Source organism: Streptomyces sp. NPDC047043, assembly GCF_040644055.1.
GTDB lineage: Bacteria > Actinomycetota > Actinomycetes > Streptomycetales > Streptomycetaceae > Streptomyces.
The window spans coordinates 57,181-170,745 of sequence record NZ_JBEYVO010000016.1; the positions used below are offsets into that span (position 1 = coordinate 57,181).

Genomic DNA, 113,565 nt, shown 5'->3' on the forward strand with positions numbered 1-113,565 from the left:
ATCAGCCACTCGTAGAGGAGGCTCAGGATCGCGAGGGCACCGAAGATCGCGCCGAACTTGGCCGCGAAGTCCGAGCCGGCGTTGTTGACGCAGGTGGTGTAGTCGGCGGCGTTCGGGTCGCAGTCGTTGACCGAGTTCATGGCGCCCGCGATGCCGGCGAAGGCGAGGACGCCGTAGATCACGCCGAGGATCAGCCCGTCGATCACACGGGCGCCGAAGCGGCGGCCCATCGAGGCGACCCGGGGACCGGGGCCGCCCGGGTAACCGGGCTGCTGCGGGTAGCCGTAACCCTGCTGCGGGGGGACGCCCTGCGGGGCCTGCGGGTAGCCGTAACCGGGCTGACCGGGCTGGCCGCCGGGCTGCTGCGGGTAGCCGTAGCCCTGCTGCGGGTTCTGCGGCTGGCCGTACGGGTTCTGGGGAGAGCCGAAACTCATGGCCTGTTTTCCTCCGTTGCACTGCGGGGACGATGCGGATGGCGCGGAGGAACGTCAGAAAATGAGCGGTTTGCCCCCCAACACGGACCGCGATACTGCGCCGTTCATCGTCGTTGGTGGGGTAAGGCCTTGTCCAGCCGCATTCGCCAGGCGTTGTGCAAGTGCAACCTGGGTGATCATGGAGGAACGAAGGACAAAGGGCGCGGGCGGCCCCGGATTGGAACCGGGGGGCGGTCATCCGCGAGGATGGGGGCATGACCGCCCAGATTCTCGATGGCAAGGCCACCGCAGCCGCGATCAAGTCCGATCTGACCGCCCGCGTGGCGGCGCTGAAGGAGAAGGGCGTCACGCCCGGCCTCGGCACGATCCTCGTGGGGGACGACCCCGGCAGTCAGAAGTACGTCGCCGGCAAGCACCGCGACTGCGCCGAGGTCGGCATCGCCTCCATCCAGCGCGAGCTGCCGGACACGGCCACGCAGGAGGAGATCGAGGCGGTCGTACGGGAGCTCAACGAGGACCCGGCGTGCACCGGTTACATCGTCCAGCTGCCGCTGCCGAAGGGCATCGACGAGAACCGGATCCTGGAGCTGATGGACCCGGACAAGGACGCGGACGGCCTGCATCCGATGAACCTCGGACGGCTGGTGCTCAACGAGCCCGCCCCGCTGCCCTGCACCCCCAACGGCGTCCTCACCCTCCTGCGCCGGTACGGCGTCGAGATCAAGGGCGCCGAGGTCGTGGTCGTCGGCCGCGGTGTCACCATCGGCCGCCCGATGCCGCTGCTGCTGACCCGGCGCAGCGAGAACGCGACCGTGACGCAGTGCCACACCGGCACGCGCGATCTGTCCTCACATCTGAAGAGTGCGGACATCATCGTCGCGGCCGCCGGTTCGGCCCATCTGATCCGGCCCGAGGACGTGAAGCCGGGTGCGGCCGTCCTCGACGTCGGTGTCTCCCGCAGCGCCGAGGGCAAGATCGTGGGCGACGTCCACCCGGGTGTCGCCGAGGTCGCCGGCTGGATCTCGCCGAACCCCGGCGGTGTCGGCCCGATGACCCGTGCCCAGCTGCTCGTCAACGTGGTCGAGGCGGCGGAGCGCAGTGCCGGCTGAGGCGAAGGACCCCGAGCGGGCCGCGAAGGACGCCGAGCGCGAGGTGCAGCACCCCGAGGAGCAGGCGGAGGAGACCGTCCGCGACGCGATCAGCGCGCCGGACGCCGAGGGGAAGCCGCGCCGCACCACGCGCCGCTTCCCGCTGTTCACCAAGGACACCGCACGCCCCGAGGGCGGCGGCCGGGCCGCTCCGGGCGACGCCCCCGCGCCCGCCCGGCAGTGGCCGATCCTCGCCGTCTGCGGCCTGGTCGCCGTCGGTCTGCTGCTGACCGCGCTCGACGCCTTCCGGGTCGGCACCCTGCTGATCGGCGTCGCCCTGGTGGCCGGCGCACTGCTGCGCTGGATCCTGCCCGACGTCGGCATGCTCGCCGTACGCTCCCGCTTCACGGACATCGCCACCTACGGCGTGCTGGGACTGGCGATCGTGCTGCTGGCGATGATGGTGCAGCCGAACCCGTGGCTGGTGATCCCGTTCCTGAAGGACACGCTGCACCTGACGGTGAGCAGCTGACGCAGCGACGACGACGGCCCGTCCTCTCCCCCGAGCAAGGACGGGCCGTCGCCGGGATCCACCTTCCTGCACCGTGAAGTGCCTGTTCAACGGCTGTCAGAGCGCTGTGGCACGGAGGTGACCGTTCCGCAACGCGGGAACCATCGGCCCTCCCGTGTCGTCACCTGCTCAGGGCGGGAAATGCGAGGGATCCGTGGAGGTGGGAGATGGGCGGCTGGCAGCCGCTGCCGGACGATCTGCCGCCGGAGGTGAGGCACTTCGTCGAGCAGTTGCGGCTCCTCAAGGACCGGACGGGGCTCAGCCTCGTCGCGCTCGGCGCCCGCACCGCGTACAGCAAGTCCTCCTGGCACCGCTACCTCAACGCCACCCAGCCGCCGCCCCGGCAGGCCGTCACCGCGCTGTGCCGGATCGCGGGCCTCGACGGCCCGGACGCCGAACGCTTCGGCGTGCGCTGGGAACTGGCCGTCCAGGCCTGGCCGCGCCCGGCGAAACCGGCCGGTGACGAGAGCGCGCCCGAGTACGAGGACGACCCCACCCTGCCGTGGTGGGACACCCCCGAGGAGGACAGCGGCCGCAGGCCCGGCGGACGACTGCTGCTCTACGCCGTACTGCTGCTCCTCCTCATGGTGCTGATCGCGGTCGTCGGCACCCTCGCCCTCGGGTGAGTTGCCCATGAGTGGGGTGAATACGCCCGAGGCGTATGTGGTTGTCCATGTGTGGCCGGTGTGCCGAAGTATTGGCAACTTCGCGAATTTGAAACGGGGTTGTTCGATGGCGGGGCTAGCGTGGGCGGGTCCGGCCGGGCGGCGGAGGGGGTCGTCGGTGGGACACTGGACCGCGGCCGGGTCGGCGTGCAACGGTGCATGCCGAGCGGCTCGAACGCTCCCGTGCGCCCCCATCCCGGGAACTGAGATCCTTACTGGGCGCATCCCTGTGGGTAGCCAGAACGGGCACCACGCGCGGGAGAACGCGAGGAACACCAGCACCAACCGGGGGGAAGAGGGGGGAAGCAATGCCTCGTTGGAGGGCCTTGCCGGATGAACTGGATCCGCAGGTCAGGGAGTTCGCGAGCCAGCTGCGCCGGCTCGTGGACCGCAGCGGCCTGAGCATCGCGTCGGTGGCCGACCGCACGGGCTACAGCAAGACGTCCTGGGAGCGGTATCTGAACGGCCGGCTGCTCGCGCCCAAGGGTGCGATCGTCGCGCTGGCCGAGGTCACGGGTACCAACCCGATCCATCTGACGACCATGTGGGAGCTCGCCGAGCGTGCCTGGAGCCGTTCGGAGATGCGCCACGACATGACCATGGAGGCCATCCGCATCTCCCAGGCGCGTGCCGCGCTCGGCGAGTTCGGTGCGCCTCCCGCCAATGCCAAGAGCAGCAAGACGGCCCGCAAGTCCGGCAGCGCGACGGCGACGCCGGGTGTCGCGGGACCGGCGGGAGTGGCGCCGACGGTGCCGCCGCAGCCGACGTCATGGGACACACGGGCCCCGGAGGTCTCCTCTTCTCCGGGTGGCCCGACCGGATTTCCGGGGACCTCGGCCGGTTCTCCGGACGGCTCTTCGGGCGGCTCGTCCGGCGTCAACTCGTGGGGCCTCGCCGGTTACAAGGGGCCGTCGCCGGCCGGCGCGCGTGCCTCGGGGGGCGCGTCTCCGGCGTCGGCGGACGCGCCGTCCGCGGCACCGGTGTCGGACGGTCCCGCCTGGACACCGGGGACGCCGAGCCCGTTCGGCGAGCCCCCGCAGGGGCCGCGGCCGGGCGGGGGCGCCTCCGGCGGCGGCGGTGGCCGGCGCAGGCTGACGATGTTCCTCGCGGGTGTCGTCGGCGTGCTGGTGGTCATAGCCGCGGTGTTCTTCCTGACCGACAACGGCGGCGGCAAGAAGAACGAGGGCGGTAAGGCCTCCCCGTCGCCCTCGGTCAGCTCCGCCGACCTCCCGGCCGGTGTGAAGTGCGCCGGCGCCTCCTGCACCGGCAAGGACGCGGAGGCCATGGGCTGCACCAAGGACGCCGCCGCGGTGACGACCGCCAAGACCGCAACCGTCGGCACGACCACCGTCGAGGTGCGCTACAGCAAGACGTGCGGTGCCGCGTGGGGCCGTATCACCCGGGCCGCGCAGGGCGACTCCGTGCAGGTGACCGCGGGCAAGGCCAAGGAGGACGACAGCATCACCGAGGCCGGCGACAACATCGCCTACACCCCGATGGTCGCCGTGAAGGACGCGGGCGAGGCGAAGGCGTGCGCCACGCTGGCCTCGGGCCAGAAGGGCTGCACGCAGTAGCGCGGGAGGAGAAGAGGGGGCGGCCGCCCGTCCGGGAGAGGGGGGACTGAGGCGGCCGCCGGTGGGGGTACCGACTTGGCCGGACTCCCGTGGGGGTACGGTTCGCGTGCCCGGGATGGGGGCGACTATTCGCGTCGCCGCCGGATTTATTTCGTACCGCTTCACTCTGTGGGGCGGGCCACACGGACCCGGCGGTCCGAGATCCCGGATGCGCGATAGCCTGACCGGTGGATCTCTCTTGATACCAAGAGATCGATCATTTGTACGTCCCACCCGGACGACCACCGCCAGCTGTCATACGGAGAACGCCATGACCCGCACTCCCGTGAACGTCACCGTCACCGGCGCGGCCGGCCAGATCGGTTACGCCCTCCTCTTCCGCATCGCCTCCGGCCAGCTGCTCGGCGCGGACGTGCCGGTCAAGCTCCGCCTGCTCGAGATCACGCCCGCGCTGAAGGCCGCCGAGGGCACCGCCATGGAGCTGGACGACTCCGCGTTCCCGCTGCTCCAGGGCATCGACATCACCGACGACCCGAACGTCGCCTTCGACGGCGCGAACGTGGCCCTCCTCGTCGGCGCCCGCCCGCGCACCAAGGGCATGGAGCGCGGCGACCTGCTCTCCGCCAACGGCGGCATCTTCAAGCCGCAGGGCAAGGCCATCAACGACCACGCCGCGGACGACATCAAGGTCCTCGTCGTCGGCAACCCGGCCAACACCAACGCGCTCATCGCGCAGGCCGCCGCCCCGGACGTACCGGCCGAGCGCTTCACCGCGATGACCCGCCTCGACCACAACCGCGCGCTGACCCAGCTCGCGAAGAAGACGGGCTCCACGGTCGCCGACATCAAGCGCCTGACGATCTGGGGCAACCACTCCGCCACCCAGTACCCGGACATCTTCCACGCGACGGTCGCCGGCAAGAACGCCGCCGAGGTCGTCAGCGACGAGAAGTGGCTCGCCGAGGACTTCATCCCGACCGTCGCCAAGCGCGGCGCCGCGATCATCGAGGCCCGTGGCGCCTCCTCCGCGGCGTCGGCCGCCAACGCCGCCATCGACCACGTGTACACGTGGGTCAACGGCACCGCGGACGGCGACTGGACCTCCATGGGCATCCCGTCGGACGGCTCCTACGGCGTCCCGGAGGGCCTGATCTCCTCCTTCCCGGTGACCACCAAGGACGGCCAGTACGAGATCGTCCAGGGCCTGGACATCAACGAGTTCTCCCGCGCCCGCATCGACGCCTCCGTCAAGGAGCTCGAGGAGGAGCGCGACGCGGTCCGCGGTCTCGGCCTCATCTGAGAACTCCCCGCCGGGAGTTCTCGACGGCTCTGTCACGAACCTGCACGGGCCCTGTTCCGGTTTCCGACCGGAACAGGGCCCGTGCCCCTTTCCGCCGCTACCGTCGGAAGCGATACCCGGTGGGGTGATTCGGGGGTTTCGCGATGAGCGGATGGGACGGCTACAGCTCCGGTTCCGGAGCGGAGCACGAGCCGAGCGAGGAGAGAGGCCAGGCGGCCTGGTCCGGCGGCCAGTCGGGAGCCGTGCCGCCGTGGGCGTCGGCCGAGACGCAGGCGGGGCAGTCACCGCCGCCCTGGGCGTCCGCCGAGACGCACACGAACGGCGCCCGCCCGCCGACCTGGCCGCCCCCGCCTCCGCCGCCGCCCCCGGGGGCGGGCCACTCGCCCGTGCCGACGACCGTCCCGACGCCGCAGGTCGCGCCGGCTCGCCGCCGCGGAGCCGGAAACCTGCTGATCGCCCTCGCTGTCGTGGCCGTCCTGGGTGCGGGCACCGGAGCCGGCGTCTGGTACCTCACCCGCGACAACTCGACCGGTACCGGGGCCGGTCCGGCGACGAGCGTCAGCGTCACGGTCACCACCACGCCGTCGCAGAGCGCGACGCCGAGCCCCACGCCCACCGCCTCGGCCTCGACCCTGGCGTCACCGTCGGCGTCGCCCTCGGTCGGCTACCGCCGCGCCCAGGACCCGATCGGCTACGCCGTAGACGTCCCGCAGGGCTGGACCCGCCGCCAGAAGCAGGGCGAGCTCGCACCGGTCGTCTACTACGACTCTCCCGGTGGCGACCGCCAGCTGCAGATCTTCGAGGTCACGGAGAAGACCCCCTACGCGTCGCTGCAACTCGCCGAGAACGACCCCGGCTTCGGCTTCTCCCGGCAGCCCGGCTATCAGGTCCTCGAGCGGGACCGCGGCGACACCTGGGCGGAGCTGTCCTACCGCTACGACGACGAGGACAAGGGTGCGCGCCAGGTCATCGACCACCGCTTCCGGGCCGCCGACGGCACGCTGTACGCGATCCGCTCCAGCGGGCCCGAGGGCCTCGATCCCGACCTGGTGCGGGAGCCGCTGGCGATGGCGGTGGGTTCCTTCTGCCCGTCGGGGGCGGAGTGCGGCTGAGGGCTATTCGAGCCCCTTCCTGCCCGGCGCCCAGAAGGGCTTGGTGAGCACCGACCGGCGGTCCCAGCCGAACTCCCGGACCAGTGTCTGCCGTACCTGCTGAACGGTGCGGGCCTCCCCGGCGACGTAGGCGATCCCGCCCGGCTCGGGCGCCAGGCGCCGTATCGCGTCGGGAAGGGAAGTCCCGCCCCTGGTCAGCCAGTCGAGGCGGTCGGAGTGGGGCAGCGGGAGCCGGTCCGCGGTCGTCTCCGTCTCCACGCAGCCGGAGACGCGGGCCCCGTCCGGCAGTGCGGCCAGCATCGCCCCGAAGGCGACGGACGCCGTCTCCTCCCCGGCGAAGACGTGGTGGGCGGCCTCGGGGCGGAGCGTGAACGACCCCTCGGGCCTGCCCAGGCGCACCCGCTCGCCGATCGCGACGCTCCTGCCCCAGTGCGCTCCCGGCCCCGCGCCGGCATGGTCCAGCACGCACAACTCGACGGCACCGGAGGGGTCGTAGCGCCACACGGAGTACGTACGGCGGGTCAGCCCGGAGCCGACCAGGACGCGCACCTGCTGCCCGGGGCGGACGTCGAGTCTGGCCAGGGTGTCGCCCTCGATGCGCAGCCGGCGCATGCGGGGGGTGACCGGTTCGGCCTCGGTGACGGTGCCGCGGAGCATCAGCAGGTCCAGGACCGGGTCCAGCAGTGTCGGCATGGGGGTGCTCCTCGGGGAACTCGGGGGTATGCGGGGGCAGTTGGGCGGTCATGAGCGGCCCGAACGCGATAGTACGCGTTCCTGGCGGAACGCGATAGTGCTTGATTTGGTGGTGTGGCGGTAGCCCGTGACCACCGCCGCCGTTGCCGCCAGGACCAGCAGGGCGACCGTGCGCAGGGCCGGGCCCATGCCGTGGGCGAAGTCGGGGTGGGAGGCGAGGACGGTGCCGGTGACGGCGACGCCGAGGGCCGCGCCGACCTCGCGGGCCGAGGTGCCGAGCCCGGAGCCGAGGCCCGTCTGGTGGGCGGGGAGGGAGGTGACGACGCCCAGGGGGTGAGCGCCGGCATGGACAGACCGGTGCCCGCCGAGATGACCAGCAGCCAGCAGGCGTACACCGGGTAGGGCGTGCCGGCGTCCGCGGTGGACGCGCCGAGCAGGCCCAGGCCGATCAGGGCGAGGCCGGTGCCGATGACCGGGCGCGGGTGCGAGGCCCAGCGCGCCGCCGGCTTCGGGACGAGCGGCGGGGCAAGCTGCACGGGCCCGTTGACACCGCGCTCGCCGAACTCGGCCTGCACAGGCGGGTGGTGGGGTCGGTGGGTACCTTCCCCGCCTCGCTCTTCGTCGTACGGGACACCGATCTGGTCGGTCTGATCAGCCGGTGGGGGATGCCGCTGGCGGCGGCCCTGGAGCTCGTGACCTTCGAGGTGCCGCTCCCGCTCCCGCCGCTGCAGCTCGGGATGGCCTGGCACCCGCGGCACGACGCCGACCCCGCGCACGCGTGGCTGCGGCGGACGGTGCGGGAGCTGCTGGCCGAGTGGTCACACGACCGTGTCTAGCCGCTTCTCGAACCAGTGGTTCGCGTAGACGTGGTCGACGTACGCCGGGATCTCCGTGTACCCGGACGCCCGGTACATCGCCTGCGCCTCGGTGAGGGTGGCATGCGTGTCGAGGCGTACGACGGTCAGACCGCGGGCGGACGCCGCCCCCTCCAGTGCGCCGAGAATGCGGCGCGCGAGCCCGAGCCGCCGCGCCTCGCGGTGCACCCACACGTGCCGGATCTCGCCGACGCCGGGTTCCAGCGTGCGCAGCGCCCCGCAGCCCACCGCACGCCCTTCCTCGTACGCCACGAAGAACGCGCCGGCGGCCCCGGACACCTCCTGGGGGCCCACCAGGTCGGACTTGTCGAAGCCCTCCGGGAAGCGTTGGTCGATGTCGGCGGCGTAGGCGTCCAGGCAGGCGCGGGCGTCCGGCGCCGCGCCGTCGACGGGTTCGACGGTGATGGCGGCCAGGCGAAGCAGCCGCTGTGAGGTGGCCGTCGCGTCGATCAGCTGCTCGCGCTGGGCGGGGGTGAGGGTGTCCAGCAGGCCCGCGGCGAGGGTGTTGGCCCGGCGGTTCTGCTCCTTGATCTCGGCACGTCCGGCGTCCGTCGGCTCGATCATGCGCAGCCGGTTGTCGTCCGGGTGCACGCTGACCCGGACCATGCCCTGCGCCTCCAGCGCCTTGGCCATACGGCTGAGATAGCCCGCGTCGAGACCGAGCCGGCTCCTGAGCTCGCGCAGGGACACCCCACCCGGCCGCTCGGCGATCTCGAACAGCAGCCGGGCCTCACCGAGCGGGCGGTCCTGGCCGAGGTAGTGGTCGTCGAGCGCCCCGATACGGCGCGTGAAGTACCGGTTGAACCGGCGAAGGGCCGCGACATGCTCCGTCGACACCGGGTCCGGTCGTCCTGGCTCCATATTCTTTGACTCTAGTCAAAGGTTTCACCGGAGTCCATGTCCCCTTGGAATTCCGGTTCCACCGGTCCCACCCGCCCCTCTATGCTGATGGTTTGTCAACTGAACGTCTGACAAGGGTCTTTCCACGCATCGGGGGAGTCGCGTGAGCACCGCATACGTGCCGCAGCAACCGCAGCCGACCACGCCCGCAGGGTCACCACCGACACCACCGCCCACGCCGCCGCACGCCAGCGAGGCGACCCGGCTGCTGTGCGCGGGCACCTACCTGGATTCCGGTTACCGCGACCGGGTCATCGAGGAACTCCACCTCAACGAGCAGCGGATCGTGGCGCCCTCGCTCGGCTTCGACGCCGCCCGCGTCCTCGCGCACGCGCTGCGCGCCCGCCGCCAGGAACTGCTCTGGGCCGCGGCCATCCTCGGCCTGTGGGTGGTGGGCGCGGGGCTCACCGGCGGTCTGCTGGCCCTCTTCCTGTGGCCCAGCGTGCTGCTCGCCCTCGCGCCCTGGATCCGGGGCCGCGCCGAACAGCCGCCCCTGTACCGCCGGATCGCCGCGTTCCTCGTCCGCTGGTGGGGTCGTGTGTTCTTCGCGACGATGCTGGTCCTCACCCTCGTCGTCGCGTTCGGCGGCGGCTCGGACGACAGCGCCTCGTACGGCTCGTACGGCTCCGACTACGGCTACGGCTACGGATCGGACTCGCCGAGCCTCAGTGACGTGGTCTCGCCGAGCAGCATCGGCGACCTGATCAATCCGTGGCAGGCCTGGATCGCGATCGGTGTGTTCGCGCTCATCGCCTGGTGCGCACACGCCCAGCGCACCCAGTTCAGCCGGGCCCTGTCCGCCGAACTCTCCCCGCAGCGCTTCCCGGACGCCGCCGGCGACCCCGCCGAGCAGGCCGAGAACCAGCGCTTCCAGCGGCTGAAGCAGCGCATCCGGCTCGAGCAGCACGCGCCGTTGATCATGTACCACGAGGCGCGTCCGTTCTGCGGCGCGGGCGCGGCGTACGACACCTGGGTCCTCGCCGTGGAGCTGCGGCCGGACGAGGAGCGCAAGCAGCAGCACCCGATCGGTAACCGCACGGTCCTGGAGAAGGTCCGTCCGCTGCTCGAACAGCTCCGCATCCCCGCCGAGTACGCGGGCCCCGGCGTCCGCGACCGCCTGCGCCAGCTGGAGATCGACGAGTGCGTGTTCCTGCCGGCCGAGGGGCTGCTCGGCCGGGAGCAGGCGCCGTACACCCCGCAGGCCTTCGAGGACCACCGGGCGCGGGCCGTCGAGGAGGGCGGCGAGAAGCGGCGGCACTTCCTGCGCATCCGGGTCGGCGGCTGGGAGGAGGAGCTGGTCGTCACGGTCTTCGTGCGCATCCACACGCAGGGCCGGATGCTGATGCTGGAGATAGCGCCGCATGTACTGACGCCGGTGCGTGCGGACTTCAAGGACGCCGACCGTACGGCCCACCGGTTCCGCAACAACAACGCGCTCGGCAAGGCCGCGGGTGCCGTCGTCCTGGTGCCCGCCTCCGTGGGCCGCTCGCTGGCCACGCTCGGCCGGGGCCTGGTGTACGCATGGCGGCTGCTGACCGGCGGATACGCGGGCGCACTGCCGGACGGCCCCGCCCTCTCGGTGCGCGAACTGGGCTCGGTGCCCGCCGGCTCCCTCTTCCAGGAGATGGACGTGGCGCGCTACCTGAAGAGCGTGCAGGACCGTGTCGCCAACGGGGTGCGGGTGGCGCTCGCCGAAGCCGGTTACGAGACCGGGGAGTTCATGCAGAAGGTCGTGAACATCAGCAACGGCGACGTGAACATCGGCAACATCTCGGGCAACAACACGATCGCGGTCGGCATGCAGAACTCCGCCTCGTCCTCCAACGCCTCGGGCGGCACCGCGCCGCAGAAGGGAGCCGACAGCAATGGCCAGTGAAGAGCCGAGCATCACCATCGGCGACATCTCCGGCAACAACACGGTCGCCGTCGGCAGCAACGCGCGCGCCGAGAGCCACGTGCACCACGGCCCGGCAGCACAGCCGGACGAGGCCACCCGACAACTCCTGGAAGCCGTACGGCAGTTGCGCGAGGACCTGGGGAGGGTGAACAGCAGCGAGCAGACGGCCGCGCTGGACGAGGCGCTCGCCGAGACGGAGACCGAGATCACCGGCACCGGCCAGGCGGGGCCCACGCGCCGCCAGCGCCTGCGCGAACTGCTCGCCGACTCCCAGGCTCTGGTCACCTTCCTCTCCTCCGCCGGTGCCGTGGCCACCCTCCTGGGGATGTGAGAGGAAGACGATGAGCGGGGGACAGCAGTACTGGAACGAGGACACCCAGCGCTGGGAGGACGGCCGGGGGAGCAGTCCGGCGGCGGAACCGACACCGCCACCGCCGGCCCGTCCGGAGTTCGCGCCGCGGGTGGACGTCCCGGGCAAGGACACGGATGCTGCCGCCGGTGCCGCGGTAGAGGGCTCGCCGGCCGTATCCCCGTCCGGTTGGCCCGGCGGCGGTGCCGACAGTGCCTGGCACGGTCCCGGCACCGGCGGCACCGTGGTGGACGGCGCAGCGGCCGGCGGAGTGTGGCCGCCCTCCGCCCCTGCCGCCGCAGGTCCCGGCGGCGGGCCCGCGCCGGAGTGGGCCGGCGGCGCCTCCTGGCCGCCTGTCGAGCCGCCCACCGCGCCCGCCCCCGAGCGAGGCCTGAACCGCCGTCTCGTCTGGTCGGTGGTCGTCGGTGCCGCCGTGGTCGGGGTCGCCGTGAGTCTCGTACTGACCCTGGTCGTCGGGAAGGACGACGAGGCGGGGAAGAAGCCGGTGGTCGCCGGTTCCTCCGTGGCACCCTCGGCGTCCACGCCGGCGGTGTCCGAGTCACCGACCGACGACACGGCCTCCCCGTCCCCGTCGGCCTCCGAACTCCCGGACGGATACGAGTCGTACGACGACGAAGAGGGGTTCCGCATCGCGGTACCCGAGGGGTGGACGCGCAGCAGCGTGGCTTCCCAGTACGGGATCGCGGTCGTCAACTACCGCAGCGCCGACCGGGAACACCGGCTGCAGGTCTACCAGGTCCAGGAGGAGTCGCCGGACGCCTCCTTCAAGCTGTACCTGTCCGGCGACACCCCCAAGCCGGCCGGTTTCGAGAAGCTCGATCTGCAGCGGCTCGACGACGGCGAGTTCACCGGCTCGCGGCTGGAGTACACGGCCGACTCCATCAAGGGCGAGCCCGACATCGGCACCTGGCACGTCTACGACGAGCGCTTCGTCGCGCCGGACGGCAACATCTACGCCATCGCCGTGTACGGCCCCGACTCCGAACGCGACGACGAACTCCAGGTCCTCACCACGGCGTTGGACTGGTTCTGCCCGCCCTACACGAGCTGCGACGCGGATCCGGGGACCGACTGAGGACCGACGGCCCGGGCACGGGCGCTCAGACGTTCTGCAGCTCCTGCTGCAGCTTGCCGATGTCCACCGTCCGGCTCGGTGACGGTGTCGCCGACGGCACCGGCTTGTCGTAGTCGGTGAAGGTCAGGACCGTGTCCGTGCCGCGGCCCTTCTGGGTCGCCCTGACCAGTCGGTGCGGTGACTTCGAAGTGACGTACAGGACGGCCTTCTTGCCGGCCTTCGTGGTCGTCAGAGGAATCACCTTCGTGCCGTCGCGCGTCGTCTCGGCGCCCTTCTTCAGGGACTTGCCCTCCGCCGACGTACCGCTGTCGACCTGCTTCTGGAAGGAGCTCAGGTCGCAGGTGTCGGCCAGCCCCTTCAGCATGACGTCCTTCGTGGAGCCGTGGATGTAGCGGTCCTTGAAGAGTTCGGCCACCGCGTCGCCCTGCGGACCGGGCACCTGCGACTTCCAGAACGCGGTGTCGGGCTTCATCCAGACCTCCTTGCCGCGCTTGATCAGCTCGACGCTGCCGCCCTTCCCGCCCATCCGCAGGATGCCGACGCAGTTGCCGTCCCGGTCCAGGGCCAGGTCCATCGAGGTCGGCTGTGTCCTGCTCGCGGCCGATCCCGCGCTGCGGTCCGTCAGCTTCAGATGGACCGACTCGGCGGCGAGCAGGTTCTTCTTCGCCTGCTGGGCCAGTTGCTGTGCGGACAGGTCGCTGCCGTCGTCCGCCACGGCGAGCGCGGGGGAGAGGGCGAGGGCCGCACACGTCGCCGCACAGATCAACGCTCTCCGGTTCGCCGCTCTGCCGGCCATAGCGTCACCTCCGTGGTGCGCATCACCACGCGTCACCCCTCAGCCTACTTTTCGCCCTATTTGCCCGCATGTTCAGTGACACGGCGCACTTTCGGCCATGGATTGCGCATGCAATCGAGGGCCGGGGGCATGCGCTCACGGTCCCGGTGGGTGACACGTGTGTGACTCACGGGCACGGAACAGGAACGGAAAGGCAACACCGAACATGGCGGACAGAGCAGAAGCCCTGGGCCTCGACGCGCAGGCGACCATCCACGTGGCAGGGGAGTGGCGGGCGGCCGTCTCCGGCGGCACGCGCGAGATCCTCGACCCCGCGGACGGCCAGGCCTTCGCCCTGGTCGCGGAGGGTGACGAGAAGGACACGGACCTGGCGGTCGCGGCCGCCCGGCACGCCTTCGACCACGGCGAGTGGCCCCGCACCCCCGTCGCCGAGCGCGCCGCACTGCTGCGCCGCGTCGCCGACCTCCTCGTACGCGACCGCGAGCAGCTCGGCCGGCTGGAGAGCCGGGACGCCGGCAAGACCGTCGAAGAGGGCCGGGTCGACATCGACTGCGTCGCCGACGCCTTCCGCTACTTCGCCGACCTGGTCGCGGGCGAGGCGCCCGGCCGGGTCGTCGACGCGGGCTCGACCGACATCCACAGCGTCGTCGTACACGAACCCGTCGGTGTCTGCGCGCTGATCACGCCCTGGAACTACCCGCTCCTGCAGGCCAGTTGGAAGATCGCCCCGGCGCTCGCGGCCGGCAACACCTTCGTGGTCAAGCCGAGCGAGATCACCCCGCTCACCACCATCGCGCTCATCGACCTGCTCTCCGAGGCCGGGCTCCCCGTCGGTGTCGCGGGCATCGTCACCGGCCCCGGCCACTCGGTCGGCGCCCGTCTCGCCGAGCACCCGGACGTCGACCTGGTCTCCTTCACCGGCGGCCTGGTCAGCGGCACCAAGGTCGCGCAGGCCGCCGCGCCGAGCGTCAAGAAGGTCGCCCTCGAACTCGGCGGCAAGAACCCCAACGTCGTCTTCGCCGACGCCTGCGCCGCGGACGAGGGCTTCGACACGGCCGTCGACCAGGCCCTGAACGCCGCGTTCATCCACAGCGGCCAGGTCTGCTCGGCCGGCGCCCGCCTCATCGTCGAGGAGTCCATACGCGAGCGTTTCGTCGCCGAACTCGCCCGCCGGGCGAGCCGTATCCGCCTCGGCCGCGGCACCGTGGAGGGCGTCGAGTGCGGGCCGCTCGTCTCCGAGCAGCAGCGCGCCAAGGTCGAGTCGTACGTCGACTCCGCGCTCGCGGAGGGCGCGGTGCTGCGGACCGGCGGCCGGCGCCCCGAGCCGTCGCCGGAGCGCCCCGAGGGCGGCTACTTCTACGAGCCGACCGTCCTCGACCAGTGCCACCGCGAGATGCACGTCGTACGCGAGGAGGTCTTCGGACCGGTGCTGACGGTGGAGACCTTCCGCACCGAGGACGAGGCGGTCGCGCTCGCGAACGACACCGAGTACGGCCTCGCGGGCGCCGTCTGGACCGCCGACGCCGGCCGGGCCCGCCGGGTCGCGGGCCGGCTGCGCCACGGCACCGTCTGGATCAACGACTTCCACCCCTACCTCCCGCAGGCGGAGTGGGGCGGCTTCGGCAAGAGCGGCGTCGGCCGCGAGCTCGGCCCCGCGGGCCTCGCCGAGTACCGCGAGACCAAGCACGTCTACCAGAACCTGGCCCCGAAGCCGGTCCGCTGGTTCGCGGGCTGACCCCGGCCCCCCGTCCGACCCCCGACCCCGCTCGATCCCCCCTTGGAGCAAGCCCCCCATGGCCCCCACGCCAGAGATCCCCCACATCTACGACTACGTCGTCATCGGCGGCGGCACGGCAGGCTCCGTGATCGCCTCCCGCCTCACCGAGAACCCCGACGTCACGGTCGCCGTCATCGAGGGCGGCCCCAGCGACGTGGGCCGCGAGGACGTCCTGACGCTGCGCCGCTGGATGGGCCTGCTCGGCGGCGAGCTCGACTACGACTACCCGACCACCGAGCAGCCCCGCGGCAACTCGCACATCCGGCACAGCCGGGCCCGCGTCCTCGGCGGCTGTTCCAGCCACAACACCCTGATCGCCTTCAAGCCGCTGCCCTCCGACTGGGACGAGTGGGAGGAGGCCGGCGCCAAGGGCTGGGGCGCGGTGCCGATGGAGGCGTACTACGCCCGGCTGCTCAACAACATCGTCCCGGTCGACGAGAAGGACCGGAACGACATCGCCCGCGACTTCGTCGACGCCGCGCAGAACGCGATCGACGTCCCGCGCGTCGAGGGCTTCAACCGCTCGCCGTTCACGGAGGGCGTCGGCTTCTTCGACCTCGCCTACCACCCCGAGAACAACAAGCGGTCGAGCGCGTCGGTGGCGTACCTCCACCCGGTGATGGACGAGCGGCCCAACCTGACCGTCCTGCTGGAGACCTGGGCGTACCGGCTGGAACTCGGCGGCACGCGCGCGGAGGGCGTGCACGTCCGCACCAAGGACGGCGAGGAGATCCTCGTACGCGCGCGCAACGAGGTCGTCCTGTGCGCCGGCGCCGTCGACTCCCCGCGCCTGCTGCTGCACTCGGGCATCGGCCCCCGTGCGGACCTGGAGGCGCTCGGCATACCCGTCGTGCACGATCTGCCGGGCGTCGGCGAGAACCTTCTCGACCACCCCGAGTCGGTGATCGTCTGGGAGACGCACGGGCCGATCCCCGACAACTCCGCGATGGACAGCGACGCCGGCCTGTTCGTGCGGCGCGACCCCGAACACGCGGGCCCCGACCTGATGTTCCACTTCTACCAGGTGCCCTTCACCGACAATCCGGAGCGCCTGGGTTACCAGCGGCCCGAGTTCGGCGTCTCGATGACCCCGAACATCCCGAAGCCGAAGAGCCGCGGGCGCCTGTACCTGACGAGCGCGGACCCGTCGGTCAAGCCCGCCCTCGACTTCCGCTACTTCACCGACGAGGACGACTACGACGCCCGCACCCTCGTCGACGGCATCCGCATCGCCCGCGAGATCGCGAACACCGAACCGCTGGCCAGCTGGCTCAAGCGCGAGGTGGCACCCGGCCCGCACATCACGGGCGACGAGGAGCTCAGTGAGTACGCCCGCAAGGTCGCGCACACCGTGTACCACCCGGCGGGCACCTGCCGTATGGGCGCCGCGGACGACCAACAGGCCGTCGTGGACCCCGAGTTGAAGATCCGAGGCCTGGACGGCATCCGCATCGCCGACGCCTCCGTCTTCCCGACGATGACCGCGGTGAACCCGATGATCGGGGTGCTCATGGTCGGGGAGAAGGCCGTCGAAATGATCGGAGGTGGTGCGTGATGAGCAATCCCGTCGTCAAGAGCGATCCCGTCGCCGAGAGCAACCCCGTTTTCGCCGTCGAGGGCCTGTGGAAGGTCTTCGGCCCGAAGGCCGACAGCGTCCCCGGCGATCCCGAACTGACCTCGCTGGACCCGGCCGAGCTGCGCGCCCGCACCGGCTGCACCGCCGCCGTCCGCGACGTCTCCTTCGACGTGCGCAAGGGCGAGGTCTTCGTGGTGATGGGCCTGTCCGGCTCCGGCAAGTCCACACTGGTCCGCTGTCTGACCCGCCTCATCGAGCCGACCGCGGGCGCCATCGCCATCGACGGCGAGGACGTCCGCGCCATGGACAAGTCCCGCCTGCGCGAACTGCGCCGGCACCGCGCCGCGATGGTCTTCCAGCACTTCGGCCTGCTCCCGCACCGCACGGTCCTCGACAACGTGGCGTACGGCCTGGAGATCCAGGGCGTCGGCAGGGCGGAGCGCCGGGCGCGCGCCCAGGAGATCGTCGCCAAGGTCGGCCTGGAGGGCATGGAGCAGCGCCGCCCCGCCCAGCTCTCCGGCGGTCAGCGCCAACGCGTGGGCCTCGCCCGGGCGTTGGCCGTCGACCCGGAGGTCCTGCTCTTCGACGAGCCGTTCAGCGCGCTCGACCCGCTGATCCGGCGCGACATGCAGGAGGAGGTGGTCCGCCTGCACCGCGAGGAGGGCCGCACGATGGTCTTCATCACCCACGACCTGAGCGAGGCCCTCAAGCTCGGCGACCGCATCGCGCTGATGCGCGACGGGCGCGTGGTCCAGCTGGGCACCCCGGAGCAGATCGTGGGCAGCCCGGCCGACGACTACGTGCGCGAGTTCGTACGGGACGTGCCGCGCGAGCAGGTGATGACGGTCCGTACCGCCATGCGGGCCGGGGAGTGCGGCGCGGCGGAGCACCCGGGCGCCCTCGCGCCCGACGCCGTGGTCGCCGAGGCGATCAAGGTCGTCGCCGAGGCCGGCCGGGCGGCCTGCGTCGTGGAGGACGGCCGCTGTCTGGGAGTCGTCGACCACGAGAGGCTCCTCGGCGTCGTCGCCGGAACGGAGCCGCAGAAGGAGGCGGTCTGATGGCAACGGTCACCGCCTCCGCTCCCCGTATCGCCCTCCCCGGCGTGCTCAAACACGTCGTCGCACGCAAGCTCCTGTTCCTCGCCCTGGCCGCCGCGGTCCTCGTACCGCTCGCCAACGCCCGGTGGGCGAGCGGCAGTTGGCCCGACGCCCTCACCGTCGACCTGTCCAAGCCGCTGACCAGTGCCAGCGACTGGATCATCGACAACCGGGACAGCCACCCGCTGTTCCTCTACGGCTTCGGCTACGTCAGCAACGCGGTCGTGATCTCCGTACGCGCCGTCTACCTGGTGCTGCTCGCCGCGGGCTGGGCCGGTGTCACGGCCGTCGGCGCCCTCGTCGCCTGGCGCGTGGCGGGCGTGCGGCTCGCGTTCGGCACGGCGGCGGCCTTCCTCGTCTGCGGTCTGCTCGGCATGTGGGTGCCGACCATGCAGACGCTGGCCCTGATGGTGGTCGCGGTCCTCGCCTCGGTCGTCGTCGGTGTCCTGCTCGGTCTCGCCGCCGGCCTCTCCGACCGCCTCGACCGCGCCCTGCGCCCGGTCCTGGACACCATGCAGGTGATGCCTGCCTACGCGTATCTGCTGCCCGTAGTGCTGGTCTTCGGCATGGGCGTCCCCGCGGCCGTCCTCGCCACCGTCGTCTACGCCGCCCCGCCGATGGCCCGCCTCACCTCCCTCGGTCTGCGCGGCGCCGACAAGGAGGTGCTGGAGGCGGTCGACTCGCTCGGCGCCACCGCACGCCAACGGTTGCTGACCGCCCGTATCCCGCTGGCCCGCAAGGAACTCCTCCTGGGCCTCAACCAGACGATCATGATGGCGCTGTCCATGGCCGTCATCGCGGCGGTCATCGGCGCCGCCGGCCTCGGCGACCGCGTCTACCAGGCGCTGGCCTCGGTCGACGTGGGCGCGGCCCTTGCGGCCGGCATCCCGATCGTGCTGCTCGCCGTCGTACTGGACCGGGTGACCGGCGCGGCGGGCGAGCACGCCGGCGAGGAGCACGGGAGCAGCCTGCGCCCCTGGCTCTACGCGGCCGTCGCCGCCGTCGCCGCGGCGCTCGCCGGACGGCTGGCGGGCCGCCTCGACTGGCCCGACGCCTGGACCCTGAACATCGCCGAGCCGGTCAACCGCGCCGTCGACTGGATGACCGCGCACCTCTACTCGGGCGTGCCCGTCGTGGGCGGCACCGCCGACTGGGCGGGCCACTTCACGACCTGGGTGCTCGACCCGGTGCGCAGCGGACTGCAGTGGCTGCCCTGGTGGTCGGTGCTGCTCGTGGTCGCCGCCCTGGCCTGGCTGATCGGCACCTGGCGCACCGCGCTCACCGCGGTGCTCGCCATGGCCGCGATCGGTGTGCTGGGCGTGTGGCAGCCGTCTCTGGACACGCTCTCCCAGGTTCTCGCCGCCGTCGCCGTCACCCTCGTCCTGGGCTTCGCCACCGGCATCGCGGCCGCCCGCAGCGACCGCTTCGAGCGACTGCTGAGGCCGGTCCTGGACGTCTTCCAGACGATGCCGCAGTTCGTGTACCTGATCCCGGTCGTCGCGCTGTTCGGTGTGGGCCGCGCCCCGGCCGTCGCCGCGGCCGTGGTCTACGCCCTGCCCGCCGTCGTCCGCATCACCACGCAGGGCCTGCGCCAGGTCGACCCGGCGGCACTGGAGTCGGCCCGCTCGCTCGGCGCGACCCCCGCCCAGCAGCTGCGTCAGATCCAACTCCCGCTCGCCCGCCCGGCGTTGCTGCTCGCCGTCAACCAGGGCGTGGTTCTGGTCCTCGCCGTCGTCGTCATCGGCGGCCTGGTCGGCGGTGGCGCGCTCGGCTACGACACCGTGTTCGGCCTCGCACAGGGCGACCTGGCGACCGGTCTGGTGGCCGGCGCGGCGATCGTCTGCCTCGGCCTGATGCTCGACCGCGTGACCCAGCCGACTCGGCGCCGCGCGAAGAAGGGAGCGTGACATGCGACTTCGTACGACAACTGCCGTGGCCGCAGGATCGGCGCTCGTCCTGCTGACCGGTTGCGGTGCCGCCGACATGACCAAGCAGGCGTCGCCCTTCGCCAACGCGCAGGGCGCCAATTCCGTGACCCTGTCCGTGCAGTCCTGGGTGGGCGCGCAGTCGAACGTCGCCGTCGCCCAGTACCTGCTGGAGCACAAGCTCGGCTACCGCGTCGACACCGTCCAGGTCGACGAGGTCCCCGCCTGGGACGCGCTCAGCCAGGGCCGGGTCGACGCGATCATGGAGGACTGGGGCCACCCCGACCAGGAGAAGCGCTACGTCGACGACAAGAAGACGATCGCGCGCGGCGGCGGTCTCGGGGTGACCGGCCACATCGGCTGGTACGTGCCCACCTACCTGGTCAAGCAGCACCCCGACATCACGAACTGGAAGAACCTCAACAAGTACTCGTCGCTGTTCCGTACCGCGGAGAGCGGCGGCAAGGGCCAGCTGATGGACGGCTCCCCGTCCTACGTCACCAACGACAAGGCCCTGGTGAGCAACCTGAAGCTGGACTACCAGGTGGTGTTCGCCGGTTCCGAGGCCGCGCAGATCACGCAGATGAAGCAGTTCGCCAAGGAGAAGAAGCCCTTCCTGACGTACTGGTACGCGCCGCAGTGGCTGTTCAAGAAGGTCCCGATGACCGAGGTGAAGCTGCCGCCGTACAAGGAGGGCTGCGACGCGGACCCGGCGAAGGTCACCTGCGCCTATCCGCACACCCCGCTGCAGAAGTACCTCAACGCGGACTTCGCGAAGAAGGGCGGCAAGGCGGCGGCCTTCCTGAAGAGGTTCAAGTGGACGACCGAGGACCAGAACGAGGTCTCCCTGATGATCGCCGACCAGAAGCTCACCCCCGAGCAGGCGGCGAGGAAGTGGGTGGACAGCCACGCGTCCACCTGGAAGGCGTGGCTGTCGTGATCACATCCGCTTCGTCAGCTCCCCGGTCATCCCCTGCAGTGCCAGTGCCGCCCAGCGCAGCAGTCCCGGCCCGAACGTGACGCGGGTGGCCCCGAGTTCACCGAGTTCGGCGGGCTTGGGGCCGCCGTCCAGCCTGCCGTACACATTGATCGGCCCCTGGATGCCGGACCGCAGCAGGGGAAGTACGTCCGCCGGGGCGCCGATCGGATAGATGCAGTCGGCGCCCGCGGCGACGTACAACGCGGCTCGCTCGATGGCCCGTTCGGGATCGCCGTCGCCGTACTCGAAGGTGTCGACACGGGCGTTGACGAAGAGCCGGTCCCCGGCCGCGTACCGCACCTCGGCGAGCCACTCGGCGTGCTCGTGCGGGTCCTTGAGGGTGCCCCCGCTGGAGTCCTCCAGGTTGCAGCCCACGGCCCCCGCCTCGAGGAGCCGCTCGACCAGCTCCTTCGGCGCCAGCCCGTACCCGCCCTCGACGTCGGCCGACACGGGCACGTCCACCGCACGGCAGATGCGCGCCACCGCAGCGAACATCTCGTCGGCGGGCGTGGACCCGTCCTCGTGGCCGAGCGAGGCCGCGATCCCCGCGCTGGGTGTGGCGAGCGCCGGGAACCCGGCCTTCACGAACACCCGGGCGCTGACCGCGTCCCAGGGGCCGGGCAGGACCAGCGGATCACCGGGCTCGCGCCTGCGGTGCAGGGCGCGGAAGACGTTCACCTTGCTCACGGCGTGTACCCCCCAGGCGGAATCCGGCGGCCGACCATCACCCGGTTCCAGTTGTTGATGGCTGCCAACAAGCCTATGAGATGGGCTAGTTGACGCTTGTCGAAGTGCCGGGCGGCCTCGGCGTACACCTCGTCGGGCACAAAGCCGTCCGTCAGCACGGTCACCGCCTCCGTCAGCGCGAGCGCCGCCCGCTCCCGTACGTCGAAGACGTCGTCCCCGGCCTCCTCCCAGGCGGCCAGCAGGTCCAGCTGCCGCTCGCCCACCCCGTGCTTGCGGGCGATCGTGAGGTGCATGTCCAGGCAGAACGCACAGTGGTTGAGCTGCGAGGCCCGGATGACGACCAGCTCGGCGAGGGCGGGGTCGCCGAGGCCCTGCTTCGCGGCGGCGCTGACCGCGGACATGGCCTGTGCCACCGCACGGTCGAGCAGCCGGGTACGGGCCGTCACCCGAAGTCGCCCGGCTGGTAGTGGCCCGGCACCGCGCGCGTGGTCACACCGAACCGGTTCCACGCGTTGATCACCGCGATGGTGGCGATCAGCCGGGCCAGTTCGGCCTCCTCGAAGTGCTTGGCGGCCTTCTCGTACACCTCGTCCGGCACGAAGCCGTCGGTCAGGACGGTGACCGCCTCCGTCAGCTCGATCGCCGCGAGCTCCTTGTCCGTGTAGAAGTGCTTCGACTCCTCCCACGCGTTCAGTTGCACGATCCGCTGGACGCTCTCGCCCGCCGCGAGCGCGTCCTTGGTGTGCATGTCGAGACAGAACGCGCAGTGGTTGAGCGCGGAGGCGCGCAGCCGCACGAGCTCCACCAGCCGGGGGTCGAGGCCCTGCTTGGCGGCCGTGTCGAGACGGGCCATCGCCTTGTAGACCTCGGGGGCGTGCTGGGCCCAGCGCATCCGGGCGGGCTGCTCGGCGACGTAATCGCCGGTTTCTTCCGTGGTTTCCTCTGTGGTCATGCCTCGACCCTAGAAGCGAGGCAGCCCAAGAGTATGGTCCATTTCCATGGCGAATTCATGGGCCACTTCGGCCGTCGACCTGCACCTGGAGCCGACGGGTCCGGGGGTGCGCCGGGGGCTGACCGACGCCTTGCGTGAGGCGGTCCGCACCGGCCGCCTCGCCCCCGGCACCCGGCTGCCCTCCTCCCGCACCCTCGCCGCCGACCTGGGCATCGCCCGCAACACGGTCGCCGAGGCCTACGCCGACCTGGTCGCGGAGGGCTGGCTCTCGGCCCGGCAGGGCTCGGGCACACGGGTCGCCGCGGGGGTACCTCCCACGCCCTCAAGGCAGGTCGCGCCGACCGCCACCGCACCCCGCCCGCGCGAGCGCAACCGCCCCGCCCACGACCTGCTCCCCGGCCTCCCCGACCTCGCCTCCTTCCCCCGCGCCGAGTGGCTCAAGGCCGCCCGCCGCGCCCTCGCCGCGGCCCCCAACCAGGCCTTCGACTACGGCGACCCGCGCGGCCGTGTCGAACTGCGCACCGCCCTCGCCGGCTACCTCGCCCGCGCCCGGGGCGTGCGCACCGACCCCGACCGCATCCTGATCTGCGCCGGCATTTCGCAAGGCCTGCGGATCCTCTCCGCGCTGCTGCGGGCGCGCGGCGCGAGCACGATCGCCGTGGAGTCGTACGGCCTCTACGTGCACTGGGACCTGCTCGCGGACACCGGACTGCGGACCGTCCCGCTGCCGTTCGACGAACGCGGCACGAACCCGGGGGAGTTGACCGACGAGGCCGCGGTCCTGCTCACCCCCGCCCACCAGTTCCCGATGGGCGGCACCCTGCACCGCGACCGCCGGGCTGCCGTCGTCGACTGGGCGCGGCGCACCGGCGGACTGGTCGTCGAGGACGACTACGACGGTGAGTTCCGCTACGACCGCCAGCCCGTCGGCGCCCTCCAGGGCCTCGACCCCGACCACGTCGTCTACGCGGGCACGGCCAGCAAGTCCCTCGCCCCGGGCCTGCGACTGGCCTGGCTGGTGCTGCCTCCGGACCTCATGGAGGAGGCGGCGAAGGCGAAGGGCAGGGTGGACAGCTGCGGGGTCCTGGACCAGCTGACGCTCGCCGAGTTCCTCACCTCCGGCGCCTACGACCGTCACGTACGCGCCGCCCGGCTGCGCTACCGGCGCCGCCGCGACGCCCTGGTCGCCGAACTCGCGCGCAGGGCACCGCAGGTCCGCGCCACCGGAATCGCGGCCGGCCTGCATGTGGTGCTGCGGCTCCCGCCCGGCACCGAACAGGAGACGCTGCGGGCAGCCGCCTGGCAGGGCCTCGCGGTGCACGGGCTGCATCGCTACCGGCACCCGGAAGCCACCGTCGAGCGCCGCGACGCACTGGTCGTGGGGTACGGGACACCGCCGGACCACGCCTGGTCGGGGGCGCTGGACGCCCTGTGCGCGGCACTTCCGGAATCGCCGACGGCGTAATCCCACCGCTCTGTATTCCGGAATACGACCGCACGGAATATGTCTGTACGGATAGAGTCGCCCCATGAGCAACAGTGACTCGATATCCCGTGTGGCCCTGAAGAAAATCACCCCCGACGTTTCCAAGGCGATGGGCTCCCTGCACGGGGCCGCCGTTTCCGCGGCCCAGGACGCCAAGGTCGAACCGGAACTCCTGGAGCTGATCAGGATCCGCGCCTCACAGCTCAACGGCTGCGCGTTCTGCCTCGACATGCACACCAAGGACGCCCGCGCGGCAGACGAGACCGAACAGCGCATCTACGCCCTGAACGCCTGGCGGGAGACCCCGTTCTTCACCGAACGCGAGCGCGCCGCACTGGCGTTGACCGAGGCCGTGACCCTGGTCCACGACGGGCACGTCCCCGACGCGGTCTACGCCGAGGCCGCGGAGGTCTTCGACGAGCAGCAGATCGCGGCACTGATCTGGGCGGCGACCGTCATCAACGCGTACAACCGGATCGCCATTGCGACGCGGATGGTGCCCGGGGCTTATCAGCCGGCAAAGAAGTAGCGTGGAATAAAAGAAGCAACACGGAATACGGGCATCGGTGACACCGATGCCCGTAATTGCATTTGTTCGCTGTTCTATCTCTCCGGCAGTGGCTCCGTGATCTCGTCCAGCCATTTCCGCCATTCCGGTGCACGCACCGCGGGGGCCGCCCTCAGCTCGCCTCCCGCCCAGTCCGTCACCGGCCGGATCCCGTGCAGCGCGTTGACCAGCCACACCTCACGGCCGTCCAGCTCGGCGAGCGTCCGCTCGCGGTGGGCGACACGGATGCCGGTGCGCCGGGCCCGTTCCTGGACGAGGGCGACGGTGACTCCGGGCAGGACGGGCAGCTGCGGCGAGGGCAGGCACAGGGTGTCGTCCTCCCACCACAGCACGCTGGCGGTGGCCGACTCCAGCACGACACCGGTGGGTGCGACGAGCACCGCCTCGTCCGCGCCCTCGCCGACCGCCCGCTTGCGGACCCGCGCCAGGGTCTCGAGGTCCGGTCCCTTGCGGCGCGGGACGGTACGCGGGTCGGACTGACCCGCCGACCAGACCCGTACGCCGGTCCCGAGCGGCGGCGCGTGGCGCAGCAGCAGCCGCAACTCAAGTGAACCGGGCGCGAGTTCGACCCGCGGGAACCACTCGCCCGTCCGCGGCAGCGCGGCCGTCATGTCCTGCCAGAACTCCAGCAGCCGGCGCAACGGCGGCCCCCCGCTCTCGCCGCAGGCCCGCAGGAACCGCTCCCGATGCCGTTCGAGACCGCGCACGCGGCCGTCCCGCACCAGCCAGGAGTCCGCGACGAGCAGCCGCCCGCCGGGCTCCCCGGCGGGGACCAGCCCACCGCCCGGCGACCAGGCCGACAGCCCCTCCGTGATGACCGGTTGTGTCAACTCCCGCTCCTCTCTCAGTACTTGCGGCCCGCCACGGCCGGCGCCCCGTTCCGCGGCCCGTACGGCGCGTGCTCCAGCCACGACCCGCACCACGGCAGCATCGGCGCGAGCGCTGCCGCGGCACGCTGCCGGACCTTCACGATCCGCCGCCGCGGCCGCAGATGGTCGAGTGCCGTCCCGGCGGCGGCACTGTTGAACAGGCCCGCCGCCCGCCGCACCCGAGCGAAGTCGCCGACCGCCTCCGCCGTCCCGGCGGCGACCGCCTCCGCGGCCGCCGCCGCGTCCGCGATCCCGCTGTTCATGCCGCGCGCCCCGAACGGCGGAAACAGATGCGCCGCCTCTCCGACCAGCAGCACCCGCCGGTGCGGATCGGTGAACGAGGCAGCCACCATGCGCAGGAAGCGGTACGTCGACACCCACAACAGCTGCTCGGCGTACCCGTCGCCCACGACCGCCGGCAGCCACCGCCGCACGGTCTCCCGGGTCCCGAAGTCCTCCTGCGCGTCGTCGTCCCGGCACTGCAGGTCGACCTGGAAGCCGCCGGTGAACGGCACCCGCATCACACTGCGCCCGCCGACGCCCGGATGCTCGTAGTGGAAGACCCGCTCCAACGGCAGCTCGGCGCCCGGGAGATCGGCGACATCGACGACCACATGGAACCCCTCGCCCCGCTCGCCCTCCATCGCGATGCCCAGGCCGCGCCGGACGGCGGAGCGTGCGCCGTCGGCGGCGACCACGTACCCGCAGTCCCACTCCCGCCCGTCCGCGCAGCCCAGCGAGACGCCGATCTCCGAGCTGCGCACGTCCGTCACGCGCGCGTCCCACACGAACTCCACCCCGGCCCGCTCGCAGGCGTCCCGCAGGAAGCGCTCGGTGTCCACCTGGCGCAGGCTGGTGAAGGGGGGTGTGCCTCGCACCGGGTAGGTGCGGGAGTACACCTCGCGGCCCCGGTACAGGGTCCGCTTCGTCTGCCAGGTCCGGCCGTACGAGGTGATCTCCTCGGCGAGCCCGGACTGCATGCCGTCCAGCAGTGCAAGGGTCTCCCGGTGCACGAACAGGGCCCGGCTGCCCGGCCGTTCGCGGTCCTTCGAGTCCGCCTCGAGCAGCACGACCGGCATCCCGTGCGCCCGCAGGGCGAGCGCCGCCGACAGGCCCACGGGCCCGGCGCCGACCACCACGACAGGGTTCACGCGCGTGCGCCCTCGGCCAGCATCCGGGTGATCTCCACCCGCTTCACCTTCCAGGTCGCGGTCATCGGCAGCTCCTCGAACCGCCACTGCCGGGGCTCGGCCATCTCCGGCAGATCGGCCGTCGCCTCCCGCCACCGCTCCGGATCCAGCGGCCGTTCGCCGCGTACGCACACCACCGGCACCGGCTCCCGGTGCGCGCCCGGCACGATGACGACCTCACGCAGCTCCTCCAGCCGGTCCATGAGGGTGTCCTCGACCTCCAGATTGCTGTGCACGGAGTCGATCTGGTCGATCTCCCGGTCGATCAGGTACAGGGCGCCGAGCCGGCTCCGGTAGCCCATGTCGCCCATCTCCCACCAGCCGTCGGTGAGCTGACGGTCGTAGCGGTCCTGCATACCGAGGTAGGTGAGGATGCGGCCGCGCGTACGGGCCTCGATCCGCCCGGGAGTCCCGTGCGCCGTGGGCCTGCCGTCCGGACCGGTGACCCGGACCCGCGTGAAGCCCGGTATCCCGATCCCGACCCGCCGCCCGTCCGCGCGTGCCGCACTGCGCCGCGTGAACCACTGGAAGGCGACCGGCCCGGTCTCGCTCTGCCCGTACAGCTGGATCAGCCAGGGCGTACGCCGCTTCGAGGCGTCCAGCAGCCGCCGTACGGTCCGTGGATGGATGGCGTCGAACGTCGAGCCGTACGACCGCACCCGCGACAGCGGCGCTCCGGGCGCGTCGGCCAACTCCTCCCACAGCACGAAGGTGTTGGGATGCGTCTCGACTATGCCGGGCCGGTGGCGCACCAGCAGCGGTCCCACGCGCGCCGGGTCCGGGTCGGTGATCAGCACCAGCGGGCTGCCGAAGTGCAGCAGGACGCCGAGCAGATGGTAGAAGCGCGAGTGCACGAACGACATGTGCAGCGCCGCCGTTTCGCCGCGCGTCGGCCAGCCCATCGCCTTCTGCGGGATCAGCCGGTTCCACATGGTGTTCGCGCAGTGCACGGCGAGCTTGGGGACGCCGGTCGTGCCCGAACTGTGGGTGATCAGGGCCGGTTCACGGGGGTGGAGCCGTACGGCCGCCGGGCGCTCGGCACCGGCGTACTTCTCCAGCGCGTCGGCGCCCGGCGCCTCGTCCACGGACAGGACGCGCCGCACGCGCAGACCGACCCCCTTCAGCGGCCCCTCCAGCTTGGCCCGGTCGGTCACCAGCCACGGCTGCCTGAGCCGCTCGACCAACTGCCCGACCACTTCACCGGCGAGCCCCGGGGAGAGCAACACGGGCACGGCGCCGATTCGGGAGACCGCACAGGTCAGCAGCACGATGTCGACGTTGTCCGTCTTGTGGACGACCACCTGCTCCGAGGGCCGTACCCCCGCGTCCCACAGCCGCCCGGACAGCTCCTCCACGACATCCGCGAGCGCCGAGTAGGTGAGGTCGACGCCGAGCGCGGGGTGGGTGTCCAGCGGCCGGTCCAGGGTGACGAAGACCGCTCCGTGGCGGTCGGCGGCCCGCCGGAACATCGGGCCCAGGTAGAACCCCCGGTCGGCGAGCGGAGGTTGCTGCTCTCGCATCTGGCCGTTCCTTTCAGTGATGGTCACCAGGCGCCCTGGCGGACGAGATGGCGGCGGAGCTTGCCGGTCGGGGTGCGGGGCAGGGACGGGACGAGGCTCACGCTCCGCGGCACCTTGAAGGCGGCCAGGTGCTCGCGGGCCAGCCGGAGCAGATCGTCCTGGAGGCGGCCGTCCGGCACCGGAGCGATGGGCACGACGAAGGCGCGCAGCCGGCCGGCCCCGCTCCCGTCCGTGACGGCGGCGACCGCGACCTCCTTCACCGCCGGATGGGTGCGCAGCACGGCCTCCACCTCCAGTGGGGAGACGGTGATACCGCCGACCATCTCCATGTCGTCCGCCCGGCCCAGGTGCCGGTAGGTGCCGTCGTGTTCGCGGCGCGCCCGGTCGTGGGTGGCGAGCCAGCCGCCGACGAGCGTGCGTTCCGTCTCCTCGGGCCGGCCCAGGTAGCCCGGCGTCAACGTCGGCCCGCGGACCCAGAGTTCACCCTCCTCGCCGTCCGGCACCGGGCGGCCCGCGCGGTCGCGCAGCTCCACCTCGAAGCCGGGGACGGGGCGGCCGACGGTGCCCGGGTGGTTGTGGTCGAAGCTGTTGGCGCAGAAGGCGTGACCGGCCTCGGTGGAGCCGATCTGCTCCAGCACCGGCGCGCCGAGCAGCTCGGTGATCTGCCTCCCGAGTCCAGCAGGCAGCCCCTCGCCGGCCGACACCGCGGCCCGCACGGAGGCGAAGCACGCCTCGTGCCCGCTGCCCCGGTCGGCCACCAGCGCCGCGTACGCCGACGGCACGGAGTAGAGCAGCGTCACCCGGTGCCGGGCGACCAGCTCGTCCACGGCGGCCGGGGTCGGACGACGGTCCACCAGCACGGCCGAGGATCCGGAGAAGAGCGGGAAGACGAAGGCGTTGCCGAAGCCGTAGGCGAAGTACAGCTTCGACACCGACAGCGTGACGTCGTCCTGCGTGATCCGCAGCAGCCGCCGGCCGATCAGGTCGTGGTACGTCCTAGGGTCGCCGTGCGTGTGCACGACCCCCTTGGGGCGACCCGTGGTACCGGACGTGTACTGCACATACAGCGGTGCGTGCGAGTCGACCGGGTGCGCGGGTGCCGGCTCGGCGGCGGCGCCGAGCGCGAGCAGCTGGTCGGCACCGAGCCGGGCCCGGTCGGGGAACCGGTCCTCCAGGCCCGGCCCCGTCACGCACAGCACCGCACCGGTGTCCCCGGCCATGAACGCGTGGTCCGCCGCCGGGAGTTCGGGGTTGAGCAGCACGGCCACCGCCCCGAGACGAGCGGTGGCGAGGAAGGCCGTCACCCAGGCGATCCCGTCGGGCAGCGCCAGCACCACCCGGTCCCCGGCGCGCACCCCGTGACCGGCGAGCACGGTGGCGGCGCGGGCCGCGAGCGCGTGCACCTCGCCATGGGTGAAGGCCCGGTGGCCCTGGTGGAAGGCGGCTCGGCCGGTCCAGCCGCGCCGCTCGGCGAGCTCGGCGAGCTGGGCGGCGAGATTGCCGGGGGCGTCGGAGTCGGCCGGGGCGGGCCCGAGGCCGGCGGGGGAGTGCGGCGCGGCGGCGGGCCGGGGTGCCCTGCGCTGCTGCGGAACGGCGGTGGCTCGCAGCGAGGCCGCGGACTGCGGAGTCGTCATCGCACCGGCTCCTCGCTCGCCGTGCGCTCCCGGCGGGCGTCCGCGCGGGCCGCCGTCTGCTGCCGCTGCTCCCGTATCCGCTCCGCGGTGTGCAGGTGGAGGGCCCGCATCTGGGCCGCCGTCTTCAGCAGCATCTCGTCGTACTCGGCGACCGGATCGGAGTCGAGGACGATCGCGCCCCCGGCACCCAGCTGCATCAGCCCGTCGGCGAACACACCGGTCCGGATGACGATGTTGAGATCCGCACCCCCGCTGCACCCGAGGTAGCCGAGCGCCCCCGAGTACACGCCGCGCGCCTCGGTCTCCAGCGAGTCGATGATCTCCATCGTGCGCAGCTTCGGCGCCCCGGTCATCGATCCGCCGGGGAAGCAGGCCCGCACGCACTCCACCGCGTCCGTGCCCTCGCGCAACCGCCCCTCCACGGTGGACACGAGCTGATGCACGGTCGCGTACGTCTCCGTCGCCATCAGCCGGCTCACCCGCACCGAACCGGTCCGGCAGACCCGGCCCAGGTCGTTGCGGAGCAGATCGACGATCATCAGGTTCTCGGCCCGCGTCTTGGCGTCGGCCGCCAGCGCGTCCCGCAACCGCGCGTCCTCCTCCGGCCCGCTGCCGCGCGGCGCGGTCCCCTTGATGGGTCGCGCCTCGGCGACCCCGTCCCGCGTGATCCGCAGAAACCGCTCCGGGGAGGAACCGGCCACGTCGACGTCCCCGAACCTCAGAAAGGCGGCATACGGCGCCGGGTTGACCCGCCGCAGCACCCGGTAGAAGTCGTACGCGTCGGGCGGCGATGGTAAGCGGGCCGCGTTGGTCAGACAGACCTCATAGCTCGTCCCCGCCCTCAACTCCCTTTGGCAGGCCTCGATATCGGCCAGATACGTCGCCCGGTCCCGCACCAGCCAGGGCTCGGCGGCACCAAGGTCGGGCTCGGACTGCACGGCCTGCGACGGCTGTGGGGACTGTTCGCGGGCGGCGGAGACGAAACTGAGCTGCGCGAGCGCCCCGTCGAGCCAGTCCTCCGCCTCCCGTGCGGCCTGCGCGGTGTCCTCGGCCAGACAGACCGCGTACGTGAACCCCTTCAGATGGTCCACCGCGATCAGCCGGTCGGCGAACAGCCAGCAGGCGTCCGGTATTTCGGACGAGTGCCGGTTCGGTGAGCCGCAGTCGGCCTTCATCCCGTAGCCGAAATAGCCGACATAGCCGCCGGTGAAGTCGAAGGGCAGTCCGGTCGCATCCACCCGACGGTTCGTCAACTGCCGTCTCAGATAGTCGAAGACACTCGCCGCGACCTTGCGCGGCGGCCGCCCGGCCCGCTCGATCTCGCACCGGCCGCTCTCGACGTCGTACCGCACGAACTCCGCCAGCGGACCGCTGTCGTCACCGAAGAACGAGAACCGCGACAGCCCCTCCTCGACCAGCGCACTGTCCAGCCAGAACGCCCGCCGCGACGCCCCGTACATCCGCGTGAACGCGGCTTCCGCGTCCACCGCGCCGGCGATGCGCCGGGTGTGCAGCCGGTAGGCGGGTGCCGCCCGGCGGGGGCGCGGGATGGCCGCGGTCCTCGACACGGGGATCGCCGCAGCGTCCGGGGTGACGGCCGTGTTCTTGGTACGGGTCCTGCGGGCCCGTTCCGCCGTGAGATTGCGGAAGTTGACGAGCATCAGGTGGCCGTACTCGGTGAGCACCGACTCCGGATGGAACTGCACGCCCCACAGCGGCCGGCTGCGGTGCCGCAGCCCCATCAGCACCCCGTCCTCGGACCAAGCGGTGGCCTCCAGCGACTCCGGCAGCGGCTCGTGCACGGCCAGCGAGTGGTAGCGCACCGCGGTGAAGTCCTGCGGCAGCCCCCGGAACAGGTCCCGCCCGTCGTGCCGGACCGCGGACAGATGCCCGTGCCGCGGCTCCGGGGCGGGCGCCACCACACCCTGTTCTCCGAGCGCGATGCCCTGATGCCCCAGGCAGACGCCCAGCACGGGGATCGTGGACTCGGCGAGCACGGCGGCGCTGATACCGAAGTCGCGCGGCTCCGCCGGATGCCCGGGCCCCGGCGACACCACGACGTTGTCGAATTCCGCGAGATACTCCCCGAGATCGGGAATTCCGTCGGCGTCGTTGAGGACCACAACCGGTTCCTCGCCGTTGACCTCGGCAATCAGCTGGAACAGGTTGTAGGTGTACGAGTCGTAATTGTCGATGAGCAGGGTCTTCACCCGCCCACCTCCCTTGGTTCGTTCCGGGCCTATGCGGTCCGTCTTTTGTGCCTTCCACGGAATGCCTGGAGCGGCGGATACAGCCATTTCTTGAAGAAACGCTGGAGCCGAGGCATGAGAATCCAGGTGACGAGAGCCGTGACACACAGGCACAACAGCAACGTGCGGACGAGCGGATTGAGGCCGCCGAGATAGGGAATGACGATCAGATTGAACAGGAGCACCGGCGGGAAAACCGCGCTCATGTTGATGAACCACAGTTTCCATTTCGGCGGAGGGGTGGGTGCCTTCGGAACGGTGGTCTGGGAGTCGAACCACAGCTTGGAGCCCCGCACGCTCCGCCGCTCGGTCTGCCGCGCGACGTCCGCCACCCGAACGTCCCACTGAGCGCGGGCCGTTGAGTCCTCCCAGGCCTGGGCCGTCCCCTCGCTGGCGAAGCGATAGACCACATGCCACTCCGCCTCTCGGTCGACAAGGACGCCACCCCCCAGGAAGCCCGGTTGCTGCGCGCTTGCGCCCAGCATCGCCCACCCCCACGAGTGGAACTCGGACTCGCGGCCCGGCATCACGTGATAGGCCACGGTGACGGTGACGGGATTACTGGTCACGCCGTCCAGTACGCAACGCCTCCACAGCACGTTCAAATATTCAACGAAGTTTTTTCGACTGTCCGGATCGTGACTCTTTGCCAGCCTTTCTATCGCCTTGTTGCGCTCTGTCGATCCGTACTGCAAGTAACTTTCCCCAAATTCGGGGAAGCGCTTGCCGGTTGAGTCGAAATAGCTGCACGATCGCTTCCCTCTCACTCGATTTCCCGACCGAAGGAGATGCGTGTCCATGTCCAGGTACGACTGGGATATGAACCACGAGGGAATTGACCGGGCCCGCTCCGTGATCGAATCCGCCCGGAAGGAAGTGACCGCGCACCCGATTTACCAGCGGATAAACACCCGGGCGGACATGGCGACCTTCATGTCGCACCACGTGTTCGCGGTGTGGGACTTCATGTCCCTGCTGAAGTCGCTGCAGCGCGACCTCACTTGCGTCGACGTCCCTTGGGTGCCGCACGGTTCGGAGGTCAGCCGACGGCTCATCAACGACATCGTGCTGGTCGAGGAGAGCGACGAACTCAACGGCGGCTTCACGAGCCACTTCGAGCTGTACCGCGCCGGCATGGACGAGGCGTCGGCGGACACGACCCGCATCGACACGTTCCTCGCGCTTCTGACGGAGGGCCACGGTGTGCCTGCGGCCCTGCGCGGTGCCCAAGTCCCGGCCCCCGCCGACGAGTTCGTACGCACCACCTTCGCGATCATCGAGGACCGCCCCCTGCACTGCCGGGCGGCCGCCTTCGCCTTCTCCCGCGAGGACCTGATCCCCGACATGTTCGACCAGGTCATCAAGAAGGAGGGCACGGAACGCTTCCCCCTCTTCTGCGACTACCTGGCCCGCCACATCGAGGTCGACGGCGAGGAACACACCCCGATGGCCATGCAGATGGTCGCCGACCTGTGCGGCACGGACGACACCCGCTGGGAGCAGGCGGTGGAAACGGCGACGCTGGCACTGGAGGCGAGGTCGCGGCTGTGGGACGGGATTTTGGGGGCTATGGGGTGAGGAGGTGGGCGGTCGGCGCGGCGCGGGCCGGGCCGGAGGGAGGGGGCGGCTGACGCGGGCGGGGCTGGACGGAGGGGGACTTCCGCGGGCAGGAACAGGGGTGGCTGCGCGTGGCGGGACGAGGCCGAAGGGGTCGGACAGCTGTCGTCGGCAGGGTCAGGGGGTTGTGGGTGGATGTGGGTGGATGCCTTCGGGGGGCCGGGGGGTGGATGGCGCTGTGGGGTGGGGCCCGGGTTGTTGGGTGCCTGCTGGGGTTGGGGCCGGAGGTCTGTGGACGGCTGTCGCGGGGTGAAGCTGACGGGTTGGACGGCCGTTGTTGGCAGGGTCAGGGGGGTGTGGGTGGATGCTTCCGGGTGAGCCGGGCGGAGGATGGCGCTGTGGGGTGGGGCCCCCGGGGCGGTGGATGGTGCTGTGGGGCGGGGCCGCAGGTGTGCGAAGGGCTGTCGCGGGGTGAAGCTGACGGGGCGGACGGCCGTTGTTGGCAGGGCCAGGGGATGTGGGTGGATGCCTCCGGGTGAGCCGGGCGGAGGATGGCGCTGTGGGGCGGGGACCGGGTCGTTGGGTGCCCGCTGTGGGGTGAGGCCGGAGGCGTGTGGACGGCTGTCGTGGGGCGGAAGTCGACGGGGTGGACACCCGTTGCCGGGCGAGGTCTGAAGGCCGGACGGTTGCCGCAGGGCGAAGTCCGAGGGGTGCGGCCGTCAGGTCTCCTCTGCCGGTGCCTCCCCGAAGCGTGCCAGTGCCAGCGCTCCCGCCACCGCCACGACGAAGCCCAACACCGCCAGCCACTCGAGCCCTTCGCGTGTGCGGTCGCCGAGCCAGATCACCCCCACCGCCGCCGGGCCGATCGTCTCGCCGATCACCATGCCGGCGGTGGCCGTGGTCACCGACCCGCGTTGCAGCGCCGACGTCAGCAGCAGGAACGCGGCGCCGCCACCGATGAGCAGGGCGTACGTCGCCGGGTTGGCCAGCAGGTCCGACGGCGCGAGTGAGTCGATCAGCCGTACCGACACCTCCACCACCCCGAACCCGAACCCGGCCCCCAGCCCGAGCACCAACGCCCGCCCCCGCCCGGACCACCGCCCACCGACCAGTCCGAGTGCCAGCACGGCTACGGCGACCGCGAGCATCGTCCACTTCAGCGCCATGGATCCCTCGCGGTCCCCCTCACCCCCGGACGCCAGCCCCAGCATCGCGAGCCCGGCGCACACCACCCCCACCGCGCCCCACTCCGTCCGGCTCAGCCGTACCTGCAGCAGCCGCGCCGCGACCACACCCGTCACCGCCAGGCTGGACGCCAGGGCCGCCGCAACCGCATAGATGGGAATCGACCGCAGCGCCGCGATCTGCAGCAGAAACCCCAGCCCGTCCAGCGCCAGCCCCGCCAGATACCGCCACTGCCGCAGCGCCCGCAGCAGCAGCGCCGCCTCCCCGCCCCCACCCGCACCGGCCGCCCGCGCCGCGACCGCCTGCAACACCGTCGCCGTACCGAAGCAGACCGCCGCACCGAGCGCGCACACCATCCCAAAGATCACAAAGTGACTGTAGGGGAGGGGCGGGCAGCACGGGGCGCGTGCACGCACTCTCACACTCATCTCTAGGCTGACCTCACAGTCGACACGCTGAAGTCGACAGCACGACAGGGACAGCAGGACAACGGGGGACACGGACATGGCAGACGCACGCCGCCAACTTCGCTCGGGCACGGTCGTACTCGGCGGCATGGGACTCCTCGCGGCCGCCCTCACCGCCTGTTCCTCCGACCCCGACAAGCGCTGCGTCGACCGCGACAGCTACAACCTCTCCAAGGGCTACAAGGTCGTCGCCGACAAGAACTGCACATCCACCAAGGCCGGGGCGAACGGCGCCTGGTACTACGGCGGCAACAAGCAGGGCACCTGGGTCGAAGGCGGCTCCTTCACCAAGCCCCGCAAGGCCTCCAGCGGTTCCGGCGGCGGCCACGGCGTCTCCCGCGGCGGCTTCGGCAGCGGCAAGGGCAGCTCCGGCGGCTGAACCAGGACCAAGACCCTCGATCAGGACCCGCCCCGCCATGGAACGTCACACCATCACCCCCCGCCCCGGCTGGCAGCAGACCGTCGAGGAACAGGGCCTCGTCTACCCCCTCACCCGCCACCCCGACGGTTCCCTGCGCCCCTACTGGGACGAGAGCGCCTACTACTCCTTCGCCCTCGCCGAGGTCGAGGCCCTGGAGGAGACCGTCGAGGAACTCCACCGCATGTGCCTGGCGGCAGCCGACCACATCGTCACCACCGGCCGCTTCGCCGACCTCGGCATCACCGACCCGCGCGTCGCCCACGCGGTCGCCGAGGCCTGGCACCGCCGCTCCGAACTCCCTTCCCTCTACGGCCGTTTCGACCTCCGCCACGACGGCACGGGCCCGGCGAAGCTCCTGGAGTACAACGCCGACACCCCCACCTCACTGGTGGAGGCCGCCTCCCCCCAGTGGTTCTGGATGGAGGAGCGCTTCCCCGGCGCCGACCAGTGGAACTCCCTCCACGAACGCCTGATCGCCGCCTGGAAGAAGCAGGCGCCCCTCCTCCCGCCCGGCAGCCCCCTCTACTTCGCGCACTCCTCGGACGACGAACTCGGCGAGGACCTGATGACGGTCGCCTACCTGAAGGAGACCGCCGAACAGGCCGGCCTGGACACCGACTGGATCTCCATGGAGGAGATCGGTTGGGACCACCTGTCCGGCCGCTTCGTCGACAACCAACTCCGCTTCATCCGCAGCTGCTTCAAGCTCTACCCCTGGGAGTGGCTGACCACCGACGCCTTCGCGGACCACGTCCTCGACACCCTCGACAACGGCGGCGGCACGGGCACGACCCTGTGGATCGAACCGGCCTGGAAGATGCTCCTGAGCAACAAGGCACTGCTGGCCATCCTCTGGGAGCTGTACCCCGGCCACCCGAACCTCCTCCCCGCCTACCTCGACGGCCCGCGCGAGCTCGCCCGGACGACGGGTTACGTCGCCAAGCCGCTGCTCGGCCGCGAGGGCGCCGGCGTGACGATCCACAGGCCCGGCACCGAGGCGATCCTGCGCGAAGAGGCCTGCTGCTACCAGGAGTTGGCCCCTCTGCCCACCTTCGACGGCAACCACGTCGTACTGGGCGCCTGGGTCGTCGAGGACGAGTCGGCCGGCCTCGGCATCCGCGAGTCGGCCGGCCTGGTCACGGACGAATACGCGCGCTTCGTCCCTCATGTGATCCGCTGAGGGCGCCGCTCGCGCAACCCGCTGAGGACAGCGCTGCTGCCGCCCGGCTCGGCTCCCCCGAACCCTGTTTTTCACGACCCGGGCGGCAGGCTTTCAGCATCGCTCCGGCCCCGCCGCGCGGCTATCCGATTACGGCGGAAACGGCACCCCTTTGTGGATAGTTCCCGGCCCATGATCGGACACAGACCCCGCCCGCCGCCGACCGCCCCGCAAGGTCTGCGACGGCGTCTCCCCGTACGACTGCCGGTAGTGCCCGGTGAACCGCCCGAGATGCACGAACCCCCAGCGCAGCGCCACATCGGTGACCGTCCCGAGCGCATGCCCCTCAGCGATGGCGAGCAGATCGCGCCGGGCGAGATCCAGCCGGACCCGGCGCAGGTACGCCAGCGGAGTCGTGGCCAGATGCGTGCGAAAGCCCTCCCGCAGGCTTCGCACACTCACCCGCGCCGCCAGCGCCATGTCGGCCACGGATATCGGCTCCTGAGCGTGCTCGGCGCAGAAGTCCGCGGCGCGGCGCACCGCGCGGGGCAGGACCGCCGGTCCCCGGCCCACCACCGTGTCGCTCAGCCGGTGCGGCTGGGCGTCGAGCAGACCGTTGACCACGAGCTGCTCGAAGTGCCCCATCCCCAGCGGCGAACGCGCCGCCAGCTCCGAGTCGGCGAACTCCGCGAACGCCCGCACCACCCGCAGCCAGGCCCGCACCGCTCCCGCGCGCCGGTCCAGCACGGGTGCGAAGAACAAGGGCGCCGACGGCAGCTCCCCGAGCCGGACGCAGAGCGCCCGGTCGAGGGTGGGCCGGGGGATGATCAGTACCCGGTTCAGGGTCTCGCCGCTCCACCGCATCGACAGCCGCTGCCTCGGGTTGACGATGCTCAGCGCGGAGGACAGCGTCACTCCGTCCGCGGTCACGGCCCCGTCCCCGGAGAGCGGAACGTGCACGTTGTAGAAGTCCGGCAACTCCCCGGGCGTGACGTCGACCTCCGCCCCGTACCCCAGCTCGTACAGCGCCACGGCCCCCTCGTGCACGCACCGGAAGCGCCCGTCGACCGGACGGTCGTCCAGCACCGTCAGCCGGTGCGGCGCGAACCGCGCACTCACGAGCGCGTGCAGCTCCTCGACATCACGGCCCTCGAAGAGCAGCCCCCGGCCGCCCGCCACCCCACCCGAACCGGCTTCGCCCATGACGGCCATGCCTCTCGCCGCGCCCCCTGTACGGACATACAGCCGTCAGTCTCCCGGCCCGCCCACCGCGGGCCTAGGGCCATCCGTCCTCCAACCCGGCCCGATGACCCCGCACATGACTCCCTCCCGCTCCTAAACCCCAAGCACCGACCGCAGTTGACCGAGTCCCCAGTCCAAGTCCTCCTTCCCGATCACCAGTGGCGGCGCGATCCGTACCGTCGCCCCCTGTGTGTCCTTCACCAGCACACCCCGGTCCATCAGCTTCTCCGACACCTCCCGCCCCGTCCCGTACGCGGGACTGATGTCGACGCCCGCCCACAGCCCACGCCCGCGCACCGCCGTCACCCGCCCCGTGTCGGTCAACTCCCGCAGCTCCCGGTGCAGATGCGCGCCCAGCTCCGCCGCCCGCTCCTGGAACTCGCCGGTCCGCAGCATCGCGATCACTTCCAGCGCCACGGCACAGGCCAGCGGATTCCCGCCGAAGGTCGACCCGTGGTCCCCGGGCCGGAACACCCCGAGCACCGCGGCCGACGACACCACCGCCGACACGGGCACGATCCCGCCGCCCAGCGCCTTCCCGAGCACATACACATCCGGTACGACACCCTCGTGCTCGCACGCGAACGTCCGTCCCGTCCGCCCCAGCCCCGACTGGATCTCATCGGCGACGAACAGCACGTTCCGCTCCCGCGTCAGCTCCCGCACCGCCGGCAGATAACCGGCCGGCGGCACCAGCACCCCCGCCTCGCCCTGGATCGGCTCAAGCAGCACCGCCACGGTGTTCTCCGTCATCGCCGCCCGCATCGCCGTCAGATCCCCGTACGGAACGATCTCGAAGCCCGGTGTGTACGGCCCGAAGTCCGCCCGCGCCTCCGGGTCGGTGGAGAAGCTGATGATCGTCGTCGTACGGCCGTGGAAGTTGTTGCCCGCGACCACGATCTTCGCCATCTCCGCCGGCACGCGCTTGACCCGGTACCCCCACTTCCGGGCCGTCTTCACAGCGGTCTCCACCGCCTCCGCGCCCGTGTTCATCGGCAGCACCATCTCCATCCCGCACAGCTCGGCGAGCTCGGCGCAGAACGCCGCGAACCGATCGTGATGAAACGCCCGCGAGGTCAGCGTCACCCGCTCCAGCTGCGCCTTCGCGGCGTGGACGAGCCGCCGGTTGCGATGACCGAAGTTGAGCGCCGAGTAGCCGGCCAGCAGATCCAGATAGCGCCTCCCCTCCACATCCGTCATCCACGCCCCCTCCGCGGAGGCGACGACCACGGGCAGCGGGTGGTAGTTGTGCGCACTGTGCGCGTCGGCGGCGGCGATGAGTGTCTCCGTAGCGGTCACGGGCTCTCCAGAAGGTGCCGAGTGCTGGGGTGACCCCTTTCCTATCGTCGCTCGCATGGTGGACGCGGGACCTCCGCGCTTCGACGCGCCCGGTAGGCTGATCCGCGGGCCGTGACTGGCGCGCTGGGATGGGACCGACCATCGGGGAGCGGCCTGTGTGTGAGCGAGTGCCGTGCGCCTGGGCCAACCGTGAACCGTGAACGCTTCAAGCCACGCCGTCCGGAGGCCGACGACATGTCAGAGCAGCAGCCCCTGTCCACCGAGTCCACCGCCTTCCGCGCCGCCCTCGACGTGATCCGCGCGGTCGAGCCGCGGGTCGCCGACGCCATCGGCCAGGAGGTCGCCGACCAGCGCGAGATGCTCAAGCTGATCGCCTCCGAGAACTACGCCTCCCCGGCCACCCTCCTCACGATGGGCAACTGGTTCAGCGACAAGTACGCCGAGGGCACCATCGGTCGCCGCTTCTACGCCGGCTGTCGCAACGTCGACACCGTCGAGTCCCTCGCCGCCGAGCACGCCAAGGCGCTGTTCGGCGCCCGCCACGCCTACGTCCAGCCGCACTCCGGCATCGACGCCAACCTCGTCGCCTTCTGGTCCGTGCTCGCCGACCGGGTCGAGGCCCCCTTCCTGGAGAAGGCCGGTGCCCGCCAGGTCAACGACCTCACCGACGCCGACTGGGCCGAGCTCCGCCAGGCCTTCGGCAACCAGCGCATGCTCGGCATGTCCCTGGACGCCGGCGGCCACCTCACCCACGGCTTCCGCCCGAACATCTCCGGCAAGATGTTCGACCAGCGCTCCTACGGCACCGACCCGGCCACCGGCCTCATCGACTACGAGGCCCTGCGTGTCTCGGCCCGCGAGTTCAAGCCGCTGATCATCGTCGCCGGCTACTCCGCCTACCCCCGCCTCGTGAACTTCCGCATCATGCGCGAGATCGCCGACGAGGTCGGGGCGACCCTGATGGTGGACATGGCGCACTTCGCCGGCCTGGTCGCGGGCAAGGTGCTGACCGGCGACTTCGACCCGGTCCCGCACGCCCAGATCGTCACCACCACCACCCACAAGTCGCTGCGTGGCCCGCGCGGCGGCATGGTCCTGTGCGACGACTCCCTCAAGGACCAGGTCGACCGCGGCTGCCCGATGGTCCTCGGCGGCCCGCTCCCGCACGTCATGGCCGCCAAGGCCGTCGCCCTCGCCGAGGCCCGTCAGCCCTCCTTCCAGGACTACGCCCAGCGCATCGTCGACAACTCCCGGGCGCTGGCCGAAGGCCTGATGCGCAGGGGCGCGACCCTGGTGACCGGCGGCACGGACAACCACCTCAACCTGATCGACGTCGCCTCCTCCTACGGCCTCACCGGCCGCCAGGCAGAGGCCGCCCTCCTCGAGTCGGGCATCGTCACCAACCGCAACGCCATCCCGGCCGACCCGAACGGCGCCTGGTACACCTCCGGCATCCGCATCGGTACCCCCGCCCTGACCACGCGTGGCCTGGGCACGGCGGAGATGGACGAGGTGGCGGGCCTGATCGACCGCGTCCTCACCACCGCCGAGCCGGGCACCACCAAGTCGGGCGCCCCCTCCAAGGCCCAGCACATCCTCGACCCGAAGATCGCGGACGAGATCTCCCGCCGCGCCACCGACCTCGTGGCCGGCTTCCCGCTGTACCCGGAAATCGACCTGGGCTGACCAACGCCCTCGCTCCAATCGCCCTCTCTTGAGTTGTCAAAGACCCGCGACTCTCGGAGATCGGCTCCCAGAGATCGACGCTCGGAGATCGACCTTCAAAGATCGATGAGTTCCTGTCGTGGCTCCTCCCGCGGCGGTCCGGCTCCCTGCCGGGCCGCCGCGCGGCGTATCAGCAGCGTGCCGCCGGCGCCGACCGCGATACCCAGGGCCAACCCGGGCACCGCCCACCAAAGACGGCCGTCGTCCGGGCCGGTCCCCGAAGGGGAGCTCCCGTCGGCGACGGTCTGCTGCTCGGACATGCCGAGCAGTCCCGACACAGCCAGCCGCTCGTAAGCCGAGCGTGGCGCTCGGTGCCAGCGGATGTCGTCGTCCTCCACGTCCGGTGCGGGATCGGTGCGCACCCAGGGCGAACCGTCGGCGGCCACGAACAGCTGGTCCTCCCGCTCGACCGCCACGTCACCGCCCGGCGGCCGGTTCGTCTGCGGCCAGCCGCCCACTCCCGTCTGCCCCCAGACCACGGTGATCCGCACCGGCGGATACCGGCCCTCGGCCCACGCCTCCGGCACCCGCTCCGTCCCGGTGTACGTCGGCTGCAGCAGTTGCCACAGCCGGGCGAACTCCGGCTCCCCGGAACGCAGCGCCGTCGTCCGCGCCGAGCCGCCCGTGACGACCATCGCGAGGTCGGGGACGTCCTGGCCCTGCGCCCGCAGGGCAACGACGGTTGCGTAAGAACGGTCCGTCCCGTCTACCGCCCCGGCTGCCGACGCGCCGCACACGACCAAAGCCACGGCCGCTTGCGCGAGGCCGGCAAGTCGTACCGGCCGTACCCCCGACCGCCTGTTCCGGCGTGTCATCCGTCCCCCCTCCCGAGCCTCCGGTCCTCATACGTCACGCAGTTCCTGCCGGGCACCGGGCTCCCGCCCCCGATGCCACCGGACCAACGGCTCCCGCGAGGCGAACGGCCGCAGAACCAGCGCCAGCAGGGCCCCGGCCCCCGCGCCCGGCAGGGCCCACCACCAGTCGGTGCCGTCATCCGTCCCGGCCGCGGAGCTGCCGGCCGTGACCTTCTTCGTCTCCGCGTCAGGAGTGGCCGCGGCATCCGTCCCTTCCGATTGCCAGGGCGCCGGGAAGATGCCGACGTAACCGTCGTCCGAGGCCTTGCCCATCACGCCCAGCTTCTTGAGCAGGGTGCGCAGCTGGGCCGGGTTTCCGGCGCGGTGCCAGTAGCCGTCGAGGTTGTCCGGCACATTGGCCGCCGTATGGATCCAGACGGCGCCCGTCCGCGAGTCGACGGGGAAGACGCGGTCCATCCGCCAGGGCGATATGTCGTGCGCCAGCCACGTGACGTTGATCTGGCGTGCGCCGGCCAGATCAGGACCCGGGGGCTTCTCCCGGGTGCCGGTGCCGGGTGGGCCGAGCAGGCGCTGCAGCTGTGCGTACTCCCCGTCCGAGTAGTACAGCGCGGAGGCCTCCCCGCTCGACGGCGATGTCACCAGCACGCTCGTCGGACCACCGGCCGAAGCCGACGACGCGCCCCACACCATCAAGGCGAGCGTCGCCGCCAACACCCCCATCAGTGCGGCCAGTTCACGAACCTTGCCCTTCCGCCCACGCATGACGTCCCCCAACCAGTCGGTCCCCTGCGGCCCGTCCGCGGGCCGCGTGTCACTTCTGGTACACCGCCCGACCCGCCGGGGTTCCCACCCCGACCTCCCTATTTCGAGGAGTCGCCGAGGGACTTCATCGCGAGGACTTCTCAAGGGACTCGGCGATCTCCACGGACCGGGCCTTGGACGCCCCCTCCAGCCGGAGCGTCACATCCTCCTCGCCGGTCCGGTGGGTCCACAGCAGCGTCGGACCGGCGGTCCGTTCCTTGCGGGTGAAGCGGTTCCCGTCCGCGTCCACCAGCCAGAAACTCAGCAGATGCGGGCGTGGGAACCACAGGGCGTAGTCCTGCACGCCGTCGGCCGAGGGCTCCCCGCCCAGCGCGATCCACTCCGGCGGCTCGCGCACCGTCTTGGCGAAGGCGGGGTCCAGCCGCTCCGGGAACTCGTCCAGCCGGACCGTGTGCCCGCCCTCGCGCCAGCACAGGCTCACCAGGAAGCGCCCGTGCGGCTCGCCCGTCACCGCCACCGTGTCCGGGACGCCGAGCGCCTTCGGCACCAGTGGCTCGAAGCCGGCCCGGCGCTCGGCCTGCCCGAGCGACACCGACCTGCCGCAGCCCGGTACCTCGGTGCCCGGCGAGGGCAGCGCCGACGGGTCGTAGCGCACCTCGACCCCGCCGAAGTCGAACCAGTCGAAGACCGCGGCCCGCACCGGGGGCGTGAGCACGAGCACCGTCAGCAGACCGCACAGTGCCGCGGTCAGCGAACGCCACCGCATCCGCGTCCAGCGCCGGACCGCCCGCAGCCGCTCACGCGCACCGGGCGGCTCGGCCACCGGGGCCGGTAGATGCTCGGCCAGTATCTGCCCCAGCACCCGCTCGACCATCGTCTCGGAGCCGATCGGGTCGCCGGCACCCTCGGCACCCTCGGTCCCGGGCGCGTCCAGCGACCGGCCCAGCGCCCGCAGCTCGTCCGGCAGCCGCGAAGGACCTCCGTCGCGTCCCCGTCCGCGCTCACGACCCCGCGGACCCGGACCCCAACCGGGACGCCGGTCGTCGCCACGTCCCCGTGGCCCCCGGCCACCGGCGCCCCCCGGACCGCGGCCACCCTCACCGTCGTACGCATCGCGTCCCTCACTCACGCTCATCACCCCCTTCCCGAGGCTCGAAATCCGGCAGAAGTCGGCCCAGCTTGCGCAAGGCGCGGTTGAGGCGGGACTTGACCGTCCCGCGGGGCCAGCCCAGGGCCTGGGCGGTCTCGGACTCGTCCATCTCCAGGAGGTAGCGGTAGGTGACGACCAGGCGGTGCTCCTCGCTCAGCTTCTCCAGGGCGGACAGGAGCGCAGCGCGGCGCTCCGTCTCCAGCGTCGCCACCGCCGGGTCCGCCGATTCCGGTATCAGCGGCTCCGCCTCCACCAACGCCGCCTCCCGGCCGGCGAGCGTGCGCTGTCGCGCCGCCGTGCGCACTGTGTTCCTCGTCTCATTGGCGACGATCGACAACAGCCATGGCCGGAACGCCGAGCCGTCCCGGAATCTGCCCAGCGCGCAGTACGCCTTGACGAAGGCCTGCTGCACCACGTCCTCCGCGTCCGCACCCGCCCCGAGCGCCGCGGCCGCCCTGAGCGCGATGCCCGTATGGGCCCGCACCAGCTCCGCGTACGCCTCGGGCTCCCCGGCGCGTACACGTGCGATCACCGCGGCCTCATCGACGATGCGGCCCCCCTCCCGCGTTCTCACACTCTTGTTACACCGCGGAAGGCGGATCGGTTCCCACCTGTTTCCGACCGGTTCCGGATCGCCCCCGGATACCTGAGAGAATGGTGAACATGGCCTCTGATCGTCCCCGCGTGCTCTCCGGAATCCAGCCCACCGCAGGCTCGTTCCACCTCGGCAACTACCTGGGCGCCGTCCGCCAGTGGGTGGCCCTGCAGGAGACCCACGACGCGTTCTACATGGTCGTCGACCTGCACGCGATCACGGTTCCGCAGGACCCGGCCGAGCTGCGCGCCAACACCCGGCTCGCCGCCGCCCAGCTCCTCGCGGCCGGTCTCGACCCGGACCGCTGCACGCTCTTCGTCCAGAGCCATGTCCCCGAGCACGCCCAGCTCGCCTGGGTCATGAACTGCCTCACCGGCTTCGGCGAGGCCTCCCGCATGACCCAGTTCAAGGACAAGTCCGCCAAGCAGGGCGCGGACCGGGCGAGCGTCGGCCTGTTCACGTACCCGATCCTCCAGGTCGCCGACATCCTGCTCTACCAGGCCAACGAGGTCCCGGTCGGCGAGGACCAGCGCCAGCACGTCGAACTCACCCGCGACCTCGCCACGCGCTTCAACGGCCGCTTCGGCGAGACCTTCACGATCCCGAAGCCGTACATCCTCAAGGAGACGGCGAAGATCTACGACCTGCAGGACCCGTCGATCAAGATGAGCAAGTCGGCGTCCACGCCGAAGGGCCTCATCAACCTCCTCGACGACCCCAAGGCCACCGCCAAGAAGGTCAAGAGCGCCGTCACCGACACCGACACGGTCATCCGCTACGACGCCGAGAACAAGCCGGGCGTGAGCAACTTGCTCACCATCTACTCGACCCTCACCGGCAAGACGATCGCCGAGCTGGAGCAGGACTACGAGGGCAAGATGTACGGCGCGCTCAAGACGGACCTCGCCGAGGTCATGGTCGAGTTCGTGACGCCCTTCAAGGAGCGCACCCAGCAGTACCTGGACGACTCGGAGACGCTGGACTCGATCCTGGCCAAGGGCGCCGAGAAGGCGCGCGCCGTCGCCGCGGAGACCCTTGCGCAGGCCTACGACAAGGTCGGCTTCCTGCCCGCCAAGCACTGACCGCGCACCACCGCACAGACGTACCACTGGGCAGAGCGCTGCACATCACTACGGTTGCGCCTGCCCGCAGCACAGCCGTGGCCGTACAGTCGATAGCCGACGGCTCAGAACAAATCCGTCACGACGACAGGAGACGAAGTGGGGACCGTAACGATCGGCGTGTCGATCGCGGTCCCGGAGCCTTACGGCAGCCTGCTCCAACAGCTGCGCGCGGGCTTCGGCGACGCCGCTGCTCACGGCATCCCCACACATGTCACGCTGCTGCCGCCGACGGAGGTCGACAGCGGCAACCTGCCGGCCGTCGAGGCCCACCTCACCGAGGTCGCGGCGAGCGGCCGGCCGTTCCCCATGCGGCTGTCCGGCACCGGCACCTTCCGGCCCCTGTCACCCGTGGTCTACGTGCGGGTCGTCGAGGGCGGCGAGGCGTGCACCGTGCTGCAGAAGCAGGTCCGTGACGCCTCCGGCCCCGTGGCACGCGAACTGCAGTTCCCGTACCACCCGCACGTGACGGTGGCGCACGGCATCGACGACCAGGCGATGGACCGCGCCTTCGAGGGGCTCGCCGACTTCGAGGCCGAGTGGCCGTGCACCGGCTTCGCGCTCTACGAGCAGGGCGCCGACGGCGTCTGGCGCAAGCTGCGCGAGTACACCTTCGGCCGCTCGGCGGTGCCACCGCAGGCCGGGCATGTGGAGCGGGGCACCATCCCGAGCCGATAGCCGGCTAGACCGGCAGCCGCCGGAACAGCCCGCGCGGCAGGTGCCGCAGGGCCGACATGACCACCCGTAGTGCGCCAGGTACCCACACCGTCTCCGAGCGGCGCCGCAGCCCCAGTTCGATCGCCGTCGCGACCGCCTCCGGGGTCGTCGCGAGCGGGGTCTCGGGCAGGCCCGCGGTCATCCTCGACCGTACGAACCCGGGGCGTACGACCATGACGTGCACGCCCGTGCCGTGCAGCGCGTCGCCCAGGCCCTGCGCGAATACGTCCAGGCCTGCCTTGCTCGAGCCGTAGATGAAGTTGGCGCGCCGGGCTCGCTCGCCGGCGACGGAGGAGAGCACCACGAGCGAGCCGTGGCCCTGCGTCTGCAGCGCGCGTGCGCTCACCAGGGCCGCCGACACGGCGCCCGTGTAGTTGGTCTGCGCGACGCGGACCGCGGCCGCCGGTTCGCGCTCGTCGTGCGCCTGGTCGCCGAGGATGCCGAAGGCGAGCAGCACCATGTCGACGTCGCCCTCCGCGAAGACCTTGCCGAGCACGGCCTCGTGGGCGTCGGGCTCGAGCGCGTCGAAGGCGACGGTGTGCACGTCCGGGCCCAGTGTGCGCAGTTCCGAAGCGGCCTTCTCCAAGGCGGGCGAGGGACGTCCCGCGAGCCACACCGTGCGGGTGCGGCGGGCGATCAGACGGCGTGCGGTGGCGAGCGCGATCTCGGACGTACCGCCGAGGACGAGCAGGGACTGGGGGAGGCCGAAGGCGTCCTTCACGACAGCAGCTCCTAGGGGGTGTTGTTTGGATCAGGTCGGCTGTGAGGAACGGTGCGTCCCGGCCGAGCCCGAGCGAGCGGGGTCTGGGACGGGCAGTTGCAAGGCGGAGGAGGGAGTCGACGCGGAGCGATGGGGGCCCCTCCCGCTCGGGCGAAGCCGAGAGTGGGGGAGAGTGACGACAACGCAACTGGGGCTCCCCCACGCCGTTAAGGCAGTGGGGGAGCGCGTGCCAGGGCCCGCGACGCCGAGCTGGTCCAAACGACAACACCCCCTCGGTGCCTAGAGGGCGAGACGGCGGGAGAGATCGGACCTGAACACACCGCGCGGATCGAGTTCCGCGCGCAGTGTCCGGAAGTCGTCGAGGCGTGGGTACATGGCGGCGAGCAGTTCGGGGCGCAGCCGGGAGTCCTTGGCGAGGTAGACGCGCCCGCCGGCCGCGGCGACCTCCGCGTCGAGCTCGTCGAGGAACGCGCCGAGGCCGGGCAGGTTCGCCGGGATGTCCAGGGCGAGCGTCCAGCCCGGTGCGGGGAAGGAGAGCCAGCGCGGGTCGGCGTCCCCGAAGCGCTTGAGGACGGCCAGGAAGGACGGGCACCGGCGCTCGGAGATGCGCCGCACGATCCGGCGCAGTGCCTCCTCCTGGCCGTGTCCGACGACGAACTGGTACTGCACGAAGCCGCCGCGGCCGTAGATCCGGTTCCAGTGGGGCACCCCGTCCAGGGGGTGGAAGAAGGTGGAGATCCGCTGCAGTTCGCCGGTACGCGCGCGTGGCGCCTTCCGGTACCAGAGCTCGTTGAACAGGCCCACGCTCCGGCGGCCGAGCAGGCCGTCGGGGAGGAAGGCGGGCGTGGCCGGGAACTGTGGGGTACGGAAGGCCAGCGGGGCTCTACGCGCGCGCGTGGGCAGCGCGTCGAGCGGGGCGTGGTCCCCGCGTGTGAGGACCGCGCGGCCCGTCGCCGCGCCGCGCGCCAGCAGGTCGATCCAGGCGACCGAGTAGCGGTAGAGGTGGTCGGTGGCGGTCAGACGGTCCATCAGGTCGTCGAGGTCCCGCGCGCGCTCGGTGTCGACCGACATCAGCGAGGTCTCCACCGGCTGCAGCTGCAGCGTCGCGGTCAGGATCACGCCCGTCAGGCCCATGCCTCCCGCGGTCGCGTCGAACAGGGGCGTGCCGCGGCCCACGGTGCGGATCTCCCCGTCCGCGGTGAGGAGTTCGAAGGACAGCACATGGCGGGAGAAGGAGCCCGAGACATGGTGGTTCTTGCCGTGGATGTCCGCGCCGATCGCACCGCCGACCGTCACATAGCGCGTGCCGGGCGTCACCGGCACGAACCAGCCGAGCGGCAGCAGCACCTCCATCAGCCGGTGCAGGGAGACGCCCGCGTCGCACAGGACGGTGCCGCCGTCGACGTCGATCGCGTGGACCCGGTCCAGGCCCGTCATGTCGAGCACCGTGCCACCGGCGTTCTGCGCCGCGTCCCCGTACGCCCGTCCCAGACCCCTGGGGATCCCTCCGCGGGCCCCGCAGTCCCGAACGGCGGCCGCGGCCTCCTCGTACGTCCCCGGACGGATCAGACGGGCCGCGGTGGGAGCTGTGCGGCCCCATCCGGTGACGGTGACGGGAGCGGTCTCGGCAGACATGTCGGTGACCGTATCGCCCTTATGTGAGCGATTAGTTCTGGAACATTACTCCCCTCCCCGAAATGGGTGATTAATGGGATGTCGCACAAAATGGTCGGAGCTCCGGCGGGGTCGGCGGGAACAGTGAGTCCACATGGATCACATGGACCGCCAAATCCTTTCTGCATTCCGGGCATGCGGCGGCGACCCGCGCGTCGCCGGCGCAGCCCGTGCCCTCTCCCGGGCCGGCGAGCATGGTGCGCTGTGGCTTGCGGCGGGCCTCGCGGGAGCCGCCGTGGACGGTGCGCGGCGCCGTGCCTGGTTGCGTGGCACGGCGCTCACCGCGGGCGCGCACCTCGCCAGCATGGGGGTGAAGAGGGTGGTGCGCCGTCCGCGCCCGGCGCACGTCGAGCCCTTGGTGCGCACCGTCGGCCAGCACTCCTTCCCGAGCTCCCACGCGACCTCCGCCGCGGCCGCCGCGGTCGCCTACGGGGCGCTCGGTGCGCGCGTGATCCGCCCGCTCGCCGCCGCGGTGTGCCTCTCCCGTCTGGTCGTCGGCGTGCACTACCCCTCGGACGTGGCGGCGGGCGCGGCCCTCGGGGCACTCACGGCGCGGCTCGGGTCGCGCTGGATGGCCGGGAGCGCTCATGACTGAGACAGCGCCCCTCGCGGGCAGCTCGCGCACGCAGGACGCGGCGCTCGTGGAACAGAGCACGCGCCGCCGACGTACCGCACCACCCCGGAAGGCCGTCCCAGGCGGCCTCCTGGCCGGGCTGCTGAAGACCGCGCGCCCCAAGCAGTGGGTCAAGAACGTCCTGGTCGTCGCCGCCCCGGCCGCCGCAGGGCAGCTCTTCTCGGGCCATGCCGCCGCCGAACTCGCCCTGGTCTTCGCCCTGTTCACCGCCTGCGCCGCCGCCGTCTACCTGATCAACGACGCCCGCGACGTCGAGGCCGACCGCGCCCACCCCACCAAGCGGCACCGCCCGGTCGCCGCCGGACAGGTCCCCGTACCCGTCGCGTACGGCGTCGGAGGCGCCCTGGGCGTGCTCGCACCGGCCGTGGCGGCATGGCTGGTCTCGCCGGTCGTCGCGGCGCTGCTGACCGCCTACCTCGGCATGCAACTGGCGTACTGCGTCAGCCTCAAGCACGTCCTCGTCGTCGACCTCGTCGTCGTCACGACCGGGTTCCTGATGCGGGCGGCGATCGGCGGGCTCGCGCTCGGCATCCCGCTGTCGCGCTGGTTCCTGATCACGACCGGCTTCGGCGCGCTGTTCATGGTGTCGGCCAAGCGCTACTCCGAAGCCGTCCAGATGGCCGGAAAGGCGGGCGCCACGCGCGCGTTGCTCACCGAGTACACCACCGGCTACCTGCGCTTCGTCTGGCAGCTCGCGGCCGGTGTCGCCGTCCTCGGCTACTGCCTGTGGGCGCTGGAGGAGGGCGGCGTCCCGCACGCGAGCATCCTGCCCTGGCGGCAGCTGTCCATGGTCGCCTTCATCCTCGCGATCCTCAGATACGCCGTCTTCGCCGACCGCGGCACCGCGGGCGAACCCGAGGACGTCGTGCTTCGCGACCGCGCCCTCGCCCTCATCGGGCTGGTCTGGCTCGCGATGTACGGACTCGCGGTGGCGAACTGGTGAGCACGCGCGCGTGGCCGAGCCGCCGCACATCGCGACTCACGCGCGCGTGCGCGGACCGACGCGAGCTGGCCGGATTCGCCGCTGTCGGCCTCCTCGCCTACGCCGCCGACCTCGCCCTGTTCACCTGGCTGCGCGGACCGGCCGGCCTCGACCCGCTCACCGCCAAGGGGATCTCCTTCGTCGCCGGCTGCTCGGTGGCGTACGCGGGCAACGCGCTCGGCACGTACCGGCACGCGCGCGTGAAGGGACTGCGCGCCTATGCCGTCTTCTGTGCGGTCAACCTCGCCGGTGCCGTCGTACAACTGCTCTGCCTCGCCCTCAGTCACTACGGCCTCGGTCTCACCTCGCAGCGCGCCGACACCGTTTCCGGCGCGGGGGTCGGCATGGCGCTCGCCACTGTGCTGCGCTTTTGGGGTACTCGCACATTGGTCTTCCGCACCGAGGGCAGAGTCGGATCATGGACTGGCTGAAGAAGCTCCCCGTCGTCGGGCCGCTGCTGGCGCGCCTGATGCTCACGCACGCGTGGCGGTCGTACGAACGTCTGGACCGGGTGAAGTGGACCCGGCTGGCCGCCGCGATGACGTTCACCAGCTTCGTCGCGTTGTTTCCGTTGCTCACCGTGGCCGCCGCGATCGCCGCCGCCACGCTCAGCAAGGATCAGCAGAACGATCTTCAGGACAAGATCGCCGAGCAGGTGCCCGGCATCTCCGACCAGCTCGACATCCAGAACCTGGTCGACAACGCCGGCACCATCGGTCTCATCGCGGGTGCCCTGCTGCTGTTCACCGGCATCGGCTGGGCCGGCTCGATGCGCGAGTGTCTGCGCGCGGTGTGGGAGCTGCCCGACGAGGAGGAGAACCCCGTCCTGCGCAAGGCCAAGGACCTGGGCATCCTCGTCGGCCTCGGCGGCGCCGTCCTCGTCACGCTCGCCACCTCCACCATCGCCTCCGCGATGGTCGGCTGGATCACCAAACAGCTGGGCATCGAGAAGGGAGGCTGGGGCGGGATCCTGCTGTACGTCGCCGCGTTCGCCGTCGCCGTACTGGCCGACTTCCTGCTCCTGCTCTACGTCCTCACCCTGCTGCCCGGCGTCGAGCCGCCGCGCCGCCGTCTGATCGTCGCCGCGCTGACCGGCGCGGTCGGCTTCGAGCTGCTGAAGACGCTGCTGAGCGGCTATATGCAGGGCGTGGCCGCGAAGAGCATGTACGGCGCGTTCGGCGTGCCCGTGGCCCTGCTGCTGTGGATCAACTTCACGGCGAAACTGGTGCTGTTCTGCGCCGCCTGGACGGCGACGCAGAGCAAGGAGCCGGAAGAAGCTACGGGCGAGTCCGACGACGTACCAGATCCGGCAGCGGCCAGCGGAGGTTGACCAGGAAGGCGGCGGCCGCGAGGAGCACCACCAGCCCGCCGGTGATGCCGAGCGCCACCCCGATGCCGCCGGAGCCGGTCCTGGCGGAGGCGTTCGCGGCCGGAGAGGCGGACGCGTTGCCCGCGCCGCCCGCCTCGCCGGGCGAGGCGTTGGCGCCCGGCTGGGCGCTCGCCTGCGCGCTGCGCGGCGGCACCAGCTCGCCCACCGAACGTGCCTTGTCGGCCGCCTTGAAGCCCCAGTCGAAGAGCTTGGAGGTCTCCTTGTAGATCTCGTTGTGCTCGTTCTTCTCCGGGTGCATGACGGTGACGAGCAGCACCCGGCCGTTGCGCTCGGCGACTCCCGTGAAGGTGGCGCCCGCGTTGGTGGTGTTGCCGTTCTTGACGCCCGCGATGCCCTGGTAGACGGAGATGTCGGAGTCGCCGGTCAGCAGCCGGTTGGTGTTCTGGATCTCGAAGGAGTCGCGGACCGACTTGCCCTTCTTCTTCGTCGTCCCGCCCGGGAACTTCGCCCGCACCGTCGAGCAGTACTCGCGGAAGTCCTTCTTCTGCAGGCCGGAGCGTGCGAACAGCGTCAGGTCGTATGCGGAGGAGACCTGCTTGGGGGCGTCGTAGCCGTCGGGCGTCACTACGTTGGTGTCGAGAGCCTGGAGCTCCTCGGCGTGCTCGTTCATCTCCTTGACGGTGTTGTCGACGCCGTCGTTCATGGCCGAAAGTACATGCACCGCGTCGTTGCCGGAGCGCAGGAAGACGCCGAGCCACAGGTCGCGGACCGTGTACGTCTCGCCCTCCTTTATCCCGACCATGCTGGAACCGGCGCCCATGCCCGCCAGGTCGGCCGGCACCACCTTGTGCTTCTCGGTCTTCGGGAACTTCGGCAGCACCGTGTCCGCGAACAGCATCTTCATCGTGCTCGCCGGGGGCAGCCGCCAGTGCGCGTTGTGCGCGGCCAGCACCTCGCCCGACTCCGCGTCCGCGACGATCCAGGAGCGCGCGGTGATGTCCTTGGGGAGCACGGGGGCGCCGCTGCCCAGATCGACCTGTGTGCCCGCCTGCCCGAGGCGGGTGCCGCCCACGGACGACATCTTCGCCGGGGGAGTGGCCGACGGACTCGTCGAGGGACTGGTCGACGGGCTCGGGGCGGCGAAGGAGACCGGCGCGGTCAGCGCGAGCGAGGACAGGGCGGCGGAGGTGACCAGCAGGGATCGCCTGACGGTCTTCTTGGGTGCGGGCACGGACGAGAACGTACATGGCACAGGACGTGAAGTCCCGCCTCCCACCCCACCCCGGAGGCGGCGCCAGGATCCGGACGGCGATACTGAACTCATGAAGCTCAGCCGCCCGGTGTCCTGGTTCCTGCTCGCTTTCGGGGTGTGGTCGTGGATCATCTGGGTCACTTTCGTAAAGAACTTGATCAAGGACAGTAGCGGGCAGGCCTTCGACGACGGCCACCCGACGGCGTTCTTCTGGGTGCATCTGACGCTGGCCGTCGTCTCCTTCGTATTGGGGACGGTCGTCGGGGCCATCGGGTTGCGCGGACTGCGCGCTTTGCGCCATACCTCATAGCCGTGGGCATTGTCTTCGCAGGATTCGCCCTGCTCGCCCTCGGCGTCCTGGTCGCGGGCAACTGGTACCTGTGGCGCCGTCTGTTCCGCGACACGACCCGCGGCCCGGGCCTCGCCCGCCGCGCGGGCGTCGCGGTGGTCGCCGGCGGCTGGGTGCTGGCCATCGGGGCCGTCGTCGGCGAGCGCGCGGGCGCGCCCTTCTGGCTCCAGCAGGTCCTCGCCTGGCCGGGCTTCCTGTGGCTCGCGCTGTCGATCTACCTGCTGCTGGGCGTGGTGGCGGGAGAGGTCGTACGACCCCTGCTGCGCCGCTTCCTGGAACGGCGGGCGCGCGTCACCGCGGCCGTACCGCAGTCGGAGCCCGAGCCGGTCCCCGCGGGCGCCGTGCCTCCGAAGCCGCCCGGGCCCGAGCCGGACTCCGCGCCCGCCCCGGAGCCGTCCCGGCGCCTCTTCGTCTCGCGCGCGGTCGCGGGCGCCGCCGCCGTGGCGGCCGTGGGGACCGTCGGCTACGGCACCTACGGCGTGCTGCGCGGCCCGCGCGTGAAGCGCGTCACCGTGCCGCTGGCCAAGCTCCCGCGTGCGGCGCACGGTTACCGCATCGCGGTCGTCAGCGACATCCACCTGGGCCCGATCCTCGGCCGGGGCTTCGCGCAGCAGGTCGTCGATACGATCAACTCCACCCAGCCGGACATCGTCGCGGTCGTCGGCGACCTGGTCGACGGCAGCGTGAAGGACCTGGGCCCGGCGGCGACACCGCTCAGGCAGCTGAAGGCGCCCTCGTACTTCGTCACCGGCAACCACGAGTACTTCTCCGGCGCCGAGCAGTGGGTCGAGGAGGTACGGCGGCTCGGTCTGCTCCCCCTGGAGAACGCCCGTACGGAACTGCCGTACTTCGACCTGGCCGGTGTCAACGACATCGCGGGCGAGAGCGAGGGCCAGGGCCCCGACTTCACCAGGGCGCTCGGCGACCGGGACACGGCACGCGCGTGCGTGCTCCTCGCCCACCAGCCCGTCCAGATCCACGACGCGGTCAAGCACGGCGTCGACCTTCAGCTCTCCGGCCATACGCACGGCGGCCAGCTCTGGCCCGGCAACTTCATTGCTGCGGCGGCGAATCCGACCGTCGCGGGACTGGAGCGCTACGGCGACACACAGCTCTACGTCAGCCGCGGCGCGGGAGCCTGGGGCCCGCCCACGCGCGTGGGCGCACCCTCGGACATCACGGTGATCGAACTGGCCTCCACGCGGGCGTGACGGAGCGCGCGGCCCGTAGAAACCGCCTGTAGAAACGATCCGCCGCAGACCCTGTGAGGGCGCTGTGAAATCTGATGGAAACCCCTTGCGGTAACTTCTTTCTCAACTCGACAAATCCCTCTTCCCCCAGCTGAAACACGTGTGATTAGGTGAGCCGCGCCACTAGGGGAGTGGCATGTGGGGCGGGGCCCGTCGGGCCCGGGGAGGGCAACCGATGCGCTCGGTTCGCATGCGCATTCTCGCGACGCTGCTCGTACTTGCAGGCGTGGGAGTGGGCGGCTGGCAGCTGCTGCCGTCGCAGAAGGACAGCGACAGGACGATCACGGTCGGCACCACGGACGAGGTCACCGCACTCGATCCGGCGGGCGCCTACGACGCGGGCTCCTGGGCGTTGTTCAGCAACGTTTTCCAGTCACTGCTGACGTTCGAGCCGGGCGGCGCCGCACCGGTGCCGGACGCGGCCCGCTCCTGCGGGTTCGTGGGCGGCGGACTGACCACCTACCGCTGCAAGCTGCGGCCGGGGCTCACCTTCCCCAGCGGCCGCACGATGACCGCCGAGGACGTCAAGTACTCCTTCGACCGGGTCAAGTCGATCAAGTCCGACGTCGGCCCGTCCTCCCTGCTGAGCACACTGCGCTCGGTGGACGCCGACGGCCTGACCGTCACCTTCCGTCTGGCCTCGCCCGACGCCACGTTCCCGTTCAAGGTGGCCACCGGCGCCGGCGCGATCGTCGACAGCCAGAAGTACCCGAAGAACGGCCTGCGCACCGACCTCGGCGCGGACGGCACCGGACCGTACGAGCTGACGGCGTATACGAAGGCCAAGAAGGCCGTCCTCACGCCGAACCCGAACTACAGGGGCGCCCTGAAGGACACGGGCCGGCCCATCGACCTGCTCTACTACGCCACCCCGGAGGCCCTCAGCAGCGCCTGGAAGGACAAGAAGATCGACGTCGCCACCCGTCAGCTGCCGCCCACGGTGCTGTCCGGGCTGTCGGCGAGCGACCCGGACCAGCGCCTCTCCGAGTCCGACAGCTCCGAGACCCGCAATCTCTACCTCAACACCCGCGCGAGCTCGCCCCTGCACGACACCCGGGTCCGGCAGGCCATGGCCTGGCTGATCAACCGCGAGCAACTGGCCGCCACGGTGTACGCGGGGACCGTCGACCCCCTGTACTCGCTGATCCCGACGGGCATCACCGGCCACACCACGTCGTTCTTCGACGCCTACCCGAAGCAGGACGCGAAGAAGGCGCGGACCCTGCTCACCGAGGCCGGTGTGACGCTGCCGGTCCGCTTCACCTACGGCTACGGCAAGGGCCGCGGCTCCGCCGAGCAGGAGGCCCAGGCCGTCAAGAAGCAGCTGGAGTCGACCGGCCTGTTCAAGGTGACCGTCAAGGGCTACGAGTGGTCCGACTTCCAGAAGCGCTGGGCCACCGGCAAGCTGGACGCGTACGCCGTCGGCTGGGTCGCCGACTACCCGGACCCCGACACCTTCGGCGCCCCGCTCGTCGGCACCGGCGGCACCATGAACACCGGCTACAGCAACAAGGCGGTGGATCAGCTGATTCGGGCCAGCCAGCAGTACGCCGACCGCGGCGACGCCTCGTCGGACTTCCGCACGCTGCAGGAGGACGTCGCCCGCGATGTGCCGGTGATCCCGCTGTGGCAGGGCAAGGAATACGTCCTCAGCAGCGAGGACGTCGGCGGCAGCCAGTATCTGGACGACGGCACCGGCGTGTTCCGGCTCTGGAGCCTCACCTGGATCTGACGCGAACTCGCGGCATGACATTCGCCCGAGTGACGCCGGGCGCTCACCCGACGCAGGACGATGTGACGGAGGTGTGCGTGGGGTGAGGAGCAAACGTGTTGAGACGCAACTCCTTCCGGCTGCCCCGGCATCCGGCTTCCGTCGGTCTTGCCCGGCGCCGGGTCCGGGACCATCTGGCCGACTGGGGACACGGACCGGACGATCCGGCGCTGGCCGACGCCGTCCTGCTGGTGTCCGAGCTGGCGACCAATGTCGTACGCCACGGCCCGCTCCTGGAGCGGGAGTTCGAGGTGGCGGTGACGGCGCTGGCCGACGGTTCCTGTCTCATAGAGGTGTCCGACGAGGGCCAACTGGAGCCCCGCTTACGGGTGGTCGGCGAGTGGGAGGAGACCGGCCGCGGACTGCATATCGTGGAGCACATCGCGGCGGCCTGGGGCGTGTGGAGCAGAGGACGTCACGGCAAGACGGTGTGGGCGCTCGTCATGGCCAACGTCTGAAGGCCGCACAACCTCCAAAGGCCGTACGAGGATTCACGTCCGTACGGCGGCCGTCCGCGCCGGCAGAGTGACCGTCACCGCCAGGCCCTCGCCCGGCGCCGTGCGCACCGCCACCTCCCCGCCGTGCGCCTGCACCACCCCCTGAACGATCGCGAGCCCCAGACCGCTGCCCGCGCCGCCGCCGGCCCGGAAGAAGCGGTCGAAGATGCGCGCCGCGTCCTCGTCGCACAGCCCCGGGCCCTCGTCCGTGACACACAGCCGTACGACCCCGTCCTCCCGCTCCACGCCGAGCCGCACCGGCACGTCCGCCGGCGTGTGCGTGCGCACATTGCCCACCAGGTTGCCGAGCACCTGTCTGAGGCCCGACTCGTCGGCGTGCACGAGGAGGGAACCGTCGGCTGCCACCTTGATCGGCCGGTCCGGCTGCTGCACCCGCAGGTCCTCCGCCGCGTCCCGCACCAGACGGCTCACGTCGACGTTCCGGAAGCGCAGTTCGGGCTGCTGGTCGAGGCGGGCCAGCGTGAGCAACTCGTCCACCAGGCGCCCCATGCGGTCCGTTTCGGCCAGCACCCGCTCCCAGGCACGCTTGCGCTCGTCCGGGTCGCTGAGCATCCCCTTGTCGTACAGCTGGAGATAGCCCCGTATCGCGGACAGCGGGGTGCGCAGCTCGTGCGAGGCGTCGGCGACGAAGCGGCGCAGCTGGGCCGCGCTGCGCTCGCGCGTGCGGTACGCCGACTCGACCTGGTGGAGCATCGAGTTGAGGGCCAGGCGCAGCTGCTCGACCTCCTGCGTCGGATGGTGGCTGGAGGGCACGCGCCGGGTGAGGTCGCCCTCGGCGATCGCCGTCGACGTCTCCACCATGTCCTCCAGCGGCCGCGTCCGGCGCCGGACACTGACCATGGTCAGACAGGCCAGCAGCATCAGCAGCAGGGTGCCGATGGCGAGGTCGAGCTTGAGCGCCTTGATCATGCCCTTGTGGAGGGCCTCGGTGGAGGTGGCGAGCAGGATGTACGTGCCGTCGGCGAGGCGGGTCGCCGTCACCCGGTACTTGGCGCCGTGCACGGTGACGTCGTGCGGATCGGGGTCCTTCACCAGGGCGCGCGGATTGCTTACCGCGCCCGCCAGGCTGCGCTGGGCCTCGGTCGGCTTGAAGCCGAACAGGCCGGCGGGCTTGCCCTTGCCGTCGACGGCCGCGTAGATGGAGTCCGGTGCCGAGTGCTCGTCGACGTGCTCCGGGGCGAGCCGGTCGCGGACGAAGCCCACCACGCTCAGCGAGTCGATCTGCCGCATGGTGAGCTGCACACTGCCCAGCGAGTCACGGGTCTTGGTGAGCTGTGTGTCGACCTGGCCGAGCAGGTAGTACCGCATGCCCATCAGGCTGACGGCGGTGGCCGCGACGATGCCGAGCGCGAGCAGCACGACGTTCGCCAGCGTCAGCTTGGCGCGCAGCGAGTGGATGCCGCGCTCGCAGTGCGGCCACCGGATCTTCCTCATGCCAGCCCGTATCCCACACCGCGCCGCGTGGTGATCACCGGCGGCCCGAGCGCGTCCAGCTTGCGCCGCAGATAGCTGATGTAGGTCTCCACGACGGTCGACTCGGGCGGGGTGTGTTCGTACTGCCAGACGTGGCGCAGGAGTTGCTCCTTGGGCACGATCCGCCCGCCGTTGCGCACCAGGAACCGCAGCAACGCGTACTCGGTGGGGGTGAGCTCGACGCTGCGTCCGGCGCGGTGGACGCTGTACGTCGTCTCGTCCAGCTCCAGGTCGCCGTACCGGAGCGGCGGCCGCTGCGGCAGGAGGTCGGCCGGGCGGGTGCGGCGCAGCACCGCGGTGATGCGGGCGACGACCTCGTCGATGTTGAACGGCTTGGTGATGTAGTCGTCGCCGAAGCCGAGGGCGCCGACTATCTCGGCCGGCGAGTCGCGCGCGGTCAGGAACACCAGCGCCAGGTTGGGCTGCGTGGCGCGCAGTTCCCGTCCCAGCGCCCGCCCGTCCCCGTCCGGCAGCATCACGTCGAGGAGTGCCGCGTCGGGCCGGGTGCGCTCGGCAAGTGCGCGGGCCTCGCGGACGGTGCCCGCGATCATCACCTCGAAGCGGTGGTAGCGCAGGGCGATGGCGAGGACGTCCGCGATGCTCGGTTCGTCCTCCACCACCAGCACGGTGCCTGGAGCCGTCGTCATGCCCCCAGTATCGGGCGGGCCACTGACAGCCGGGCCGGATCGGTCTTTGGAGTTCCTTGAGAGTCGAGCGTGTCCCGTGTCCACGCGCGCGTGCCGCGGCCAATCCTGTTGCCCAGGACCTGGGGGACCGACCGACGAGCGAACGACTAAGGAGCGTTGATCGTGGCGGCATTGGCACGGTGGTGCTATCGGCACCGGCTGGTGGTCCTGTTGCTGTGGGTGGGGGCACTGTTCGGCCTGGGCTTTTCGGCCTCGACGGCGGGCACGAATTACGCGAACGTCTTCTCCCTCCCGGACACGGACTCCAAGAGTGCGTACGACCTGATGGAGAAGGCCTTCCCGAACACCTCGGGCGACACGGACACCGTGGTGTGGAAGGTCGACGACGGCTCGGTGAAGGACACGGCGGTCCAGAACCGCATCCAGCCGGCTCTCGACAAGATCGCGAAGATGAACGGGGTGGGCGAGGTCACCAGCCCCTACTCCGGCGCCCGCGGGGCGGCACAGATCAGCGGCGACGGAAAGATCGCGTACGCCCAGCTGACCTTCACCCAGCGCGCGAACGAAGTACCCAAGGAGCTCGTCCAGAACGTCCTCGACACCGCGCAGGGGGCTGAAAAGAGCGGTCTGCAGGTCGAGTTGGGCGGCCAGGCCATCCAGCGCGTGCAGGAGCCGCCGCAGGGCCTGTCGGAGATGGTCGGCATCGTCGCGGCGGCCGTCGTGCTGTTCCTGGCCTTCGGCTCGTTCTTCGCGATGCTGCTGCCGATCGCCATCGCGGTCTTCGGCGTCGGCACCGGCCTGTTCTCCACCCAGCTGCTCAGCCACGCCACCGACGTCCCCGACATCGCCCCGCTGCTCGCCTCCCTGATCGGCCTGGGCGTCGGCATCGACTACGCCCTGTTCATCGTCACCCGGCACCGGCGCGGCATCCAGCGGGGCATGGACCCGGAGGAGTCCGCGGTCACCGCCCTCAACACCTCCGGGCGCGCGGTCCTGTTCGCGGGCGGCACGGTGTGCATCGCGCTCGCCGGCATGCTGGTGACGCGGCTGCGCTTCCTGGACGGCGTGGTCGTCGGCACCTCCCTGACGGTGGTGCTCAGCGTGCTCGCCGCCACCACCCTGCTCCCGGCGCTGCTCGGCTTCCTGGGCCCGCGCGTGCTCAGCCGCCGCCAGCGCCGCAGGCTCGCTGCCGACGGCCCCGAGTCGGAGAAGGCGAGCGGCTTCGCGGCCCGCTGGTCGACGAACGTCGAGAAGCGCCCCCGGCGGATAGCGGCACTCGCCCTGGTCGTCATGGCCGTACTCGCCGTCCCCGTGCTGTCGCTGCGCCTGGGCGCCACCGACCAGGGCAACGACGACGCGTCGACGACCACCAGGAAGGCGTACGACCTGCTCGCCGAGGGCTTCGGGCCCGGCTTCAACGGCCCGCTCCAGGTGGTCAGCGACGGCGGTGACACGGCCACCCTGGTCAAGGACATGGAGGCGACCCCCGGTGTCGCCCGGGTCGCCGCGCTGCCGCCCGCCAAGGGTGTGACGGTGATACAGGTCGTCCCGAAGACGTCACCGCAGTCCGAGCAGACCGACCAGCTGATCGACACGCTGCGGGACGAGGTGATCCCGAAGGCCGGGGCGCAGGCCCACGTCGGTGGCGTGACGGCCGTCTCGAAGGACTTCGCGTCCGTCACCGGCGACCGACTGCCGCTGTTCATCGCGACCATCATCGGCCTCGGCTTCCTGCTCCTGCTGGTCGCCTTCCGCTCCCTGGTGGTGCCGCTGACGGCCGCCCTGATGAACCTGATCGCCGCGGCCGCCTCCTTCGGCGTCCTGGTCGCGATCTTCCAGTGGGGCTGGGGCCTGGACCTGCTCGGCCTCGGCAAGGAGGGCCCGATCAACGCCTTCCTGCCGGTCATCATGCTCTCGCTGCTGTTCGGCCTCTCGATGGACTACCAGGTGTTCCTGGTGAGCCGGATGCACGAGGAGTGGGTGCACACGCGCGACAACGCGCGCGCGGTGCGCGTCGGCCTGGCGGAGACCAGCAGGGTCATCAACTCCGCGGCCCTGATCATGGTCTGCGTGTTCCTCGCCTTCGTGCTGAGCGGCGACTCGGGCGCGGCGATGGCGGGCGTGGGACTCGCGGCGGCGGTGGCGCTCGACGCCTTCATCCTGCGTACGGCGCTGGTGCCGGCCGCGATGCACCTGCTCGGCAACTCCAACTGGTGGCTGCCGGACTGGCTGGAGAAGCGGCTGCCGCACCTGGCGGTCGAGCCGAAGGAGGAGGCCGAGCCCGAGTCCGCGAACGGCCCCGCCTCCGCGGTCCACGGCTTCGTCCGCACCGCCGACGGCGAGCCGGTGGAGAACGCCTCGGTGGCCCTGTTGTCGAAGGGCGGCCGTCAACTGGACCGCGTCGACTCCCTGGCCGACGGCTCGTACATCGTGTCCGTGCCGGCCCCGGGGACGTATCTGCTGTCGACGGCGGCGCCCTCGTTCGGCACTCGCGCGACGCAGGTCGTGGTGACCGACGGCCCGCTGGTGTACGACGTCGAGCTCGCCGAGGGCGAGGTGGACGCGGTCAACTGACCGCCGCAGCTCAGGACTTGCCGGGGGTGGGGAGCACCTTCGTCATCCCCGGCAGGAAGTCCGTGAACAGCTCGTGCACCTCCCGCACGAGCGGCCGCAGCACCCGGAACCGCGCCAGCGACACACCGCGCGCGGTGAGCCGCGCCCCCCGCTCGGCCAGGCGGTAGCTCCGCTCCCGCCCCTCGGTCCGGTCGAAGATCCAGTACAGGACCAGCCCCATCTGGGACAGCCACATCAACTCGGGGAGCACGTCCCGCAGTTCCTCCGGGACCTTGGTCTTCGTCGCGCCCGCCAGTACCTCGCGGTGGACGGAAATGGCCTCCACGCGCGCGTGCTCCGACTCCGGGGAGAACGGGCTGAGCGGGCTGTCCGGGTCGGCGGCGTTCTTGAAGAACTGCACCGCGAACTCGTGATACGGCGTCGCGATGTCCAGCCACGTCCTCAGGACACCCGCAAGCCTCGCCTCCAGGTCGGTCTCCCGGGCCAGGACCTCGCGGACCGCCACCTGGTGCTCGGTGGCGATCCGGTCGTAGAAGCCCTGGATCAAGTGCTCCTTGCCCTCGAAGTAGTAGTACGCGTTGCCGACGGAGACCCCGGCCTCCTTGGCGATGGCCCGCATCGTCGTCTTGTCGTAGCCGCGCTCCTGGAACAGCCGCATGGCCGTCTCCAGGATCAGCGCGCGGGTCTGCTCGGACTTGCTGGGCGCACCGCCCTCTTCGGGCTCGTCGCTCTTGGGGCTGTCGTTCTTCGCAGGCACGGACAGAGAGCCTACGGGGTGGCGCAGGCGCCGTCGCCGCAGCCCGGTGTGGTGTACGTCCACCCCTGCCCCGGGTCGTACGACCAGCCGTCCGCCTGCCGGTAGACCTGCCCGCCCCACTGCGTCCGCTGCCCCTGCCCCCACTGCGAGCCCCGCCACTTGGCCGCCGCCAGCGCCGCCCCCTTGGCGAACGGCGCCCCCGCGGGTGTGCTGAGCCGGTGGGCGAGCGGCCGGTGCTCGCGCAGCGCCCACAGGGTGACGATCCAGGCGGCGGGACCCCGGTAGACCTGGCCCGCGTCGCCGACGACGGTGATGTCGTCGAGGGTGGCCCGGTGGTCGAGGGTGGGGAAGCGCTGCCGGGCCCGCTCCGAGGCCGCGGGCACCAGTTCCAGCGGCACCAGCTGCGGCTGCCGCATGAGCCAGTCGCGCAGGAAGGCGCACAGGGAGCAGTCCGCGTCGTACAGGACGGTGAGCCGGCGGACCGGGGTCCGGTCCGCCGTGGTGGCGCCCATGTCCGTCACGCCCCGACCCAGTCCTGCGGCGCGACGGGCGGCACCTGCTCGCGCTCCAGCATCCCGCGCCGCCGGATCTTGTTGAGGACGTACACATTGCCCAGGTGCATCACGCCGAGGACCAGCAGCACCACGCCCAGCTTGGTCGACAGGGCCTCGAAGATCTGGCGGGTGTCCTCGATGGTCTCGTCGCCGCTCAGGTACAGGGCGACGAAGCCCAGGTTGACCAGGTAGAAGCCGACCACCAGGAGGTGGTTGACGGCGTCGGCGAGCTTCTCGTTCCCGCGCAGTACGTCGGCGAGGAAGATCCGCCCGTTGCGGCTGAGCGTGCGGGCCACCCAGACGGTCAGCGCGATGCTGACCAGCAGGTAGATGACGTAGGCGATGACCGTGCGGTCCATGCCCCACCCCTTCTTGAACGCGTTCAAAACGCTGACAGGGAAGACTGTAGACCTACTTTTGAACGCGTTCAACGTGAGGGGGGTCTCAGGCCTCGGGGATCTCGGGGACTTGTGGTCCGTCAGGGGCGGCGCCCGAGCTCCGGTCGCTTGGAGTAGTCCGTGAATCCGATGACGTTCCCCCACGGGTCGGCCACCTCGACGGTCCAGCCGGTGGCGACGGGGAAGGGCTCGTCGAGGAGCGGGACGTCGGCCGCCTGCAGGGTCCGGGCCGCCGCCCGTGCGTCGGCCACCTCGATCCACAGTCGCGGGGAGGGCCACGGCGGCGGCCGGTTCCCCAGCTCCTCCTCCTGTCGCAGCAGGATCCCGGGCGTCTCGCCCCCGACCTTCAGCAGCGCGATCCCGGCCTCGTCGAACCGGAAGCCCACCGCGAACCCGGCGCTCTCGTAGAAGCCGACCGCCGCGGAGAGGTCCCCGACGGGCAGCAGGACGTTGTCGAATCCGAGCAGTTCGTACGACTGGTCATCTGACATACCGTCAGAATAGGCCTCTGATCGGCCGGAACCGGTGATTGTCAGTGGCGCCCTCTACTGTCGTCGGCATGGGATTCGTGACGTTCGTCGACGAGACGACTGCGGGGGAGCGGGGCGCGGGCTGGGAGCTCGAGGTCGCCGAGGAGCGGCTCACTGTGGGTGAGTTGATCCGGCGTCGGGTGTTCCAGGAGGTCGCCGAGTACAACGCGCGCACGCCGGGGGTGTTCCAGGGGCTGGTGCAGCCGCAGGACGCCGAGCGGGTGCTGAACGGATACGCGCTGCGCACGCCCCGCCGGATAGACCCCGAGACCCAGACCGAGCTGGCGCTCAGGGCCTTCGTGGGCAACGGGTTCCTGGTGCTCGTGGGAGACCGTCAGGTCACGGACCCGGACGAGGAGATCGAGCTGCCGCTGGGCACCGAGGTGACGTTCCTGAAGCTCGTGCCGCTGGTCGGTGGCTGATGATCACCTCGCCTTCCGAGTACGCCCGGCTGGTCCGCGACATCTTGGCCCTCGTCGCGGCCGAGGACGCCGACCGGCTCGTCCCTCAACTGCTCGCACACGCCGAGATGGTCGACAACCACTGGGGCTGGGAGCACCGCAAGGTGATCGACGCGGTGCGCGACGCGGACGGCTCCTTCCGGGGCCGGCTGGTGCACGCCCTGGCCGCCCGCTACCACGAACTGGAACCGGGTACGCCTGCCCGGCGCAGCATCGTGGCCCTGCTCGGCAATCTCCGGCTGCCGGAGCCGCACAGCGAGACGCAGCCCCTCGACACACGCGCTGCGCTGATTCGCCTGGCCGGCGAGCAGGACGTGCACTACAACACCTCGGAGCTGGTCCGGCTGGCCGAACTGGAACTGGCCGACGGTCGAGAGCTGCCCGGGGAGTTCGTCGCCGTGGTCCGACGCACGTATCTGACACTGTGGAACGGCAGAGCGGAGCTGGGCCCCTTGGTCGCGCAGCTCAGCCGCCCCGTCCTGAACGCCGGGGAGGCCTGGGCGGACTGCGCCCTGGCCGAGCTCCGCGACCTCGACCCGGGATGGTGGCAGCTGCTCGCGCACGCGGCCACCGCCACCTCCGCCCGCCCCTCGGCCAAGTGGGAGCGGACGGCAACGGCACTGATCGAGCCGCTGGGTGCCGAAGCGGTGCGCGAGCGGGTGACGGCCTGGCTGCGGCTGGTGGGCAGGCCCCGCACGCGCCCCCTCCTCGACCGGGGTTACGGTGCCGACCCGAACGTGACCTTCGACCCGTACAACGCGGATGCGCTGCGCGGTCTGACCTGGCTGCTCTCCTTCCTGCCCGGCCGACCCGAGAGCGACCGCGCGCTCGGCGCCCTCGCCGAGACCGCTCTGCGCAGGGTCCAGGGCCTCGGACCGGTGAACCCCAAGATCGCCAATGCCTCGGTCAACGCCCTCGCCCGTATCGACGGTGAGACCGCCCTCGCCGAACTGGCCCGCCTCGCCACCCGCGTCACCTACAAGGGCACGCTCAAGCTGCTGAACGCCGCGCTGGAGACACGCGCCAGGGCCCTCGGCCTCAGCCGTGAGGAGATCGAGGAACTGGCCGTGCCGGCGTACGGCCTGACAGAGGTCGGACGCGCAGAGTTCCAACTGGGCGAGGCGACCGCCGTCCTCGAAGTACACGGCACCAGAGCCCAGTTGGGCTGGCGCAACGCGGCGGGCAAGACCGTGAAGAGCGTCCCGGCGGCCGTCAAGCGCGATCACGCCGAGGAGCTCAAGGAGCTCAAGGTCTCCGTGAAGGACATCGACAAGATGCTCTCGGCGCAGAGCGAGCGCCTGGACCGCCAGTTCCTCGCCCGCCGCACCTGGTCCTACGGCACCTGGCGCGAGCGCTACCTCGACCACCCCCTGGTCGGCACGCTGGCCCGCCGGCTGCTGTGGACGGTGGACGGCACGACGGCCGGGTTCGCGGACGGCGAGCTGCGCACCCTCACGGACGACCCGGTCACCGAGGGCGCGGAGGTCGGACTCTGGCATCCCGTCGGCCATGCGCCCGCCGAGATCGTCGCCTGGCGGGACTGGCTGGAGCGGCACGCGATCACCCAGCCGTTCAAGCAGGCCCACCGCGAGGTGTACCTCCTGACGGACGCCGAGCGCGCCACGGGCACGTACTCGAACCGTTTCGCGGCGCACGTCCTGCGCCAGCACCAGTTCAACTCCCTTGCCGCGATCCGCGGTTGGCGCAACAAGCTGCGCCTGATGGTCGACGACGAGGCACCACCGGCCTCCCGCGAGCTGCCGCAGTGGGGGCTGCGCGCGGAGTACTGGATCGAGGGCGAGGGGGACGGCTACGGCGACGACACCACCGAGTCCGGCAGCTACCTCCGGCTGCGCACCGACCAGGTCCGCTTCTATCCGATCGACGCCCCGGGGAACTCGGCGCACTGCTGCGGCGGCGAGTACCGCATGTGGCTGCAAAACGGAGCCGACCCGGTCGCCCCGCTGCCCCTCACCGGGATCCCGCCCCTCGTCCTCTCCGAAGTCCTGCGCGACGTCGACCTGTTCGTGGGCGTGGCGAGCGTCGGCAACGACCCGACCTGGCAGGACGGCGGCCCCGGCGGCCTCTTCCGCGAGTACTGGTCGGGCTACAGCTTCGGCGAGCTCAACCAGAGTGCGGAGACCCGCCGCGCGCTGCTCGACCGCCTGATACCGAGACTGGCGATAGCCGACCGCTGCACCATCGAGGGCCGCTTCCTGCACGTGAAGGGCGAACGCCACACGTACAAGATCCACCTCGGCTCGGGCAACATCCTGATGACCCCGAACGACCAGTACCTGTGCATCGTCCCGAAGTCCAACCCCGGTACTCCGCAGGCCGGTTACCTGCCGTACGAGGGCGACCGCGTGCTGGCGGTGATCCTCAGCAAGGCGATGATGCTGGCCGACGACACGAAGATCACGGATCCGACGATCCTCAGCCAGCTGTAGACGCGACTGAGCCCCGCTGCCGGTCGGAAACCGGAAACGGGGCCCACGTCACCGTAGAAGAACGGAGATCAGAAGCGGCGCGTGATCAGCGCCTTCTTGACCTCGGCGATCGCCTTCGTGACCTCGATGCCGCGCGGGCAGGCGTCCGTGCAGTTGAAGGTCGTGCGGCAGCGCCACACGCCGTCGCGGTCGTTGAGGATCTCCAGTCGCTGTTCACCCGCCTCGTCGCGCGAGTCGAAGATGAAGCGGTGCGCGTTGACGATGGCGGCCGGGCCGAAGTACTGGCCGTCGTTCCAGAAGACCGGGCAGGACGAGGTGCACGCGGCGCACAGGATGCACTTCGTGGTGTCGTCGAAACGCTCGCGGTCCTCGGCCGTCTGGAGACGCTCGCGCGTGGGCTCGTTCGTGTCCTTCGTGATGAGGAAGGGCATGACGTCCCGGTACGCCTGGAAGAACGGCTCCATGTCGACCACGAGGTCCTTCAGGACCGTGAGGCCCTTGATGGGCTCGACCGTGATCGGCTTCTCGGGGTTGATGTCCTTGATGAGGGTCTTGCAGGCAAGGCGGTTCTTGCCGTTGATCCTCATCGCGTCCGAGCCGCAGATGCCGTGGGCGCAGGAGCGGCGGAAGGTCAGCGTGCCGTCCAGGTCCCACTTGATCTTGTGGAGGCCGTCGAGGACGCGCTCCTTCGGGTCGATCTCCAGCTGGAAGTCTTCCCAGACCGCTTCCGCCGAGACCTCGGAGTTGAAGCGGCGGATGCGGAAGGTGACCGTGATGTACGGGGAGTCGGCGAAGCCGGGCTCGGGGGCCGCGTCCGCCTTCTCCAGAGTCGGGGTTGCCATCAGTACTTACGCTCCATCGGCTGGTAGCGGGTCTGGACGACCGGCTTGTAGTCGAGACGGATGGACTCGGTGCCGTCGTCGCCCACCTCGCGGTACGCCATGGTGTGGCGCATGAAGTTGACGTCGTCGCGGTTCGGGTAGTCCTCGCGGTAGTGACCGCCGCGGGACTCCTTGCGGGCCAGCGCGGAGACGGCCATGACCTCGGCCAGGTCGAGCAGGTTGCCCAGCTCGACGGCCTCGAGCAGGTCGGTGTTGAACCGCTTGCCCTTGTCCTGGATCGAGACGTTCTTGTAGCGCTCGCGCAGCTCGGCGATCTTCTCGACGGCCGTCTTGATCGTCTGCTCGGTGCGGAACACCATGACGTTCGCGTCCATGGTCTCCTGCAGCTCGCGACGGAGGACCGCCACGCGCTCGGTGCCCGTGGAGGAGCGGAGCGCCTCCACCTGGGAGACCACCAGCTCCGCCGGGTTCTCGGGCAGCTCGACGAAGTCGGCCTTCTGCGAGTACTCGGCGGCGGCGATGCCCGCCCGGCGGCCGAACACGTTGATGTCCAGCAGCGAGTTGGTGCCCAGACGGTTGGCGCCGTGCACGGACACGCAGGCGACCTCACCGGCGGCGTACAGACCCGGCACGACTGTGGTGTTGTCCGACAGGACCTCACCCTCGACGTTCGTCGGGATGCCGCCCATCGCGTAGTGCGCGGTCGGCTGGATCGGGATCGGGTCCGTGTACGGCTCGATGCCGAGGTACGTGCGCGCGAACTCGGTGATGTCCGGGAGCTTGGCGTCCAGCTGCTCCGGGGGAAGGTGCGTCAGGTCCAGGTAGACGTGGTCGCCCTCGGGACCGCAGCCGCGGCCCTCGCGGATCTCCGTGTAGATGGAACGCGAGACGACGTCACGGGACGCGAGGTCCTTCATGACCGGCGCGTACTTCTCCATGAAGCGCTCGCCGTCCTTGTTGCGGAGGATGCCGCCCTCACCACGGGCGCCCTCCGTCAGCAGGATGCCCATGCGCCAGATGCCGGTCGGGTGGAACTGGAAGAACTCCATGTCCTCCAGCGGCAGCCCGCGGCGGTACACGGCGGCCTGGCCGTCACCGGTCAGCGTGTGCGCGTTCGACGTCACCTTGAAGAACTTGCCGCAGCCGCCGGACGCGTAGATCACGGCCTTCGCCTGGAAGACGTGGATCTCGCCGGTGGCCAGCTCGTACGCGACCACACCCGCCGACTTCTTGACGCCGTCGACCTCGGTGATCAGCTGGTCGAGGACGTAGAACTCGTTGAAGAACTCCACGCCCTCCTTGACGCAGTTCTGGTACAGCGTCTGGAGGATCATGTGGCCGGTACGGTCCGCGGCGTAGCAGGACCGGCGGACCGGGGCCTCGCCGTGGTTGCGGCTGTGACCGCCGAAGCGGCGCTGGTCGATCGTGCCGTTCGGGGTGCGGTTGAACGGCAGGCCCATCTTCTCCAGGTCGAGGACCGAGTCGATGGCCTCCTTCGCCAGGATCTCGGCGGCGTCCTGGTCGACCAGGTAGTCACCGCCCTTGACCGTGTCGAAGGTGTGCCACTCCCAGTTGTCCTCCTCCACGTTGGCCAGCGCGGCGGCCATGCCGCCCTGCGCGGCGCCCGTGTGGGAGCGGGTGGGGTAGAGCTTGGTGAGCACCGCGGTGCGGCTGCGCTTCGTGGACTCGATGGCCGCGCGCATGCCCGCGCCGCCGGCGCCGACGATGACGGTGTCGTACTTGTGGATCTTCATGATTCTCGCAGCCCCGTGCCTAGCGGATGTTCGGGTCGAAGGTGAAGATCACCAGCGTGCCCAGCAGGATGGTGAACACCGTGGCCGTGTAGAGCAGGCCCTTGAGCCACAGACGGGTGTTCGCGCGCTCCGCGTAGTCGTTGATGACCGTGCGCAGGCCGTTGGCGCCGTGCAGCATCGCGAGCCACAGCATGAGCAGGTCCCAGACCTGCCAGAACGGGCTCGCCCAGCGGCCGGCCACGAAGGCGAAGCCGATCTTGGAGACGCCGCCGTCCAGGACGAGCTGGATCAGCAGGTGGCCGAGGACCAGGACGACCAGCACGATGCCGGACAGGCGCATGAACAGCCAGCCGTACATCTCGAAGTTGCCCCGGGTGGACTTCGGGGACTTCTTGGTGCGCTTGCGCGGGGCCTCGATGAGGGGCGCCGGGTTGTCGACGTTGTAGAGGGACTCGCCCTCGACGGGGCCGACGCCGGAGGTGGTTTCGGTGGTGGCCATCGGTGTCAGCTCCCGAACAGTTCACGAGCGGCGTGGCCGAGGACGGGGTAGATCGCCCCGAGCATCAGCACGACCCAGATGCCGACGACGGACCAGAGCAGCTGCTTCTGGTAGCGCGGGCCCTTCGACCAGAAGTCGACGGCGATGACGCGCAGGCCGTTCAGTGCGTGGAAGAGGATGGCGGCGACGAGGCCGTATTCCAGCACTGCGACGATCGGGGTCTTGTACGTGGCTACGACCTTGTCGTAGTCCTCGGGGGAGACACGGACGAGAGCGGTGTCCAGCACGTGAACGAACAGGAAGAAGAAGATGAGGACGCCGGTGACTCGGTGAGCCACCCAGGACCACATTCCTTCCCGGCCGCGGTACAGCGTTCCAGCCGGCACGGAAGTCCCTCCGGGAGCGGGGATTGGGGCCGCGCCGGCTTGTGCTGTCGGTCGGGCCCGGCCGGGTACGGTCCACCGGCCCCCAGCATCGTAGCCACCGTTGCCTGCAGCGCTTACGCCGGGCCTACCGGTGTGATCAAAGTGGCACGCGGATGGGTGATAGTTGCGGCCTCTGGTGTGGCGTGTCCTGTTATGTGCCGGGTGTGGGTCCGTGGGGGCTTGTCGCGCAGTTCGCCGCGCCCCTGAGAACCTCGAGCAAGCGTCCCCTTGCCAGGCGCCGGAGCTCTTCGGCCGCCACCACCCGCTCCTCCTCCGGATCGTTTGTCAAACGTGACCGGATGCCCGCCAATGCATGGTCCAGGGTCTCGTTCGTGTCGAGGCCGTCCAGGCAGATGACGAAGGCGTGGCCGAACTTTGCCTCGTACGCCGCGTGTGCAGCACTCAGAGCCGTATAGGCGACTGCATACGTTTCGTCCGGAAGTGGCGGCAATGTCTCGGCGGCCAGCGCTTCCGACAGATCCGCGGAGGTCAGGTCGTAGGCCGCCTCGTCGGATGCGGCGAGGAGGGACTCGATGTCCGGGTACGGGCGGTGCGCTGCCACTCGATGGGACCAACACAGGCTGCGCAGGCAACCCAGAAGCAGGCGCTGGGCCTCATCTGTGGGGGCGGTGTTGAAGGCGGACAGCGCCGTCGGGGACGGTGGGGTGCGGGTCTGCTCGGGCAGAGCCGGTATGGCGACTGGGCCAGGAAGGTGTGTGGGCGTCACGTGTGTTTCGGCAGAGGATGCTGTGAGAGGTGTGGCTGCACGTTATCGAGAGTGGGCGTGACGTGTCCGACGGATGCCCGAATTTCACCCTCAGGGGAGAGTTTCGGAACGTGTGATGGACGCATCCGGCCATCTGTGCGTTTTAGGTTGGCGGGGTGAGCCAGCACCGGCGTCGGCCTCCGGCGCAGAACGTGAAGCACAGGCAGATGATCGTCGCGGGCGCGTTTGCCGGGACGGTCGCGCTCGGGATCGGCCTCGGATTCTGGGCCTCCGGCGACGAGAGCGGACCCGCGGGGTCGGCGCAGTCGCAGCAGCCCTCCGCGGCGGAGAGAGCCGAGGGCTCGCCCGGCGTCTCGCACGCGCGCACGCCCTCGCCGAGTCCGACGCGTTCGTACGCCCTCTCGCAGGCTCCTCGCACCATTCCCGCCGTGCGCTCGCACACCGCGGCGCGCGGGCCCGGCTGGCGTCCGGCGCGAGGCGAGCGGGTGGTCGTGAACGACGCGGAGCTGGCCGACGAGGGCCGGCTGATCGCCGGTGAGCTGGGACTGACGTACGCCGGTGAGAAGGACGACGTGCGGCCCGGGGACGTGCGGCTGGCGCTCAACGACGACGAAGGGGCGAACCCGGAGTCGTACGGCATGACCGTCCGGGGCGGGCGGGTGAGCATCAGCGGGCTGAGCGACGCGGGTGTGTTCTACGGCACGCGCACGCTGAAGCAGGAGGTGCACGGTGGCGGTACGGCGCCCGAGGGCGTCGTACGGGACCAGCCGGCCAAGGCGGTGCGCGGGTTCATGCTGGACATCGCGCGCAAGCACTTCACCGCCGGGTGGATCGAGGACCGGGTGCGCGAGCTCGGGGACCTGAAGTTCAACCAGCTGGGGCTGCACTTCTCCGACGACCAGGGGTTCCGGATCGAGTCCGACACGCATCCCGAGATCGTGTCGCGGCAGCATCTGACCAAGGCCGAGGTGAAGCGGATCATCGACCTCGCGGCGAGCCGGCACATCACGGTCGTGCCCGAAATCGACTCGCCGGGGCATTTGGGCGCTGTCATCGCCGCCCATCCGGATCTGCAGTTGCGCAATGCGCAGGGCGTGGCTGCGAGCGGAGCCGTCGACATCTCCAAGCCGGCCGCCGCCGACATCGTCGACGACCTGCTGAACGAGTACGCCGGCCTCTTCCCCGGCAGCCAGTGGAATCTCGGCGGTGACGAGTACCGGGCGCTGATGGTGTCCAACCCGTCGGCCTCCTATCCGCAGCTGGCCGCCGCGGCCAGGGAGAAGTACGGATCCGGCGGGACCGTCTCCGACCTCACCACCGGGTGGCTGAACGACCGGGCCGACACGATCCGGGCCCATGAGCGGACCATGCGGGTGTGGAACGACGGGTTCTTCCGGGGGACGTCGGTGCAGCCCGCCAAGGACCTGCAGGTGGCGTACTGGACCGGGAAGGAGATCGGGGCGCGCCAGCCGGTCGAGTACCTGAGCGCCGGGCGCAAGCTCATCAACTACAACGACAAGTTCCTGTACTACGTCCTCGGGCAGCCGAACCAGTTCTTCTACCCGACCGGGCAGCGGATCTACGAGCAGTGGACACCGCTCGTCGTGCGCGGCACGCAGCCGGTCTCGTCGAGGTACGACGAGCAGATCCTCGGCGGGTCCTTCGCGGTGTGGTGCGATCTGGCGAACTCGCAGACGCAGGACCAGGTCGCGGCGGGCATCCGGATGCCGCTGCGGGCGACGGTCGACAAGCTGTGGAACCCCGGGCGGCCGAAGCTGACCTGGACGCAGTTCAGGGCGCTGGCCGGCAAGCTCGGCTGATCCCGGGGCTCCTCTTGGTGCATACGGCTGCGAACGGTCGTACGACTGTGGTGTATTCGGCGCGAGCCGAAGCCGACGACGCCGTGGGGGAACGGGATGGGCTACTGGGGGTATTTCGTCGTGGGGTGCAGTGAGCGGCCGCTCTCGGAGCTGGACGCGCTGGCCGGGGCGAAGGAGGGCATGGAGCTGCGGGACGAGGCGCCCGGCGGGTGGCAGCTGTGGGAATACCCTAACGGGGAGGGCGACGTCGGGAACATGAACGTCCTCGCCACGGAGACCGGGGCGCCCGCGCTCTTCGGCTACGTCATGGACAGCGACTGCGTGGTCGTGGAGGCGGCGGCGCCCGGGAGCGGGGCGTGGACCACGTGTCTCGCACGGGCCGCGATGGCCGGGTACCTCGGTGCCGGGAACGAGGGGCTCACGCTCGAGGACTACTTCCTGGAGCCCCGCGACGCCGCCGACCGGGCCGTCGCCTGGGCCGCCGAGGCCGGGCACGACGTCGACGCGGAGCCGCTGGTCGACGTGTTCACCGCCGAGCCCGACCCGTTGGCCGAAAATCTCTTCTTCCGGCTGCTCGACCGGCTGGGCGTGGTGCCGCTGTGACACTCACGGTCCGTCGCACGCAGTAAGGGGAAGTGCGGGCTCCGTTAAGGAAGGCGCCCGGTCGAGCCTTGTAGAGGGCCCGCAGAGGGAGGCGTGGATGAGTCTGGTTGAGCTGATAGCTCAGGCCGACGAGCGCGGACTGGCCGCCAGCGGGCTGGCTTGTTTGGATCGGTGCGTGCCGCTGCTGGGCGGCGACGACGAGATCCTGCGGCCGCTGTGGGCCAGCCTCTCCGACGCCGGTGACGCCGACGACTGGGGTGCCGCGCTGGAGCAGGCGCGCGGGAAGCTCGGCGGTGCGGACGAGTACGACGAGTCCGTTGAGGACGAGGCGGCGGTGCTGGCTCGGCGGATGCTTGCTGCTGCGCCGGCCGACCGGTCCGCCGGTGAGGTTCGGCTGTGGGCCGACGCGTGCTCTGTCGCCGCCCTGCAGATACATCGGCTGCTGGATCCCATGGACGATCCGGCGTCCTCGGTCGACTCACGTCGTGAAGGGCGTACGGAGGGGATGTCGCCGTTGGTCGCTGCGGAGTTGCGGCGGCAGGTGACGGTGTTGGAAGTGCTCGCGGGCCACGGTGCGGGTGGGTTGCGGCGGGCCTTGGAGGTGTCCATCGAGGGGCGGCGGGTCTTGCGGGCCGTGGTGTCGCGGAGGGCTCGCCGGGGGTAGTGCCGCGATTGGTTCGGGTGCGGGTTCGTTCGGGCTGGTCGCGCACACGTGGCGGAGCCGCAAACAGTCACAGCCCCGCGTCCCTGAAGAAAGGGCGCTGCAGGCCCCTGGGGATCTCAGCGCAGTAGGCATTTCACCACCGCGTCTCCGTACTCGGCCGTGCGCGTGTAGAAGGCTGTCAGGTCTCGGTGGGTCGAGGCGAAGAGGCCGTGGGTCTGCTGTTCCGTCTCCTTGCCGCCGTAGCGGGGGAGCAGGTCGTCGCGGGCCTCGTGCCACAGGGTGTTGATGTTGGCCGACTCGAGGAAGGCGGCGACCCGGGACGTCTGCGCCGCCGTCAGCAGCAGGAAGGGTGGTTTGTCGGGGTCGGGGTGGGGGATCGTGTGGCCGCCGAGGACCACGTCGGCCTGGGGGTAGAGGACGTCGTGGTCGGCGTAGTGGTGGTCGAGCATTTCCTCCCGGTGTCGGTCGATCCGTCGGCGCACGGTGTCCCAGTCGTCCTCGAACAGCCGCTGCAGCCATTTCGCGCTGTTGCGCAGGGCCGAGGGCGGCACCGCGCGGAGATGGAAGTACATGCTCATCAGTGAGTGGAGCGCATGGAAGGGGCGAAGCGTCACTCCCGGGGCAGAAACCCCACCTGAGTGGGTCCTGTGGCCTTCGTGCGGCGGCGGTGGGGCGGTCCTGCACCGGTCTCGGGGAAGCACGGGAAAACGCGTGACACAAGGCGCGCCGATCCCGCTCCTGTCTGTGTGACTACCTTCCACGAGACCAGGCCGAACGCGGCGACGAAGCCCGTGCGGTGGGCGGCGGACACGGTCGCGGCGATGCGCGAAGGGGCGCGGCTGCGGCTCGACTACTCGGCGCAGAGCCTGTGGCGCGTCGACCGGTTGATAGAGGAGATACGGCGGGACGAGGCGCCGTACGCCGCGGTGGAGAGCGTGTTGCGCGGTTTCGGCGCCTACGCCGGTGAGGTGATCGTCCGTCAGACCGGCGCCGAGTGGTGGGCGGGAAGCGGCGACCACTGGATACGCACCCCGGACGGGCGGATGTGGGACCCGATCGACGAGGCCCGCCGCTGTTTCGGGGGAGAGGGTTCGCTGCGGCTGCTGTGCCGGGACGCGACCGATGGCGTACGGCAGTGACCGCGGCGGCAAAAACACCGTAATAAGAGACGCTGGCGTTCCCAAACGGGCGGCGGCGGGCGCACGATGGCCGTATGGCTGACAACCGTCGTTGGTGGGCCCTGGTCGTCATCGCGCTCGCCCAGTTGATGGTCGTCCTCGACATGACCATCGTGAACATCGCCCTGCCGTCCGCCCAGGCCGACCTGAACATGTCGGACGGGAACCGGCAGTGGGTCATCACCGCCTACACCCTCGCCTTCGGCGGGCTGCTGCTGCTCGGCGGCCGGGTCTCCGACCTTGCGGGGCGCAGGAAGACCTTCGTCATCGGGCTGCTGGGTTTCGCCGCCGCCTCCGCGCTCGGCGGGGCCGCGACGGGCTCCGGGATGCTGTTCGGGGCGCGGGCCCTGCAGGGCGTGTTCGCCGCGCTGCTCGCGCCGTCCGCGCTCGCGCTGCTCGCGACGACGTTCACCGATCCGAAGGAACGCGGGAAGGCCTTCGGGGTGTTCGGCGCGATCGTCGGGGCCGGGGCCGCGATCGGGCTGCTGGCGGGCGGTCTGCTCACCGAGTACCTGGACTGGCGCTGGTGCCTGTACGTCAACGTGCCCGTCGCGCTGATCGCGTTCGCGGGAGCCTGGGTGCTGCTCGCGCCCGGGGAGCGGCACCCCGACGCGCATCTCGACGTGCCGGGCGCGCTGCTCGGCTCGGCCGGGATGCTGTCGCTGGTGTACGGCTTCTCCGAGGCGGAGTCGCGGAGTTGGGGCGACGCGCTGGTGGTGACGCTGTTGGTCGCCGGGGTCGTTCTGCTCGCCGCGTTCGGGTTGTGGCAGACGCGGGCGCGGGTGCCGCTGCTGCCGATGTCCGTCGTCAAGGACCGGCAGCGGGTCGGTGCCTTCCTGACCACGCTGCTCGTCACCGTCGGGATGTTCGGCGTCTTCCTCTTCCTGACGTACTACATGCAGGGCGTCCTGAGGTGGTCGCCGCTGAAGACCGGGCTCGCGTATCTGCCGATGACGGCCGCGATGATCGTCGGGTCGACACAGATCGCCGCGAGGCTGCTGGGCAAGGTGCCGCCCCGCGCCCTGATGGTGCCGGGACTGCTGCTGGCCGCGGGCGGCCTTGCGGTCATCGCGCAGGTCGGCGTGGAGCCCGCGTACGCCTCGCACGTCCTGCCCGGCATGCTGATGCTCGGCCTCGGCATGAGTACGACGATGATGACCTCCATCTCGCTGGCCACCGGAAGCGTGCCGCCCCGGGACTCGGGAGCGGCCTCCGCCACCTTCAACACGGCCCAGCAGGTGGGCGGTTCGATCGGTACGGCGCTGCTGAACACGATCGCCGCGACCGTGACGGCGCGGTATCTGACGGCGCATGCGGGGCCCGGGGTGAATCCGCGGGCACTGCAGGCGGAGGCGACCGTGCACGGCTTCAACGTCGCCACCTGGTGGGCGATGGGGGCGCTGCTGCTGGCCGCGGCGGTCGCGGGCGTGGTCGTGAACGCGCATCGGGCGCCCACCCCGCAGACTGCGCGGGAGCGGACGCCCGAACCGGTGGACTCGGCGATGTGAAGGGCTACTTGATGTAGACCAGGCCGTCCGTCGTGACCGTCGGACGGCCGCTGGTGCCGACGACGACGATCTTCACGGTGTGCTTGGCACTGCTCGACCAGGTCTTCGTCCAGATCGCTTGGCGGTACAGGGTGGTCGAGGACTTCAGGTCGACCGTGCTCACCTTGACGCCGTCGACGTAGACGTACGCCTGACCCGAACCGGACGCCCGCGAGACCACCCAGGACGCGGAGCGCCCGGTGAAGGTCCAGGACAGGCTCGCGCCCTTGGTGCCGCTGGAGTACGACTTGCCGCCCAGGTAGCTGCTCGACGAACGGACCGTCCACGTACCGGACTTGGTGGTGGACGTCTCCTGCAGTATCACCGGCGTGTAGGACGGCGACGAGGTGCTGGTGTTGCCCGCGTAGTCGTACGCCTTCATCGACCAGGTGCTCGCGGTACCGGACGTGACGGTACGGCTGGAGCTGGTCGTCGTCGGGCCGAAGGTGGCCGTCGTCGGGGACAGCAGGCTCACCGACTTCAGCGCGGCGCTGTCGGTGGCCTTCCAGGCGAGGGTGACCGGGACGGCGGTGGTGTTGACCGTGCCGGTGCGCAGGGAGATCTTCGGCGTCGTCGTGAAGGCCGGCGCGGTGGTGTCCGTGACGAAGTTCAGCGCGGTCGTCGTCGCCGTCCTGCCGGACTGGTGCACCGCCCGTACGGCGACGGTGTGGCTGCCCGAGGCCAGGGTGGTGCCGGCCGAGGTGGCCGTACCGGAGGCGGTGGCGGCGACCTTGCCGTCCACCAGCAGCTCGAACCTGGAGATCAGCGAACCCGGCGTGGTCGTCGACCACTTCACCGTGATCGCGCCCTTGGTGTAGTACGTCGAGCCCGACAGGCTCGCGCCGCCGACGGAGGCGACCTTCAGTCCCTGCACCGGTCCGGACGCCCAGGCGCGGACGGTCGGCAGCTGGGCGTAGAGCGAGCTGCCCGGGCACTGGGTGTTGTAGCCGTCGCGGTGGCCGGAGACCCGGTTGAAGGTGTAGCTGCTGCCGGAGGTGAAGCTCGTACCGAAGTAGTTCGTCTGGGTCGCGCCCGCCTTGAGCTGCACGGTCGAAGCCGGGTCGGCGTTGTACTGGCCGAGCTTCCAGGCGGCGATACGGGCGACGGAGGCCAGGGCCGCGTTGCTCGCGCCGGTGGAGGTGTAGTCACCGAGCACGGCGATGCCCGCCGACTCACGGTTCCAGCCGTAGGTGTGCGCGCCGAGCACCGGCAGATCGACGCCGCCCTTGCGGCCCTCGAAGATCGTGCCGCACTTGTCGACCAGGAAGTTGTAGCCGATGTCGTTCCAGCCGTTGGTCTGCGTGTGGTACGCGTAAATGCCGCGCACGATCGCCGCCGAGTCGGAGCACGCGTAGTCGTTCGTGCCGTCCGTGTGGTGCACGAACACGGCCTTCACATCGGCGTTGTACTCCGACGGGTCCGGGCTCAGCGACTCGTCGGCGCCCCAGCCGGCCCGCGAGGTGATGGGCGGCTCGGGCACGGTCGACGGTGGCGCGGTGGGCGCGGTGGCCGTCGGGGAGGTGGAGGGCGACGCGGACGTGGTCGCCGTCGGCGTCGCGGAGGCGCTGTCGCTCGGGGAGGCCGAGTCGGTGGGCGTCACGGACTCGGTCGGCGACGCGCTGTCACTCGGCGTCTCCGCCGCCACGTAGGCGGCAGGCTCGGCCTGCTTCTGCTCTGCTGCGGTCGCCACACCCGGGTCGACCAGGTTGACCTGGAGGCCCTTGGGCAGGCCCGAGCTGGTGGAGCCGTCCTTGTGGACGACCTGGACCTGCACGCCGTCGGAGGGGCCGACCCACAGCGGCTCGGAGGCGCCGCGCGCGTCGGACCCGGCCTCGGGATCCTGCAGCGGATCGACGTCGGCCTCGAGGTCCTGCCAGGCGGTCCACTCGCCGGTCCTGAGGCTGTGCGTGCGCACCTGGGCCGTGCCGTGCAGCCGCTTGCCGGCGCCCGTCCAGGAGATGCCGAGCATCGAGAACTGCTCGGTGTCCGTGCGCGGCAGCTCCCGCTTGCCGTTCGCCGTGCTCTTCAGCGCCAGGTCGTAGACCTTCACCGGCCGCTTCGGCCGGAGCTCGGGCGAGTGGCCGGAGGACGGGCTGGCGACGGCGTACGTCACCACGCTCCCGCCGCCCAGCACCACCGCGCCCAGCGTCAGCCAGGCCCGGCGCCTCAGGTTCAGCGGTCTGTACGCTCGCGTGCCGCGAGGACTCAATTACCCCACCCCTAGACAAAAGACCATGAATGCCACACCTGTCACATAGCAGGTTGGCACTTACACACAGCGTTCTCCTCTGGCCAAACGTCACTCGGTGGGTCCGAACACGTCTGCCGTTGACGGGACTTGACCTGCGCCCCCCGCGACACGCCTGACGTCCTGTGACACTTCCGTGACGCCTGACGCAGAGGAGCGTGGAGGCGTGCGCGCGCGAGGACGTGCCGCACGGCGCGGATTCCGTGCAATCCGCCACTCGCGAATCACTCGTACGGACACCGAGGACTGTGTTGGGCCAGGGACGGGAACCCCGCCGCGTGCAGGCGTACGACGGGGAGCTGGGCGCGGCCGTCGCGCGGGCCCAGGAAGGCGACGAGGCGGCATTCGCGGTCGCGTACCGGATCGTGCAGCCCGGTCTGCTCGGCTATCTCCGCGGGATCGTCGGCGACGACGCCGAGGACGTGGCGTCCGACGCCTGGCTGGAGATAGCCCGCGACCTCGGGCGGTTCAAGGGCGACGGGGCGGGCTTCCGCGGCTGGACCGCGACCATCGCCCGGCACCGCGCGCTGGATCATCTGCGCCGGCTGAAGGTGCGGCCCCGGTCCTCGGCGCTCGAGCAGGACGTACTGGAGCTGCCCGGTCAGTACAGCACCCACGAGCAGGCGCTGGAGGCGCTCTCCACCGAGCGCGCCCTGGAGCTGGTCCGCACCCTGCCCCGCGACCAGGCAGAGGCCGTGCTGCTGCGGGTGGTCGTCGGGCTCGACGGCCCCGCCGCGGCCCGCGTCCTCGGCAAGCGACCCGGCGCGGTGCGCACGGCCGCGCACCGCGGGCTGAAGCGCCTCGCCGAGCGGCTCGGCGGCCCGGGTGTGACGAATGAGGATCCCCGGACGCTGGGGGAGTCGAAATGAAAGGCAGCTGCGGCACGAACGCCGGCAGTCGCATGAACGCCGACGGCGGCGCATACGTCAGACACAGCAGTTGCGCCGGATACGGCAGTTGGATCAGTTACGTCAATGGCGGCAGGGGCGGCGAGAACCGCCGGCCGTCGGACACGGATGGATACGGACATGGGTGAGCGGCAGAGCGACGGCAGTGCCCCCGGCCGTCGGCGCGTGCACCCGGGCGGCACGGTGCCGGGCCCCGAGGACCGCCTGGACGGCCCGCTGCTGGAGACCCTGCTCGCCGGCGCGATGCGCCCGGAGGTCCTCGACGACGAGGCCGAGCAGCGGGCGGTGGCCGCGTTCCGGGCCGCCCGGGACGCCGGGACGCACCGGGCACGCACCCGGCGCCGGGACGACTGGCGGCCGAGGGAGCGGCGCTCGCGCCGCTCCCTGAAGGCCACGTTGGCGCTGGCGCTGGCCGGCCTGACCGTGGGCGGCGTCGCCTTCGCGGCGATCGGCACGGGCGGGCACTCCTCGGACGACGGTCACGCGGCCCGGCAGCGCGAGCACCGGCCGGTCGGCACGTCCGGGTCGGGCTCCGGCACCCCGGACACCCCGGCGACCCCGGACCGTCCGGCCACGGCGAACGACACCGAGGCCCACTGCAAGGCGTACGAGAAGAAGCTCGACGGCAACGGCAAGGCGCTCGACTCGACGGCCTGGCAGCGGCTGATCGCGGCCGCGGGCGGTGAGCAGAACGTGGCCGCCTACTGCGCCGAGCAGCTGGGCCGGGCGACGGCCACGCCTTCGGCGAGCAAGCCGGGCAACAACGACAAGAGCAGCAAGACCGGCAAGGACGGCAAGCCGGAGAGTTCGGCGAAGCCGGAGAAGTCGAGCAGCGGTCAGCAGTCCGGCAAGGACAACGGGAAGAGCAACTGACCCTGCCCCGACACCCTGTGGGGAAGGGAAGGGGAACAGGGCGGGAAGACCGACGTACACAGTGGCGCTTATGTGTGCACACTCCCCGAAGAGCTCGCAGCTCAAGCTGCTCCTGGTGATGCCCAGTCACCAACTCGTGCGAAGAGGAGCCGAGTTGGGGTTCCGCATCTGGTCGGTATGGGATCCGTCACAGCTCGAGGCCGACTTCGCGCCGCGCGTCGAAGAGGTCTCCGAGGAACTGCTGCTCACCGACTTCACCGACGAGACCGGACTGCGCGAGGCCGTCGCGCGGACCGCGCGGCGCCACGGCATCGGCACCGTGCTGCACTGCGGACACGGCAGCTCCGTCCTGCCGGTGGTCCGGGAGGCATGGCAACTGGGCCTGTCTCCGAACCCCCCGGCGGTGCACGAACGGCTCCAGGCCTGCGAGGAGGACGACCGGGTCCCGGCAGAGGCTCCCAGGGTGAGCGTCGAGACGCTGACCGTGGACGGGACCCACCATGTCGTCGGGATGACGGCTGAACGCACCACGGGGCCACCGCACTTCCTGGTGACGGGCTACCTCCATCCGGCGCCGTTGACCGACGACGAACGAAAGATCATCGGGGCGGCGGTCGAGGAGCGGCTGACGGCGTGCGGATACCGCTTCGGCCCGGCTCACACGCAGGTGGCGCTGCTGCCCCACGGGCCGCGGATCGTGTCCTGCCGCGCGCATCTGGGCGCCGACCGCATCCCCCTGCTCGTCGAGATCGCGCGCGGGTTCGACCTGGAGGCCGCGGTCTTCTCGGGCCTCCTGGGCGGCCACCCGGCCGTGCCGAACGCTTCCCGGTACGCGGAGGTCGGCTTCTTCCTGCTGCCCGAGGGGCGGCTGGAGACGTACACCGGTACGGAGGACATCGCCGTGACCCCCTGGGTCCGGGGAGCCCGCTTTCCGTATACGGTCGGCGACCGGATCCCGCCCGTCGGCGACCCACGGGCCCGGCGCGCCTATGTGGTGGTCGAGGGGGAAACGCCGGAACTGACCCGCGAACGAGTCGCCAAGGCGCGAGAGGACCTTGTCGCCGATATCCGACCGGCCACCCGATGACGCGCACCGGGTAGTTATGTTTTCCTTCTGAGCGAGGAGAAGGCACGGGGGACGGGACGCGGGATCGAACATGCCTGGTGCATGGCCTCCGCGAGAGGATCTATTCTCGCGGTGACGTGTGTCCCATCCCCCGCTGACGGGGGGAGGGCAAGGGTGCGGGCCGCGCCATCGATACAAATTGAAGACGAAACAAGTCCCAGGCCGGAATTCGCCGTTCTGGGGTCTTTGGAAGTCCGCAGCGGCAGCGAACTGGTATCGGTCAACGGGGCTCTGCAACGGCGCGTTCTCGTAATGCTGCTCCTGGAGGCCGGGCGCGTCGTGCCCGTCTCCCGTCTGGTGGCGGCCGCATGGAACGAAGAACCGCCCGACAGCGCCGAGCACCAGGTGCGCAAGACGGTCGCCAAACTGCGCAGCCGTATTCCGCACGGCCCCGACATCATCGTCACCGACGGACCCGGATACCGCGCGGTCGTCGACACCGGGGAACTCGATCTGCTGCGCCACCAGAAGCTGTTGAAACAGGCCAGGGAATCGCTGAACACGGGGGAATCGGAGCGGGCCACCGCACAATTGCGTGAGGCGCTGGCGCTGTGGCGGGGGCCGGTGCTGTCCGGTTCCGGCGGCCGTGTGGTCGACGCCGCCTCCACGGCTCTGGAGGAGCAGCGGCTGGGCGCCGCCGAGCAGCTCTACGATCTGTGCATCGACGCGGGCGAGGGCGCCGGGATCACGGGCGAACTGCGGGTCCTCGTCGACGAGCATCCGCTGCGCGAGACGCTGCGCAGCCGGCTGATGCTCGCCCTCTACCACTCCGGCCAACAGGCCGCCGCGCTCGACGAGTTCGCCCGCGCCCGAGAGCACCTCGCCGACGAACTGGGCATCGACCCCGGCACGGAGCTGACCGGACTGCACGAACGCATCCTGCGCCAGGACCCCTCGCTCACCCGCCCGGAACGCGCCGTGTCCCGGGTGCCGCACCAGGTGACAGAGGCTCCGCACGCGCTGCCGTTCGACGTGCCCGACTTCTCCGGCCGCAGCTCCGAGCTGCAGTGGATCTGCGACGCTGCCCGGCGTGCCCCGGAGGGCTCGCCGACGGTCCTGGCCCTCGACGGCATGGGCGGCGGCGGCAAGACGGCACTCGCCGTCCGGGGGGCCCATCAACTCGCCGAGCAGTATCCGCACGGCAGCCTCTTCATCGACCTGCACGGCTTCACACCGGGCCAGACGCCGCTCAGTGCGTTCCAGGCACAGGGAGACCTGCTCGCCGCCGCCGGCATCCCCAGCGAGGAGGTGCCGACGGTCCCGGCGGGACGCGCCGCGCGGTGGCAGTCCTACATGCGGGGCCGTCGGATGCTCCTGGTGCTGGACAACGTCGCCGCCTCGGAGCAGGTGCGGGAGCTGATCCCCGCCTCGTCCGACAGCCTGGTCCTGATCACCAGCCGGCCGCGGCTGACCGGACTGGACGGCGCCGAGTGGCTCTCCGTGGGCGCCCTGCCGGAGCTGGACAGCCACCAGCTCCTGCGCAACACCCTCGGCGCCGCACGCGTCGAGAAGGAGCCGGAAGCGGCCCGTGAGCTGCTGCGGCTGTGCGGAGGGCTCCCGCTGGCGGTCCGGATCGCCGCCGCCCGGCTGGCGAACCGTCCGCACTGGACCGTCCAGCGCCTCGCCGAACGGCTGCGGGACCACGACCGGCGCCTGGACGAACTCACCAGCGAGGGCAGGGGAGTTGCGGGCGCGCTGCTGCTGTCGTACCAGTCCATGCCCCGGGAACAGCGGACGGCCTTCCGGCTGCTGGGGCACCACCCCGGACGCTATCTGGACGCCGAAGAGGCCGCCGCACTGCTGGACACCGATGTCCTGACGGCCGAGGACGTGCTGGAAGAACTGGTCGACGTACGGCTGCTGGAGGCCAGGGAACCGGGGGTGTACGCCCTGCACGACCTGGTGCGCAGCTTCGTGCAACGGGTCGCGCAGGGACAGAAGGCGCCGGAGGACGGGCAGGCGGTGCGGCGGCTGCTGGATCACTACCTGAACACGGCGGAGCGCGCGTGCGACACGCTGTTTCCCGGACGGCGCCGCTTCGGGGACCGCGACGAGAAAGGCCGGGCACGCGACGAGTTCGACCACAAGGACAAGGCGCTCCAGTGGCTTGACCAGCACCGCGAGAGCCTGCTGGCGGCGGTGGACGCCGCGTATCACGAGGGACTGCTGTGGCACGCCGCGCGGCTGCCGCGTGAGCTGGGCTTCCACTCCAGCATCCGCGCCTACGACGCCAGCGCCAACGCGGCGCTGGAGAAGGGTGTCAGCGCGTCGCGACAGCTCGGGGACCGGTCGTTGACCCGGCTGAACCTGATGAATCTGGCCATGGGCAAGTGGCGGCTGGGGCAGTTGAGCGACGCGGTCGCCCGGCTGGAGGAAGCCGTCGACCTGTCCCGGCAGATGGAGGACGTGCACAGCGAGGCGGAGTGCCGGGCCCGGCTCGGACAGGCGTGCAACAGCATGGGGGAGCTGGAACGCGCGCTGCAGCTGTGCCAGGACGCCAACGCGCGGGCGCAGGAACTCGGCTTCACCCGGCTCGACGGCTCCTCCCTGAGCACGCTCAGCCTGGTCCAGGTGCGGCTCGGGCGGTTCGACGAGGCGGCTCGGTCGGCGGAGCGGGCGGTGGCCATCTTCGACTCGATCAAGGAGATCCAGCTCTCCGTGGACGCGCTGAGCAACCTCTCCCAGGCGATCGAGCGCCTCGGCCGCTTCGAGGAGGCGCTCGCCTGGGCCGACGCGGCACTGGAACGGTGCCAGCGCATGAGCATGCCCTCGGTGCTGCCGCTCGTACTCGCCCGCAGAGCCGACGTGCTGGTGCGCATGGGAGAGCTGGCGGAGGCGGCGGACAGCGCCGACCACGCCCTCGCCAAGGCCACCAGCAGCACCGACGACATCCACCGGGCCACCGTGCACCTCTCGGTCGGGCGGGTGCGGTACGCGCAGGGGGACCTGGACACCGCGCAGGCGCAGCAGCTTCTGGCCCACGAGATCGCCTGCCGTATGGAGTTGCGCTACGACGAGGCGTGCGCGCTGTGGGGCCTGGGCCGTACCGCCGAGGCCCAGGGACACCCGGAGATGGCCCGGCAGCACCGCTCGGCGGCGGACAACCTCTTCTCCCTCATGAAGGTGCCGGAGACCGCACGGTGAGGCCTGCGCAGTGCGCGGCCCACCACGCGGGGATCGGGCGGGTGTCCAGAGGGGAACAGGCCGGGAAGACGGATCGGGAGCATCAGCGGAGTCAAAACGGCCTGCCTCTCCAAAGGAGTTCACACATGCGCTTCGCCCCTGTCGCCGCCGCCTCCGTCATCGCTCTCGGCGCCCTTCTGGGGGGACTCACGGCCTCCTCCGACGCCGACGCGTCGCAGACGGTCCAGCAGCGCACCACCGCGTCGGCCCCTTTGACGAACGTGGTCGTTCACGGGACGACCGACAACAACGGCAACGGCTGAACCGCTGGGAGTCGGTCCTTATCGAGGGGGAACACAATGACCATTCGGGTGCTCATCTGTGATCAGTTGCCTGTCATCGCGGACGGTCTCAGGACCCTCCTCGACGCGGTGCCGGACATCGACGTGATCGGCACGACCGACAACGGCATGGAGGCCATCGTCTCCGTGCGCACCACGCGGCCCGATGTCGTCGTCACGGATCTGAGCCTCCAGACCATCTCCGGCCTGGAGATGATCCGCAGGCTCGGCAAGGAGGACGACCCGCCCAACGTCGTCGTGTTCACCGCGTCCGACGCGGACAAGACGGTGAGCGACGTGCTGCACGCCGGCGCGAGCTGTCTGCTCGGCAAGGACGCGAGCCCGCAGGAGCTGATCACCGCGATCCAGGCGGCGGCCGCCGGGCAGACCATGCTCGCGCCGAACATCGCCCAGCGCCTGGTCACCTGGTTCCTCGAGCAGCCGGAGCGACAGGAGTCCGATCTGTGCCCGGAGGTCACCGAACTGACCCCGCGGGAGCGGGAGGTGACCCGGATGGTGGCGCGGGGCATGTCCACCGAGGAGGTGGCCCGCGAACTCATCATCGGTGAAGCCACGGTCCGTACCCACCTCTACCGGGTGCGCACCAAGCTCGGCGTCCGCGACCGCGCCGAGCTCGTGTCACTGGCCTACCGGACCGGGCTCATCCACTCGGCCGGACAGCCCCTCGGTGACGAGAGGCTGGAGCCGGTCATCGGTCTGCGGGCCGGCTGACCGCTACCGCCGCGCCGCCGCCGTGACGAGGGAACCCTCGCCGGCGGCGGCGCGCCGTGCCGTCCGGACCCGGTCTGCGCCGACGATCCGCCACAGTGCGGCGGGATCGCCGTACCGGGCGGACTCGGCCGCGGCCAGCCGGAAGTACCGGTGCAGCCCCAGTTCCGCCGTCATCGCGCGCACCCCGCAGCTCTGCATGCTCAGCCGCACCACCTCGCGGGCGGTCTCGGCGGCCGTCGCCAGCGCCACGACGGGCGCGGTACCGACCTCGTCCGGCTCGCAGTCGACCGCCCAGGCCGCCCGGTACACCGCCGCCCTGGTCGCACGCAACGCCACCATGGCGCGTGCCAACGGGAACGAGACCGCGGGCAGATCACGCAGCCTGCTGCCGAACTGCCGCCGGAAACCGGCATGGTCCACCGCGACCTGGTGCGCGCCCTCGGCGATGCCCAGCAGATAGGCGGCCTGCCGCAGCCGTGCCCGCGCGAGCGGACCGGTGGGCGAGTCGTCCAGCGCCCCGACCACGTCGGCCGCGGTGACCGGCGTGGCCTCGAACCGGACGACCGGCGGCCAACTCCCGCTCCCTGTGCTCCGGCCGGCCGCATCACGCGCCACCGCGACGAGTACCGGCCCGCCGTCCGTCCTGGTGGCCACCAGCAGCGTGCCGGGATCCCCGTCGTCCACCGTGGCCGTTCCGGTCAGTTCCCAGCCGTCCCCGCGCGGGGTGGCGACGACCCCGGTGCCGGTCGGCAGGGTTTCCAGACCGGCCAGTGCCGTGCCGCCCGGGCCGCCCAGGTCGGCCGCCAGCGCGTCGGCCCGGTAGGAGTTGCCGCGTGCCGCGCGGCCGAGTTCCTCGCTGACCAGCGCCCCGGCCGTCAGGCCGAGGCCGAGGCCGCCGGCGGAGGCCGGCCGTTCGAAGTCGGCCGCGCCCAGCTCGTCGAGGACCGTCCGGGCCGGGCCGGACGCCCCGTCGGCCACCGGCGCGCCGTGCACCCCGTCCAGGGCGGGCACCCCGGAGAGGCCCGCGCGCAGTGCCTTGCGCGACTGCACGAAGAGGGGGTCGGGGGTGAGGTCCATGTCAGTGCTCCTCCTGTCCGATGGAGTCGAAACCGGTGGCCATGATCTGGAGCATCACCTCGGAGGTACCGGCCGACAGCGTGAGCCCCGGCGCCTCCCGGAAGGCCGAGTCCAGGGTCAGAGCCGCTCGTGTGCGGTCGGCCCGCTGCTCAGGGGTGGGGATGTCGACGGCCCATGCCGCGACACTCTGGGCGAGTTCGCTGCTGTGGTACTTCGCGACGGCGGTCGAGACCTGGTCGACCCGGTCCGACGCCAGGCCGGTGAGCACCTCCCAGGCGAGGACGTGGTCGGCGGCGAGCGCGCCGTACCAGCGCCCGATCTGTTCGAGCTGCGCATCGTGCGGGTCGTCCGCCCCGCGGTCGACCAGTGCCTCCAGCGCGGCCTCAAGCCAGTGCTCCGCCTTGAGGTAGTAGTCGAGGCCGGTGCGTTCGATGGCCAGTGCCTGATTGAGCAGCGGCCAGCCCTCGTCGCGCGGCCCGAGGAGGTCGTCGCCCGACACCGGCACCGCGTCCAGATCGATCCGGTGGAAGTGCTCGTCGCCGATGCCCGGGATGACCGACACCGCGACACCGGGAGCGTTCATGTCGACCAGGAACAGACTGATCCCCTGGTACTTCCCGGCACCCGGCGTCGTGCGGGCCGCGCACAGCCCGAGGTCCACGAACCGGGTCTTCAGGCTGAACACCTTGGTGCCCGTGATCCGGTGGCCGTCGCCGTCCGGTTGGGCCACGGCCCGCAGCGCGCCGAGGTCCGATCCCGCGTCCGGTTCGGTGTAGAGCACCGAGGCGAAACTCTCACCGCGGGCCATCGCGGGCAGATGCCGACGCTTCTGCTCGTCGCTGCCCGCCATCAACAGGAACTGGCCCACGATCTGGATGGTGTTGACATGCAGGGTGTCCGGCACCCCCGCGCGCACCAGTTCCTCGGCGACGATCGCGGCATCCGTCAGCGGGCGGCCCTCTCCGCCGAACTCGACGGGCCAGTGCACCGCGAGCAGCCCCAGCTTGCCCAGCAGGCGGTAGAGCGGACGCGCGTCCGGCTCGACACCGTCCGCGCCCGTGGCCTCCGCCGCCGCGGCACGCACCTCCGCGGAGCGCAGCGTCCTGCGCACGCTCGCCCGGAACCGTTGTTGTTCCTCGGTGAATCCGAACCGCATGTACGTCTCCTCAAGACGCGAGCGTCGCTTCGACCGCTGCGACGACCCGGCTCAACGCCGGTTCTGTGAACAGGGTGTAGTGGTCGCCGGGCACGCTTTCGACCCGGAACGGACCCGTGCACACCGTCCGCCACTGCTCTTCCATGGCGATGTGCGGCGAGGCGGTGAGCACGGTGACCGGTCCGCCGTACGGGCCCGGTGGCCGGTAGGCCTGCATCGACAGGGCGGAGGACCGGAAGGTCCCGAAGCGGGAGGCCAACTCCTGCTCGGTGAGCTCCAGTTCGACGCCGAGGCGCGTCAGTGTTTCCCCGACGTCGACCACGCCGGCGACCGGGTCGTCGAGGACACCGCGCACCGTCCGGCCGTCGCGTCCCGTGAGCCTGGCGACGTCGTGCACGAACCGCTGCCGTACCGTCGGCTCGTCGAGCGGCTCGGTGTCCTCGTCGTAGGCGGCGTCCAGCAGTACCACCGGCGGCCGCCCTCCGGTCCGCTGCTCGATCTGCCGGGCGACCTCGAAGGCGAGCACACCGCCGTAGGACCAGCCGGCCAGACAGCACGACTCCGGCAGGCCCCTCTCGACCAGGGCCTGCGCGATCCGGGCGGCGGTCGCCGCCATCGCGTCGTGCGGGGCCACGGCGGCGTCCTGCGGATCGGCGGAGAAACCGATCACGCCGAGGTCCTCGCGCAGCGCCCGGACCAGCGGTACGTAGCAGAACAGTTCACCGCCCGACGGGTGCAGCAGGATCACCTGCGCCGGGCCCGACGAGCGCATCACCACCGGTGCCCGTTCGTCGAGCGGATCGTCGTCGTCGCGCCGTGCGGCGCGCACGGAGTCGACGGTGGCGGCCAGGTGCGCGACGGTGGGGGAGACGAAGAAGTCACCGAGCGAGATCTCCACCCCGAACCGGCGGTTGATCGCCGACATCAGCTGAACGGCCTGGAGACTGTTGCCGCCCGCCAGGAAGAAGTCGTCGTGCACGCCGAGCCGGCCGTCGTGCAGCAGGGGAGCGAGCACGTCGCGCAGCAGCCTGCGCTCCGTCTCGGTGAGCGTCTCGTCGCCCGGTCCGTCGTCCGTACGCGTCAGGTCCGGCGCGGGCAGCCTGCGCCAGTCGACCTTGCCGCTGCTGGTGATCGGCAGCTCGTCGAGCACCACGAAGTACGACGGGATCATGTACGACGGCAGGAGCGTGCCGAGATGCTCGCGCACCGACGGCACCTGCTGCTCGGTGACGCCCGTCAGGTAGCCGACCAGGTGCTTGGCACCGGCGTCGTCGGTCCAGGGCCGTACGCTGACCGGCCCGATCCCGGCGAAGCCGGTCAGCGCCGACTCCACCTCGCCCAGTTCGATCCGCAGCCCGCGGATCTTGACCTGCTGGTCGAGCCGGCCGAGGAAGACCAGCCGTCCGTCCGCCAGCCGCTTGACCAGGTCGCCGGTGCGGTACAGCCGGCCGCCGGGCGCGGTGCCGAACGGGTCGGTGACGAACTTCTCCGCGGTCAGCTCCTCCCGGCGGAGATAGCCGCGCGCGAGCCCGGCACCGCCGATCACCAGCTCACCCGGCACACCGACCGGCACCTGGCGAAGGTCACCGTCCAGCACGTGCGCCACATGGTTGGCCATGGGCAGACCGATCGGCGGCGAGGCCTCCCAGGTGCCCCCGCACTCCTCCACGATCATCGTCACCGTGCACTCGGTCGGCCCGTAGCCGTTGAACAGCCGCCTGCCCGGGTTCCACCGGTTCACCAGCTCACCGCTGAACGCCTCGCCGCCGACGAACGCGATCCGCAGGGCGGTGAACCTCTCGGGCGCCAGCAGCGGCATCACGGTCGGGGGCAGGTCGATGACGGTGATGCCGGCCCGTTCCATCAGCGACTGGAGCCGGTCCACGGACAGCCGCTCGTCCTCGGTCGCCAGGTACAGCCGCGCTCCGGTCAGCAGCGCCGAGAACGTCTCGAACACGGAGACGTCGAAGGTCACCGAGGCGAACCCGAGCACCCGGTCGGCCGGCGTCAGATCGAACAGGTCGCGCGTGGAGTCGACGAAGTTGACGACGCCTCGGTGTTCGAGCAGCACGCCCTTCGGCCGGCCGGTGCTGCCGGAGGTGTAGATGACGTACGCGACTTCGCCGGGCTTCGCGGCGAGCGGCGGGTTCCCGTCGGGCATCGCCGCCAGTTCCTCGCGGATGTCGTCCAGCGTCACGACGGGCGCGGCGACCTCGCTCACGGTCCCTGCGACCTCGGCGTGTGCGATCACCGCGCCGACCTCCGCGTCGGCGGCGATCTCCGCGACCCGGGCGGGAGGGTGTGTCGTGTCGAGCGGCACATAGGCCGCGCCCGCCTTGAGCACCGCGAGCATCGCGGTCGTCACGTCCACGTTCCTGCGCAGGCACAGGCCGACCCGTGAGCCCGGCTCGATGCCCTGCGCGCGCAGCAGGGCGGCGAGCCGGTTCGCGCTGGCGTTGAGTTCGGCGTAGCTGGTCTCGACACCGGCGACGACGACCGCCACGCTGTCCGGCGACTCCTGGACGCGCGCCTCGAACTCCGCGACGACGGTGGATTCGCGGATCGGCCGCATCGGCCCCCTGCCGACCTCGGCGAGGAACTCCTTGTCCGCCGGGCTCAGCACCTCCGCGGCGGACAGCGGGGCGTCCGGCGCGGACGTCAGGGTGCGCAGCAGTCCGTCGTAGTGCCCGGCGAACCTGGCGATGCTGTCGGCGTCGAACAGGTCGGTGTTGAACTCGATGTGCAGCAGAGCCCCGGCCCCGGTGACCGACGGCCGCGTCAGGCTCCAGCTCATGTCGAAGCGGGAGGCTCCGGACGGGACGCGCTCCTGCGATGCGACGAGACCGGGCCAGCCGGCCGTGGGCACGCCCTCCGTGCCGAAGTCCTCCGCACCGAAGACGATCTGGAAGATGGGTGAGCGGGAGGGGTCGTGGACCGGGTTCACCGCGTCGACCAGCTGGTCGAACGGCAGCCCGCCGTGCTCGTCCGCCTCGGACGACACCCGCGCGACACGCCGGACCAGCTCACGGAAGGTCGGGTCGCCTGAGACATCGGCGCGCAGCACCCGCATGTCGGTGAAGAGTCCGACGACGGAGGACAGTGCGTCGTGCGAACGGCCCGCGACCGGCGAGCCGATCACCAGGTCCTCCAGGCCGGAGTAGCGGTGCAGCAGGGTGAAGAAGGCGGCGGCGAGAACGTCGAACGGGCTTGCGCCTTCCTTCCGGGCCAGCTCCCCGGCCCGCTCCCATCCCTCGTGCCCGACCGTGAAGTCGCCGCTGCCGCCGGCGAAGGTCCGGCTGTCGCCACGGGGACGGTCGGTCGGGAACTCCAGCACCTCGGCGCCCGCCAGCCTGTCCCGCCAGTAGCCGCCCAGCTTGTCCAGGTCACCGCCGTCGAGCCGGCCGTGCTGCCACACCGCGTAGTCCGGGTACTGCACTTCAGGACCGGACAGCCGCGGCGCGTCGCCGTCGCACGACGACCGGTAGCACTCGGCGAGTTCCCGCAGCAGGACCTCCTGCGAGCGGGCGTCGCACACGAGCCGGGGGATGTCGAGCAGGAACAGGTGATCGTCCTGCGCCACCCTGATCAGCGTCGCGCGCCACATGGGCGTCCGGCCCGGGTCGAAGGGCGCCCCGGCCCGCTCCCGGACCAGCGCCCGCGCGGCGGCGAGCCGCTGCTCGTGGTCGTCGCCCGGGGCCTCGACCAGCGGCAGTTCGACCGGGACCGCGGTGGCGACCACCTGCATGGGGCGGCCCTCGCGTGCCACGATCGCGGTCCGCAGCGCCTCGTGCCTGGCCACGACGCCGGCCAGCGCCGAGCGCAGGGCGCTCACGTTCAGCCCGCCCTGGAGGCGCAGGCACAGCGGCACGTCGGAGGCCGGGCCGTCCGGGGCCGGGCGATCGAAGAACCGGAGCGTGCGCTGCGCGGGCGACAGCGGCGCCGGACCCGAGTCACCGCGCGGCGTCGGACCCCGCCGGGCCGCGGCCGCCATCTGCTCCCTCAGCCGGGCGAGGAACCGTTCGCGGCGCTCCGCGGGCAGCGCGGCGAGGCGCTCGGTCATGCCGGTCACCTGAGACTCCTCACGGGCTGCGGCGCGTGGGCCGCCGGGTCGTCCGGGCGGACGGGCAGGTGTGCCAACTCCGAGACGGCGATGGTCAGCACGTCGATGCCGCGCATGTAGTCCGACAGCAGGATGTGCTCGTCGTCGGCGTGGTCGAGGCTGCTGTCGCCCGGTCCGTAGGTCGCCATCGGGATGTCCCAGACCTCGGCCAGGGTGTTCATGTCCGAGGTGGCCGTCTTCACCACCAGCCGTGGCTGTGCGTGCAGTTGCCGGACACCGGACACCAGCGCGCGGACCGCCGGGTCGGCCCGGCCCACCCGGCAGGCCGCCACCGAGTTCAGGACTTCGAGGTGGCCGGCCGGCAGCCGGTCACGCAGCTCGCGCACCAGCTCGTCGACGTCGAATCCCGGCGGGACACGGACGCTGAGGTCCGCCGTCGCCGTGGTCAGGTCGGCGTTCAGCCGGCACAGCGTCGCGCCCGGCCGGTCGAACGCGCCGTGGCTCGCATCCGGACCGAGCAGCTCGACCAGCGCGTCCCAGCAGGCGACCGCCAGTTCGGACGCCTTCGGCACCGGGTTGCTCGGGTGCGTGGCAGGACACTTGACGGTGTAGCGCAGGTCCAGCTTGCCCTTGTAGCCGAGCACCACGCTCGACCAGCCGCTCGGTTCCCCGATGATCAGCGCGTCCGGCCGGTCGTGGGTGGCCCGGATCGCCATCGCGCCGCGGGAGCGAGGGGTCTCCTCCTCGACGACGCCGATCACCACGATCCGCCCGCGGAAGTCCACCGCGCCGGCCGCCGCGCAGATCATCGCCGCGAGCGGTCCCTTCGCGTCCACCGAGCCCCGGCCGTAGAGCCTGCCGTCCTCGGAGCGGACCGGGACATGGCCCGAGACGGTGTCCATGTGCCCCAGCAGCATCACCGTGGGGCCGACGCCGCGTTCGATCACGCCGACGACGTTGCCCACCCCGTCGATGTGCGCCTGGAAACCCAGGTCGCGCATCGCCTCGGCCAAGTAGTCGGCCAGCGCGCGCTCCTGGTAGGACGCGGAGGGGATCTCCAGCATCTTGCGCAGCAGTCCGAGGGCGTAGGTCTCGGTGACGCTGCCGGACGAAGTGAACGCCCAGTTCATCGTTGCGCTCGTTCCAGTAGGTGGTCGACGATGTGGTCCGCGACATCGACCCGGTCGCCGAGTGCGGATTGGAAACCGGTGAACTCGACCCGGTGGTTGACCTCCAGGACCAGCAGCCGGCCGTCGCGGTCCTCGATCAGGTCGACACCGGCGATGTCGGCGCCGACCGCGGCGGCCGCGTCGAGGGAGAGCTTGGTGATCTCCGGGGTCACCTCGCACGGCCGGGTCTGCCCGCCGAGCGCCACATTGGTACGCAGGGACTCACCGGTCCGGTAGACGGCGCCCAGCACCTGACCACCGACCACGATCACCCTGATGTCCCGTTCGGGCTTGTCGATCAGCTCCTGCACATACCCGAGGTGCGACTGCGGGCCGGGCAGCGCGGCGACGTACTCGAGCACACCCTCCGCACTGGCGCGGTCGGGCAGTTGAACCACCAGCCGGCCCCACGAGCCGACCAGCGGTTTGATCAGCGCCGGGTAGCCGATGGAGTCCAGGGCGGCCAGCGCGGCCTGCGGAGTGAGGCCGAGCGCGGTGCGCGGCGTCGGCACCCAGGCCGCCTCCAGGGCCATGGTGGTGCGCCATTTGTCGCCGCACACTTCGGTCGCGTCCGCGCTGTTGACCACCTCGACTCCCGCCGCGGTGAGGCAGCGGGCCGCGTACGCGGCGCGGACCTGGCCGATCTCCCGGTTCAGCGCGAGACCCCAGGGCAGGCCACGCCGCCCGGCCAGGAACCACTGCCGACGCGTGTCGACGTGGTCGTAGGGGACACCGCGTCGGTCGAAGGCGTCGAACAGTCGTTTCTCGTCCGCGCCGACCCTGCTGGCGAGCACCGCGATCCTGCGGTCACCCGGGCGCTCTGGTGTCGCTGACACGTGACCTCCGTATTAGAACCACTGATTGACCGGACGGAATGACCGGCCTGCCGCGTGATAAGGAAACTACGAGCACGCCTGCACCGTGTGCGTCCGCGACAAGTTCAGGTACGGGGACGTGTTGCGTTTACTTCCCCCTGCCACGGCTGCGAATTCTGATTACCCGGCTCGGACGGCCGCCGTGTCACTCTTGACCGGATTCGAATACCCGTCGAATTAGTTCACTGCACGCCAAGGAAGAGGGGGAAATCGTGGGGCACAACCCGGAGCGGATCCCGGTACTCGCCATGTGGAGCGCGCCGCGCTGCCGCTCCACCGCGTTCGCGCGGATGATGACGGAGCGGGGCGACCGCGTCGTCGTGCACGAGCCGTTCTCCCAGGTCGTCGACTTCGGTGAGGTGGAGGTCGCCGACCGGGTCGCGCACAGCGAGCAGGACGTGCTCGCGGCGCTGCGTGCCATCGCGGCTCAGCAGCCGGTGTTCTTCAAGGACACCACGGACTTCCACTACCCGGCGCTGCTCGCCGACGAGGCCTTCCTCTCGGCCGCGACCCACACGTTCATCATCCGTGACCCGGCCGAGGCCATCGCGTCGCACCACGCGCTCAACCCGGTTCTCGGCCGCGACGAGATCGGCTTCGCCCGGCTGTACGAGATCTTCACCGCCGTGGAGGCCGCCACCGGCACCGCGCCGGTCGTGATCGACTCCGACGACCTGCTCGACCGGCCGGCCGAGACCGTGCGGGCGTACTGCTCGGCGGTGGGCATCCCCTTCCTTCCGGAGGCGCTGAGCTGGCAGCCGGGCATGCGGTCGGAATGGCAGTCGACCAGCAAGTGGCACAAGTCGACGAGCGAGACCGCCGGCTTCACGCGCGGCAGGAGCGGCGGAGCCGAGGCGGTCGCCGCGGACCCGGTGCTGCGGGCCTACCGCGACTACCACCAGCCGTACTACGAGAAGCTGCGCGCCGTCGCGCTCCAGCCGTGACCGTCGAGGTAATCACGGTGCGGACGAAAAGTTTGGACGACCGGGCTAGGTTCGAAATGCAAAACGGTGCTTCAGTGAGGTGGGTCACTTGACGGGCATTTCGGTGTCCTCCGCCAGAACAAGGTTGTGCGATCCGGTCGACATTTCCGGCCATCGCAACAACACGGCGATCTCCGCGGCGGCGGAGACCAGAGCGGGGGCATTCAACGTTTGGAGAAACTCGTTCGCGGCCGAATACCTGCCCGCGGGCAAGAGCCTCGTCCACGTGGACGGCGTTCCCTTCGAGTTTCCTCCGGTCTGTGACGGACCGGACAACGTCCGCTGCGCCGGACAGTTCATCCGTGTCCCCGAGGGCCGCTACGACTGGATCCACGTCCTGGCGGCGTCCGAACGCCGCTGCGAGGACACCGTCGAGTTGAGCTTCGCCGACGGCACGGTCGACGCGGAACCGCTGCGGGTCTCCGACTTCTGGGCGGCGCCCGCGTGGTTCGGCGAGGTCAAGGCCTTCGAGAGCCTCGTCATGCACTACCCGCACCATGTGCAGCGAGGCGTTCCGGCGGTCATGTGGGCGCAGCGCGTGCCGGTCACCCGGCGTGCCGGCCTGACCGGCATCCTGCTGCCCCGCAACGTCGCGGTGCATGTCTTCGCGGTCACCCTGCAGCGGACGGAGCCCTGACATGACCGTCGACGTGACGACACGGACGTACATGATCACCGGGCCGGAACCCGAGTGGTGGTACCGCGACCTCCTCAGCTGCCTCCAGTCCACGTTCGGTGCGCTGTTGATCCGGGAGGGCGCCGACCCGCTGGCCGTGCTCGGCGCGGGCTGGCGGTTCCTGCACCTGCCGGGCGACGTGAGGTCCGAGGAGTTCTACTACCCCTGCCCCGCCGACGAGTCCGGCGCCACCGACCTCGGTGCCGCGCTGGCCCCGCACCACGAACTGCACGCGCGCTGGTGGCAGCCCGCCGACGAGAACGACGTCTGGCGGGAGGTGCGCGAGACACTGGCCGACAACCGGCTGGTCATCGCCGCCGTGGACAACTTCCACCTGCCGTTCCGGCCGGCATACGGAGATGTGCACGCCGCGCACCTCGTGGTGATCTACGGCCTGGACGAGACCCGTGGGGTGGTCTACGTCTCGGACGCGATGCCGCCCGCGTTCCGCGGTGCCGTCCCGATCGAGGAGTTCCTGCGCAGCTGGGGTTCGGCGAACCCGACCGACGTCCAGGACGCGTTCTTCAGCGACGCACGGATCGGCCGGCGCTGCCTCGACGTCCGCCTCGACGCCCCGCCCGCGCCCCTGACGCCCGAACTGCTCGGCGGCTTCCTGCGCACCGACGTCGACGGCTTCACCACGGCACCCCCGGACAACTCCGCCCGTACCGGTCTCGCCGGGTACGACGAGTTCGCCGCGGAGCTCCTCGACCGGTGCCGGGCCGGAGACGCCGGGGCGCTGCGCGAGCTGTATCCGTTCGGCTGGGGCATGCAGGCGCAGGCATCACTGCACGGTGAACTGCTGCGCCGCTGCGGCCACCAGTGGGACGATCCGGCGCTCGCCGGAGCGGGACGCGCGGTCGAGGCCGTCGCGCACGCCTGGACCGGACTGCGGTTCACCGGTGCGCACGGGCTCGAGGACCCGCGCGCGGCCGCACCCGACATCGCGCACCACGCCACGGTGCTGCGCGGCGCGTACGCGCGTGCGGTCGACGCCGTCGGCGCGGCGGCGGCACGGCTGTGACCGCGCACGTATCGACCACCGTGACCCTGTGGACTGGAGAGTGATGAGCAAGCTGGCAGCGTTCGGCGGTACGGCGGCCGTGCCGAGGGACCGGCGCCATGTGCAGTGGCCGTTGGTCGAGGACGAGGACCGCAAGGCCGTCCTCGACGCGCTCGACGGCCCGCGCCTGGTGTCCGACACCGACGGGGTGAACGCGGTGTCCCAACTCGAGGAGTACTGGGCCCGCCGCTTCGGCCACGAGCACTGCGTCGCGGTGTCCAACGGCACCGCGGCACTGGCCCTCGCGCTGGCCGCGCTCGGCGTCGGGCCGGGCGACGAGGTGATCGTGCCCGCGCTCAGCTTCATCGCCACCGGGCTCGCACCGGTGCACCAGATGGCCGTTCCCGTGTTCGCCGACATCGACCCGGTCACCTTCAACATCGATCCGGAGGACGTGGAGCGCCGGATCACGGACCGGACCAGGGCGATCATCCCCGTGCACCTGCACGGCGCCCCGGCCGACATGGACCGGCTCACCGCCATCGCCCGCAAGCACGGCATCGCCGTGGTCGAGGACGCCGCCCAGGCGCCCGGCGCGACCCACCGCGGGCGGCCGGTCGGCTCGATCGGCGACGCGGGTGCCTTCAGCCTCCAGGTCAGCAAGAACATCCCGACCTGCGGTGAAGGAGGACTGCTCGTGACCCGCGACGCCGACCTCGCCGACGCGATGCGCCGGGGCCGGCAGTTCGGCGAGGTCATCGAGGCCGGACGCGACCGCGACTACATCTCGTACGGCCTGGGCTGGAACTACAAGATGAACGCCCTCCAGGCCGCGTTCACCATCGCGCAGCTAGACCGGTTCGACGACTACGAGCGCGCCCGGCAGGACAACGTCACCGCCTTCCTCGCCCGGCTCGCCAAGCTGCCCGGCCTCCAGGTGCCGACCGCGCTGCCGGACACCACCCACGCCTGGCACATCCTGCGCTTCCGGTTCGACCCGGCCGCGTTCGGCCTGGACGGGGTGCGGCCCGAGGCACTGCGCTCGGCGCTGCGGCGGCTGCTGCGCGCCGAGGGCGTGCCGATGTCGCAGTACCAGCTGATGCCGCTGCCCGACCAGAAGGTCTTCGTGGACCGCGTCGGCTTCGGCTCCGGCTACCCGTGGTCCGTGACCGGCGCGCCCGGCACGGTCGCGGGTGAGGGCCACCCGGTGACCCGCGCGGTCATCGCCGACTCCCTCACCATCCAGAAGCGCCATCTGCACCCGGGGGCCGGCGAACTGCTCGGCCTGTACGCGGACGCCTTCGAAAAGGTGTGGGCGAACAAGGACATGGTGGCCACGCTCGCGAAGGCGGCAGCATGACGACCGCCCCCGTCCTGGAGCGGGACACCCTGGACACGGTCGCCGCACGCATCCGCTCGCACGTCGTCGACATGTGCGCGGGACCCGAAGGCGGCCACCTCGGCGGCGCGTTCTCCTGCGCCGACGTGCTCGCCGCGCTGTACTTCTCGGTCCTGAACGTGGATCCGCAGCGGCCCGACGCCCCGGACCGCGACCGCTTCCTGCTCAGCAAGGGCCACGCCGCCGTCGGCCTCTACGCGACGCTGGCCGAACGGGGCTTCTTCCCGGTCGAGGAACTCGCCGGATACGGGCGCCCCGGCAGCAGGCTGATGGGCCACCCGGTGCGCGCGGTCCCCGGCGTGGAGCTGCCGACCGGGTCGCTCGGTCACGGACTCGCGCTCGGCTGCGGGTTCGCGCTCGCCGACCGGTACGCCGGCCGTGACACGCGCACCTTCGTCCTGCTCGGCGACGGCGAGCTCCAGGAAGGTTCGGTGTGGGAGGCGGCCATCGCGGCCGCGTCGCTGCGCCTGGACCGGCTGGTCGTGATCGTCGACCGCAACGGACTCCAACTGACCGGTGCCACCGACGGCATCGCGCCGATGGAACCGCTGGCCGACCGCTGGCGCAGCTTCGGCTGGGCGGTCCGCGACGTCGACGGCCACGATCCGGACGGCCTCGCGGAGCACCTCGGCTCCGCGCCGTGGGAACCGGGCAGGCCCAGCGTGCTGATCGCCCGTACGGTCAAGGGCCGCGGCCTGCCGTTCCTCGAAGGCCGCAGTGCCAGCCACTACGTGACGCTCTCGCCGCGCAACCACGCACGGGCGGTCCGCGCCCTACGAGCCACGGAGGACGCCGGATGAGCCGCGCGACCCGAGAGGCGTACCGGGACACCCTGCTTCCCCTGCTGCAGCGGCATCCCGAGCTGATGTGCCTGGACTCCGACACCGGTCTGTTCAACGCCGAGTACGCCGCCGCGGCCGGCGAGCAGTACCTCAACCTCGGTATCGCCGAGCACAACCTGATGGGCATCGCCGCCGGGATGGCCGCGTGCGGGCGGGTCCCGTTCGTCAACACGATGGCCGCCTTCGCCACGTCCCGGGCCCTGGAAGCGATCAAGATCGACATCGCCTACAACCGGCTGCCGGTCCGCATCATGGCCACCCACGGCGGTCTCGCCGCCGGTCACCTGGGCCCGACGCACCAGGCCCTGGAGGACCTCGCCGTGATGCGGGCGCTGCCCGGGATGACGGTGGTGGTGCCGGCCGATGCCGCCGCCACGGAGGCGTTCGTCGAGCAGAGCGTGAACGTGCCGGGACCGCTCTACGTCCGGCTCGGCCGCAAGCCGACACCGGAGCTGCCCGCGGCCCCGCCGCCGGTCATCGGGCAGGCGCAGACACTGCGCCAGGGCGAGGACGTGGTGCTCGTCGGCTGCGGCCCCTACCCGGTGCTCGCCTGCCTCGACGCGGCGGACGAGCTGGCCCGACAGGGCATCGGGGCAACGGTGTTGAACATGCACACCCTGCGCCCGTTCGACGCGGAGACACTGGTGGCCGCGGCCCGCCCCGCGTCGCTCGTGGTGACCCTCGAGGAGCACTGGCGCAGCGGCGGCCTCGGCGGCGCGGTGGCCGAGACACTGGCGGAGCGGGCGCCGAGACGGGTGGTGCGGCTCGGCATGCCGGACCAGTTCGTCGACGAGGTGGGCAACCAGGAACACCTCGTCGCGCACTACGACCTCACCGCCGAGCGGGTCGTGCGGGCGGTCCGTACCTCCCTCGACGCGGCCGCCGTCATCGTGTGACCGCGCGCTTCACCGAGCCTCTTCCGCCCCCGCGTGAGCAGCAACTGCGCGGGGGCGGAAGGGGCTCGTTTTCACGTTGTCCGCGGCGGCGCCGTGATGCGGTAGTCGAGCGCGCCCATGACCCTCGCCACGCGGGCCCGCAACTGGGGCAGGGAGCCGGCGGTGACCGTGAAACCGAGGAAGAAGTTCTCCTGCTCCAGGTTGGTCACCCGGTAGCCGTCGACGACGTCCGCGTCGACCACACCGGGCAGTTCACGCAGGTCGTCCGCGCCGGTGCCGATCTCCACGGTGCCGAGCTCGTCGGCTTCCACGTAGACCAGGCCGGTGATCGGCAGGTCGGGAACCGGCTCCAGTTGTTCCGGTGCCATGGTGAACTCGCCCAGCGACATGGAGATGAACGCCTCGATCGGGTCGATCCCGCCGGGCTTGTGCACCGCGGGGAAGTGCATGCCGCGACCGGGCCGGGGATTGATCTCCACGAGCTCCGTCCGGCCCTCCTCGGTGCTCCGGCCCTCGACGTGCAGCCAGAGCTGGTCGAGGCCGAGGTCCGTGCAGAGCACGCTGATCGCCTCGGCAAGGACCCGCACACCGGCACGCACATGTTCCTGCTGGGGCGGATGGAGGTTGATCCCCGCGTCGTGGTGCCTGGTCTCGTCGAGGTCTGGCTTCTCGCCCGCCAGGACCGGATGGAAGCGGCCGGCGACGACGGGGCCGTCCACCGTGTACTCGGTACCGGGCAGATACTCCTCGACGATCAACTCCGTGTCCGCGAGGCCGAGTTCGGCCAGGTGGCTCTCGTAGGCACGAAGCTCGTCGGGCCCGTCCACCCGGCGTACGAGCCGCGAGGCCCCGGACTCGCCGGACGGCTTGACGACGGCGGGGAAGAAGTCGACCCCCGCCGGATCCCCGGAGAAACGGATGCCGGACAGCCCCAGGGCCCGCATGCGCTCCCGGACCAGCGTCTTGCTGAGCAGCACGCGACGGCCGGCGTCACCGCCCGGAAGGCCGTAGTGCGTGGCGAGGGAGATCTGCCACGGCATCAACGCCTCGAGCATGTTGAGGACGGCGATGGGCTCGATGTCGTGCCGCTCGAGCCGCGAGGCAAGCGTGGGCAGGTCATCGCCGTCCCAGTCCACCAGGACATGGGCGTCGCAGGTGGCGCGGTTGCGGTCGTCGGGAAGGTCGGAGATCAGTACCGGACGCAGACCGCGGCCGCGCAGCCGTTCGACGGCCGGGGCCACGCCGCCGGCGTTCCATTTGGACAGGATCAGTACGGACTTCACGTCGTGACCTCCAGGGCCGGGGGAGGGCGCGGACGGGGGCCGCGCAGGGGTAAGCGAGATGTTCAGTCGCACGCCAGAGAGGTCAACGCACCGTGTCCCCGCGAATGAACTTGCCGCGGACTCGCACGGCGACGGCGCGGGCGTACCGTCCTATTCGACGCGGCAGACCGGTTGAGTCGTCCGGTCGACCAAGGGTCTACCGAGTGAAAGGAAACCGTCACATGACCACCACCCTGCAGGCCTGCCCGGAGTGCGAGGAGTCGGTACAGATCGGCGATTCGGTGCGGCTCAACGAGATTCTGGAGTGCGTGGGCTGCCGGAGCGAGCTGGAGATCGTGGCGCTGAGCCCCACGGTGCTCGCCCTCGCGCCCGAGGTCGAGGAGGACTGGGGCGAGTAGTCGCACCAGGACGATCACGGCAAGAGCGCGACCCGCCGCGTCGCGCTCGCTGCCCTATCGGGGGCTGCCGTCGTAGAGATGTTCCTGTTCGATCTGTCGCAGCGTCCGGTAGTCGGCGAGCAGCTGCGCCGGATCCTCGGAGATGAGAAACACGTAGCCCGGCTGTGTGGCGACATCGATCGTCGGCGGGAGCGAGTGGCCTTCCGGATGCCTCATGACGGTGAAGGCATGGGACGGCAGCGCACGGATGGCGGCCATCGCCTCGTGCGACGGGATGACGCCGTGCTCCCGCGGATTGATGAGATGCACGAAGCGGTGGTGCTGCAGCAGTTGGTACGCGGTGGTGGGCAGACGGTCGAACTCGTCCGGCCGCGCCACGGACAGCGCGAGCAGCTCCACCTGGTTGGTTCCGAAGAGGCGGTTGTAGATGTCCGGAACCTGGCCACCGCCCATGCGCGCGGCGCTCTCGACGAGCACCGGTCCCCTTGAGGTCATCATGATCTCGGTGTGACCGGCCGCGTTGCGTACCTCCAGGGCGTCGAGCACCTGGTGCGTGTAGGCCTCCAGTTCCTTGGCGACCGGATCGTCGGGTGACAGCGGCTCGTTGTAGTCGTAGATGATGTTGCCGCCGGGCAGGCGCGTCTTGTAGTAGCGCCAGACCTCGACGGTGTGGTGGCTGCCGTCCCGGCTGACGGTGTTGACGAAGTACTCGTCCCCTGCCAGGAACTCCTGTGCGAGCACCGTGGTGTTGGGCATCCCGTGACGGTCGGTACTGCTCATGATCTTGTCGTGGACGGCGCGCACCTGCTCCGGGGACGAACATGCCACCACGTTGTCCGTGCTGGAGCTGGCGACCGGTTTCAGGATCACCGGATAGCCCACCGTCTCCTCGACCCACGCGATGATCTCGTCGGCATCGGCCGACACCAGGCCGGCCGCGTGCGCCAGGCCGGCATCGCGCAGCGCCAGGCCCATCTCGTACTTGTTGCGGCGGGCGGTCGGCCGGCTCATCCCGTTGCCGGGGGTGCCGAGTTCGGCGGAGAGCCGGTCGGCCAGTTCGACCCCCGCTTCCTGGCCGGCGATCACATGCGTGACCTCGTGCCCCCGCAGTACGTCCGCCGTGGCCGCGACATCGCCGGAATGCCGGGTCTCGTCGAGGAACGTGTCCGGGGCGCTCGACAGCAGGATGTCGGGGTTGGGCGTGCGGACATGCACCCACTCGATGCCGTACCGGTCCAGTACGGCCGGCAGCAGGCTCCCTGTCGAGAAGGCGTCGACAATCGCCACTCGCTTTGTTCGGGTACCGAGGTCTGTTGACATCGTCAGTCACTCCCATTCTGAGCTGGGCGAACACCCGTATTGCGCGGCCGAGTTCAATGGACTCGGAAAGGCCGGGCACACATTCTTATGAGGCCTCCGTAGCGAAGGCGCTCAATCAATCGGGCGGCACAGTCAACCTAGGAACTCACCCGTGCCTCGCGCGTCAACAAAAGGCGTATTCACCGCGACGCACCCGGCTTACGGAACGGTGAATCGGCTACGCGCAAGGATTACTTGGCACGCACGTTCATGCGCGCGGGCGCTTCGCGTTGACTTCTCTCCGCCGCAACTACGTATCTCGCTTAGGAGATACGAGCCCCGACCGTGCCACTCTTGGCGTCGACCTGGGTGAAAATCGCCGTCGGAGGGGAGTTACGGAAGATGTCACGCAACCACGCGCTGACCGAGCGGTACTTGGAGAAGTTCCGACGAGTTCTGCGTCCGGTGCACGACACCGAGTTCATTCGTGTGTTCACCAGAGGGCAGTACGCACTCCGTCCGGTGTTCCTCTCCGCAGAAGAGATCCATCAGTTGACCCGGGACCTGGAAGTGCTACGCGGTGCGCTCTATCGCCTCCCGCACCTTCTGTTCGACGGGGACATCGCCGCCTTCGCCCGGGCGAACGGAATGGAGAAGGCGCAGATACGTGCCGTCGAGCGCTCGTCCGCCGCGGTGCCGAACTCCCTGACCGGCATGGGGCGAGCGGACCTCTTCCTGGACCGGTCGGGTTTCCGCGTCATGGAGTTCAACATGGGGAGCACGATCGGATTCGACGGCGGAGACGTATGCCGTGGAGTCCTGGCGGACCCCGAGTTCAGCCGCTTCGCCGCGGAGGAAGAGCTCCAGTACGTCGACACGGTGGCGGAGCAGATCCGCACGATGCGGCACGAGACGGGATGCGCGCCCGACGACCGCCCCGTCGTCGCGCTGACCGAATGGCCCTCGAACTTCGAGGAGATGGAGGGGTACCTGAGCGCTCTCGTCAGGGTGTGGCGGGAGCACGGCCTGGAGGCGTACCCGTGCCACCTCGGGCAGTTCGAGAGGCGGGACGGAAAGCTGTGGCTGGGTGACCGTCCGGTCGACGTCGTCTACCGCCAGTTCATGATGGAGGACCTGCTCGACGACGACACCGATGCGTTGCTGGAGCCCCTGCTCGGCGCGCTGGAAGCCGGCGAGGTACGCATGTTCACCTCGCTGGAGTCGGAGCTGTACGGAAGCAAGGCGTCCTTGGCCATGCTCTCCGATCGCGCGCACCGGCATCTGTTCTCGGACGAGGAACTGGATGTCATTGACCGGCTGCTTCCCTGGACTTCCTCGGTGACCTCCCGGCGCGTGACTGCGGAGGACGGAACCGAAAGCTCGCTGCTGGATTACGCAGTGGCCCGTCAGCACGAACTCATCCTCAAGCCCACTCTGTTGCACGGTGGTCAGGGAGTGGTTCCCGGCTGGTCGCCGGAGGTCACTCCTGAAGAATGGCGCAAGCTGCTGATCGAGGCCCTCGACGGCCCCTACGTATTGCAGCGGCGAATCCACCCGGTGCCCGAACTCTTTCCGGACCCCGATGGTGGCACCAAGCCCTGGATCGTCAACTGGGGAGTGATTCTCATGGCGTCCGGATACGGGGGGCTGCTGACCCGTTGCGCCCCTGCGGACGGGGACATCGAGGTGCTCAACCTCGACCGCGGAGTGCTCCTCGGGTCCGGATTTCATGTCGCGCCGGGTAAGCGCCACGCGCAGTCGCAGGGAGCACCGTAACCGCCATGCATCCCGGCGGATGAACTTGCCGCGGACGCACCTGATGACGGGGTGGCCGTAGCGTCCTTTCAACGCGGCAGACGGCCTTTCACGAATTGACCATCCGAGTGAGGATCACGATGAGTCCCTCCGAAGTGTTCGATCCCGACGTCCTCACCCTGCCGCTTTTCGACGACGCTCACCGCGCTCTCGCCGACGAGATCGGGCAATGGTGCGCGGACCGGGCCGAGGAATGGGCGAGCCTGGACACCACCGATCCGGCCGCCGCCGGCCGGGCCGTGCTCGCCGACCTCGGCCGGTCGGGCTGGCTGCGCCACCTCGACCCGGACCGGCCCGGCTCCGACGTCAGGTCCCTGTGCCTCAGGCGCCAGGCCCTGGCGTACTACGAGGACTTGGCCGATTTCACGTACTCGATCCAGGAGCTCACCGCCGCCGCGATCACCCGCCACGGCACCGACCGGCAGCGTCGCCGTTACCTGCCGGGCCTGGCCGACGGGAGCGGCGCGGGGGCGCTGGCCGTCTCGGAGCCCGGCGCGGGCTCCGACCTCGCCGCCGCGGTGCTCGAGGCGACCCCCGACGGGGACGGGTTCGTCCTCAACGGCACCAAGACCTGGATCGCGCAGGGCGACATCGCCGACGTGTGTGTCGTCCTGGCCCGCACCGGAGACGGTCCCGGCCCGCTGGGCCTGACCACCTTCCTCGTCGACTGCGACGACCCCGGCTTCAAGGCCGAGCCCATCGGCGCGATCGCGCCCCGCTCGTGGGCCGAACTGACCTTCACGGACGTGCGGGTGGGCCCGGAGGCCGTGCTCGGCGAGCGCGGCCAGGGCCTCGTGGTCGCGCTCGACGTGCTCGAACGGGCGCGTACGACCGTGGCCGCCGCCGCGCTCGGCTTCGCCAGGCGCGCCTTCCGGCTCGCACGTGACCATGCCCGTACCCGCAAGGCGTACGGAGGGCGGCTCTCGGACCTCCAGCTCGTCAGGTCCTCGCTCGCGGGCATGGACGTCAAACTCTCGGCCGCCTCTTTGCTGACCGCCCGCGCCGCCTGGGCGATGGACCTCGGCCGCGACCACGCCAAGCACTCCTCGACCGCCAAGCTCTACGCCACCGAGGCCGCCGGCGAGATCGTCGACAGCGCCGTCCAGATCTTCGGGGCCGCCGGGCTCGTCGCCGGCAGCGCGATGGAGCGGCTCTACCGCCAGATCCGTTCCCTGCGCATCTACGAGGGATCGTCCGAAGTGATCGAGATGACGATCGCCGACGCCCTGTGAAGCACAGCCCCGACGGGGCGGCCACCGCCCGCCACGAACACCCCTGTCCCCGTGCTCGACAAGGGAAGACACCCATGACGCCACCACACCTGTGGCTGCGCGCCGAGACCCACCCCGGCGAGCAACGCACCCCACTGACCCCTGCCGACACCGCCACACTCGTCAAGCAGGGCGCGCAGGTGACCGTCGAGCACTCGTCCGTACGCTGCTACCCGATCGCCGACTACCTCGACGCCGGCGCCCGGTCCGTTCCCGCCCGCTCCTGGACCGAAGCACCCGCCGGCGCCTGTGTCCTCGGGCTCAAGGCCCTCCCGGCGGACACCGCCTCCGTCGACGGCCGCCATCTGTACTTCGCGCACGCCTACAAAGGCCAGCAGGGCGCCCGGGAGCTCCTGGGCCGCTTCGTGACCGGAGGCGGCGAGATCCTCGATCTGGAGTACCTCACCGACGCCCACGGGCGACGCCTCGCCGCCTTCGGCCACTGGGCCGGCTACGTCGGCGCCGCGCTGGCGGTCCGGCACTGGACCGGGCACCTCGACCGTCCACTGCGGCCGACCACCAAGGACGTGCTCGACACGTTTCTCGGCCCGCTCGCGCGGCCGCCGCGGGTGCTCGTCATCGGGGCGCGCGGACGCTGCGGCCAGGGTGCCCGCGCCGCTCTCGAACGCACCGGCGTCGAGGCGACCCTGTGGGATCTGGCCGAGACCGCCGACCTCGACCGCGAGGCGATTCTCGACCACGACATCCTCATCAACGCGGTCCAGCTCACCGAACCCGGCGAGCCCTTCCTCGCCCCCGAGCAGCTGCGAGCCGACCGCCGCCTCTCGCTCGTCGTCGACGTGACCTGCGACGTCGGCGGCCCCACCCATCTGCTGCCGGTGTACGACCGCCTCACCAGCTGGGACGAGCCGGTCCGTGCCGTCGCCGACGGGCTCGAGGTCATCGCCATCGACAACCTCCCCTCCCTGCTGCCGCGCGAGGCCAGCGACGACTTCTCCGCCCAACTGGCCCCGCATCTGCAGCAGTTGCCCGACGGCGACTGCTGGGAACGCAGCCGCCGAGCCTTCCGCACCGCCCTGAGCGAGACGGGTCTCCAAGATGTCTGACCTCCCCATCCGGCCCACCGGGACCGTCCACTGGGTCGGCACCGGTCTGTCGACCGGCCGCAGCGGACTCGAGCTCCTCGGCGAAGCAGCCGAGGTCGTCCTGTGGGGCCGTACCCGTGAACGCGCCGACGCCCGCCTCGCGGCGCTCGCCCCGCGAACTCCGGTGCGGACCCGCGGCCTTGACCGCGACGACCTCGCAGCCACGCTGCGTCCCGGCGACGTCCTCGTCTCGATGCTCCCGGCCGGCCACCACCCCGGCCTGCTGCGCACCGCAATCGACGCGGGAGCCCACTTCGCCTGCACCAGCTACACCACGCCCGAGATCGAGGAACTGGCGAAGGAGGCGTGGGCGAGGGGCCTGGTGGTCCTCACCGAAGCCGGACTCGACCCCGGCATCGACCACCTCATGACCCACCTGCTCGTCGCCCGCGCCCGCGAAGTCGTCGGTGACCGCGCCGACCGCGTCTCGCTGACCTCCTACTGCGGGGGCATCCCCGCCGAACCGAACGAGTTCCGCTACCGGTTCAGCTGGGCCCCGCTGGGCGTGCTGACCGCCCTGACCGCCCCGGCCCGGTACGTACGCGACGGCCAGGTGTGCGAGGTCCAGCGGCCCTGGGAGGACACCGAGGAACTCGCGCTCGACGGTGAGGTCTTCGAGGTCTACCCCAACCGGGACAGCGTCGGCTTCATCGAGCAGTACGGCTTCCCCGAGGGCTGGAGCACCGACGCCTTCGTCCGCGGCACGCTGCGTCCACAGGGGTGGAGGGCGGCGTGGAAGAGCGTTTTCGACACCGTCGCCGCCGGCGATCGCGACCGCCTCGCCGCCCTCGCCGACGAACTGGCCGAGCGCTATCCGACCACCGACACCGACCGTGACCGGGTCGTCCTCACCGTCGGCCTGGAGGCCGAGGGCGACGGCCGGCACTGGGCCGGCCGCTACCGGCTCGACGTGACCGGCGACGACACCGACACCGCGATGGCCCGGTGCGTCTCGGTCACCGCCGCCCTCGGCATCGAACGCGTCCTCGCCGGGGCCCTGCCGCCCGGCCTGCACCGGGCCGCCGCCGACATCCGGGAGGCGGGCAAGTGGCTCGAGGGGCTCGCCCGGTCCGGCCTGACCTGCACTCTCCAGACCACCGACCAGGAACGACAGCACTGATCCTCCACAGGAAGGACTTGACGTGGGACCTGTACCGAAGCCAATGACGGCGTCCGGTGCCGCCGAGCAGACCAGTCACCTCCGGCTCGTCGGTATCGGCGCAGGACCAGCCAACCTGAGTCTGGCCGCACTGCTGCACGGCGATGCGGAGCAGCCGAACCTCTTCTTCGACCGCAAGCCGAACTTCACCTGGCACGACGACCAGATGATCACCGGTGCGACCCTCCAGGTGTCGATCTTCAAGGACCTGGTGAGCCTGTCCGACCCGACCAACCGGTTCTCGTTCATGTCCTATCTGCATGAGCACGGCCGGATGTACCACTTCCTCAACGCCCAGTTCGCCGAGGTCCCGCGCCCCGAGTTCCGCAACTACCTGGCCTGGGCGGCCGAGACCAACGAGAACGTGGCCTTCTCCGAGACCGTCGAACGGGTCGACTTCGACGGCGTCTTCCGCGTCACCACCGATCGCCGGCAGGTCACCGCCGACAACATCGCCGTGGGCGTCGGCACCGTGCCGTGGGTGCCCGAGTTCGCCGAACCGCACCTGGGCTCCGGCCACTTCCACGTCAGCCAGTACCTGCGGCACGCGCAGAACCTGGCGGGCAAGCGGGTCGCCGTGGTCGGCGGCGGCCAGTCCGGCGCCGAGGCGTTCCTCGACCTGATCTCGCGGCCCGAGTCCGAGCGCCCGGCCTGGGTCTCCTGGATCTCCCGGCGCCGCAACTACTTCCCGATCGACGACTCGACGTTCACCAACGACTTCTACATGCCGGAGTACTCCGAGTACTTCTACCGGCTGTCCGAGACCAAGCGCGCCGAGCTCAACTCGGCCCACCTGCTGAGCTCGGACGGGATCTCCGAGTCGACCCTGCGGGCGATCTACCAGCAGCTGTACCGGCTCCAGTTCATCGAGCGCGACGAGCACCGCTTCGGGCTGCTGCCCAACCGGTCCGTCGTATCCGTCGATCGCACGGCGGGCGGAACCTTCGAGGTGACGCTGCGCCACAACGACGAGTCGGGCCAGGACCAGTGCCTGCCGGTCGACGCGGTGGTGTGGGCGACCGGCTTCCGCTCCGCACCCAAGCACTTCCTCGAGCCACTGATGGACCGTATCGAGACCGCGAACGGCGAGTTCCGAGTCGACGAGGACTTCGCGATCTCCTGGGACGGCCCGCCGGACCGGAAGATCTTCGTGCAGAACGCGGTGCGCGGCCAGCGCGGCCTGCCCGACGTGAACCTGAGCCTGAACGCCTGGCGGGCCCAGCGCATCGCCAACCGTCTGCGCGGCTGCAGCGCTCCGGAACTGGCGATGTCGTTCATCGACTGGTCGGCCAAGAACGGACGGGGCACGCAGTGGACCGCGTAGACCTCGCCGTCGTCGGCGGCGGAGTCATCGGCGCGCTCGTCGCCCGGGAAGCGGTCGCGGCGTTCCCCGACGCGACCGTCGCCGTCCTGGAACGCGGCCTGATCGGCCAGGGCGCCTCCAGCCGCTCGGCCGGTGTCCACTTCCCGCGCGGTGCGACCGGGCGCGTCCGGTCCATGTCCGAGCACTCCGAGCGGGTCTGGAAGCACCTGGCCGCCGAACTCGACCTGCCGATACGTGAGTTGGACGCGACGGTAGTCGCCGGCGACGCCGACGCGGTCTCCGCCACGTACCTGCGACTCGGTGCCGAGACCGCCCCGGCCGACCCGGCCCGCGGCTGGGCGGCCCCGCCGGGCTCCCGGGCATGGGAGCTGGACGGGTGCCAGTACGCCGACGTCCAGGGAGTCACCGGGCGCGTTCTGGCCAGTCTGCGCGACCGCGTGAGTGTTCTGGAGGCAACCGAGGTCACGGAGCTCTCGTACGACGGCGAGTACCACCGCCTCACCCTCGGCCAGGGGCGCGAGTTGCTCGCACGCCGGGTCGTCCTGGCCCCCGGCCCGTGGCTCGCGCACCCCGCCTGGGCCGATCTGGTCGCCCCGCTCGGTCTGCGCGTCAAGAAGGTCGTCGCCACCCACATCGAATCGTCTCCCGCGCCCGACGACCCGCTCACGATCTTCCACGACGAGGACGCCTTTCTGCTGCCGCTCCACGAGCGCGGCCACTACCTGTTCAGCTACACCTGCGACCGCTGGGACGTCGCCCCCGACGACGTGGACCTCGTCCTGGAGGCGTCCGACCTCGACGACGCCCGGGCCGTCCTGGGCCGCTTCGCGCCCGGCCTGGTGGCCCGGTGCACCTCGGGCCGGGTCTTCTGCGACGCGTACAGCCCCCGCCGCGAACCCGTCGTCGCCGAGCTGCGGCCCGGCCTGGTCTTCGCCGGAGCCGCGAACGGCTCCGGCTACCGCCTGGCTCCCGCCATCGCCGCCGAGACCGTCGCCGCCCTGGATCTCACCCCGACCGGAACCATCTCCCAGCCACTACAGAGGCAGTCATGATCCTCAACCAGTACAGCGAATCCGAACTGTCCGAAGCCTTCGGCATCGAGATGTCCTCGGTCGAGGGTCTCGGTGTCGGTGCCGGCTGGGGCCGTGTCGCCCCCGGTGCCTCCTCGCGCACCGACCGGCACGACGAGACCGAGTTCTTCGTCATCGTCGCCGGTACGGGCGAGCTGACCGTCGACGGCCGCAGCCACCCGGCCCGGCCCGGCACCGTGGTGCTGTTCGAGCCGTTCGAGTCGCACATCATCACCAACACCGGCGAGACGGACCTGGTCTTCTTCACCCAGTACTGGCGCGACTCGGCCCGCGCCCGTGCCTCGGCGACGTCGCGTACCCGCGCCAACCACACCGACCGTCCCCAGTTCGTGTTCTCCACGCCTCCGACGCCCAACGGCGACCTGCACCTCGGCCACCTCTCCGGCCCCTACCTCGGCGCGGACGTCTACGTCCGCTACCAGCGCCTCATCGGCAACCAGGCCTGGCACCTGACCGGCAGCGACGACTTCCAGAGCTACGTCACGGCCGTCGCCGCCCGCGAGGACTCCACCTCCGCCGAGGTCGCCGCGCACTTCTCCGCCGAGATCGCCGCGACGCTCGAGGCGATGGACATCGAGGTCGACCAGTACTACGTCACGAGCACGGACGAGGGCTACCGCGAAGGCCTCCAGCGCTACTTCACCCGGCTCGTCGACTCCGGGCGCATCGGCCCCAGGGCCACACCCGCCCTGCTCGACTCCGAGACGGGCGACTACCTCTACGAGGTCAACGTCGGCGGCACCTGCCCCAGTTGCTCCCACGGCACGGGCGGCAACATCTGCGAGGAGTGCGGCGAGCCCAACCTGGTCGCCGACCTCGTCGATCCGGCCTCCCGCCTCAGCAGCGCCGCACCGAAGACCGCCGAAGTCGAGCGCTACACGCTGCCGTTGCACGAGTTCGCCGACGCCGTCGCCGACCACCACAAGCTCGGCCGTGTCCCGGCCCGCCTGCGCGAACTGGCCCAGCGGGTCTTCGCCCGCAAGACGCTCGACCTGCCGGTCTCCCACCCCTCCGACTGGGGCGTGCGGCCCGCCGAGGACGACCTGGGCGGACAGGTCATCTGGGTCTGGCCGGAGATGAGCCACGGCTTCCTCCACGGCATCGAACGGCTCGGCGCAGGTATGGGGGAGGAGTGGTCTAAGGAGGAGCCTTCCAAGGACTGGAAGATCGTGCACTTCTTCGGCTACGACAACAGCTTCTACCACTCGATCCTGTACCCGGTGCTCTACCGGCTGGCCCACCCCGAGTGGGACCCCGACATCGACTACCACGTCAACGAGTTCTATCTGCTCGAGGGCCAGAAGTTCTCCACCAGCCGGCGGCACGCGATCTGGGGCAAGGAGATCCTCACCCCCGACACCGTCGACGCCGTCCGCTACTACCTCTCGCGCACCCGCCCCGAAGCCGAGCGCACCGACTTCCGTCGCGCCGAGTTCGACCGCGCCCGTGCCGACACGCTCGTCGGCGAGTGGGAGGAGTGGCTCGTCGGCCTTGGCGACCGTATCGACCGTCACTTCGACGGCGTCGTCCCCGACGCGGGCACCTGGACCAGCGAGCACACCGCCTTCCTGGCCCGTCTGTCGATACGGCTCGACGAGGTCACCGCCGCGCTCAACCCGGAGGGGTTCTCGCTGACGGCCGCCGCGACCGCGCTCGACGGCATCGTCACCGACGTCCGTGCCTTCTCCCGTCAGCAGTCCGCCCTGGCGCAGGACGGCCGATGGAGCTCCGAGGCCCGCACCGCCCTCGCTCTCGAACTGGCCGCGGCCCGCCTCCTCGCCACCGCCTCGGCTCCCCTGATGCCGCGCTTCTCGGCCAAGCTGGCCGCCGCCCTCGGCATCCCGGCGATCGCCGGCTGGCCCGACACGGCCGACCTGGTCGAGCCCGGCAGCCGCTGCACCCTCTCGGGCACCCGCTTCTTCGGCACCGACGAGCAGCGATGACCGAATCGATCATCAACCGCATCGTCGCCACGAGGCCCTCCCACGACGGTGCCCTCACCGTCACCGGCCTCGGCCACCGCACCACCATGCCGCTGGCCGAGTTCCACGACCGGGCCAGGGCCGTCGCCGGAGCCCTGCGCCGGCGGGGCATCGGCGCGGGCGACCGCATCGGCATCCTCTCGGCCAACCGGCTCGAGTGGGTGCTGCTCGACCTCGCCGCCCTCATGCTCAAGGCGCAGACCGCGGGTTTCGAGCCCGGCAAGTTCAGCCCCGACGCCGAACTGGTCGAGCGCTACGGCCTCGATGTCCTCTACACCGACGTCCGGCTGCCCGACGACGCCCCGTCCCGGGTGATGCCGATGTCGGCCGTGGCCGGCCATGCCGAGGAGGCCACCGAGGCATTCGAGCCGACGGCGTGGGGCGCGACGGAGTGCACCACCGTCAAGTTCACGTCCGGGTCCACCGGAGTCCCCAAGGGACTCGAGGCCACCGTCGGCAGCATCGACTCCTCCCTGCACGCCGTGCAGAGCCTGTTCGAGCACCGGCCGGGCGACGACATCCTGACCTTCCTGCCCCTCTCGCTCCTCCAGCAGCGCTACTGGCTGTATTCGGCGCTGTACTGGGGCCACGACATCACGATCACGACGTACCAGTCCGTCTTCGCCGTGATGCCGACCGTCCGCCCCACCGTCGTCATGGGCGTCCCCGCCTTCTTCGACACCGCCAGGCGGCACCTCGAAGGCCGGCTCGCCGACGGCATCGAGCCGGCCAAGGCCGCCGCCGAACTCTTCGGTGACCGCATCCGCTACCTGTGGACCGGCTCGGCTCCCGCGGACCCGGCGACCCTGAGGTTCTACAGCGAGGCCGGGCTTGCCATCTACGAGGGCTACGGCCTCAACGAGACCTGCATCGCCACCAAGAACCACCCCGG

102 protein-coding genes, 2 pseudogenes and 1 riboswitch (2 of these 105 cut by a window edge) are annotated in these 113,565 nt (G+C 70.9%); of the genes and pseudogenes, 60 read left to right on the forward strand and 44 right to left on the reverse strand.

The features are described 5' to 3' along the window. Positions 1-434, reverse strand: partial view of an RDD family protein gene (locus ABZ880_RS25095; protein WP_361266787.1) — the 5' portion only. It extends 241 nt beyond the left edge of the window; the window shows 434 of its 675 coding nt (coding positions 1-434); it begins with the start codon at positions 432-434; its stop codon lies beyond the left edge, outside the window. A gap of 254 nt (positions 435-688) precedes the next feature. On the opposite strand from ABZ880_RS25095, the gene ABZ880_RS25100 reads away from it, so the two are divergent. The 6 genes from ABZ880_RS25100 (at position 689) to ABZ880_RS25125 (ending at position 6,744) form a co-directional block, all read left to right on the forward strand. Beyond that, entirely contained in the window at positions 689-1,543 is an 855-nt protein-coding gene (locus ABZ880_RS25100; RefSeq protein WP_361266789.1) for a bifunctional methylenetetrahydrofolate dehydrogenase/methenyltetrahydrofolate cyclohydrolase, read from the forward strand. A 43-nt stretch (positions 1,544-1,586) separates the two neighbouring features. Further along, positions 1,587-2,054, forward strand: a complete 468-nt coding sequence (locus ABZ880_RS25105; RefSeq protein WP_361267104.1) for a DUF3017 domain-containing protein — start codon at positions 1,587-1,589, stop codon at positions 2,052-2,054. Between the two features lie 206 nt (positions 2,055-2,260). After that, positions 2,261-2,719, forward strand: coding sequence for a helix-turn-helix transcriptional regulator (locus ABZ880_RS25110; protein WP_361266791.1), 459 nt, complete (start codon positions 2,261-2,263; stop codon positions 2,717-2,719). Between the two features lie 365 nt (positions 2,720-3,084). Then, positions 3,085-4,332: a DUF2690 domain-containing protein gene (locus ABZ880_RS25115; RefSeq protein WP_361266793.1), complete on the forward strand. Its 1,248-nt coding sequence runs from the start codon at positions 3,085-3,087 to the stop codon at positions 4,330-4,332. Positions 4,333-4,642: 310 nt separating this feature from the next. Then, positions 4,643-5,632, forward strand: a complete 990-nt coding sequence (locus ABZ880_RS25120; RefSeq protein WP_361266795.1) for a malate dehydrogenase — start codon at positions 4,643-4,645, stop codon at positions 5,630-5,632. 143 nt (positions 5,633-5,775) lie between these two features. Next, on the forward strand, positions 5,776-6,744 hold the full coding sequence (locus tag ABZ880_RS25125) for a hypothetical protein (RefSeq protein WP_361266797.1): 969 nt from the start codon (positions 5,776-5,778) through the stop codon (positions 6,742-6,744). Positions 6,745-6,747: 3 nt separating this feature from the next. On the opposite strand, the gene ABZ880_RS25130 is transcribed toward ABZ880_RS25125, so the two are convergent. Together ABZ880_RS25130 and ABZ880_RS25135 are read right to left on the reverse strand one after the other, a co-directional pair. After that, on the reverse strand, positions 6,748-7,437 hold the full coding sequence (locus tag ABZ880_RS25130) for a siderophore-interacting protein (RefSeq protein ID WP_361266799.1): 690 nt from the start codon (positions 7,435-7,437) through the stop codon (positions 6,748-6,750). Positions 7,438-7,485: 48 nt separating this feature from the next. Next, positions 7,486-7,955, reverse strand: a pseudogene (locus ABZ880_RS25135) (MFS transporter); the annotation flags it as partial. On the opposite strand from ABZ880_RS25135, the pseudogene ABZ880_RS25140 reads away from it, so the two are divergent. Then, positions 7,956-8,252, forward strand: a pseudogene (locus ABZ880_RS25140) (LysR substrate-binding domain-containing protein); the annotation flags it as partial. A 3-nt stretch (positions 8,253-8,255) separates the two neighbouring features. On the opposite strand, the gene ABZ880_RS25145 reads toward ABZ880_RS25140, so the two are convergent. Continuing rightward, positions 8,256-9,173 (reverse strand): GNAT family N-acetyltransferase, encoded by a 918-nt coding sequence (locus ABZ880_RS25145; protein WP_361266801.1) that lies wholly within the window; start codon positions 9,171-9,173, stop codon positions 8,256-8,258. Between the two features lie 142 nt (positions 9,174-9,315). Between ABZ880_RS25145 and ABZ880_RS25150 the strand changes: the two genes are divergently transcribed. Genes ABZ880_RS25150 through ABZ880_RS25160 form a run of 3 tightly spaced genes read left to right on the forward strand, consistent with a single transcriptional unit; the run spans position 9,316 to position 12,554 of the window. Continuing rightward, positions 9,316-11,088: a hypothetical protein gene (locus ABZ880_RS25150; RefSeq protein WP_361266803.1), complete on the forward strand. Its 1,773-nt coding sequence runs from the start codon at positions 9,316-9,318 to the stop codon at positions 11,086-11,088. Continuing rightward, positions 11,078-11,440, forward strand: a complete 363-nt coding sequence (locus tag ABZ880_RS25155) for a hypothetical protein (protein ID WP_361266805.1) — start codon at positions 11,078-11,080, stop codon at positions 11,438-11,440. The genes ABZ880_RS25150 and ABZ880_RS25155 overlap by 11 nt, the downstream gene beginning before the upstream one ends. Before the next feature lie 10 nt (positions 11,441-11,450). Further along, a complete protein-coding gene (locus ABZ880_RS25160; RefSeq protein WP_361266807.1) occupies positions 11,451-12,554 on the forward strand; it encodes a hypothetical protein in 1,104 nt (367 codons plus the stop codon). Between the two features lie 25 nt (positions 12,555-12,579). On the opposite strand, the gene ABZ880_RS25165 is transcribed toward ABZ880_RS25160, so the two are convergent. Continuing rightward, a complete protein-coding gene (locus ABZ880_RS25165; protein ID WP_361266809.1) occupies positions 12,580-13,350 on the reverse strand; it encodes a hypothetical protein in 771 nt (256 codons plus the stop codon). 205 nt (positions 13,351-13,555) lie between these two features. Between ABZ880_RS25165 and ABZ880_RS25170 the strand changes: the two genes are divergently transcribed. The 5 genes from ABZ880_RS25170 to ABZ880_RS25190 are packed head-to-tail and all read left to right on the forward strand — an operon-like array spanning position 13,556 to position 20,665. Beyond that, entirely contained in the window at positions 13,556-15,085 is a 1,530-nt protein-coding gene (locus tag ABZ880_RS25170) for an aldehyde dehydrogenase family protein (protein ID WP_361266811.1), read from the forward strand. A 58-nt stretch (positions 15,086-15,143) separates the two neighbouring features. Beyond that, entirely contained in the window at positions 15,144-16,682 is a 1,539-nt protein-coding gene (locus ABZ880_RS25175) for a GMC oxidoreductase (RefSeq protein WP_361266813.1), read from the forward strand. After that, the gene (locus ABZ880_RS25180; RefSeq protein WP_361266815.1) at positions 16,682-17,761 is read left to right on the forward strand and encodes a glycine betaine/L-proline ABC transporter ATP-binding protein; all 1,080 of its coding nucleotides are present in this window, start codon (positions 16,682-16,684) and stop codon (positions 17,759-17,761) included. The genes ABZ880_RS25175 and ABZ880_RS25180 overlap by 1 nt, the downstream gene beginning before the upstream one ends. After that, positions 17,761-19,707 carry an ABC transporter permease subunit gene (locus ABZ880_RS25185; protein WP_361266817.1) on the forward strand — a complete coding sequence of 649 codons (1,947 nt, stop codon included), beginning with the start codon at positions 17,761-17,763 and terminating at the stop codon, positions 19,705-19,707. The genes ABZ880_RS25180 and ABZ880_RS25185 overlap by 1 nt, the downstream gene beginning before the upstream one ends. A gap of 1 nt (position 19,708) precedes the next feature. After that, a complete protein-coding gene (locus ABZ880_RS25190; protein ID WP_361266819.1) occupies positions 19,709-20,665 on the forward strand; it encodes an ABC transporter substrate-binding protein in 957 nt (318 codons plus the stop codon). Here the strand turns inward: ABZ880_RS25190 and ABZ880_RS25195 are convergent, their stop codons facing one another. From ABZ880_RS25195 to ABZ880_RS25205, 3 genes are read right to left on the reverse strand one after another with little or no spacing between them, the layout of a single operon-like run. Continuing rightward, a complete protein-coding gene (locus ABZ880_RS25195; protein WP_361266821.1) occupies positions 20,666-21,391 on the reverse strand; it encodes an isocitrate lyase/phosphoenolpyruvate mutase family protein in 726 nt (241 codons plus the stop codon). After that, complete coding sequence (locus ABZ880_RS25200) at positions 21,388-21,837, reverse strand: carboxymuconolactone decarboxylase family protein (RefSeq protein ID WP_361266823.1); 450 nt, start codon at positions 21,835-21,837, stop codon at positions 21,388-21,390. Before ABZ880_RS25200 ends, ABZ880_RS25195 begins: the two co-directional genes overlap by 4 nt. Beyond that, complete coding sequence (locus tag ABZ880_RS25205) at positions 21,834-22,343, reverse strand: carboxymuconolactone decarboxylase family protein (RefSeq protein ID WP_361266825.1); 510 nt, start codon at positions 22,341-22,343, stop codon at positions 21,834-21,836. Before ABZ880_RS25205 ends, ABZ880_RS25200 begins: the two co-directional genes overlap by 4 nt. A 46-nt stretch (positions 22,344-22,389) precedes the next feature. Between ABZ880_RS25205 and ABZ880_RS25210 the strand changes: the two genes are divergently transcribed. Together ABZ880_RS25210 and ABZ880_RS25215 are read left to right on the forward strand one after the other, a co-directional pair. Next, complete coding sequence (locus ABZ880_RS25210) at positions 22,390-23,808, forward strand: PLP-dependent aminotransferase family protein (RefSeq protein ID WP_361266827.1); 1,419 nt, start codon at positions 22,390-22,392, stop codon at positions 23,806-23,808. Positions 23,809-23,872: 64 nt separating this feature from the next. Further along, a complete protein-coding gene (locus tag ABZ880_RS25215) occupies positions 23,873-24,358 on the forward strand; it encodes a carboxymuconolactone decarboxylase family protein (RefSeq protein WP_361266829.1) in 486 nt (161 codons plus the stop codon). A gap of 74 nt (positions 24,359-24,432) precedes the next feature. On the opposite strand, the gene ABZ880_RS25220 is transcribed toward ABZ880_RS25215, so the two are convergent. The 6 genes from ABZ880_RS25220 to ABZ880_RS25245 are packed head-to-tail and all read right to left on the reverse strand — an operon-like array spanning position 24,433 to position 32,386. Continuing rightward, positions 24,433-25,227, reverse strand: coding sequence for an aminotransferase class IV (locus ABZ880_RS25220; protein WP_361266831.1), 795 nt, complete (start codon positions 25,225-25,227; stop codon positions 24,433-24,435). A gap of 14 nt (positions 25,228-25,241) precedes the next feature. Next, positions 25,242-26,417, reverse strand: coding sequence for an FAD-dependent monooxygenase (locus ABZ880_RS25225; RefSeq protein WP_361266833.1), 1,176 nt, complete (start codon positions 26,415-26,417; stop codon positions 25,242-25,244). Then, complete coding sequence (locus ABZ880_RS25230) at positions 26,414-27,976, reverse strand: AMP-binding protein (RefSeq protein WP_361266835.1); 1,563 nt, start codon at positions 27,974-27,976, stop codon at positions 26,414-26,416. Before ABZ880_RS25230 ends, ABZ880_RS25225 begins: the two co-directional genes overlap by 4 nt. Before the next feature lie 23 nt (positions 27,977-27,999). Continuing rightward, complete coding sequence (locus ABZ880_RS25235; protein WP_361266837.1) at positions 28,000-29,610, reverse strand: benzoate-CoA ligase family protein; 1,611 nt, start codon at positions 29,608-29,610, stop codon at positions 28,000-28,002. Beyond that, complete coding sequence (gene pabB / locus ABZ880_RS25240) at positions 29,607-31,820, reverse strand: aminodeoxychorismate synthase component I (protein ID WP_361266839.1); 2,214 nt, start codon at positions 31,818-31,820, stop codon at positions 29,607-29,609. The genes ABZ880_RS25235 and pabB overlap by 4 nt, the downstream gene beginning before the upstream one ends. A gap of 29 nt (positions 31,821-31,849) precedes the next feature. Next, a complete protein-coding gene (locus tag ABZ880_RS25245) occupies positions 31,850-32,386 on the reverse strand; it encodes a hypothetical protein (RefSeq protein ID WP_361267106.1) in 537 nt (178 codons plus the stop codon). Positions 32,387-32,657: 271 nt separating this feature from the next. Here ABZ880_RS25245 and ABZ880_RS25250 point away from each other — a divergent pair, with 271 nt between their 5' ends. Beyond that, on the forward strand, positions 32,658-33,437 hold the full coding sequence (locus ABZ880_RS25250; RefSeq protein ID WP_361266841.1) for a DUF3050 domain-containing protein: 780 nt from the start codon (positions 32,658-32,660) through the stop codon (positions 33,435-33,437). Positions 33,438-34,135: 698 nt separating this feature from the next. Here the strand turns inward: ABZ880_RS25250 and ABZ880_RS25255 are convergent. After that, a complete protein-coding gene (locus tag ABZ880_RS25255) occupies positions 34,136-34,957 on the reverse strand; it encodes a DMT family transporter (RefSeq protein WP_361267108.1) in 822 nt (273 codons plus the stop codon). 148 nt (positions 34,958-35,105) lie between these two features. On the opposite strand from ABZ880_RS25255, the gene ABZ880_RS25260 reads away from it, so the two are divergent. Next, complete coding sequence (locus ABZ880_RS25260) at positions 35,106-35,447, forward strand: hypothetical protein (RefSeq protein ID WP_361266843.1); 342 nt, start codon at positions 35,106-35,108, stop codon at positions 35,445-35,447. A gap of 37 nt (positions 35,448-35,484) precedes the next feature. Beyond that, positions 35,485-36,669, forward strand: a complete 1,185-nt coding sequence (locus tag ABZ880_RS25265) for a glutathionylspermidine synthase family protein (RefSeq protein WP_361266845.1) — start codon at positions 35,485-35,487, stop codon at positions 36,667-36,669. 129 nt (positions 36,670-36,798) lie between these two features. On the opposite strand, the gene ABZ880_RS25270 is transcribed toward ABZ880_RS25265, so the two are convergent. Both ABZ880_RS25270 and rocD read right to left on the reverse strand, forming a co-directional pair. Further along, positions 36,799-37,860 (reverse strand): AraC family transcriptional regulator, encoded by a 1,062-nt coding sequence (locus tag ABZ880_RS25270; protein WP_361266847.1) that lies wholly within the window; start codon positions 37,858-37,860, stop codon positions 36,799-36,801. Between the two features lie 123 nt (positions 37,861-37,983). Beyond that, on the reverse strand, positions 37,984-39,189 hold the full coding sequence (gene rocD, locus ABZ880_RS25275; RefSeq protein ID WP_361266849.1) for an ornithine--oxo-acid transaminase: 1,206 nt from the start codon (positions 39,187-39,189) through the stop codon (positions 37,984-37,986). A gap of 101 nt (positions 39,190-39,290) precedes the next feature. Continuing rightward, positions 39,291-39,380: riboswitch (ZMP/ZTP riboswitch) on the forward strand. A gap of 43 nt (positions 39,381-39,423) precedes the next feature. On the opposite strand from rocD, the gene ABZ880_RS25280 reads away from it, so the two are divergent. Continuing rightward, entirely contained in the window at positions 39,424-40,875 is a 1,452-nt protein-coding gene (locus ABZ880_RS25280; RefSeq protein ID WP_361266851.1) for a glycine hydroxymethyltransferase, read from the forward strand. A 95-nt stretch (positions 40,876-40,970) separates the two neighbouring features. Here the strand turns inward: ABZ880_RS25280 and ABZ880_RS25285 are convergent, their stop codons facing one another. From ABZ880_RS25285 to ABZ880_RS25300, 4 genes are all read right to left on the reverse strand, one after another. Then, positions 40,971-41,549 (reverse strand): hypothetical protein, encoded by a 579-nt coding sequence (locus tag ABZ880_RS25285; protein WP_361267110.1) that lies wholly within the window; start codon positions 41,547-41,549, stop codon positions 40,971-40,973. A 207-nt stretch (positions 41,550-41,756) separates the two neighbouring features. Beyond that, positions 41,757-42,491 carry a hypothetical protein gene (locus ABZ880_RS25290; protein ID WP_361266853.1) on the reverse strand — a complete coding sequence of 245 codons (735 nt, stop codon included), beginning with the start codon at positions 42,489-42,491 and terminating at the stop codon, positions 41,757-41,759. Positions 42,492-42,615: 124 nt separating this feature from the next. Continuing rightward, the gene (locus ABZ880_RS25295; protein WP_361266855.1) at positions 42,616-43,626 is read right to left on the reverse strand and encodes a hypothetical protein; all 1,011 of its coding nucleotides are present in this window, start codon (positions 43,624-43,626) and stop codon (positions 42,616-42,618) included. After that, positions 43,613-44,173, reverse strand: coding sequence for a sigma-70 family RNA polymerase sigma factor (locus ABZ880_RS25300; RefSeq protein ID WP_361266857.1), 561 nt, complete (start codon positions 44,171-44,173; stop codon positions 43,613-43,615). The genes ABZ880_RS25295 and ABZ880_RS25300 overlap by 14 nt, the downstream gene beginning before the upstream one ends. A gap of 131 nt (positions 44,174-44,304) precedes the next feature. On the opposite strand from ABZ880_RS25300, the gene trpS reads away from it, so the two are divergent. Beyond that, positions 44,305-45,318 carry a tryptophan--tRNA ligase gene (gene trpS / locus ABZ880_RS25305; protein WP_361266859.1) on the forward strand — a complete coding sequence of 338 codons (1,014 nt, stop codon included), beginning with the start codon at positions 44,305-44,307 and terminating at the stop codon, positions 45,316-45,318. Positions 45,319-45,456: 138 nt separating this feature from the next. Beyond that, complete coding sequence (locus ABZ880_RS25310; protein ID WP_361266861.1) at positions 45,457-46,035, forward strand: 2'-5' RNA ligase family protein; 579 nt, start codon at positions 45,457-45,459, stop codon at positions 46,033-46,035. Between the two features lie 4 nt (positions 46,036-46,039). Here the strand turns inward: ABZ880_RS25310 and ABZ880_RS25315 are convergent, their stop codons facing one another. After that, positions 46,040-46,795, reverse strand: coding sequence for a decaprenylphospho-beta-D-erythro-pentofuranosid-2-ulose 2-reductase (locus ABZ880_RS25315; RefSeq protein WP_361266863.1), 756 nt, complete (start codon positions 46,793-46,795; stop codon positions 46,040-46,042). Between the two features lie 279 nt (positions 46,796-47,074). After that, on the reverse strand, positions 47,075-48,430 hold the full coding sequence (locus ABZ880_RS25320) for an FAD-binding oxidoreductase (RefSeq protein WP_361266865.1): 1,356 nt from the start codon (positions 48,428-48,430) through the stop codon (positions 47,075-47,077). Positions 48,431-48,563: 133 nt separating this feature from the next. Here ABZ880_RS25320 and ABZ880_RS25325 point away from each other — a divergent pair, with 133 nt between their 5' ends. The 4 genes from ABZ880_RS25325 to ABZ880_RS25340 are packed head-to-tail and all read left to right on the forward strand — an operon-like array spanning position 48,564 to position 51,415. Further along, positions 48,564-49,064, forward strand: coding sequence for a phosphatase PAP2 family protein (locus tag ABZ880_RS25325; RefSeq protein ID WP_361266867.1), 501 nt, complete (start codon positions 48,564-48,566; stop codon positions 49,062-49,064). Further along, on the forward strand, positions 49,057-50,046 hold the full coding sequence (locus ABZ880_RS25330) for a decaprenyl-phosphate phosphoribosyltransferase (RefSeq protein WP_361266869.1): 990 nt from the start codon (positions 49,057-49,059) through the stop codon (positions 50,044-50,046). Before ABZ880_RS25325 ends, ABZ880_RS25330 begins: the two co-directional genes overlap by 8 nt. After that, positions 50,043-50,516, forward strand: coding sequence for a GtrA family protein (locus ABZ880_RS25335; protein ID WP_361266871.1), 474 nt, complete (start codon positions 50,043-50,045; stop codon positions 50,514-50,516). Before ABZ880_RS25330 ends, ABZ880_RS25335 begins: the two co-directional genes overlap by 4 nt. Continuing rightward, on the forward strand, positions 50,504-51,415 hold the full coding sequence (locus ABZ880_RS25340; protein ID WP_361266873.1) for a YihY/virulence factor BrkB family protein: 912 nt from the start codon (positions 50,504-50,506) through the stop codon (positions 51,413-51,415). Before ABZ880_RS25335 ends, ABZ880_RS25340 begins: the two co-directional genes overlap by 13 nt. Here the strand turns inward: ABZ880_RS25340 and ABZ880_RS25345 are convergent. After that, positions 51,363-52,646, reverse strand: coding sequence for a D-alanyl-D-alanine carboxypeptidase (locus ABZ880_RS25345; RefSeq protein ID WP_361266875.1), 1,284 nt, complete (start codon positions 52,644-52,646; stop codon positions 51,363-51,365). The two genes, ABZ880_RS25340 and ABZ880_RS25345, sit on opposite strands and share 53 nt — an antisense overlap. 91 nt (positions 52,647-52,737) lie before the next feature. On the opposite strand from ABZ880_RS25345, the gene ABZ880_RS25350 reads away from it, so the two are divergent. The 4 genes from ABZ880_RS25350 (at position 52,738) to ABZ880_RS25365 (ending at position 56,495) form a co-directional block, all read left to right on the forward strand. Beyond that, a complete protein-coding gene (locus tag ABZ880_RS25350; protein ID WP_361266877.1) occupies positions 52,738-52,977 on the forward strand; it encodes a hypothetical protein in 240 nt (79 codons plus the stop codon). 2 nt (positions 52,978-52,979) lie between these two features. Further along, positions 52,980-54,227: a metallophosphoesterase gene (locus tag ABZ880_RS25355; RefSeq protein WP_361266879.1), complete on the forward strand. Its 1,248-nt coding sequence runs from the start codon at positions 52,980-52,982 to the stop codon at positions 54,225-54,227. A gap of 214 nt (positions 54,228-54,441) precedes the next feature. Next, positions 54,442-55,998, forward strand: coding sequence for an ABC transporter substrate-binding protein (locus tag ABZ880_RS25360; protein WP_361266881.1), 1,557 nt, complete (start codon positions 54,442-54,444; stop codon positions 55,996-55,998). A 95-nt stretch (positions 55,999-56,093) separates the two neighbouring features. Next, positions 56,094-56,495, forward strand: a complete 402-nt coding sequence (locus tag ABZ880_RS25365; RefSeq protein ID WP_361266883.1) for an ATP-binding protein — start codon at positions 56,094-56,096, stop codon at positions 56,493-56,495. A gap of 33 nt (positions 56,496-56,528) precedes the next feature. On the opposite strand, the gene ABZ880_RS25370 is transcribed toward ABZ880_RS25365, so the two are convergent. Then, on the reverse strand, positions 56,529-57,989 hold the full coding sequence (locus ABZ880_RS25370) for a HAMP domain-containing sensor histidine kinase (protein WP_361266885.1): 1,461 nt from the start codon (positions 57,987-57,989) through the stop codon (positions 56,529-56,531). Beyond that, positions 57,986-58,675: a response regulator transcription factor gene (locus ABZ880_RS25375; RefSeq protein ID WP_361266887.1), complete on the reverse strand. Its 690-nt coding sequence runs from the start codon at positions 58,673-58,675 to the stop codon at positions 57,986-57,988. Before ABZ880_RS25375 ends, ABZ880_RS25370 begins: the two co-directional genes overlap by 4 nt. Before the next feature lie 171 nt (positions 58,676-58,846). Here ABZ880_RS25375 and ABZ880_RS25380 point away from each other — a divergent pair, with 171 nt between their 5' ends. Continuing rightward, on the forward strand, positions 58,847-61,249 hold the full coding sequence (locus tag ABZ880_RS25380; RefSeq protein WP_361267112.1) for an MMPL family transporter: 2,403 nt from the start codon (positions 58,847-58,849) through the stop codon (positions 61,247-61,249). A 10-nt stretch (positions 61,250-61,259) separates the two neighbouring features. Here the strand turns inward: ABZ880_RS25380 and ABZ880_RS25385 are convergent, their stop codons facing one another. The 4 genes from ABZ880_RS25385 to ABZ880_RS25400 form a co-directional block, all read right to left on the reverse strand. Then, on the reverse strand, positions 61,260-62,006 hold the full coding sequence (locus tag ABZ880_RS25385) for a TetR family transcriptional regulator (RefSeq protein ID WP_361266889.1): 747 nt from the start codon (positions 62,004-62,006) through the stop codon (positions 61,260-61,262). An 11-nt stretch (positions 62,007-62,017) separates the two neighbouring features. Beyond that, positions 62,018-62,518 (reverse strand): DCC1-like thiol-disulfide oxidoreductase family protein, encoded by a 501-nt coding sequence (locus ABZ880_RS25390; protein WP_361267114.1) that lies wholly within the window; start codon positions 62,516-62,518, stop codon positions 62,018-62,020. Positions 62,519-62,523: 5 nt separating this feature from the next. Further along, a complete protein-coding gene (locus ABZ880_RS25395) occupies positions 62,524-62,919 on the reverse strand; it encodes a hypothetical protein (protein ID WP_361266891.1) in 396 nt (131 codons plus the stop codon). 119 nt (positions 62,920-63,038) lie between these two features. Then, the gene (locus tag ABZ880_RS25400; protein ID WP_361266893.1) at positions 63,039-63,449 is read right to left on the reverse strand and encodes a VOC family protein; all 411 of its coding nucleotides are present in this window, start codon (positions 63,447-63,449) and stop codon (positions 63,039-63,041) included. Positions 63,450-63,517: 68 nt separating this feature from the next. Between ABZ880_RS25400 and ABZ880_RS25405 the strand changes: the two genes are divergently transcribed. Then, positions 63,518-63,910: a hypothetical protein gene (locus ABZ880_RS25405; RefSeq protein WP_361266895.1), complete on the forward strand. Its 393-nt coding sequence runs from the start codon at positions 63,518-63,520 to the stop codon at positions 63,908-63,910. Then, positions 63,910-66,399, forward strand: coding sequence for a DUF4132 domain-containing protein (locus ABZ880_RS25410; protein ID WP_361266897.1), 2,490 nt, complete (start codon positions 63,910-63,912; stop codon positions 66,397-66,399). The genes ABZ880_RS25405 and ABZ880_RS25410 overlap by 1 nt, the downstream gene beginning before the upstream one ends. Positions 66,400-66,467: 68 nt before the next feature. Here ABZ880_RS25410 and ABZ880_RS25415 read toward each other — a convergent pair whose 3' ends face one another. The 5 genes from ABZ880_RS25415 to ABZ880_RS25435 form a co-directional block, all read right to left on the reverse strand. Further along, positions 66,468-67,241 (reverse strand): succinate dehydrogenase iron-sulfur subunit, encoded by a 774-nt coding sequence (locus tag ABZ880_RS25415; RefSeq protein ID WP_361266899.1) that lies wholly within the window; start codon positions 67,239-67,241, stop codon positions 66,468-66,470. Next, positions 67,241-68,995, reverse strand: a complete 1,755-nt coding sequence (gene sdhA / locus ABZ880_RS25420; protein WP_361266901.1) for a succinate dehydrogenase flavoprotein subunit — start codon at positions 68,993-68,995, stop codon at positions 67,241-67,243. Before sdhA ends, ABZ880_RS25415 begins: the two co-directional genes overlap by 1 nt. A gap of 19 nt (positions 68,996-69,014) precedes the next feature. Further along, positions 69,015-69,494, reverse strand: a complete 480-nt coding sequence (locus ABZ880_RS25425; protein WP_361266903.1) for a succinate dehydrogenase hydrophobic membrane anchor subunit — start codon at positions 69,492-69,494, stop codon at positions 69,015-69,017. A 5-nt stretch (positions 69,495-69,499) separates the two neighbouring features. Next, positions 69,500-69,880 carry a succinate dehydrogenase, cytochrome b556 subunit gene (sdhC, locus tag ABZ880_RS25430; RefSeq protein ID WP_361266905.1) on the reverse strand — a complete coding sequence of 127 codons (381 nt, stop codon included), beginning with the start codon at positions 69,878-69,880 and terminating at the stop codon, positions 69,500-69,502. Between the two features lie 190 nt (positions 69,881-70,070). Then, positions 70,071-70,646 (reverse strand): 2-oxo-4-hydroxy-4-carboxy-5-ureidoimidazoline decarboxylase, encoded by a 576-nt coding sequence (locus tag ABZ880_RS25435; RefSeq protein WP_361266907.1) that lies wholly within the window; start codon positions 70,644-70,646, stop codon positions 70,071-70,073. A gap of 206 nt (positions 70,647-70,852) precedes the next feature. On the opposite strand from ABZ880_RS25435, the gene ABZ880_RS25440 reads away from it, so the two are divergent. The 3 genes from ABZ880_RS25440 to ABZ880_RS25450 all read left to right on the forward strand — a co-directional run bounded on the left by ABZ880_RS25440 (position 70,853) and on the right by ABZ880_RS25450 (position 73,733). Continuing rightward, complete coding sequence (locus tag ABZ880_RS25440) at positions 70,853-72,466, forward strand: glycoside hydrolase family 20 protein (RefSeq protein ID WP_361267116.1); 1,614 nt, start codon at positions 70,853-70,855, stop codon at positions 72,464-72,466. 96 nt (positions 72,467-72,562) lie between these two features. Continuing rightward, positions 72,563-73,069: a hypothetical protein gene (locus ABZ880_RS25445; RefSeq protein WP_361266909.1), complete on the forward strand. Its 507-nt coding sequence runs from the start codon at positions 72,563-72,565 to the stop codon at positions 73,067-73,069. A 97-nt stretch (positions 73,070-73,166) separates the two neighbouring features. After that, positions 73,167-73,733 (forward strand): hypothetical protein, encoded by a 567-nt coding sequence (locus tag ABZ880_RS25450; RefSeq protein WP_361266911.1) that lies wholly within the window; start codon positions 73,167-73,169, stop codon positions 73,731-73,733. A gap of 116 nt (positions 73,734-73,849) precedes the next feature. Here ABZ880_RS25450 and ABZ880_RS25455 read toward each other — a convergent pair whose 3' ends face one another. Next, entirely contained in the window at positions 73,850-74,305 is a 456-nt protein-coding gene (locus ABZ880_RS25455) for a DUF1877 family protein (protein WP_361266913.1), read from the reverse strand. Between the two features lie 174 nt (positions 74,306-74,479). On the opposite strand from ABZ880_RS25455, the gene ABZ880_RS25460 reads away from it, so the two are divergent. Next, positions 74,480-74,872: a hypothetical protein gene (locus ABZ880_RS25460; RefSeq protein ID WP_361266914.1), complete on the forward strand. Its 393-nt coding sequence runs from the start codon at positions 74,480-74,482 to the stop codon at positions 74,870-74,872. 74 nt (positions 74,873-74,946) lie between these two features. Then, positions 74,947-76,419, forward strand: coding sequence for an MFS transporter (locus ABZ880_RS25465; protein ID WP_361266916.1), 1,473 nt, complete (start codon positions 74,947-74,949; stop codon positions 76,417-76,419). A 4-nt stretch (positions 76,420-76,423) separates the two neighbouring features. Here ABZ880_RS25465 and ABZ880_RS25470 read toward each other — a convergent pair whose 3' ends face one another. Then, entirely contained in the window at positions 76,424-78,628 is a 2,205-nt protein-coding gene (locus ABZ880_RS25470) for a peptidoglycan recognition protein (protein ID WP_361267118.1), read from the reverse strand. Between the two features lie 329 nt (positions 78,629-78,957). Between ABZ880_RS25470 and ABZ880_RS25475 the strand changes: the two genes are divergently transcribed. From ABZ880_RS25475 to ABZ880_RS25500, 6 genes are all read left to right on the forward strand, one after another. Further along, the gene (locus tag ABZ880_RS25475; RefSeq protein WP_361266918.1) at positions 78,958-79,575 is read left to right on the forward strand and encodes an RNA polymerase sigma factor; all 618 of its coding nucleotides are present in this window, start codon (positions 78,958-78,960) and stop codon (positions 79,573-79,575) included. Positions 79,576-79,734: 159 nt separating this feature from the next. After that, positions 79,735-80,487 carry a hypothetical protein gene (locus ABZ880_RS25480; RefSeq protein WP_361266920.1) on the forward strand — a complete coding sequence of 251 codons (753 nt, stop codon included), beginning with the start codon at positions 79,735-79,737 and terminating at the stop codon, positions 80,485-80,487. 70 nt (positions 80,488-80,557) lie between these two features. Next, a complete protein-coding gene (locus tag ABZ880_RS25485) occupies positions 80,558-81,574 on the forward strand; it encodes a phosphoribosylglycinamide synthetase (RefSeq protein WP_361266922.1) in 1,017 nt (338 codons plus the stop codon). A 153-nt stretch (positions 81,575-81,727) separates the two neighbouring features. Further along, the gene (locus ABZ880_RS25490; RefSeq protein WP_361266924.1) at positions 81,728-84,757 is read left to right on the forward strand and encodes a BTAD domain-containing putative transcriptional regulator; all 3,030 of its coding nucleotides are present in this window, start codon (positions 81,728-81,730) and stop codon (positions 84,755-84,757) included. A 125-nt stretch (positions 84,758-84,882) separates the two neighbouring features. Then, positions 84,883-85,059 carry a hypothetical protein gene (locus ABZ880_RS25495; protein WP_361266926.1) on the forward strand — a complete coding sequence of 59 codons (177 nt, stop codon included), beginning with the start codon at positions 84,883-84,885 and terminating at the stop codon, positions 85,057-85,059. Between the two features lie 36 nt (positions 85,060-85,095). After that, positions 85,096-85,809: a response regulator transcription factor gene (locus tag ABZ880_RS25500; protein WP_361266928.1), complete on the forward strand. Its 714-nt coding sequence runs from the start codon at positions 85,096-85,098 to the stop codon at positions 85,807-85,809. Positions 85,810-85,812: 3 nt separating this feature from the next. Here the strand turns inward: ABZ880_RS25500 and ABZ880_RS25505 are convergent, their stop codons facing one another. The 5 genes from ABZ880_RS25505 to ABZ880_RS25525 are packed head-to-tail and all read right to left on the reverse strand — an operon-like array spanning position 85,813 to position 94,107. Further along, positions 85,813-86,886: an acyl-CoA dehydrogenase family protein gene (locus ABZ880_RS25505; RefSeq protein WP_361266930.1), complete on the reverse strand. Its 1,074-nt coding sequence runs from the start codon at positions 86,884-86,886 to the stop codon at positions 85,813-85,815. Position 86,887: 1 nt separating this feature from the next. Then, complete coding sequence (locus tag ABZ880_RS25510; protein ID WP_361266932.1) at positions 86,888-88,042, reverse strand: acyl-CoA dehydrogenase family protein; 1,155 nt, start codon at positions 88,040-88,042, stop codon at positions 86,888-86,890. 10 nt (positions 88,043-88,052) lie between these two features. Then, entirely contained in the window at positions 88,053-92,102 is a 4,050-nt protein-coding gene (locus tag ABZ880_RS25515; RefSeq protein ID WP_361267120.1) for an amino acid adenylation domain-containing protein, read from the reverse strand. Between the two features lie 5 nt (positions 92,103-92,107). Continuing rightward, positions 92,108-93,232, reverse strand: coding sequence for a M20/M25/M40 family metallo-hydrolase (locus tag ABZ880_RS25520; RefSeq protein ID WP_361266934.1), 1,125 nt, complete (start codon positions 93,230-93,232; stop codon positions 92,108-92,110). Continuing rightward, positions 93,229-94,107, reverse strand: coding sequence for a RimK family alpha-L-glutamate ligase (locus tag ABZ880_RS25525; protein WP_361266936.1), 879 nt, complete (start codon positions 94,105-94,107; stop codon positions 93,229-93,231). Before ABZ880_RS25525 ends, ABZ880_RS25520 begins: the two co-directional genes overlap by 4 nt. Before the next feature lie 251 nt (positions 94,108-94,358). On the opposite strand from ABZ880_RS25525, the gene ABZ880_RS25530 reads away from it, so the two are divergent. The 6 genes from ABZ880_RS25530 to ABZ880_RS25555 all read left to right on the forward strand — a co-directional run bounded on the left by ABZ880_RS25530 (position 94,359) and on the right by ABZ880_RS25555 (position 99,945). Next, complete coding sequence (locus tag ABZ880_RS25530) at positions 94,359-95,090, forward strand: sulfotransferase family protein (RefSeq protein WP_361266938.1); 732 nt, start codon at positions 94,359-94,361, stop codon at positions 95,088-95,090. Between the two features lie 265 nt (positions 95,091-95,355). Beyond that, positions 95,356-95,766 (forward strand): hypothetical protein, encoded by a 411-nt coding sequence (locus ABZ880_RS25535; RefSeq protein WP_361266940.1) that lies wholly within the window; start codon positions 95,356-95,358, stop codon positions 95,764-95,766. A gap of 1 nt (position 95,767) precedes the next feature. Beyond that, the gene (locus ABZ880_RS25540; protein ID WP_361266942.1) at positions 95,768-96,829 is read left to right on the forward strand and encodes a BtrH N-terminal domain-containing protein; all 1,062 of its coding nucleotides are present in this window, start codon (positions 95,768-95,770) and stop codon (positions 96,827-96,829) included. A gap of 43 nt (positions 96,830-96,872) precedes the next feature. After that, a complete protein-coding gene (locus tag ABZ880_RS25545; RefSeq protein WP_361266944.1) occupies positions 96,873-98,168 on the forward strand; it encodes a DegT/DnrJ/EryC1/StrS family aminotransferase in 1,296 nt (431 codons plus the stop codon). Next, positions 98,165-99,007: a transketolase gene (locus ABZ880_RS25550; protein WP_361266946.1), complete on the forward strand. Its 843-nt coding sequence runs from the start codon at positions 98,165-98,167 to the stop codon at positions 99,005-99,007. The genes ABZ880_RS25545 and ABZ880_RS25550 overlap by 4 nt, the downstream gene beginning before the upstream one ends. Continuing rightward, a complete protein-coding gene (locus ABZ880_RS25555; RefSeq protein WP_361266949.1) occupies positions 99,004-99,945 on the forward strand; it encodes a transketolase C-terminal domain-containing protein in 942 nt (313 codons plus the stop codon). The genes ABZ880_RS25550 and ABZ880_RS25555 overlap by 4 nt, the downstream gene beginning before the upstream one ends. Positions 99,946-100,016: 71 nt before the next feature. Here the strand turns inward: ABZ880_RS25555 and ABZ880_RS25560 are convergent, their stop codons facing one another. Next, entirely contained in the window at positions 100,017-101,228 is a 1,212-nt protein-coding gene (locus tag ABZ880_RS25560) for an ATP-grasp domain-containing protein (RefSeq protein WP_361266951.1), read from the reverse strand. 221 nt (positions 101,229-101,449) lie between these two features. Here ABZ880_RS25560 and ABZ880_RS25565 point away from each other — a divergent pair, with 221 nt between their 5' ends. Further along, positions 101,450-101,626: a lysine biosynthesis protein LysW gene (locus tag ABZ880_RS25565; RefSeq protein WP_361266953.1), complete on the forward strand. Its 177-nt coding sequence runs from the start codon at positions 101,450-101,452 to the stop codon at positions 101,624-101,626. A gap of 54 nt (positions 101,627-101,680) precedes the next feature. Here the strand turns inward: ABZ880_RS25565 and ABZ880_RS25570 are convergent, their stop codons facing one another. Beyond that, on the reverse strand, positions 101,681-102,913 hold the full coding sequence (locus ABZ880_RS25570; protein WP_361266955.1) for an ATP-grasp domain-containing protein: 1,233 nt from the start codon (positions 102,911-102,913) through the stop codon (positions 101,681-101,683). A gap of 414 nt (positions 102,914-103,327) precedes the next feature. On the opposite strand from ABZ880_RS25570, the gene ABZ880_RS25575 reads away from it, so the two are divergent. The 8 genes from ABZ880_RS25575 to ABZ880_RS25610 all read left to right on the forward strand — a co-directional run. Then, on the forward strand, positions 103,328-104,701 hold the full coding sequence (locus ABZ880_RS25575; protein WP_361266957.1) for a hypothetical protein: 1,374 nt from the start codon (positions 103,328-103,330) through the stop codon (positions 104,699-104,701). Positions 104,702-104,820: 119 nt separating this feature from the next. Beyond that, the gene (locus ABZ880_RS25580) at positions 104,821-105,972 is read left to right on the forward strand and encodes an acyl-CoA dehydrogenase family protein (RefSeq protein ID WP_361266959.1); all 1,152 of its coding nucleotides are present in this window, start codon (positions 104,821-104,823) and stop codon (positions 105,970-105,972) included. Positions 105,973-106,046: 74 nt separating this feature from the next. Beyond that, positions 106,047-107,078: a saccharopine dehydrogenase gene (locus ABZ880_RS25585; RefSeq protein WP_361266961.1), complete on the forward strand. Its 1,032-nt coding sequence runs from the start codon at positions 106,047-106,049 to the stop codon at positions 107,076-107,078. After that, positions 107,071-108,237 (forward strand): saccharopine dehydrogenase family protein, encoded by a 1,167-nt coding sequence (locus ABZ880_RS25590; RefSeq protein WP_361266963.1) that lies wholly within the window; start codon positions 107,071-107,073, stop codon positions 108,235-108,237. The genes ABZ880_RS25585 and ABZ880_RS25590 overlap by 8 nt, the downstream gene beginning before the upstream one ends. A 43-nt stretch (positions 108,238-108,280) precedes the next feature. Next, positions 108,281-109,600, forward strand: a complete 1,320-nt coding sequence (locus tag ABZ880_RS25595) for a SidA/IucD/PvdA family monooxygenase (protein WP_361267122.1) — start codon at positions 108,281-108,283, stop codon at positions 109,598-109,600. After that, a complete protein-coding gene (locus ABZ880_RS25600; protein ID WP_361266965.1) occupies positions 109,588-110,652 on the forward strand; it encodes an FAD-dependent oxidoreductase in 1,065 nt (354 codons plus the stop codon). Before ABZ880_RS25595 ends, ABZ880_RS25600 begins: the two co-directional genes overlap by 13 nt. After that, positions 110,649-112,634 (forward strand): class I tRNA ligase family protein, encoded by a 1,986-nt coding sequence (locus ABZ880_RS25605; protein ID WP_361266967.1) that lies wholly within the window; start codon positions 110,649-110,651, stop codon positions 112,632-112,634. Before ABZ880_RS25600 ends, ABZ880_RS25605 begins: the two co-directional genes overlap by 4 nt. Then, a protein-coding gene (locus ABZ880_RS25610) for an AMP-binding protein (RefSeq protein WP_361266969.1) crosses the window boundary here: on the forward strand, positions 112,631-113,565 show its 5' portion. 583 nt of this gene lie beyond the right edge of the window; only the first 935 of its 1,518 coding nucleotides appear in the window; the start codon lies at positions 112,631-112,633; the stop codon falls past the right edge of the window. Before ABZ880_RS25605 ends, ABZ880_RS25610 begins: the two co-directional genes overlap by 4 nt.

Excerpts from the sequence above, each read along its gene's own strand:
- ABZ880_RS25100 (WP_361266789.1), top strand. The coding sequence starts at position 689 with ATGACCGCCCAGATTCTCGATGGCAAGGCCACCGCAGCCGCGATCAAG.
- ABZ880_RS25110 (WP_361266791.1), top strand. The coding sequence starts at position 2,261 with ATGGGCGGCTGGCAGCCGCTGCCGGACGATCTGCCGCCGGAGGTGAGG.
- ABZ880_RS25120 (WP_361266795.1), top strand. The coding sequence starts at position 4,643 with ATGACCCGCACTCCCGTGAACGTCACCGTCACCGGCGCGGCCGGCCAG.
- ABZ880_RS25125 (WP_361266797.1), top strand. The coding sequence starts at position 5,776 with ATGAGCGGATGGGACGGCTACAGCTCCGGTTCCGGAGCGGAGCACGAG.
- ABZ880_RS25130 (WP_361266799.1), bottom strand. The coding sequence starts at position 7,437 with ATGCCGACACTGCTGGACCCGGTCCTGGACCTGCTGATGCTCCGCGGC.
- ABZ880_RS25145 (WP_361266801.1), bottom strand. The coding sequence starts at position 9,173 with ATGGAGCCAGGACGACCGGACCCGGTGTCGACGGAGCATGTCGCGGCC.
- ABZ880_RS25155 (WP_361266805.1), top strand. The coding sequence starts at position 11,078 with ATGGCCAGTGAAGAGCCGAGCATCACCATCGGCGACATCTCCGGCAAC.
- ABZ880_RS25160 (WP_361266807.1), top strand. The coding sequence starts at position 11,451 with ATGAGCGGGGGACAGCAGTACTGGAACGAGGACACCCAGCGCTGGGAG.
- ABZ880_RS25165 (WP_361266809.1), bottom strand. The coding sequence starts at position 13,350 with ATGGCCGGCAGAGCGGCGAACCGGAGAGCGTTGATCTGTGCGGCGACG.
- ABZ880_RS25170 (WP_361266811.1), top strand. The coding sequence starts at position 13,556 with ATGGCGGACAGAGCAGAAGCCCTGGGCCTCGACGCGCAGGCGACCATC.
- ABZ880_RS25175 (WP_361266813.1), top strand. The coding sequence starts at position 15,144 with ATGGCCCCCACGCCAGAGATCCCCCACATCTACGACTACGTCGTCATC.
- ABZ880_RS25180 (WP_361266815.1), top strand. The coding sequence starts at position 16,682 with ATGAGCAATCCCGTCGTCAAGAGCGATCCCGTCGCCGAGAGCAACCCC.
- ABZ880_RS25185 (WP_361266817.1), top strand. The coding sequence starts at position 17,761 with ATGGCAACGGTCACCGCCTCCGCTCCCCGTATCGCCCTCCCCGGCGTG.
- ABZ880_RS25190 (WP_361266819.1), top strand. The coding sequence starts at position 19,709 with ATGCGACTTCGTACGACAACTGCCGTGGCCGCAGGATCGGCGCTCGTC.
- ABZ880_RS25205 (WP_361266825.1), bottom strand. The coding sequence starts at position 22,343 with ATGACCACAGAGGAAACCACGGAAGAAACCGGCGATTACGTCGCCGAG.
- ABZ880_RS25210 (WP_361266827.1), top strand. The coding sequence starts at position 22,390 with ATGGCGAATTCATGGGCCACTTCGGCCGTCGACCTGCACCTGGAGCCG.
- ABZ880_RS25215 (WP_361266829.1), top strand. The coding sequence starts at position 23,873 with ATGAGCAACAGTGACTCGATATCCCGTGTGGCCCTGAAGAAAATCACC.
- ABZ880_RS25230 (WP_361266835.1), bottom strand. The coding sequence starts at position 27,976 with ATGCGAGAGCAGCAACCTCCGCTCGCCGACCGGGGGTTCTACCTGGGC.
- ABZ880_RS25235 (WP_361266837.1), bottom strand. The coding sequence starts at position 29,610 with ATGACGACTCCGCAGTCCGCGGCCTCGCTGCGAGCCACCGCCGTTCCG.
- ABZ880_RS25245 (WP_361267106.1), bottom strand. The coding sequence starts at position 32,386 with ATGCCGGGCCGCGAGTCCGAGTTCCACTCGTGGGGGTGGGCGATGCTG.
- ABZ880_RS25250 (WP_361266841.1), top strand. The coding sequence starts at position 32,658 with ATGTCCAGGTACGACTGGGATATGAACCACGAGGGAATTGACCGGGCC.
- ABZ880_RS25255 (WP_361267108.1), bottom strand. The coding sequence starts at position 34,957 with ATGGTGTGCGCGCTCGGTGCGGCGGTCTGCTTCGGTACGGCGACGGTG.
- ABZ880_RS25260 (WP_361266843.1), top strand. The coding sequence starts at position 35,106 with ATGGCAGACGCACGCCGCCAACTTCGCTCGGGCACGGTCGTACTCGGC.
- ABZ880_RS25265 (WP_361266845.1), top strand. The coding sequence starts at position 35,485 with ATGGAACGTCACACCATCACCCCCCGCCCCGGCTGGCAGCAGACCGTC.
- ABZ880_RS25270 (WP_361266847.1), bottom strand. The coding sequence starts at position 37,860 with ATGGCCGTCATGGGCGAAGCCGGTTCGGGTGGGGTGGCGGGCGGCCGG.
- ABZ880_RS25280 (WP_361266851.1), top strand. The coding sequence starts at position 39,424 with ATGTCAGAGCAGCAGCCCCTGTCCACCGAGTCCACCGCCTTCCGCGCC.
- ABZ880_RS25285 (WP_361267110.1), bottom strand. The coding sequence starts at position 41,549 with ATGGTCGTCACGGGCGGCTCGGCGCGGACGACGGCGCTGCGTTCCGGG.
- ABZ880_RS25290 (WP_361266853.1), bottom strand. The coding sequence starts at position 42,491 with ATGCGTGGGCGGAAGGGCAAGGTTCGTGAACTGGCCGCACTGATGGGG.
- ABZ880_RS25295 (WP_361266855.1), bottom strand. The coding sequence starts at position 43,626 with ATGAGCGTGAGTGAGGGACGCGATGCGTACGACGGTGAGGGTGGCCGC.
- trpS (WP_361266859.1), top strand. The coding sequence starts at position 44,305 with ATGGCCTCTGATCGTCCCCGCGTGCTCTCCGGAATCCAGCCCACCGCA.
- ABZ880_RS25320 (WP_361266865.1), bottom strand. The coding sequence starts at position 48,430 with ATGTCTGCCGAGACCGCTCCCGTCACCGTCACCGGATGGGGCCGCACA.
- ABZ880_RS25325 (WP_361266867.1), top strand. The coding sequence starts at position 48,564 with ATGGATCACATGGACCGCCAAATCCTTTCTGCATTCCGGGCATGCGGC.
- ABZ880_RS25330 (WP_361266869.1), top strand. The coding sequence starts at position 49,057 with ATGACTGAGACAGCGCCCCTCGCGGGCAGCTCGCGCACGCAGGACGCG.
- ABZ880_RS25340 (WP_361266873.1), top strand. The coding sequence starts at position 50,504 with ATGGACTGGCTGAAGAAGCTCCCCGTCGTCGGGCCGCTGCTGGCGCGC.
- ABZ880_RS25350 (WP_361266877.1), top strand. The coding sequence starts at position 52,738 with ATGAAGCTCAGCCGCCCGGTGTCCTGGTTCCTGCTCGCTTTCGGGGTG.
- ABZ880_RS25360 (WP_361266881.1), top strand. The coding sequence starts at position 54,442 with ATGCGCTCGGTTCGCATGCGCATTCTCGCGACGCTGCTCGTACTTGCA.
- ABZ880_RS25370 (WP_361266885.1), bottom strand. The coding sequence starts at position 57,989 with ATGAGGAAGATCCGGTGGCCGCACTGCGAGCGCGGCATCCACTCGCTG.
- ABZ880_RS25375 (WP_361266887.1), bottom strand. The coding sequence starts at position 58,675 with ATGACGACGGCTCCAGGCACCGTGCTGGTGGTGGAGGACGAACCGAGC.
- ABZ880_RS25390 (WP_361267114.1), bottom strand. The coding sequence starts at position 62,518 with ATGGGCGCCACCACGGCGGACCGGACCCCGGTCCGCCGGCTCACCGTC.
- ABZ880_RS25395 (WP_361266891.1), bottom strand. The coding sequence starts at position 62,919 with ATGGACCGCACGGTCATCGCCTACGTCATCTACCTGCTGGTCAGCATC.
- ABZ880_RS25400 (WP_361266893.1), bottom strand. The coding sequence starts at position 63,449 with ATGTCAGATGACCAGTCGTACGAACTGCTCGGATTCGACAACGTCCTG.
- ABZ880_RS25405 (WP_361266895.1), top strand. The coding sequence starts at position 63,518 with ATGGGATTCGTGACGTTCGTCGACGAGACGACTGCGGGGGAGCGGGGC.
- ABZ880_RS25410 (WP_361266897.1), top strand. The coding sequence starts at position 63,910 with ATGATCACCTCGCCTTCCGAGTACGCCCGGCTGGTCCGCGACATCTTG.
- ABZ880_RS25415 (WP_361266899.1), bottom strand. The coding sequence starts at position 67,241 with ATGGCAACCCCGACTCTGGAGAAGGCGGACGCGGCCCCCGAGCCCGGC.
- sdhA (WP_361266901.1), bottom strand. The coding sequence starts at position 68,995 with ATGAAGATCCACAAGTACGACACCGTCATCGTCGGCGCCGGCGGCGCG.
- ABZ880_RS25425 (WP_361266903.1), bottom strand. The coding sequence starts at position 69,494 with ATGGCCACCACCGAAACCACCTCCGGCGTCGGCCCCGTCGAGGGCGAG.
- ABZ880_RS25440 (WP_361267116.1), top strand. The coding sequence starts at position 70,853 with ATGATCGTCGCGGGCGCGTTTGCCGGGACGGTCGCGCTCGGGATCGGC.
- ABZ880_RS25445 (WP_361266909.1), top strand. The coding sequence starts at position 72,563 with ATGGGCTACTGGGGGTATTTCGTCGTGGGGTGCAGTGAGCGGCCGCTC.
- ABZ880_RS25450 (WP_361266911.1), top strand. The coding sequence starts at position 73,167 with ATGAGTCTGGTTGAGCTGATAGCTCAGGCCGACGAGCGCGGACTGGCC.
- ABZ880_RS25455 (WP_361266913.1), bottom strand. The coding sequence starts at position 74,305 with ATGTACTTCCATCTCCGCGCGGTGCCGCCCTCGGCCCTGCGCAACAGC.
- ABZ880_RS25465 (WP_361266916.1), top strand. The coding sequence starts at position 74,947 with ATGGCTGACAACCGTCGTTGGTGGGCCCTGGTCGTCATCGCGCTCGCC.
- ABZ880_RS25480 (WP_361266920.1), top strand. The coding sequence starts at position 79,735 with ATGGGTGAGCGGCAGAGCGACGGCAGTGCCCCCGGCCGTCGGCGCGTG.
- ABZ880_RS25485 (WP_361266922.1), top strand. The coding sequence starts at position 80,558 with ATGTGTGCACACTCCCCGAAGAGCTCGCAGCTCAAGCTGCTCCTGGTG.
- ABZ880_RS25495 (WP_361266926.1), top strand. The coding sequence starts at position 84,883 with ATGCGCTTCGCCCCTGTCGCCGCCGCCTCCGTCATCGCTCTCGGCGCC.
- ABZ880_RS25500 (WP_361266928.1), top strand. The coding sequence starts at position 85,096 with ATGACCATTCGGGTGCTCATCTGTGATCAGTTGCCTGTCATCGCGGAC.
- ABZ880_RS25505 (WP_361266930.1), bottom strand. The coding sequence starts at position 86,886 with ATGGACCTCACCCCCGACCCCCTCTTCGTGCAGTCGCGCAAGGCACTG.
- ABZ880_RS25510 (WP_361266932.1), bottom strand. The coding sequence starts at position 88,042 with ATGCGGTTCGGATTCACCGAGGAACAACAACGGTTCCGGGCGAGCGTG.
- ABZ880_RS25515 (WP_361267120.1), bottom strand. The coding sequence starts at position 92,102 with ATGACCGAGCGCCTCGCCGCGCTGCCCGCGGAGCGCCGCGAACGGTTC.
- ABZ880_RS25520 (WP_361266934.1), bottom strand. The coding sequence starts at position 93,232 with ATGAACTGGGCGTTCACTTCGTCCGGCAGCGTCACCGAGACCTACGCC.
- ABZ880_RS25540 (WP_361266942.1), top strand. The coding sequence starts at position 95,768 with ATGACCGTCGACGTGACGACACGGACGTACATGATCACCGGGCCGGAA.
- ABZ880_RS25545 (WP_361266944.1), top strand. The coding sequence starts at position 96,873 with ATGAGCAAGCTGGCAGCGTTCGGCGGTACGGCGGCCGTGCCGAGGGAC.
- ABZ880_RS25550 (WP_361266946.1), top strand. The coding sequence starts at position 98,165 with ATGACGACCGCCCCCGTCCTGGAGCGGGACACCCTGGACACGGTCGCC.
- ABZ880_RS25555 (WP_361266949.1), top strand. The coding sequence starts at position 99,004 with ATGAGCCGCGCGACCCGAGAGGCGTACCGGGACACCCTGCTTCCCCTG.
- ABZ880_RS25565 (WP_361266953.1), top strand. The coding sequence starts at position 101,450 with ATGACCACCACCCTGCAGGCCTGCCCGGAGTGCGAGGAGTCGGTACAG.
- ABZ880_RS25575 (WP_361266957.1), top strand. The coding sequence starts at position 103,328 with ATGTCACGCAACCACGCGCTGACCGAGCGGTACTTGGAGAAGTTCCGA.
- ABZ880_RS25580 (WP_361266959.1), top strand. The coding sequence starts at position 104,821 with ATGAGTCCCTCCGAAGTGTTCGATCCCGACGTCCTCACCCTGCCGCTT.
- ABZ880_RS25585 (WP_361266961.1), top strand. The coding sequence starts at position 106,047 with ATGACGCCACCACACCTGTGGCTGCGCGCCGAGACCCACCCCGGCGAG.
- ABZ880_RS25590 (WP_361266963.1), top strand. The coding sequence starts at position 107,071 with ATGTCTGACCTCCCCATCCGGCCCACCGGGACCGTCCACTGGGTCGGC.
- ABZ880_RS25595 (WP_361267122.1), top strand. The coding sequence starts at position 108,281 with ATGACGGCGTCCGGTGCCGCCGAGCAGACCAGTCACCTCCGGCTCGTC.
- ABZ880_RS25605 (WP_361266967.1), top strand. The coding sequence starts at position 110,649 with ATGATCCTCAACCAGTACAGCGAATCCGAACTGTCCGAAGCCTTCGGC.